General features: G+C 66.9%; 106 protein-coding genes, 2 tRNA genes and 1 pseudogene (1 of these 109 only partly in view). 51 read left to right on the top strand and 58 right to left on the bottom strand.

The window, feature by feature from the left end:
* The 5 genes from rsmD to AC5Y47_RS03720 form a co-directional block, all read right to left on the bottom strand.
* Positions 1–294, bottom strand: the 5' portion of a protein-coding gene (rsmD, locus tag AC5Y47_RS03740) for a 16S rRNA (guanine(966)-N(2))-methyltransferase RsmD (RefSeq protein WP_499942363.1). 261 nt of this gene lie to the left of the window's left edge; 294 of the gene's 555 nt are visible here — the first part of the coding sequence; the start codon lies at positions 292–294; its stop codon lies beyond the left edge, outside the window.
* Positions 291–3,674, bottom strand: coding sequence for a pyruvate carboxylase (locus tag AC5Y47_RS03735; RefSeq protein ID WP_499942077.1), 3,384 nt, complete (start codon positions 3,672–3,674; stop codon positions 291–293). Before AC5Y47_RS03735 ends, rsmD begins: the two co-directional genes overlap by 4 nt.
* 8 nt (positions 3,675–3,682) lie before the next feature.
* On the bottom strand, positions 3,683–4,315 hold the full coding sequence (locus AC5Y47_RS03730) for a vitamin K epoxide reductase family protein (protein WP_499942075.1): 633 nt from the start codon (positions 4,313–4,315) through the stop codon (positions 3,683–3,685).
* Between the two features lie 4 nt (positions 4,316–4,319).
* Entirely contained in the window at positions 4,320–5,081 is a 762-nt protein-coding gene (locus AC5Y47_RS03725; RefSeq protein ID WP_499942073.1) for a DsbA family protein, read from the bottom strand.
* 199 nt (positions 5,082–5,280) lie between these two features.
* Entirely contained in the window at positions 5,281–6,405 is a 1,125-nt protein-coding gene (locus tag AC5Y47_RS03720) for an alpha/beta hydrolase (RefSeq protein ID WP_499942072.1), read from the bottom strand.
* A gap of 279 nt (positions 6,406–6,684) precedes the next feature.
* On the opposite strand from AC5Y47_RS03720, the gene AC5Y47_RS03715 reads away from it, so the two are divergent.
* A complete protein-coding gene (locus AC5Y47_RS03715; protein WP_499942361.1) occupies positions 6,685–7,533 on the top strand; it encodes an aldo/keto reductase in 849 nt (282 codons plus the stop codon).
* Between the two features lie 4 nt (positions 7,534–7,537).
* Here AC5Y47_RS03715 and AC5Y47_RS03710 read toward each other — a convergent pair whose 3' ends face one another.
* Genes AC5Y47_RS03710 through AC5Y47_RS03700 form a run of 3 tightly spaced genes read right to left on the bottom strand, consistent with a single transcriptional unit; the run spans position 7,538 to position 12,131 of the window.
* On the bottom strand, positions 7,538–8,251 hold the full coding sequence (locus AC5Y47_RS03710) for an HNH endonuclease family protein (protein ID WP_499942070.1): 714 nt from the start codon (positions 8,249–8,251) through the stop codon (positions 7,538–7,540).
* Positions 8,248–10,476 (bottom strand): ATP-dependent DNA helicase RecG, encoded by a 2,229-nt coding sequence (gene recG, locus AC5Y47_RS03705; RefSeq protein ID WP_499942069.1) that lies wholly within the window; start codon positions 10,474–10,476, stop codon positions 8,248–8,250. Before recG ends, AC5Y47_RS03710 begins: the two co-directional genes overlap by 4 nt.
* Positions 10,477–10,478: 2 nt before the next feature.
* Positions 10,479–12,131 (bottom strand): DAK2 domain-containing protein, encoded by a 1,653-nt coding sequence (locus AC5Y47_RS03700; RefSeq protein ID WP_499942359.1) that lies wholly within the window; start codon positions 12,129–12,131, stop codon positions 10,479–10,481.
* 287 nt (positions 12,132–12,418) lie between these two features.
* Between AC5Y47_RS03700 and rpmB the strand changes: the two genes are divergently transcribed.
* Positions 12,419–12,613 carry a 50S ribosomal protein L28 gene (gene rpmB, locus AC5Y47_RS03695; RefSeq protein ID WP_036354526.1) on the top strand — a complete coding sequence of 65 codons (195 nt, stop codon included), beginning with the start codon at positions 12,419–12,421 and terminating at the stop codon, positions 12,611–12,613.
* Here rpmB and AC5Y47_RS03690 read toward each other — a convergent pair.
* From AC5Y47_RS03690 to AC5Y47_RS03680, 3 genes are read right to left on the bottom strand one after another with little or no spacing between them, the layout of a single operon-like run.
* On the bottom strand, positions 12,600–13,076 hold the full coding sequence (locus tag AC5Y47_RS03690) for an SRPBCC family protein (RefSeq protein ID WP_499942067.1): 477 nt from the start codon (positions 13,074–13,076) through the stop codon (positions 12,600–12,602). The two genes, rpmB and AC5Y47_RS03690, sit on opposite strands and share 14 nt — an antisense overlap.
* A 10-nt stretch (positions 13,077–13,086) precedes the next feature.
* Positions 13,087–15,975, bottom strand: a complete 2,889-nt coding sequence (locus AC5Y47_RS03685; RefSeq protein ID WP_499942066.1) for an MMPL/RND family transporter — start codon at positions 15,973–15,975, stop codon at positions 13,087–13,089.
* Positions 15,941–16,330 carry a hypothetical protein gene (locus AC5Y47_RS03680; protein ID WP_499942064.1) on the bottom strand — a complete coding sequence of 130 codons (390 nt, stop codon included), beginning with the start codon at positions 16,328–16,330 and terminating at the stop codon, positions 15,941–15,943. Before AC5Y47_RS03680 ends, AC5Y47_RS03685 begins: the two co-directional genes overlap by 35 nt.
* Positions 16,331–16,473: 143 nt before the next feature.
* Between AC5Y47_RS03680 and AC5Y47_RS03675 the strand changes: the two genes are divergently transcribed.
* The 6 genes from AC5Y47_RS03675 to AC5Y47_RS03650 all read left to right on the top strand — a co-directional run bounded on the left by AC5Y47_RS03675 (position 16,474) and on the right by AC5Y47_RS03650 (position 22,146).
* Positions 16,474–17,694 carry a sensor histidine kinase gene (locus tag AC5Y47_RS03675; RefSeq protein WP_499942062.1) on the top strand — a complete coding sequence of 407 codons (1,221 nt, stop codon included), beginning with the start codon at positions 16,474–16,476 and terminating at the stop codon, positions 17,692–17,694.
* On the top strand, positions 17,691–18,347 hold the full coding sequence (locus AC5Y47_RS03670) for a response regulator transcription factor (RefSeq protein WP_499942061.1): 657 nt from the start codon (positions 17,691–17,693) through the stop codon (positions 18,345–18,347). Before AC5Y47_RS03675 ends, AC5Y47_RS03670 begins: the two co-directional genes overlap by 4 nt.
* A gap of 100 nt (positions 18,348–18,447) precedes the next feature.
* The gene (locus AC5Y47_RS03665) at positions 18,448–18,891 is read left to right on the top strand and encodes a nuclear transport factor 2 family protein (RefSeq protein ID WP_499942059.1); all 444 of its coding nucleotides are present in this window, start codon (positions 18,448–18,450) and stop codon (positions 18,889–18,891) included.
* A 4-nt stretch (positions 18,892–18,895) separates the two neighbouring features.
* Complete coding sequence (locus AC5Y47_RS03660) at positions 18,896–20,089, top strand: sulfotransferase family protein (protein ID WP_499942056.1); 1,194 nt, start codon at positions 18,896–18,898, stop codon at positions 20,087–20,089.
* Entirely contained in the window at positions 20,082–21,326 is a 1,245-nt protein-coding gene (locus tag AC5Y47_RS03655; RefSeq protein WP_499942054.1) for a DUF1214 domain-containing protein, read from the top strand. The genes AC5Y47_RS03660 and AC5Y47_RS03655 overlap by 8 nt, the downstream gene beginning before the upstream one ends.
* Position 21,327: 1 nt before the next feature.
* Positions 21,328–22,146 carry an oxidoreductase gene (locus AC5Y47_RS03650; RefSeq protein WP_499942053.1) on the top strand — a complete coding sequence of 273 codons (819 nt, stop codon included), beginning with the start codon at positions 21,328–21,330 and terminating at the stop codon, positions 22,144–22,146.
* Between the two features lie 75 nt (positions 22,147–22,221).
* On the opposite strand, the gene AC5Y47_RS03645 is transcribed toward AC5Y47_RS03650, so the two are convergent.
* Positions 22,222–22,905, bottom strand: a complete 684-nt coding sequence (locus AC5Y47_RS03645) for a uracil-DNA glycosylase (RefSeq protein WP_499942051.1) — start codon at positions 22,903–22,905, stop codon at positions 22,222–22,224.
* A gap of 104 nt (positions 22,906–23,009) precedes the next feature.
* Positions 23,010–23,972: a thiamine-phosphate kinase gene (locus AC5Y47_RS03640; RefSeq protein ID WP_499942049.1), complete on the bottom strand. Its 963-nt coding sequence runs from the start codon at positions 23,970–23,972 to the stop codon at positions 23,010–23,012.
* 120 nt (positions 23,973–24,092) lie between these two features.
* Between AC5Y47_RS03640 and AC5Y47_RS03635 the strand changes: the two genes are divergently transcribed.
* The gene (locus AC5Y47_RS03635; RefSeq protein WP_499942047.1) at positions 24,093–24,641 is read left to right on the top strand and encodes a DUF3515 domain-containing protein; all 549 of its coding nucleotides are present in this window, start codon (positions 24,093–24,095) and stop codon (positions 24,639–24,641) included.
* A gap of 7 nt (positions 24,642–24,648) precedes the next feature.
* Here the strand turns inward: AC5Y47_RS03635 and AC5Y47_RS03630 are convergent, their stop codons facing one another.
* Positions 24,649–25,773, bottom strand: coding sequence for a D-alanine--D-alanine ligase family protein (locus tag AC5Y47_RS03630; protein WP_499942045.1), 1,125 nt, complete (start codon positions 25,771–25,773; stop codon positions 24,649–24,651).
* 37 nt (positions 25,774–25,810) lie between these two features.
* Positions 25,811–26,818, bottom strand: coding sequence for an NAD(P)H-dependent glycerol-3-phosphate dehydrogenase (locus AC5Y47_RS03625; protein ID WP_499942044.1), 1,008 nt, complete (start codon positions 26,816–26,818; stop codon positions 25,811–25,813).
* Between the two features lie 118 nt (positions 26,819–26,936).
* On the opposite strand from AC5Y47_RS03625, the gene cofC reads away from it, so the two are divergent.
* From cofC to mutT1, 3 genes are all read left to right on the top strand, one after another.
* Positions 26,937–27,581, top strand: coding sequence for a 2-phospho-L-lactate guanylyltransferase (gene cofC, locus AC5Y47_RS03620; RefSeq protein ID WP_499942042.1), 645 nt, complete (start codon positions 26,937–26,939; stop codon positions 27,579–27,581).
* Between the two features lie 75 nt (positions 27,582–27,656).
* Positions 27,657–29,861, top strand: coding sequence for an RNA degradosome polyphosphate kinase (locus AC5Y47_RS03615; protein WP_499942041.1), 2,205 nt, complete (start codon positions 27,657–27,659; stop codon positions 29,859–29,861).
* A 72-nt stretch (positions 29,862–29,933) separates the two neighbouring features.
* Entirely contained in the window at positions 29,934–30,866 is a 933-nt protein-coding gene (gene mutT1, locus AC5Y47_RS03610) for an 8-oxo-(d)GTP phosphatase MutT1 (RefSeq protein WP_499942039.1), read from the top strand.
* Between the two features lie 57 nt (positions 30,867–30,923).
* On the opposite strand, the gene AC5Y47_RS03605 is transcribed toward mutT1, so the two are convergent.
* The 3 genes from AC5Y47_RS03605 to leuC form a co-directional block, all read right to left on the bottom strand.
* Entirely contained in the window at positions 30,924–31,580 is a 657-nt protein-coding gene (locus tag AC5Y47_RS03605; protein WP_499942037.1) for an HU family DNA-binding protein, read from the bottom strand.
* Between the two features lie 223 nt (positions 31,581–31,803).
* Positions 31,804–32,400 (bottom strand): 3-isopropylmalate dehydratase small subunit, encoded by a 597-nt coding sequence (gene leuD / locus AC5Y47_RS03600; RefSeq protein WP_499942035.1) that lies wholly within the window; start codon positions 32,398–32,400, stop codon positions 31,804–31,806.
* A 26-nt stretch (positions 32,401–32,426) separates the two neighbouring features.
* Positions 32,427–33,839 carry a 3-isopropylmalate dehydratase large subunit gene (gene leuC, locus AC5Y47_RS03595; RefSeq protein ID WP_499942034.1) on the bottom strand — a complete coding sequence of 471 codons (1,413 nt, stop codon included), beginning with the start codon at positions 33,837–33,839 and terminating at the stop codon, positions 32,427–32,429.
* A gap of 79 nt (positions 33,840–33,918) precedes the next feature.
* On the opposite strand from leuC, the gene AC5Y47_RS03590 reads away from it, so the two are divergent.
* Positions 33,919–34,620 (top strand): IclR family transcriptional regulator, encoded by a 702-nt coding sequence (locus AC5Y47_RS03590; protein WP_499942032.1) that lies wholly within the window; start codon positions 33,919–33,921, stop codon positions 34,618–34,620.
* Between the two features lie 123 nt (positions 34,621–34,743).
* The gene (locus AC5Y47_RS03585; protein WP_499942030.1) at positions 34,744–35,244 is read left to right on the top strand and encodes a PPOX class F420-dependent oxidoreductase; all 501 of its coding nucleotides are present in this window, start codon (positions 34,744–34,746) and stop codon (positions 35,242–35,244) included.
* A gap of 65 nt (positions 35,245–35,309) precedes the next feature.
* On the opposite strand, the gene AC5Y47_RS03580 is transcribed toward AC5Y47_RS03585, so the two are convergent.
* From AC5Y47_RS03580 to AC5Y47_RS03565, 4 genes are all read right to left on the bottom strand, one after another.
* A tRNA-Glu gene (locus tag AC5Y47_RS03580) sits at positions 35,310–35,382 on the bottom strand.
* Between the two features lie 72 nt (positions 35,383–35,454).
* Positions 35,455–35,526, bottom strand: a tRNA-Gln gene (locus AC5Y47_RS03575).
* A gap of 115 nt (positions 35,527–35,641) precedes the next feature.
* Positions 35,642–37,099: a glutamate--tRNA ligase gene (gltX, locus tag AC5Y47_RS03570; RefSeq protein WP_499942028.1), complete on the bottom strand. Its 1,458-nt coding sequence runs from the start codon at positions 37,097–37,099 to the stop codon at positions 35,642–35,644.
* Complete coding sequence (locus AC5Y47_RS03565; RefSeq protein WP_499942026.1) at positions 37,096–37,905, bottom strand: fumarylacetoacetate hydrolase family protein; 810 nt, start codon at positions 37,903–37,905, stop codon at positions 37,096–37,098. The genes gltX and AC5Y47_RS03565 overlap by 4 nt, the downstream gene beginning before the upstream one ends.
* Before the next feature lie 199 nt (positions 37,906–38,104).
* Here AC5Y47_RS03565 and AC5Y47_RS03560 point away from each other — a divergent pair, with 199 nt between their 5' ends.
* On the top strand, positions 38,105–39,346 hold the full coding sequence (locus AC5Y47_RS03560; RefSeq protein WP_499942024.1) for an MFS transporter: 1,242 nt from the start codon (positions 38,105–38,107) through the stop codon (positions 39,344–39,346).
* A 35-nt stretch (positions 39,347–39,381) separates the two neighbouring features.
* Positions 39,382–40,437 (top strand): annotated as a pseudogene (locus tag AC5Y47_RS03555) (MFS transporter); the annotation flags it as partial.
* A gap of 133 nt (positions 40,438–40,570) precedes the next feature.
* On the opposite strand, the gene AC5Y47_RS03550 reads toward AC5Y47_RS03555, so the two are convergent.
* Positions 40,571–41,581 (bottom strand): 3-isopropylmalate dehydrogenase, encoded by a 1,011-nt coding sequence (locus tag AC5Y47_RS03550; protein ID WP_499942022.1) that lies wholly within the window; start codon positions 41,579–41,581, stop codon positions 40,571–40,573.
* A gap of 49 nt (positions 41,582–41,630) precedes the next feature.
* On the bottom strand, positions 41,631–43,217 hold the full coding sequence (gene serA / locus AC5Y47_RS03545; protein ID WP_499942020.1) for a phosphoglycerate dehydrogenase: 1,587 nt from the start codon (positions 43,215–43,217) through the stop codon (positions 41,631–41,633).
* Between the two features lie 258 nt (positions 43,218–43,475).
* Here serA and AC5Y47_RS03540 point away from each other — a divergent pair, with 258 nt between their 5' ends.
* Both AC5Y47_RS03540 and AC5Y47_RS03535 read left to right on the top strand, forming a co-directional pair.
* The gene (locus AC5Y47_RS03540; protein ID WP_499942019.1) at positions 43,476–45,257 is read left to right on the top strand and encodes a glycosyltransferase; all 1,782 of its coding nucleotides are present in this window, start codon (positions 43,476–43,478) and stop codon (positions 45,255–45,257) included.
* Between the two features lie 48 nt (positions 45,258–45,305).
* Positions 45,306–46,757, top strand: a complete 1,452-nt coding sequence (locus AC5Y47_RS03535) for a phytoene desaturase family protein (RefSeq protein WP_499942017.1) — start codon at positions 45,306–45,308, stop codon at positions 46,755–46,757.
* Between the two features lie 185 nt (positions 46,758–46,942).
* Here AC5Y47_RS03535 and AC5Y47_RS03530 read toward each other — a convergent pair whose 3' ends face one another.
* Entirely contained in the window at positions 46,943–47,071 is a 129-nt protein-coding gene (locus AC5Y47_RS03530; protein ID WP_499942015.1) for a hypothetical protein, read from the bottom strand.
* 46 nt (positions 47,072–47,117) lie between these two features.
* Entirely contained in the window at positions 47,118–48,431 is a 1,314-nt protein-coding gene (locus AC5Y47_RS03525) for a hypothetical protein (protein WP_499942014.1), read from the bottom strand.
* Positions 48,432–48,701: 270 nt separating this feature from the next.
* On the opposite strand from AC5Y47_RS03525, the gene AC5Y47_RS03520 reads away from it, so the two are divergent.
* The 3 genes from AC5Y47_RS03520 to wrbA are packed head-to-tail and all read left to right on the top strand — an operon-like array spanning position 48,702 to position 50,148.
* The gene (locus AC5Y47_RS03520) at positions 48,702–49,007 is read left to right on the top strand and encodes a hypothetical protein (protein WP_499942013.1); all 306 of its coding nucleotides are present in this window, start codon (positions 48,702–48,704) and stop codon (positions 49,005–49,007) included.
* Positions 49,004–49,510 (top strand): hypothetical protein, encoded by a 507-nt coding sequence (locus AC5Y47_RS03515; protein WP_499942011.1) that lies wholly within the window; start codon positions 49,004–49,006, stop codon positions 49,508–49,510. The genes AC5Y47_RS03520 and AC5Y47_RS03515 overlap by 4 nt, the downstream gene beginning before the upstream one ends.
* 29 nt (positions 49,511–49,539) lie before the next feature.
* On the top strand, positions 49,540–50,148 hold the full coding sequence (wrbA, locus tag AC5Y47_RS03510) for an NAD(P)H:quinone oxidoreductase (protein ID WP_499942010.1): 609 nt from the start codon (positions 49,540–49,542) through the stop codon (positions 50,146–50,148).
* A gap of 351 nt (positions 50,149–50,499) precedes the next feature.
* Here the strand turns inward: wrbA and ilvC are convergent, their stop codons facing one another.
* From ilvC to AC5Y47_RS03495, 3 genes are all read right to left on the bottom strand, one after another.
* Positions 50,500–51,501, bottom strand: a complete 1,002-nt coding sequence (gene ilvC, locus AC5Y47_RS03505; RefSeq protein WP_499942357.1) for a ketol-acid reductoisomerase — start codon at positions 51,499–51,501, stop codon at positions 50,500–50,502.
* Positions 51,502–51,565: 64 nt separating this feature from the next.
* The gene (gene ilvN / locus AC5Y47_RS03500) at positions 51,566–52,072 is read right to left on the bottom strand and encodes an acetolactate synthase small subunit (protein ID WP_499942008.1); all 507 of its coding nucleotides are present in this window, start codon (positions 52,070–52,072) and stop codon (positions 51,566–51,568) included.
* Positions 52,072–53,928, bottom strand: coding sequence for an acetolactate synthase large subunit (locus AC5Y47_RS03495; protein WP_499942007.1), 1,857 nt, complete (start codon positions 53,926–53,928; stop codon positions 52,072–52,074). The genes ilvN and AC5Y47_RS03495 overlap by 1 nt, the downstream gene beginning before the upstream one ends.
* 225 nt (positions 53,929–54,153) lie before the next feature.
* On the opposite strand from AC5Y47_RS03495, the gene AC5Y47_RS03490 reads away from it, so the two are divergent.
* On the top strand, positions 54,154–54,531 hold the full coding sequence (locus AC5Y47_RS03490; RefSeq protein WP_499942005.1) for a PH domain-containing protein: 378 nt from the start codon (positions 54,154–54,156) through the stop codon (positions 54,529–54,531).
* Here the strand turns inward: AC5Y47_RS03490 and AC5Y47_RS03485 are convergent, their stop codons facing one another.
* A complete protein-coding gene (locus tag AC5Y47_RS03485; RefSeq protein ID WP_499942004.1) occupies positions 54,532–55,902 on the bottom strand; it encodes a neutral zinc metallopeptidase in 1,371 nt (456 codons plus the stop codon).
* 107 nt (positions 55,903–56,009) lie between these two features.
* Positions 56,010–56,318, bottom strand: a complete 309-nt coding sequence (locus AC5Y47_RS03480) for a DUF4333 domain-containing protein (protein ID WP_499942002.1) — start codon at positions 56,316–56,318, stop codon at positions 56,010–56,012.
* A 19-nt stretch (positions 56,319–56,337) separates the two neighbouring features.
* Between AC5Y47_RS03480 and AC5Y47_RS03475 the strand changes: the two genes are divergently transcribed.
* Positions 56,338–56,487: a hypothetical protein gene (locus AC5Y47_RS03475; RefSeq protein ID WP_499942001.1), complete on the top strand. Its 150-nt coding sequence runs from the start codon at positions 56,338–56,340 to the stop codon at positions 56,485–56,487.
* Between the two features lie 190 nt (positions 56,488–56,677).
* Here AC5Y47_RS03475 and AC5Y47_RS03470 read toward each other — a convergent pair whose 3' ends face one another.
* Positions 56,678–57,514, bottom strand: a complete 837-nt coding sequence (locus tag AC5Y47_RS03470; RefSeq protein ID WP_499942000.1) for a DoxX family protein — start codon at positions 57,512–57,514, stop codon at positions 56,678–56,680.
* Positions 57,515–57,818: 304 nt separating this feature from the next.
* Here AC5Y47_RS03470 and AC5Y47_RS03465 point away from each other — a divergent pair, with 304 nt between their 5' ends.
* The gene (locus AC5Y47_RS03465) at positions 57,819–58,940 is read left to right on the top strand and encodes a PQQ-dependent sugar dehydrogenase (protein WP_499941998.1); all 1,122 of its coding nucleotides are present in this window, start codon (positions 57,819–57,821) and stop codon (positions 58,938–58,940) included.
* Between the two features lie 12 nt (positions 58,941–58,952).
* Here AC5Y47_RS03465 and AC5Y47_RS03460 read toward each other — a convergent pair whose 3' ends face one another.
* The 7 genes from AC5Y47_RS03460 to gatC all read right to left on the bottom strand — a co-directional run bounded on the left by AC5Y47_RS03460 (position 58,953) and on the right by gatC (position 65,878).
* Positions 58,953–59,558 (bottom strand): flavin reductase family protein, encoded by a 606-nt coding sequence (locus AC5Y47_RS03460; protein ID WP_499941997.1) that lies wholly within the window; start codon positions 59,556–59,558, stop codon positions 58,953–58,955.
* A 38-nt stretch (positions 59,559–59,596) separates the two neighbouring features.
* Complete coding sequence (locus AC5Y47_RS03455; protein WP_499942355.1) at positions 59,597–60,049, bottom strand: flavin reductase family protein; 453 nt, start codon at positions 60,047–60,049, stop codon at positions 59,597–59,599.
* Positions 60,050–60,148: 99 nt separating this feature from the next.
* Positions 60,149–61,657, bottom strand: a complete 1,509-nt coding sequence (gatB, locus tag AC5Y47_RS03450) for an Asp-tRNA(Asn)/Glu-tRNA(Gln) amidotransferase subunit GatB (protein ID WP_499941996.1) — start codon at positions 61,655–61,657, stop codon at positions 60,149–60,151.
* Positions 61,658–61,668: 11 nt separating this feature from the next.
* Positions 61,669–62,745: a MinD/ParA family ATP-binding protein gene (locus AC5Y47_RS03445; RefSeq protein WP_499941994.1), complete on the bottom strand. Its 1,077-nt coding sequence runs from the start codon at positions 62,743–62,745 to the stop codon at positions 61,669–61,671.
* Between the two features lie 162 nt (positions 62,746–62,907).
* The gene (locus tag AC5Y47_RS03440; RefSeq protein WP_499941993.1) at positions 62,908–63,939 is read right to left on the bottom strand and encodes an ATP-dependent 6-phosphofructokinase; all 1,032 of its coding nucleotides are present in this window, start codon (positions 63,937–63,939) and stop codon (positions 62,908–62,910) included.
* Between the two features lie 146 nt (positions 63,940–64,085).
* Positions 64,086–65,570, bottom strand: a complete 1,485-nt coding sequence (gene gatA, locus AC5Y47_RS03435) for an Asp-tRNA(Asn)/Glu-tRNA(Gln) amidotransferase subunit GatA (protein ID WP_499941992.1) — start codon at positions 65,568–65,570, stop codon at positions 64,086–64,088.
* A complete protein-coding gene (gene gatC / locus AC5Y47_RS03430) occupies positions 65,567–65,878 on the bottom strand; it encodes an Asp-tRNA(Asn)/Glu-tRNA(Gln) amidotransferase subunit GatC (RefSeq protein ID WP_499941990.1) in 312 nt (103 codons plus the stop codon). Before gatC ends, gatA begins: the two co-directional genes overlap by 4 nt.
* 100 nt (positions 65,879–65,978) lie before the next feature.
* Here gatC and AC5Y47_RS03425 point away from each other — a divergent pair, with 100 nt between their 5' ends.
* The 3 genes from AC5Y47_RS03425 (at position 65,979) to AC5Y47_RS03415 (ending at position 71,314) form a co-directional block, all read left to right on the top strand.
* Positions 65,979–68,585 carry a serine/threonine-protein kinase gene (locus AC5Y47_RS03425; RefSeq protein ID WP_499941989.1) on the top strand — a complete coding sequence of 869 codons (2,607 nt, stop codon included), beginning with the start codon at positions 65,979–65,981 and terminating at the stop codon, positions 68,583–68,585.
* Between the two features lie 72 nt (positions 68,586–68,657).
* Positions 68,658–69,314, top strand: coding sequence for an ACT domain-containing protein (locus AC5Y47_RS03420; protein WP_499942353.1), 657 nt, complete (start codon positions 68,658–68,660; stop codon positions 69,312–69,314).
* Between the two features lie 158 nt (positions 69,315–69,472).
* Positions 69,473–71,314, top strand: a complete 1,842-nt coding sequence (locus tag AC5Y47_RS03415) for a putative bifunctional diguanylate cyclase/phosphodiesterase (protein ID WP_499941987.1) — start codon at positions 69,473–69,475, stop codon at positions 71,312–71,314.
* On the opposite strand, the gene AC5Y47_RS03410 is transcribed toward AC5Y47_RS03415, so the two are convergent.
* The 5 genes from AC5Y47_RS03410 to ligA all read right to left on the bottom strand — a co-directional run bounded on the left by AC5Y47_RS03410 (position 71,311) and on the right by ligA (position 77,925).
* Positions 71,311–74,211: an MMPL/RND family transporter gene (locus AC5Y47_RS03410; protein WP_499941985.1), complete on the bottom strand. Its 2,901-nt coding sequence runs from the start codon at positions 74,209–74,211 to the stop codon at positions 71,311–71,313. The two genes, AC5Y47_RS03415 and AC5Y47_RS03410, sit on opposite strands and share 4 nt — an antisense overlap.
* Positions 74,208–74,612, bottom strand: coding sequence for an MmpS family transport accessory protein (locus AC5Y47_RS03405; RefSeq protein ID WP_499942351.1), 405 nt, complete (start codon positions 74,610–74,612; stop codon positions 74,208–74,210). Before AC5Y47_RS03405 ends, AC5Y47_RS03410 begins: the two co-directional genes overlap by 4 nt.
* 178 nt (positions 74,613–74,790) lie before the next feature.
* The gene (locus AC5Y47_RS03400) at positions 74,791–75,399 is read right to left on the bottom strand and encodes a TetR/AcrR family transcriptional regulator (RefSeq protein WP_499941984.1); all 609 of its coding nucleotides are present in this window, start codon (positions 75,397–75,399) and stop codon (positions 74,791–74,793) included.
* Between the two features lie 5 nt (positions 75,400–75,404).
* Entirely contained in the window at positions 75,405–75,833 is a 429-nt protein-coding gene (locus AC5Y47_RS03395; RefSeq protein ID WP_499941982.1) for a tautomerase family protein, read from the bottom strand.
* A gap of 4 nt (positions 75,834–75,837) precedes the next feature.
* Positions 75,838–77,925, bottom strand: a complete 2,088-nt coding sequence (gene ligA, locus AC5Y47_RS03390; protein WP_499941981.1) for an NAD-dependent DNA ligase LigA — start codon at positions 77,923–77,925, stop codon at positions 75,838–75,840.
* A gap of 103 nt (positions 77,926–78,028) precedes the next feature.
* Between ligA and AC5Y47_RS03385 the strand changes: the two genes are divergently transcribed.
* The gene (locus AC5Y47_RS03385) at positions 78,029–78,649 is read left to right on the top strand and encodes a TetR/AcrR family transcriptional regulator (protein ID WP_499941979.1); all 621 of its coding nucleotides are present in this window, start codon (positions 78,029–78,031) and stop codon (positions 78,647–78,649) included.
* A 59-nt stretch (positions 78,650–78,708) separates the two neighbouring features.
* On the opposite strand, the gene AC5Y47_RS03380 is transcribed toward AC5Y47_RS03385, so the two are convergent.
* Positions 78,709–79,716 carry a uroporphyrinogen decarboxylase/cobalamine-independent methonine synthase family protein gene (locus AC5Y47_RS03380; protein WP_499942349.1) on the bottom strand — a complete coding sequence of 336 codons (1,008 nt, stop codon included), beginning with the start codon at positions 79,714–79,716 and terminating at the stop codon, positions 78,709–78,711.
* Positions 79,717–79,887: 171 nt separating this feature from the next.
* On the opposite strand from AC5Y47_RS03380, the gene AC5Y47_RS03375 reads away from it, so the two are divergent.
* On the top strand, positions 79,888–80,478 hold the full coding sequence (locus tag AC5Y47_RS03375; RefSeq protein WP_499942347.1) for a sensor domain-containing protein: 591 nt from the start codon (positions 79,888–79,890) through the stop codon (positions 80,476–80,478).
* Between the two features lie 63 nt (positions 80,479–80,541).
* On the opposite strand, the gene mnmA is transcribed toward AC5Y47_RS03375, so the two are convergent.
* The 6 genes from mnmA to AC5Y47_RS03345 all read right to left on the bottom strand — a co-directional run bounded on the left by mnmA (position 80,542) and on the right by AC5Y47_RS03345 (position 86,544).
* Positions 80,542–81,615 carry a tRNA 2-thiouridine(34) synthase MnmA gene (gene mnmA, locus AC5Y47_RS03370; protein ID WP_499941978.1) on the bottom strand — a complete coding sequence of 358 codons (1,074 nt, stop codon included), beginning with the start codon at positions 81,613–81,615 and terminating at the stop codon, positions 80,542–80,544.
* On the bottom strand, positions 81,615–82,793 hold the full coding sequence (locus tag AC5Y47_RS03365) for a cysteine desulfurase family protein (protein ID WP_499941976.1): 1,179 nt from the start codon (positions 82,791–82,793) through the stop codon (positions 81,615–81,617). Before AC5Y47_RS03365 ends, mnmA begins: the two co-directional genes overlap by 1 nt.
* Positions 82,794–82,929: 136 nt before the next feature.
* Entirely contained in the window at positions 82,930–83,778 is an 849-nt protein-coding gene (locus AC5Y47_RS03360; RefSeq protein ID WP_499941974.1) for a lysophospholipid acyltransferase family protein, read from the bottom strand.
* Positions 83,775–84,614 carry a GNAT family N-acetyltransferase gene (locus AC5Y47_RS03355; RefSeq protein ID WP_499941973.1) on the bottom strand — a complete coding sequence of 280 codons (840 nt, stop codon included), beginning with the start codon at positions 84,612–84,614 and terminating at the stop codon, positions 83,775–83,777. Before AC5Y47_RS03355 ends, AC5Y47_RS03360 begins: the two co-directional genes overlap by 4 nt.
* A gap of 148 nt (positions 84,615–84,762) precedes the next feature.
* The gene (locus AC5Y47_RS03350; protein ID WP_499941971.1) at positions 84,763–85,719 is read right to left on the bottom strand and encodes an electron transfer flavoprotein subunit alpha/FixB family protein; all 957 of its coding nucleotides are present in this window, start codon (positions 85,717–85,719) and stop codon (positions 84,763–84,765) included.
* 33 nt (positions 85,720–85,752) lie between these two features.
* Positions 85,753–86,544, bottom strand: coding sequence for an electron transfer flavoprotein subunit beta/FixA family protein (locus AC5Y47_RS03345; protein WP_499941970.1), 792 nt, complete (start codon positions 86,542–86,544; stop codon positions 85,753–85,755).
* Between the two features lie 200 nt (positions 86,545–86,744).
* On the opposite strand from AC5Y47_RS03345, the gene AC5Y47_RS03340 reads away from it, so the two are divergent.
* The 3 genes from AC5Y47_RS03340 (at position 86,745) to AC5Y47_RS03330 (ending at position 90,470) form a co-directional block, all read left to right on the top strand.
* The gene (locus tag AC5Y47_RS03340; RefSeq protein WP_499941968.1) at positions 86,745–87,554 is read left to right on the top strand and encodes a class I SAM-dependent methyltransferase; all 810 of its coding nucleotides are present in this window, start codon (positions 86,745–86,747) and stop codon (positions 87,552–87,554) included.
* Positions 87,555–87,580: 26 nt separating this feature from the next.
* Positions 87,581–89,131: a 1,4-alpha-glucan branching protein domain-containing protein gene (locus tag AC5Y47_RS03335; protein ID WP_499942346.1), complete on the top strand. Its 1,551-nt coding sequence runs from the start codon at positions 87,581–87,583 to the stop codon at positions 89,129–89,131.
* 94 nt (positions 89,132–89,225) lie between these two features.
* Positions 89,226–90,470, top strand: coding sequence for a glycosyltransferase family 4 protein (locus AC5Y47_RS03330; protein ID WP_499941966.1), 1,245 nt, complete (start codon positions 89,226–89,228; stop codon positions 90,468–90,470).
* Positions 90,471–90,531: 61 nt separating this feature from the next.
* On the opposite strand, the gene AC5Y47_RS03325 is transcribed toward AC5Y47_RS03330, so the two are convergent.
* On the bottom strand, positions 90,532–91,509 hold the full coding sequence (locus tag AC5Y47_RS03325) for an SDR family NAD(P)-dependent oxidoreductase (protein WP_499942344.1): 978 nt from the start codon (positions 91,507–91,509) through the stop codon (positions 90,532–90,534).
* A 60-nt stretch (positions 91,510–91,569) separates the two neighbouring features.
* Here AC5Y47_RS03325 and AC5Y47_RS03320 point away from each other — a divergent pair, with 60 nt between their 5' ends.
* Positions 91,570–92,922 carry a TIGR01777 family oxidoreductase gene (locus AC5Y47_RS03320; protein ID WP_499941964.1) on the top strand — a complete coding sequence of 451 codons (1,353 nt, stop codon included), beginning with the start codon at positions 91,570–91,572 and terminating at the stop codon, positions 92,920–92,922.
* A gap of 20 nt (positions 92,923–92,942) precedes the next feature.
* On the opposite strand, the gene AC5Y47_RS03315 is transcribed toward AC5Y47_RS03320, so the two are convergent.
* Positions 92,943–93,662, bottom strand: coding sequence for an Rv1815 family serine proteinase (locus AC5Y47_RS03315; RefSeq protein WP_499941962.1), 720 nt, complete (start codon positions 93,660–93,662; stop codon positions 92,943–92,945).
* Positions 93,663–94,270: 608 nt separating this feature from the next.
* On the opposite strand from AC5Y47_RS03315, the gene mbp1 reads away from it, so the two are divergent.
* The gene (gene mbp1, locus AC5Y47_RS03310) at positions 94,271–94,501 is read left to right on the top strand and encodes a microaggregate-binding protein 1 (protein WP_499941960.1); all 231 of its coding nucleotides are present in this window, start codon (positions 94,271–94,273) and stop codon (positions 94,499–94,501) included.
* A 57-nt stretch (positions 94,502–94,558) separates the two neighbouring features.
* On the opposite strand, the gene AC5Y47_RS03305 is transcribed toward mbp1, so the two are convergent.
* Positions 94,559–95,239 carry a phosphodiesterase gene (locus AC5Y47_RS03305; protein ID WP_499941958.1) on the bottom strand — a complete coding sequence of 227 codons (681 nt, stop codon included), beginning with the start codon at positions 95,237–95,239 and terminating at the stop codon, positions 94,559–94,561.
* Between the two features lie 98 nt (positions 95,240–95,337).
* Between AC5Y47_RS03305 and AC5Y47_RS03300 the strand changes: the two genes are divergently transcribed.
* The 13 genes from AC5Y47_RS03300 (at position 95,338) to AC5Y47_RS03240 (ending at position 105,226) form a co-directional block, all read left to right on the top strand.
* Positions 95,338–95,775, top strand: a complete 438-nt coding sequence (locus AC5Y47_RS03300) for a hypothetical protein (RefSeq protein WP_499941956.1) — start codon at positions 95,338–95,340, stop codon at positions 95,773–95,775.
* Between the two features lie 264 nt (positions 95,776–96,039).
* Positions 96,040–97,149, top strand: coding sequence for a polyprenyl synthetase family protein (locus AC5Y47_RS03295; protein ID WP_499942343.1), 1,110 nt, complete (start codon positions 96,040–96,042; stop codon positions 97,147–97,149).
* Between the two features lie 16 nt (positions 97,150–97,165).
* A complete protein-coding gene (gene crtI / locus AC5Y47_RS03290) occupies positions 97,166–98,683 on the top strand; it encodes a phytoene desaturase family protein (RefSeq protein WP_499941954.1) in 1,518 nt (505 codons plus the stop codon).
* A complete protein-coding gene (locus tag AC5Y47_RS03285; RefSeq protein ID WP_499941952.1) occupies positions 98,680–99,642 on the top strand; it encodes a phytoene/squalene synthase family protein in 963 nt (320 codons plus the stop codon). Before crtI ends, AC5Y47_RS03285 begins: the two co-directional genes overlap by 4 nt.
* A complete protein-coding gene (locus AC5Y47_RS03280) occupies positions 99,639–99,962 on the top strand; it encodes a lycopene cyclase domain-containing protein (RefSeq protein WP_499941951.1) in 324 nt (107 codons plus the stop codon). Before AC5Y47_RS03285 ends, AC5Y47_RS03280 begins: the two co-directional genes overlap by 4 nt.
* A complete protein-coding gene (locus AC5Y47_RS03275; protein ID WP_499942342.1) occupies positions 99,959–100,279 on the top strand; it encodes a lycopene cyclase domain-containing protein in 321 nt (106 codons plus the stop codon). Before AC5Y47_RS03280 ends, AC5Y47_RS03275 begins: the two co-directional genes overlap by 4 nt.
* Entirely contained in the window at positions 100,272–100,991 is a 720-nt protein-coding gene (locus AC5Y47_RS03270) for a class I SAM-dependent methyltransferase (protein ID WP_499941949.1), read from the top strand. Before AC5Y47_RS03275 ends, AC5Y47_RS03270 begins: the two co-directional genes overlap by 8 nt.
* A complete protein-coding gene (locus tag AC5Y47_RS03265) occupies positions 100,988–102,511 on the top strand; it encodes a hydroxysqualene dehydroxylase (protein WP_499941947.1) in 1,524 nt (507 codons plus the stop codon). The genes AC5Y47_RS03270 and AC5Y47_RS03265 overlap by 4 nt, the downstream gene beginning before the upstream one ends.
* Positions 102,508–103,509: a Rieske (2Fe-2S) protein gene (locus AC5Y47_RS03260; protein WP_499941945.1), complete on the top strand. Its 1,002-nt coding sequence runs from the start codon at positions 102,508–102,510 to the stop codon at positions 103,507–103,509. Before AC5Y47_RS03265 ends, AC5Y47_RS03260 begins: the two co-directional genes overlap by 4 nt.
* 52 nt (positions 103,510–103,561) lie before the next feature.
* On the top strand, positions 103,562–103,927 hold the full coding sequence (locus AC5Y47_RS03255) for a DUF2784 domain-containing protein (protein ID WP_499941943.1): 366 nt from the start codon (positions 103,562–103,564) through the stop codon (positions 103,925–103,927).
* 69 nt (positions 103,928–103,996) lie between these two features.
* Positions 103,997–104,215, top strand: coding sequence for a hypervirulence associated TUDOR domain-containing protein (locus AC5Y47_RS03250; protein ID WP_499941941.1), 219 nt, complete (start codon positions 103,997–103,999; stop codon positions 104,213–104,215).
* Between the two features lie 13 nt (positions 104,216–104,228).
* Positions 104,229–104,564: a DUF3140 domain-containing protein gene (locus AC5Y47_RS03245; RefSeq protein ID WP_499941939.1), complete on the top strand. Its 336-nt coding sequence runs from the start codon at positions 104,229–104,231 to the stop codon at positions 104,562–104,564.
* A gap of 146 nt (positions 104,565–104,710) precedes the next feature.
* Positions 104,711–105,226 (top strand): MarR family winged helix-turn-helix transcriptional regulator, encoded by a 516-nt coding sequence (locus tag AC5Y47_RS03240; RefSeq protein WP_499942340.1) that lies wholly within the window; start codon positions 104,711–104,713, stop codon positions 105,224–105,226.
* Here AC5Y47_RS03240 and AC5Y47_RS03235 read toward each other — a convergent pair.
* Positions 105,129–106,445: a glycosyltransferase gene (locus tag AC5Y47_RS03235; RefSeq protein ID WP_499941937.1), complete on the bottom strand. Its 1,317-nt coding sequence runs from the start codon at positions 106,443–106,445 to the stop codon at positions 105,129–105,131. The genes AC5Y47_RS03240 and AC5Y47_RS03235 overlap by 98 nt on opposite strands.
* Positions 106,446–106,449: 4 nt before the next feature.
* Positions 106,450–107,496: a type 2 isopentenyl-diphosphate Delta-isomerase gene (gene fni / locus AC5Y47_RS03230; RefSeq protein ID WP_499941935.1), complete on the bottom strand. Its 1,047-nt coding sequence runs from the start codon at positions 107,494–107,496 to the stop codon at positions 106,450–106,452.
* Between the two features lie 590 nt (positions 107,497–108,086).
* On the opposite strand from fni, the gene AC5Y47_RS03225 reads away from it, so the two are divergent.
* On the top strand, positions 108,087–108,524 hold the full coding sequence (locus tag AC5Y47_RS03225) for an STAS domain-containing protein (protein WP_499941933.1): 438 nt from the start codon (positions 108,087–108,089) through the stop codon (positions 108,522–108,524).
* 161 nt (positions 108,525–108,685) lie between these two features.
* Here the strand turns inward: AC5Y47_RS03225 and AC5Y47_RS03220 are convergent, their stop codons facing one another.
* Positions 108,686–109,195, bottom strand: a complete 510-nt coding sequence (locus tag AC5Y47_RS03220) for a MarR family winged helix-turn-helix transcriptional regulator (RefSeq protein WP_499941932.1) — start codon at positions 109,193–109,195, stop codon at positions 108,686–108,688.
* 143 nt (positions 109,196–109,338) lie between these two features.
* Between AC5Y47_RS03220 and AC5Y47_RS03215 the strand changes: the two genes are divergently transcribed.
* From AC5Y47_RS03215 to AC5Y47_RS03205, 3 genes are read left to right on the top strand one after another with little or no spacing between them, the layout of a single operon-like run.
* Positions 109,339–111,339: an MMPL family transporter gene (locus AC5Y47_RS03215; RefSeq protein ID WP_499941930.1), complete on the top strand. Its 2,001-nt coding sequence runs from the start codon at positions 109,339–109,341 to the stop codon at positions 111,337–111,339.
* On the top strand, positions 111,336–111,815 hold the full coding sequence (locus AC5Y47_RS03210) for a TspO/MBR family protein (RefSeq protein ID WP_499941928.1): 480 nt from the start codon (positions 111,336–111,338) through the stop codon (positions 111,813–111,815). The genes AC5Y47_RS03215 and AC5Y47_RS03210 overlap by 4 nt, the downstream gene beginning before the upstream one ends.
* Positions 111,816–111,824: 9 nt before the next feature.
* The gene (locus AC5Y47_RS03205) at positions 111,825–113,159 is read left to right on the top strand and encodes a cryptochrome/photolyase family protein (protein WP_499941926.1); all 1,335 of its coding nucleotides are present in this window, start codon (positions 111,825–111,827) and stop codon (positions 113,157–113,159) included.
* Positions 113,160–113,210: 51 nt separating this feature from the next.
* Here AC5Y47_RS03205 and AC5Y47_RS03200 read toward each other — a convergent pair whose 3' ends face one another.
* Positions 113,211–113,963: an acyltransferase gene (locus AC5Y47_RS03200; RefSeq protein WP_499941925.1), complete on the bottom strand. Its 753-nt coding sequence runs from the start codon at positions 113,961–113,963 to the stop codon at positions 113,211–113,213.
* Positions 113,964–113,979: the final 16 nt, after the last annotated feature.

Genomic DNA, 113,979 nt, shown 5'->3' with positions numbered 1-113,979 from the left:
CCGGCGCACCGCGGCTCCGGGCAGTCCCACGGTGTCGATGTTGCGGGCGATCACCGCCGCGGTGCGCTGGTCGGACTCGACGAACAGCGCGGATGCCGCGCCCCGTGACAGCGCTTCCAGGCCGAGTGCCCCCGAACCGGCATAAAGATCCAGTACCGCCAGACCCGAGAAGTCGATGCGGGCCGCCAAGATGTTGAACAGCGACTCGCGCACCCGGTCGGTGGTGGGCCTGGTCCCCCGCGGCGGCACCGCAAGGCGCCGGCCTCCGGCCACGCCGCCGATGATGCGGGTCAGTTCAGCACCACCAGCAGGTCACCGCCCTCCACCTGAGCGGTGTCGGACACCGCCACCCGCTCCACGGTGCCGTCGGCGGGCGCGGTGATGGGTGCCTCCATCTTCATGGCCTCGATGGTGGCGACGGTCTGGCCCGCGGTCACCTGCTCGCCCTCGGAGACGGCCACCGTCACCACGCCGGCGAACGGCGCCGCGATGTGGCCGGTGTTGCCGCGGTCGGCTTTCTCGGCGGCCGGCACCGCGCTGGCGATGCTGCGATCGCGCACCAGCACCGGGCGCAACTGTCCGTTGATGATGAACATGACGGTCCGCATGCCGCGCTCGTCGGGTTCGGAGATGGCCTCCAGCCCGATCAGCAGTTCGACGCCGCGCTCGAGCTTCACCCGATGCTCTTCGCCTTGGCGCAGGCCGTAGAAGAACTGGTTGGCCGACAACTGCGACGTGTCGCCGTAGGCCTCCCGATGGTCCTCGAATTCCCTTGTGGGGCCGGGAAACAACAGCCGATTCAGGGCTGCCTGACGTTTCGGCCCCGCCGCGGACAGCGCGTCCTCGTCGTCGGCGGTCAGTTGCGGCGCCGGTTTGCCCGGTGCGCGGCCGTCCAGCGCCGCCGAGCGAAGCGGCTCGGGCCACCCGCCGGCCGGCTCACCCAGCTCCCCGCGCAGGAAACCCAGCACCGAGTCCGGGATATCCAATCGAGCTGGTTCGGAAGCGAACTCGTCCGCGCTCAGCCCCGAACCGACCAGCGCCAAGGCAAGATCACCGACCACCTTCGACGACGGGGTCACCTTGATCAACCGGCCCAGCACGCGGTCGGCACCGGCGTAGGCGGCTTCGATTTCCTCGAACCGGTCCCCCAAACCCAGCGCGATCGCCTGCTGGCGCAGGTTCGACAACTGGCCACCCGGGATCTCGTGGTCATACACCCGTCCGGTCGGGCCCGGTAGCCCAGACTCGAACGGCGCGTACACCTTTCGCAGCGCCTCCCAGTACGGCTCCAACGCGCACACCGCCGGCAGCGACAGGCCGGTGTCGTACTCGGTGTGCGCGGCGGCGGCCACGATCGAGCTCAGCGCCGGCTGGCTGGTGGTTCCCGCCATCGGCGCGGCCGCCCCGTCTACCGCGTCGGCGCCCGCCTGCCACGCCGCCACATAGCTGCCCAACTGCCCCCCGGGCGTGTCGTGCGTGTGCACGTGAATGGGCAGGTCGAAACGGCTGCGCAACGCACTCACCAGGGTGTGCGCGGCCGGCGCCCGCAGCAGGCCGGCCATGTCCTTGATGCCCAGCACGTGCGCGCCGGCCTCCACGATCGACTCGGCCAGGCGAAGGTAGTAGTCCAGCGTGTAGAGGTCCTCGGCCGGGTTCGACAGGTCACCGGTGTAACACATCGCGACTTCGGCTATCGCAGTACCGGTTTCGCGTACCGCGTCGATGGCCGGGCGCATCGAGTCCAGGTTGTTCAGCGCGTCGAAAATACGGAAGATGTCGATGCCGGTGGCCGTCGCCTCCTCCACGAAAGCCGACGTGACGATTTCCGGATACGGCGTGTAGCCCACGGTGTTTCGGCCCCGCAGCAGCATCTGCAGGCAGATGTTGGGAATCGCATGCCGCAGCGCGGACAACCGCTCCCACGGATCCTCTTTCAGAAACCGCAGCGCCACATCGTAGGTCGCACCACCCCAGCATTCCACCGACAGCAGCTGTGGCATCGTGCGCGCGAGATACGGTGCCACCATCAGTAATCCGCTGGTCCGCACCCGGGTGGCCAGCAGCGACTGGTGCGCATCGCGGAACGTCGTGTCGGTCACGCCGACCGCCGGGGACTCACGCAGCCAGCGCGCGAAGCCGTCCGGGCCCAGCTCCAGCAGCCGCTGCCGGGAACCATGCGCCGGCGCAGCCTCCCGGTCGATCTCGGGCAGTTTGTCCTGCGGGTACACCGTCGAGGGCCGCGCGCCGTGCGGCTGGTTGACGGTGACGTCGGCCAGGTAGGTGAGGATCTTGGTGCCGCGGTCGGCCGATACCCGCGCGGTGAGAAGTTGCGGCCGCTCGTCGATGAACGACGTCGTGACGCGACCGGCCTGAAAGTCCGGGTCGTCCAGAACCGCTTGCAGGAACGGGATATTCGTCGACACGCCGCGGATCCGGAACTCTGCCATCGCCCGGCGGGCCCGGTTCACCGCGGTCTGGAAATCACGGCCCCGACAGGTCAGCTTGACCAGCATCGAGTCGAAGTGGGCGCTGATCTCCGCCCCCAGGTTGGTGCTGCCGTCCAGTCGGATGCCGGCGCCGCCGGGTGTGCGCAACGCACTGATCCGTCCAGTGTCGGGACGGAACCCGTTGGCCGGATCCTCGGTGGTGATCCGGCACTGCAGCGCGGCACCATGGGGGCGCACCGAATCCTGCGTCAGACCCAAGTCCTGCAAAGTCTCGCCGGCCGCGATGCGCAGCTGACTGGACACCAGGTCGACGTCGGTGATCTCCTCGGTTACCGTGTGCTCCACCTGAATTCGCGGGTTCATCTCGATGAAGACGTACTCGCCGCTCTCGTCCAACAGGAATTCGACCGTGCCGGCGCAGCTGTAACCGATGTGGCGGGCGAAAGCGACCGCGTCGCCGCAGATCTTCTCCCGCAACTCGGCCGGCAAGTTCGGCGCCGGTGCGAGTTCGATGACCTTCTGATGGCGGCGCTGCACGCTGCAGTCGCGCTCGTAGAGGTGGATCACGTTGCCCTGGGTGTCGGCCAAGATCTGGACCTCGATGTGCCGGGGTCGCAGCACGGCCTGTTCGAGATACACCGTGGGGTCCCCGAACGCGGACTCGGCTTCCCGGCTCGCCGCCTCGATCGCCTCCGGCAACGCGGCCTTGTCACTGACCCGCCGCATACCGCGGCCACCGCCGCCGGCAACCGCCTTGACGAACAACGGAAACCGCATTTCGTCTGCGGCGGCAACCAATTCGTCGGCCGAGGCCGACGGGGACGATGACTCCAGCACGGGCAAACCCGCTTCCCGGGCCGCGGCGACGGCGCGGGATTTGTGTCCGGTCAGCTTGAGCACCTCGGCGTCGGGACCGACGAACGTGATGCCCGCCTCCGCACATGCCGCAGCCAACTCCGGGTTCTCCGACAGGAATCCGTACCCCGGGTAGACGGCGTCCGCGCCGCAGCGCCGGGCCGTCTCGACGATCTGGTCGACAGACAGGTACGCGCGCACCGGATGCCCGACTTCGCCGATTTGATAGGACTCATCGGCTTTGGTCCGGTGCAACGAATTGCGGTCCTCGTAGGAATAGACCGCGACGGTGCCGACACCCAATTCATATGCGGCGCGGAAAGCCCGGATCGCGATTTCGCCGCGATTGGCCACCAACACTTTGGAGATCACGCTCGACCTTAACTCAGAAGTGTCGACCAATAACTCCAGAAGCGCACCATGATCAGCAGGAATACCGCGGTCAACCAGAACGTCGCCAGCGACCACCGCAAACCGAACACCACTCGCAGCACCGAATTGTCGCCGATCGCCGGACGCGCCAAAATCGAGGCCACCACGACCAGCAGGGCGACGGTGATGACCCAGACCACCATGCAGTACGGACACAACGCCCCGATGCGGTACAGACTCTGAAAGATCAGCCAGTGCACGAACGCGGTACCGGCCAGCAGCCCGACCAGCAGCCCGACCCAATACCACCGCGGCAGAACCACTTTCGCCACCGTCAGCGCCCCAGTGACCAGCACGACCGTGAACCCCACGATGCCCAGCAACGGATTGGGGAACCCGAACAGCGAAGCCTGCGGCGTCACCATCACCGACCCGCACGACACGATCGGGTTGATGTTGCACGACGGCACGTACGAGGAGTTGCGCAGTAACTCGATCTTCTCAACCGTCAGCGTGACCGAGGCGAGCAAGCCCAGCACGCCGCCGATCAGCACCCACCACGCACTCAGCTGGGGTACCCACGGTCCGCGCGTCGCGGGGAGTTCCAGTTCGCCGGATTGCTCGGCGAGTTCGGCTGACACGAGATCAGGCTTTCGCGGTTGCCGCGACCTCGTCGATCCCCGGGACGTTGCCGACGATTTCCTTGATCTTGGCCACCAGCGCGGCAGGAGACGTCCATTCGTATTCGGTGCCGTTGATCTTCACGGTGGGGGTCGCGCGGATGTTGTTGGCCGCCGCGAGTCCGGTCACCTTTTCGATGTACTTGCCGCTGTTGATGCAGTCCGCCACTTTGCCGACGGCCTCTGTTTGACGGGCGATCTCGATCAATCGTGCGTTGTCGGGGAAGCTGGTGCCGGTCTCGGCGGGTTGGATATTGGGGTCGTAGAGCGCACTGTGGAACCGTTGGAAAGAAGCGATGGACTCCTCGGCGACGCAGTTGGCGGCCGCGGCGGCGCGCGAGGAATAGTGCTGGGTCCGCGGACTGTCCAAGATGGTCACCATGTTGTAGTCGGCGGCGATCGCGCCGATTTCAATGAGTTTGTTGATGGTCGATCCGAAATCACGCTCGAACTTGCCGCACGCCGGACACAGGAAATCCTCGTAGAAGCTCATCACGGCCTTGGGTTTGCCTTGGTCGGTGACCAGCTTGCTGGAGGTCACCCGGATCGCGCCCTCGCCGTTGGCAGTGGCGGCTTGCTTCTTGTGGCCGTTGGACACGATGTAGAAGACCAGGCCGACGGCGAAAAGCACGACGATCAAGGTGCCGCCGATCTGGATGAGTCGGCCGAACTTGCCGTCGCCGGACTTCAGGTCGAGTCGCGCGGGGCGCTTGCGTTTGTCGGCCACAGGATCCTCACGTTTGTTGGCTTGGCCCGCGAAGGGGCGCCTCTAGCGTACCGATTGCGATGGTCGCGACCCGCATCACGCGGCCCACCGCCGCGCTCGCGATCGCGACGTTGCGATGGTCGCGACCCGCATCACGCGGCCCTACCGCCGCGCTCGCGATCGCGACGTCCCGATGGTCGCGACCCGCATCACGACCAGGTCAGCACCGGCTCAGGTGAGCCCGCAGCGCCGAGATCAACTCCGCCGTCCCCGCGGCACTGTCCCCGCCGAGCGCGAACAGGTTCGCAAAGCCATGCGCCAGCGAACCCAGATACCGCAGGTCCACGTCGGTTCCTGCGGCCCGCAACGCCGCCGCGTAATCCTCGCCCTCGTCACGCAGCGGGTCGAAGCCGGCGACCGCGATCAGCGCCGGCGCCAGCCCGGCCAACGACGGGGCGAGCGCCGGGGAAACCCGCGGATCCGTCGCATCGATCCCCGACTTGCGCAGGTATTGCGTAGTGAACCAATCGATGTCGCGCTTGGTCAGCACGAAGCCCCGCGCGAACAGGCTCAGCGACCGGGTGTGCGCGGTGAAGTCGGTCCGCGGATAGATCAGCCACTGCAACACCGGGACCGGTCCGCCGCTATCCCGTGCCAGCTGGCTGACCACCGCCGCCAGGTTGCCACCCGCGCTGTCGCCACCGACCGCCACCCGACCCGCTGCCGCGCCGAGTTCTGCGGCGTGCTCCCAGGCCCACTGGAACGCGGCGTAGGCATCGTCGATCGCCGCGGGCGCCGGATGCTCGGGCGCCAGCCGGTAGTCGATCGACAGCACGTGAATGCCCGCGTCGCGGCAGGTCAACCGGCACAACGCGTCGTGGGTGTCCAAGTCGCCGATGGCCCAGCCGCCGCCGTGGTAGAAGACCAGCAGCGGCGCTTCCCCGGCGCCGGACCCCGGGGGACAGTAGTGCCGCGCCGCGATCGGACCTGCCGGACCCGGCAGCGAGATCTCCTCCACGTCCACATGGATCTGCGGGCCGGGCATGACTTGCATGTTTTCCCGCATGGCGGCTCGGGACGTGGCGGCGTCGTCGTCGATCACCAAACCGTCGATGCCCACGGCGCGCAACCCGGTGAGCATCAATTGCAGGGTGGGATCGAGGGTGTTGCCGTCGATCACGACCGACCGTCCCCGCGTGAGGAGCCGCTTGGCGCCGCTGGGAATCCACGGAATGACTTTCACACCCACGTTGGTGACCGTGCCCTGGACACGGGCCGTCCACCCGGTCGACGCGCGCGCTGCCCCGAGATGGAGGTCCGGCGCGCCCGGAAGGCTTCTGGTCATCGGCCGCTCCCTAAAATCTTCGTCACGCTAAACGACGGTCGCTCGATTCCCACCGTCGGCCCCCTCCGACGTCCCCGGGGGCAACCTTACGTCGTGACCGAAATGCCTGAACCTGCGCAGACCGACCGGCCATCTGAAGTTGTGACCGGACGCGGGCCGGGCATTGATTAGCTGGCATATTCAACTCGGTAACATGATGGACCGCGAGTTGGTGTGCGTTTCCGCGACCGGCTTGGACCTGAATCCGAGAACTTTCAATTTCATAGGTAGGTGATGACGTTGGCCGGCGAGTCGGGCGCCACTTCTGTCCCCTCGATTGCCCTCAACGACGAGAACACGATGCCGGTGCTCGGCCTCGGGACCGCAGAGTTATCGGACGACGAGACCGAACGCGCGGTGTCGGCCGCTCTGGAGAGCGGCTGCCGGCTGATTGACACCGCGGCGGCGTACGGCAATGAGGCGGCGGTGGGCCGCGCGATCGCGGCTTCGGGCATTCCCCGCGCCGAACTGTTCGTCACCACCAAACTCGCCACGGCTGACCAGGGTTTCAAGTCGTCGCAGCAAGCCTGCCAGCGCAGCCTGGAAAATCTCGGGCTGGAATACGTCGACCTCTACCTGATCCACTGGCCGGCGGCGGCACTCGGCACCTACGTGGACTCGTTCGGCGGATTGATCCAATCCCGGGGCGAGGGCCACGCGCGCTCGGTCGGGGTGTCCAACTTCACCGCGGAGCACCTGTCGATGGTCATCGACCTGACGTTCGTCACCCCAGCGGTCAACCAGATCGAGCTGCACCCGTTGCTCAATCAGGAGCAGCTGCGCAAGACCAACGCCGAGCACGACATCGTCACCCAGTCCTACACGCCGCTGGCTCTGGGCAAGCTGAACGACAACCCGACGGTGACGTCGATCGCCGGCGAATACGGCAAGACGCCGGCGCAGGTTCTGTTGCGCTGGAACGTCCAGCTGGGCAATTCCGTCGTGTTCCGCTCAGCCAAACCCGAACACATCGCCGGCAACCTGGACGTGTTCGACTTCGAACTGGCCGCCGAGCACGTCGACGCGTTGAACGGGCTCAACGACGGCACCCGGCTGCGGCCGGATCCGGACACCTACACCGGCACCTGACCGTTCACCGGGTAGGGCAGGTGGCCGCGGCCTCCCGCAGTACGCCGGTGGATGCCTGGTCCACCGGCAGCGAATAGCCGCGCAGCACCGCGATGAACTGAATGGCGTACTGGCACGCGAACGCTTTGTTGGGTGGCATCCACTGCGACGGTGGTGAGTCCCCTTTGTCCTGGTTGGCTCTGCCCTGCACCGCCAGCAGGTTGGCCGGGTCGTTGGCGAAGCGCACCCGCTCGGCCTCCGGCCAGTCTGAGGCGCCCATGTCCCAGGCGTAGGCCAACGGGACGATGTGGTCGATCTGCACCGACTCGCCGACCTTGGCGCCTCGCTGGAACGCGATGACGGAGCTGGTGTACGGGTCGTGCAAGGTGCCGGTGGCTACCGCGTCGGGACACCGTTTGATGGAGACATGCGTGACGTCGACCAGGTCGCGGTTGAGGATGTCGTTGCGGGTGTCGCAGCCGTTGTGGCCCAGCGGGGCGTCGTTGTCGTCGTCCCAGGCGTCGCCGAAAGCCGCCCGCCGGTAGTCGAACCGGTGCGCGCGTAGCGGCAGCACGAGGATTCCGGCCAGCACGTCGTCACCGGGTTGCACGGTGGGGACGTCGGCGCGCGCGGCGAATTCGTCGGCGTGCCGGGCCGACGACGATCCCAGCGTCTGGTAGGCGACCACCAGCGCCAGCACGGCGACGGCCGCCAACCAGAGCAGTGTCTTGCGAGTCATGACTTGTCCAGGTACTCGATTCGGTCGGTGTCGGTGAATCGTGCTGCCAGCACGGACAATCCGGGGTTGCCCGGATCGGCGCCATACGCTGACTCACAGAATTCCCGGGCGGCCTCGATGTACTCCAGGTGGTCGGCCAGCGAGAGCAGTCGCAACGTGAAGGCCCGGCCGGACTGATTGCGGCCCAACACATCTCCTTCCTTGCGTTCCTTGAGGTCCAGGTCGGCCAGCGCGAATCCGTCGACGGTCGCGGCGACGGCATTCAGCCGGGTACCGGCCGGTGAAACCGGTGAGGTCCAGCTGGCCAACAAACACAGGCTCGGGTGCCGGCCGCGACCGATCCGGCCCCGCAGTTGGTGCAGTTGGCTGATACCGAACCGATCGGCATCCATCACCAGCATCACGGTGGCGTTGGGAACATCGACACCGACTTCGATGACGGTGGTGCACACCAGCACGTCGATCTGGCCGGCGCGGAAAGCGGCCATCACAGCGTCCTTTTCGTCGGCCGACAGTCGACCGTGCATGAGTCCCAGCCGCACGCCGGCCAATTCCTGCGCGCGCAGCCTGCCGAACAAGCCGACGGCGGTCACCGACGGGCGCTTGCCGTCTTCCGTCGTGTCCGACTCTTCTTCGTCGATCCGCGGCGCCACCACATACGCCTGGCGACCGGCGGCAACCTCTTCCCTGATGCGCTGCCAGGCGCGCTCGAGCCAGCGCGGATTCTCCCCGACGAATATCACATTGGAGGTGATCGGCTGACGCCCGCGCGGCAGTTCGCGCAACGTAGACGTCTCCAGGTCGCCGTAATACGTCAGGGCAACCGTACGGGGTATCGGCGTCGCGGTCATCACCAACAGATGCGGAGTGATACCGGCAGGAGCCTTGGAGCGCAACCGATCTCGTTGCTCGACGCCGAACCGGTGCTGCTCGTCGACCACCACCATGCCCAGCTTGTGGAACTCCACCGCGTCCTGCAGCAGCGCGTGGGTGCCGATGACGATGCCGGCCTGCCCACCGGCGACCTCGGCCCGAACCTGCTTCTTTCGCGCGGCGCTCATCGATCCGGTGAGCAGCGTCACGCGGGTGGCATCGTCGGCACCACCGAGTTGGCCTCCCATCGCCAGCGGACCGAGGACCTCGGTCATGGACCGAAGATGTTGCGCGGCAAGGACTTCGGTAGGTGCCAGCAAGGCGCACTGGTAGCCCGCGTCGACCATCTGCAGCATCGCCAGCACCGAAACGATCGTCTTGCCCGACCCGACTTCGCCCTGCAGCAAGCGGTTGAGCGGTCTGGTGAGTGCCAGTTCGTCGGACAACACCGCAAGCACCTCGCGCTGCCCGGCCGTGAGTTCGAACGGCAAGCGCTGCAACAGTTCTGCCGCCAGACCGTCGGGCCGGCGGGGAGCCGCGGGGCCCGATTGGGACAACGCGCCGTGCCGGCGACCGACCAGTGCCCACTGCAGGCCGACCGCCTCGTCGAAAGTGAGGCGATCACGAGCCCGGTCCCGCTCGGATCTGCTTTCGGGCAGGTGGATGGCGCGCAACGCGTCGTCTTCGCCGATCAGCCCGAGCTTCGCACGCAGCTCCGGGGGCAACGGATCATCCACCGGGTCAAGCTGATCCAGCACCTGCTGCACGCAGCGATAGATTTCCCAGGTCTGGGCCTTGGTGCTGGCGGGATAGATCGGATAGAACGGCCGCTCGAACGCCGACACGGCCAATTCACCGCTGTCCGTCTTCGACGCATCGGCGATGTTGCGCAGCGAATCGGTACCGCGGTTCCTGCCGTCCGAGGAGTCCATCAGAAGAAACGCGGGATGGGTGAGCTGCATAGCCCCTTTGAAGTATCCGACCTCTCCGGACAGCATGACCTTGGTGTTCACGGTCAGGTCCTTCATCAGGAAGTCGGCGTTGAAGAAGGTGGCGGTCACCCTGCCGCGGCCTGTCCCGACCGTGACGCGCAACCATTTCCGCGGCCTCTTGCCGGGCTTCTGCTGCCGCATCTGTCCGGACCTCGTATCGGTGATGACGTCGACGATCGTGATGTGCTCGCCCGGTTCGGGGCGCTGGTCGTCGGCGCTGAGCCGGGATGCGCCTTCGACGTAGCTGCGCGGATAGTGGCGAAGCAGCTCGTCGACAGTCAGGAGCCCCAGGCTCTCCTCCAGCGGGGCGGCGGACTTGCCGCCAAGCACAAAGAGCAGCCGATCGCTCAGCGTCGCCACGCCTACTCCACCCCGATCAGCAGCACGTCACCGCGGTGACCGGTGCGGTAGACCACCAGTTCGCTGCCGGGGTGATGGTCGTGCATGTGACTGTCCAGCGCGGCCTGGATGTCCGCAGCGACTCCGTTGTCCAGGTCGTCCAGGTCGGCACCCATCAGCACGGTGACCAGGTCGCCACCGGAGGCCATCAGCAGGTCGAGCAGGCCGATCGCGGCGGCGGGCACGTCGGCGGCGACGATCAGCACCTCGTCGCCCGCGATGCCCAGGCCGTCGCCCGGTTTGCAGGTGCCAGCCCAGGTTAACGCGTTCTCGGTGGCGACGCGCACCGATCCGTGCCGGGCGGCGCCGGCTGCGCGGGCCATGGTGTAGCCGTCGTCGACGGCCTGTCGGCCGGTGTCGTGCACGGCCAGCGCGGCCAGTCCCTGCACCATCGACCCGGTCGGGACCGGCACCACGTCGACACCCCACCCGATGGCCGCGGTACAACCGGCCACCAGTTCCTCGGCGGCCACATATCCGTTAGGCAGCACCATCACCTGGGCTGCGCCGCTGTCCACCACGGCGCGAACCAGTTGGTGGGCGCTGATGCCGCCGGAGTCGTCTGGTTCCGGTCGCAGTACGCAAGCCCCCTCCCCGGCGAACAACTCCTCGGCACCGTCGCCGTCCACGACAGCGAGCACCGCCCGTTCCCGGGTCCAACTTCCCGCGGGCAGTCCGGTGGCGCCGGAACTCAGCGCCGACACCACGATGCGGCTCAACTGTCCGGCCGCCAAACCCGCCTCCACGGCCGCGCCGGCGTCATCGGTGTGGACGTGCACGGAGTAGCTCTGCGAGGCCGCGGCCGCGATCGCCACCGAGTCACCCAGCTCCTCGAGTCGTTGTCGCAGCGTGTCGGCCGCTGCCGCATCGCAGTCGGCCAGCAGGTACATCACCTCGAACTGCGGAGCCCGGCCCCGGGTCACGGTGTCCGCGGTCGGTGGTCGCGGCGCGGGCTCGTAGACGGACCTCGCCGGGGTCTCGCCGGTGATCGTCGACCGCAGCGAATCGAGCATGACCAGCAGGCCGCGCCCCCCGGCGTCCACCACCCCGGCGTCGGCGAGCACGTCGAGCTGCTCGGTCGTCTTCTCCAGCGCGACCACCGCGGCGTCACCGGCCGCGACGATCGCCGCGTCCAGCGTCTGACCGGCGGCGGCGCTCTGGTCGACGGCGGCGGCGGCGGCGCGCAACACCGACACGATGGTCCCGGGCACCTCGTCTCCACCCATCGAGGTCACAACCAATTCGACGCCACGCCACAGCGCGGCCGCGAAGGTCGCGGTGTCGATCACCGCCAGCTCCCCGCCGGAATCGGCGGCGGCGGTCGCGGTTGCGTCGGCGATGCCACGCAGGATCTGGGACAGGATCACCCCGGAGTTGCCCCGGGCGCCGTGCAGTGCACCGGCTGACAGCGCGGACGCCAACCGAACGACGTCATCGTTGCCCCGCCCGACTTCGGCATCCGCCTCGGCCAGCGCCGAACGCATCGTGAAAAGCATGTTCGCGCCGGTGTCGGAGTCGGCGACCGGGAACACGTTGAGCCGGTTGATCTCGTCGATGTGGGTGATTAGGTCGCTGACCACGGTGTGCGCCCAGTCGCGCAGGGCTACACCGTCCAGTACCCGACCTGACTCGCCCAACTCGACCCCCACCTCCTTTGTGCACTGACGAGGCCCCCGATCGCGCCAGCGTAGCCCCGGACCGCCGGGACGTGAGCCAGCCAAGAGCCTAGTCAGAGACGCCGACAGTACTGGTCAAGACGAGTCCGAGCGCCGTGCGTTTTGGCGGTTGCCGACCACAGTCGGTATTGTGGGACGGCCTGGGTGAACCCGGGCTATTCCGGCTCAGGCCGGCTGACCCGACAGCGGGTCGCCGGGCCCGGCAACAGACTTGAGGAGTTTGAACCATGGCCGCTGTGTGCGATATCTGCGGGAAAGGCCCCGGCTTCGGTAAGTCGGTGTCGCACTCCCACCGCCGCACCAGTCGCCGGTGGAACCCCAACGTCCAGACCGTGCACGCCGTGACGCGCCCCGGTGGCAACAAGCAGCGCCTCAACGTGTGCACCTCGTGCATCAAGGCCGGCAAGGTCACCCGCGGCTAGGTTCGCCGTCTTCCTCGACGACCGCTTTGATCCGCTGCAGGGTCGTGGTCATGTCCCGGATGTTGCGCCGGCGGCGCGGCTCGCCGAGCAACCGGAACAGGCGCGGCACCCTGCTGTCGTCGAAACCGATCCAGAACGATTCGGTGACGTCGGTTCCGCGCGCCGTCGGGGCGAACGCGTAATGCCAGTTGTTGACGGCCCGGCCGCCGACGAGCACTTCGAAGCCGAACTCGCGCCCCGGTTCGCAAGCGGTCACCCGGCACGTCGTCCAGTACACCGGGCCGATCTCGTTGCGCTTGACGTGCCCGCGGAACCGCGCGCCCAGCGCCGGGCCCGTCGCTCCGTCCAGCCATTCGGCGTCGAACGTCTCCGGTGAGAACCTGCCCGTATTGCGGACGTCGGCGACGAGATCCCAGATCTTTGCCGCCGGCGCGGCCATGTGTACTGTCACCGATTCGCGCACAGGGCGCAGCCTAGCCAACCGGTACGGCGGGCTCACTGCGGACGGTGGCGGCGGAGGCGGTTCGGCGCGCCAGATTCCGCGCCGGCCACCAGAACCACCGACCCAGCAGCGCCACCAGCGACGGCACCACGAACGCCCGTACCACCAGAGTGTCGATCAACAACCCGACGGCGACGGTGGTGCCGACCTGGGCGATGCTGAGCACGCTGCTGGCCAGCAGCGCCAGCATGGTGATCCCGAAGACGATGCCCGCGGTGGTGACGACGCCGCCGGTACCGCCGAACGCGCGGATGATGCCGGTGCCGAGTCCCGCGCGTGCTTCGGATTTGATGCGCAGCGCCAGTAGCAGGTTGTAGTCGGCTCCCACCGCGATCAACGCGATGAACGCGATCGGCGCGACGGCCCAGTGCAGCGGTTGGTGCAGCAGATGCTGCCAGATCAGGACGCTGGCACCCAGCGCGGATGCGTAGGAGGCGACGACGGTTCCGACGACCACCAATCCGGCCACCGGACTGCGCAGCATGACCGTGACGATCAGGAAGATCAGCGCCAGCGCCGCTCCCACCAGCAGCATGGTGTCGCGGCCGACCGAGCGTTGCAGATCGGCCGTAGCCGGTCCGACGCCGGCCAGCTGGACGCCGGTCGGGGTCAGGGTCCCTTCCTTGGTGGCCTCCGTCACGGCGGCGCGCACCTGCTCGGCTCGCGCGGCGCCGGCGGCGCCCCACTCGTCGCCGTCGCCGTACACCAGCAGCAGGGTGGCGCGGCCATCGGCCGAAATCAGGTTGTTCAGCACCTCGCGGTAGCGCGGGTCGGACAGCGCCCGCTGCGGCAGGTAGAAACCCGACGCCGCGCTGCCCTGGAACGAGGTGTCGATCTCGGCGAGGTAATCGGTCAGTTGGCGCAGCTGCGGCCCCAGCGAGTCCCGTAGGCTCAGCAACTCGCGGGTGGCCGAACGTGCCTGCGACAGTGCGTCATTCATCGCGGTCACCGATTGCGGCAGTCCGGCCAGCGCGGTGGCGGCGGTGGTCGAGCCGCGGGTCAGCTTGGCGGCGCCGTCACCGATGCGCGTCGAAGTCTGCAGCAGCGAATCCATCGGTTGCAGCACGCGGTCGACGGTCGCGCACAACGGGTTCGCCGTGCAGTCCGGGGTCCGGGCCACGAAGTCGCGCAGCGGGTCCAAGAACCCTGACACGGTCGTCACCGAGCGCTGCACCCCGTCCACACCCACCCGCATATCCGTTGCAGCCGAGGACATGTCGGCCAGTCCGGCACTACCGCCGCGCAGTCCGCTGCCCATCCGCTCCACCGCCGCCTGCGTCTGCGCCAACGCGGAGTCCAGATCGGAGACGCGGGCCAGCCGCTCGGTCAGCGAGTCGACCGCCCGGCTGAACTGGCGGCCGAGCTCTCCGGCCTGATAGCTCAGCGTCGCCTGATCGGGCACCTTGCCGTCTGGCCGGCTCGCCGACTGCACCGAACGCACCCCCGGAACGGCCATGATCTGACGGCTGATCCGTTCGACCGCGATCAGACCGGCGGGGTTGCGCAGGTCATGGTCGGCCTGAATCGTGACGACGTCGGGCAACAGCGCGTTGCGGGCGAAGTGCTTGTCGGCCAACGTGTAACCGACGCTGGATTCGGCGTCGGACGGCGTGGCCGCGGGTTCGTTCCAGCCCACCCGCATGCTCGCCAACGGCAGCGCGGCCAGCATGATCAATGCGCCGGCGGTGGCCAGGACCGGTCCGGGCCAGCGCGCCACGCTGGTACCGACGCGGCGCCAGCGCCCGGCTGTCGTCGACAGCCGCGGTTCGAGCAACCCGCGGCGCACCGCCAGACCCATCAGCGCCGGCGTCAGGGTCAGCGCCGCCACCATGATCACCAGAATTCCTATCGCACAGGGTATTCCCGCGCTGCGGAACATCCCCACCTCGGCGAAGCCCAGGCAGGCCAGCGCCATCGAGATGGTCAGCGCCGATCCGATCACCACCGGCGCCACGGCACGATAGGCGCCGACGAGGGCCCGGCCCGGTGCTACCCCGGCGCGCCGGCCCTCGTGATAGCGGCCGACGAGGAAGATCGCGTAGTCGGTGCCGGCGCCGAGTGTCATGGCCGCCATCAGCGCCACCGAGAACAGCGAAACCTCAACGGCCCCCGCCGAACCCAGCGCCGCGACCACGGCGCGCGCCACGGCCAGCCCGAGACCCACCGACACCAGCGGGATTCCCGCCGCGATCGGCGATCGGTACACCACCAACAGCAGCACCAAGATGAGAACGACCGTCGCAGCGGTGATTCCGAGCATCTGCCGATCGATGGCGGCGAACTCGTCGACGATGGTCGCACCCGGACCCGTGACATGGACCGCCAGACCCGCCGGCGGAGACAACCCGGCCACGGTGCCGCGCAGCGAATACACCGAGTCCCGCGCCTGCGAGGTACCCAACATCCCGGCCAGCCGGACCATCAAGGTGACGGCGCGCCCGTCGCGGCTTTGCGCGCCGGCCGCCGTCGCCGGCTGTGACCACAGGTCGGTCACCGAATTCACATGCCGTGCATCCGATCTCAACGCGGCGGTCAGCGCACCGTAGAACTGGCGGTCCCGCGACGTCAGGTCACTGTTGCGTTCCAGCACAACGTAAACGAAGTTGTTGCTGGGTGTCTGCCCGAAGAGCTGCGCCGCGCGGGAAGCCGCCGTCGAGCTGGGCGCATCGGCCGGCATGAACGAGCGGGCGTGCGTGTCGACCACCCGCTCCAACTGCGGCACCAGCAGATTGCCGACGCCGGCCGCGACCACCCACAGCCCGACGACCAGGATCGCCGACGAACCGGTGAGCCGGGCCAGCAACCGCGACAGGAAGGTGTCGTCGTCACGCAACGGTCTGCCGATCCACCGTCGACCCATCGAACAGATCCAGTACACGCTGTTCACCGCCCGCCAGAACCCGCATCCGCAGCGATCGTCGGCCCGCGACGTCCAACAGCGCCCGCAACCCGGGTGCGGCGGCGGTCAGCTCGGCTCGGGCCTGCTCGGCGGTAATGCCCTCGTACTCCGCCTGATCCAGCTTCGCCGAGAGCATGGTGAACCAACGCTGGCGCAACGAGAGCAGCAGTCCCTCCTCGTCCCCGAACAGGCGGACCACCTCGGCGGCCCGGTCGGCATCGGCCAAGCGAGCCAACGCTTCCGACGGGTCGACTTCGGCGCCTTGAATCATGTCGGCCATGAAGGCCATGCGGTCATGCAACTGTGTCCATGTCATGAATCGAACGTACGAATGGCGACCCGGTTTGCGCGTCGTGCCGAAGTCCGGTTTCCTTCTCCTACCGCGGTAGGAGACCGGTACCGGTCTTCTTACGACCTCAGCATGATGTGTCCACTCCCGCCCTCTTCTACGATGGGACGATGTCGCGCACCGCAACGAGTTTCCTGCGCGAGCTGCTGCGCCGACGGCAGCAGAAGATCCCGGTCGGCGTCACCTGGGCGTCGGTGGTCGTCACCGATGTGGCGTTGCTCCTCGGCGGCGTGTTCGCGACGGTGCAGCGCCCGGACGGTGACCTCCCGGTTGCGTTGGCCGCGTTGGCAATCGGATTGTCGCCGCTGTTCGTCTTCGTCTTCTTCGACACCAAGGTGAGCCCGGTGCTGATCGGGTTGTCCGCGTTGACGGCCACCGCGGTGTATCTGTTCGGCACGCAGACACCGGTTGCCTCGGACATCGCCCCGTCGCTCGTGGTGTTGATGGTGTTGGTCGTCACGACCTTGACGAACGCAGTCGGCGGCGGCCTCGCGTCGGGCGCGGCGGCTGCCCTGCTGCTGACCGCGGCGGCGCTGGGGCGCCTCGACGCCGTTGCCGTGTACCTGGTTTTCGTCGCCGGCGCCTGGGTGCTGGGCTACCTGATGAACATCCAGCGCATGCTGCTGGCCGAGCAGATCCGGGTCCAGCAGGTGATGGCCGAACACGCGGCAGCCGACGAACGTCGGCGTATCGCAAGGGAAGTGCACGATGTCATCGCCCATTCTCTGTCGATCACACTGCTGCACGTGACCGGCGCGCGCCGGGTGCTGCAGCAGGACCGCGACGTTGACGACGCGGTCGAGGCACTGGAACAGGCCGAACGGCTCGGCCGGCAGGCGATGGCCGACATCCGTCGCACGGTGGGTCTGCTGGACGGCGGCGGTCCGCTGCGCACCGCGCCCGAACCCGGCATCGACGACATCGGCGTACTCGTCGAGGATTTCGCGCGGGCCGGATTGGACGTCACGCTGAGTAGGGACGGGTCGACGCAGCAAGTGTCGGGGGCGGTCGGTCTGGCTCTGTATCGCATCGCCCAAGAGTCACTCGCCAACGTCGCCAAACACGCACCCGATTTGAAATCCACGGTCGAACTTCAGATCTCGGACCGGTCGGCCCTGCTTGCGGTGCACAATCGGCTGCCGGCCGCGGTGCCGACGGCGTCGCCCGACGGCCGCGGGCTGCGCGGCATGCGTCAACGGGTGGAATTGCTCGGCGGCGCAGTCGAAGCCGGTCCCACCCCGGACGGGTGGTCGGTGTACGCCGAGATCCCGTTGCAGGACGACGACGGCGGGTGGCGTCCGTGGTGGTGCCCGTCGAAGGGGATCGCGTGATCGAGGACGCGCCCGAAATCGCCGTGCTGCTCGTCGACGACCAGGACCTGGTGCGGTCGGGGCTGCGCCGGATCCTGCGACGCAAGGACGGTTTCGTCGTCGTCGGGGAATGCGCCGACGGGGACGAGGTGCCCGCCGCGGTGGTCCGGCACCGCCCCGACGTAATCGTGATGGACCTGCGGATGCGGCGGGTCGACGGCATCGAGGCGACCCGCAGGTTGGGCGGTTCACCGCCGGTGCTTGCGCTGACCACGTTCAACGAAGACGAACTGCTCTCCGGGGCGCTGCGGGCCGGCGCGGCCGGGTTCGTGCTGAAGGACTCTTCGGCCGAGGAGTTGATCCGCGCGGTGCGCGCGGTCGCCAAAGGCGACAGTTACCTGGATCCCGCGGTGACGTCGCGGGTACTGAACACCTACCGCAAGGCCGCCGCCGGACCGGTGAACAGTGACATCGGCGAACTCACCCCGCGCGAGCACGACGTACTGATCCTGATCGGAAAAGGAATGTCCAACAACGAGATCGCGGATGAGCTGTGCATCTCCGGGGTCACGGTCAAGAGCCACATCGGGCGGATCTTCGGCAAGCTCGATTTGCGCGACCGTGCCGCGGCCATCGTCTACGCCTACGACAACGGGTTGGTCGCACCGCGCTGAGGTACCTACATCCGGGGCCGATTGATCGTAAGTCGGGTCAGTTCTGCCAAGATTGTCGGGCGACGCAGCGACGGACATTCCACGGACGAGGTGATGCGACATGACGGACACCGCGACGGCGATCACCAACCTCATCTACACCTACGCCCAACTGCTGGACGCCGGTGACCTGGACGGGGTGGCCGGGCTGTTCGAGCACGGCCGCATCTGCGGAGTGGAGAACGGTCCACCCGAGACCGTGTTCACCGGCACCTCCGGGGTGCGTGGCATGTACGAGATGATGACTCGCATCTATGAGGACGGCACCCCGAAAACCAAGCACAACACCACCAACGTCCAACTCGACATCGACGAGGCGCAGGGCACCGCGCGCAGCACCTCCTACTACTGCGTCACGCAAGCCACCCCCGACTTGCCGTTGCAGGTGATCGTGACCGGGCACTACAAGGACACCTTCCAGCGCATCGACGGCGTCTGGTGGTTCGACAGCCGCACCATGTTCATCGACCAGGCCGGCGACCTGAGCCACCACCTGAAATTCTGAGCACGTGAACTCCCCCAATCCCTTTGCGCCGGAACCGATCCTGGCCGACGCCCAACGCAAGGAGTCGCTGACCGACTGGGGGCCGGGTGACTTCCGGGCGCCGCTGGATGTCCTGCTGACCGACTATGGCCGGGCCGAGCTGAACGTCGTCGGCACCCACATCCTGCGGTCGGGACTGGTGCACAGCCTGCGGATGCGGCTGCGCACCCAGGAGTGGATCCGTCGCCACCCGGAGATCCTGGACGAACGGATCGCGCCGCCGATCGTGGTGGTCGGCATGATGCGCAGCGGCACCACCCTGCTGCAACGACTGCTCGCCGCCGACCCGCGCTTCCTGTGCGCCTACGGCTGGGAGGTCGTCGAGGCCGCACCCAAACTCGACTACCGATTCGGCGGTACCGATCCCCGTGTCGCCATCAGCGCAGCGCGCGAAGCGAAAACCCGTGAACTGGCGCCGGAGTTGTTCACCATCCATCCGATGTATGCGCGGGAAGCCGAAGAGGAGATCGTGTTCCTGGCCGACGCGTTCTTGTCGCACGTCCCGGAATCCGGTGCGCACCTTCCGCATTACCGGTCCTGGCTCGACGGGCAGGACTTCACCCCCGCTTACGAATACCTGCACCGCATGTTGCAGTTCTTGCAGTGGCAGAAGCGGCAATGCGGTGTCACCGGCAAGCGCTGGGTGCTGAAATCGCCCGCGCACCTGGGCTATCTGGATCTGTTGTGCGCCCAGTTCGGCGGGGTGCACCTGGTCCACATGCACCGCGACCCGCGCACCACGATCGCCTCGGGTGCCGGGCTGAACGCGACCCTGCATGCCATGCACGCCGACACCGTCGACCTGCATCGCGTGGGCGCGCAATGGCTGCAACGGATGGGCTGGACCAACGATCGGGCCATGATGGTCCGCGCCGGCTGGGGCGACGCGGCGCCGGTCACCGACATCGGGTTCGACGCCGCGGTGGCCGACCCGATCGGGCAGGTGTCCCGGGTGTACGACGCCGTCGGCCTGCCGCTGACCGCTGAGGCCGAGGACGCGATGCGTCGCTGGCTGGTCGAGCGTCCGCGCGAGCCGGACCGTCCGCCGTACCGGCCAGCCGACTACGGGCTGGCCGATGAGCAGATCGACGAACGATTCACGTTGTACAACAACACTTTTCCAGAGTATGTCGGTAAGTCAGGAGCAACTCGTGGTTGATCATCCCGTGTCGACGGCATCCCAGCGTGAGCAGGAACTGGCCGCCCTGGATCTGATCGAACATCCCACCGTCAAGGCGGCGTACACGTCGGTGGCCGAAACCTGGCTCGGCCGGGCCAAAGCATCCGAGGCGATGCGAAAACGTTTCGACGACGCCTTCGCCGAGGTGATGTTCTCGGCCGCGGTGTGGTCCTCCAACCAGGACAAGCTGCGGCCCAAAGTCTCCTGCATCACCCGGCTGGGACACCCCGTCGACGGCCGCGACATCCCCGGATCCCGTTGGGGCATCGACAATCCCGACAGTGTGTACCGGGTGATCCCCATTTCCGGCGACGAGCGCTACGAGATCCACGGCCGGGTCGGTGAGCACCGCATGACCGAGAACTACTTCACGCTGTGGGACGCCAACATGGGCACCGTCGACGTGCTCAACGGCCGCACCATGCAGGTCGACTCCGACGGCAGCTTCACCATCACCGTCGACGCCGAACCCGCGAACGGCCGTCCCAACCATGTGCGCACTTCCCCTGCGGCGCACGAGTTCTACATCCGCGACGTGTTGCTGAACTGGGACCGTGACGACCCGAACTTCTTCGAGGTGCAGCGCCTGGGCGGCAACCCCGCCACCCCGCCCCGCTCCCTGGACGAGCAGGCGGACGCGACGGCGGCGATGATGGCGTACTTCGCCAACTTCACCGGCAAGCTCAGCCACGGCGTCTACAAGATGCCGGCCAATCAGTTCGACCTGGCCTGGTCGGCCGACAAGGACGGCGCGATGCGCAACCAGTTCTACGTGATGGGACGCTTCGACCTGGCTCCCGACGAGGCGTTCGTGGTCGACCTCAACGACGGTGGCGCCGAATACTTCACGGTGCCGCTGAGCAACATCTGGGGCACCACGCTCGACATCATCGACCGCACCGGCAGTCTCAACAAGGCGCAGTCGCATGCCAACGAGGACGGCACCTATACCTATGTGATCGCGCCGCAGGATCCGGGCGTGGCGAACTGGATCGACACCGACGGGTTGCGCGAAGCGATACTGACCCTGCGGATGGCCGAGTTCGGCGAACGGGGTCCGCGCGAGGGCCTCGGTGCGCACGGCCGGGTGGTGAAGCTGGACCGGCTCGACGCCGAGGTGCCGCACCTGCCGCGGGTGGACGGCGGGCAGCGGGCCGCCGAACTCGCCGAACGCCGCGCCGCCTATCTGCGGCGGCTACCGGAAGGAACGGTCTGAGATGGGTCGCTGGTTGGTGACCGGCTGCTCCACCGGTTTCGGACGCGAAATCGCCCGTGCGGCTTTGGAAGCCGGCCACAGCGTGGTGGTGACCGCGCGGCGGGCCGAGGCCGTGCAGGATTTCGTCGACGAGTTCGGTGATCGCGCACTGGCGGTCGGGCTCGACGTGACGGACGCCGCCCAGATCGCCGCGGCGGTGTCGGCGGCCGAGGAGGCGTTCGGCGGCATCGACGTGCTGGTCAACAACGCCGGTCACGGTTACCTGTCGGCGGTCGAAGAGGGCGAAGACGCCGAAGTACGAAAGTTGTTCGACGTCAACTACTTCGGCGCGGTCGACATGATCAAAGCGGTGCTGCCGGAAATGCGTGCCCGCGGCTCCGGGCACATCGTCAACATCTCCTCGATGACCGGCCTGGTCGCCAACCCGCCTAACGCCTACTACTCGTCGACCAAGTTCGCGCTGGAAGCCGTCACCGAGGCGCTGGCCACCGAGGTGAAGCCGTTGGGAATCAAGGTGACCGCCATCGAACCGGGCGCCTTCCGCACCGATTGGGCGTCGCGCTCGATGAAGGAGACCGGTAGCCCGATCGCCGACTACGTCGACGTGGCCGCCCGCAAGGACCTGATCAAGCAGTTCGCCGACCACCTGCCGGGGAATCCGCGCAAGGTCGCCGAGGCGGTGCTGATGGTGACCGAACTCGACGAACCGCCGCTACGGCTGCTGCTGGGCCGCGACGTGCTCAAGGCGATGCGCGACAAGATCGCCGCGATGTCGGCGTCGATCGAGGAATGGAAAGCCGTGACCAAGGACGTCACCTAGGGAGGCCGAGCAGACGCAAAAGCCCCTGATTTCGGCACGAAATCGGGGCTTTTGCGTCTGCTCGGCACAGCGGCGCTACGGCAGCCGCCAGTCGATGGGGTCGGCGTCCATGTCGGCGAGCAGCTTGTTGGCGCGACTGAACGGCCGCGACCCGAAGAACCCACGGGATGCCGACAACGGCGAGGGATGCGGAGATTCGATCGCGACGCACCTGCCCTCGGCCAGCATCGGTTTCAGCGTCGAGGCGTCTCGGCCCCACAGGATCGCCACCAACGGCTGCTCCCGTCGCACCAGCGCGCGAATCGCGCACTCCGTCACCGCTTCCCAGCCTTTGCCGCGATGCGACGCCGGGGTGCTGGGCCGCACGGTGAGCACCCTGTTCAGCAGCAACACCCCGCGTTGCGCCCACGGTGTCAGGTCACCGCACGACGGGCGCGGAAACCCCAGGTCGGCGGTGTACTCGTCGAAGATGTTGGACAGACTGCGCGGCAGCGGGCGCACGTCGGGAGCCACCGAGAAACTCAGGCCCACCGCGTGGCCGGGGGTCGGGTAGGGATCCTGCCCGACGATCAGCACCCGGACATCGTCGAACGGAAACGTGAAGGCGCGCAACACGTTCGGACCTGCGGGCAGATACTGTCGGCCGGCCGCGATCTCGGCACGCAGGAATTGCCCCAGCTGGGCCACCTGGTCGGTGACCGGCTGCAGGGCCGCCGCCCAACCCGGTTCGACGAGTTCGCTCAACGGGCGCGCGGTCACTGCAGTCCCTCCACCTTCTTATTTGATCCTGCGCTCAGGGTGCCGCAACACCGTCAGATGTAGCCCTGCACCGCGGAGTCGAAGTATTCCGGCGACTCATCACCCTAGAACGACTGCCAGCCCGCGTGCCCGTCCCACTCCCTGCCGTCGACCAGCACCCGCGCGGTCCCCTCCAGCACCCGCCCGATTGCCCGCCACCCGGCCGGCACCGCGCCGGGGAAGCACGCCACCAGAGCATGGTCTTCACCACCGCCGAGCACCCACGCCCACGGCTCGGCGCCGACGGCCGCCGCGGCATCGGCCACCGCGTCGCGGTCGGGTGCGAGCGCCTCGGTGGACAGCTCGAACCCCGTCCCGGATGCCTCGGCGACGTGCCGTAGATCGGCGATCAAACCGTCGGAGACGTCGATCATCGCCGTCGCACCGGCTGCCGCGGCCAGCGGTCCCTGCCCATACGGCGGTTGCGGCACCAGGTGCCGGCGCCGCAGGTCGTCGAATCGCTCGATTCCGTTGCGCACCAGCTCATATCCGGCGGCCGAGCGTCCCAGGTCACCGGCTGCCGCCAGCACCGAGCCGGCCTTGGCACCAGACCGCAGCACCGGCGCCCGGCCGTCGAGGTCTCCCAATACCGTCACCGACACCACCCACTGCGGACAGCTGACCAGATCCCCACCGGCGATGCCGGCACCTACCAGTTCGGCTTCCTCCCACATGCCGTCGACGAGCGCACTCACCTGGTCGGCCGGCGTCGTGCCCGGCGCCCCGAAGCCCACGACGAACGCGGTGGGGCGCGCCCCCATGGCCTCGATGTCGGCCGCGTTCTGGGCGATCGCCTTCCGGCCGATGTGGTAAGGGCTTGACCAGTCCAGCCGAAAGTGCCGGTCCTGCACCAACATGTCGGTCGACACGACGACGCGACCGTCACCAGCCGACACCACCGCCGCGTCGTCGCCAGGCCCGAGGGTGACGGCGGCGGGTTGACGACGGCCGCGGACCAGTCGCTCGATCACGCCGAACTCACCGAACTGCTCCAGCGTCGGGGATTTCTCCGATGCGTGCTCGCCCATGCCCCTCCTGCCGGCGCGTCCCTGGACCTCCGGACGCTCGTCGGACCCACGGTAAGTTGAATCTTGCGCCCGTTGGGGCCAAAAGCGTCAGTGTAGTAGTGCAATCCGTTCGGAGGTCATATGACAACCGGGCCCGATCCGGGCGGGCCGCCCCGTGGCGTGCTGATCGGCGCACTGCTGCTGGCCGTCGCCACAATCGCGGGCATCCTGATCTTCGCGGCCACCCGCCGCACCGCGCAGCAACCGGTCAGCATTCCGTCCGTGCCCGCGCCGCAGGCCTCCAGTTCCGCCTGCCAGTCCCTGAAGACGGCCCTGCCGCCCCGACTCGGGGATTATCAGCGCACCGCGGTCGCCGAGCCGGTGCCCGAGGGGGCCAGCGCCTGGCGATCCGCACCCGACACCGACCCGGTCATCGTGCGTTGTGGACTCGAGCGTCCGGACGACTTCGTGGTGGGCGCGCCGATCCAGGTCGTCGACCGCGTGCAGTGGTTCCAGGTCCAGACCGACGTGGCCGGGCCGGGCCAATCCACCTGGTACACGGTGGATCGTGCGGTGTATGTAGCGATGACGCTGCCCGCGGGATCCGGGCCGACCCCCATTCAAGACCTGTCCAGCGTCATCGACCGCACCATCGCCGCACAGCCGATCCAGCCGGGCGAGGCCCGGTAGCGGGCGGCTACCGCAGGCCCACACCTCGCGCCAAGGCGGTGTCCACCATGGTGGCCAACAAGGTCGGGTAGTCGACGCCGCTGGCCGCCCACATCCGCGGATACATCGAGATCTTGGTGAACCCTGGCATCGTGTTGATCTCGTTGATCACCGGGCCCTCGTCGGTCAGGAAAAAGTCCACCCGAGCCAGACCCTGACAATCGATGGCTGTGAAAGCTCGAACGGCCAACTGCCGCACCGCATCTGCGATGTCGTCGTCGACCTTGGCCGGCACGTCCAATTCGGCTGCGTCGTCGAGGTACTTGGTGGCGAAGTCGTAGAAGGAATCCTCGCGTCCGCGCACCCCAGCCACCCGGATCTCGCCCAGCGTGCTGGCTTCGATTGCGCCGTCCGGCTTTTCAAGCACGCCGCATTCCAGCTCGCGCCCGCTGATCGCGGCTTCCACGATGACCTTCGGGTCGTGGCGACGGGCCTGGGCGATGGCGTCGGGCAGCTGCTCCCAGCTCGACACCCGGCTGACGCCGATGGACGACCCGCCTCGTGCGGGTTTGACGAACGCGGGCAGGCCCAACCGTTCACGTTCCTCGGGCTCCAGGGTGTCCTGGGACGGGCGCAGCACGGCGTAGGCACCCACTGGAAGTCCTTCGGCGGCCAGCAGCTTCTTGGTGAACTCCTTGTCCATTCCGGCCGCACTGGCCAACACGCCCGCCCCGACGTAAGGCACACCGGCGAGTTCGAGCAACCCCTGGATGGTGCCGTCCTCGCCGTAGGGACCGTGCAGGACCGGGAACACCACGTCGACCTGCGTCAGCACTTTCACCGGATCTCCCGCGTCGCGAGTGGTGCCGGGCAGGGCCACCAGTTGCCCGCCGCGCTGCGGATTGGTCGACAACGCCAGCTCGGCGCCCGAGTCGGCGCTCACCTGCGGAAGTTGACGGTCGGTGATGGCCAGCGCGTCGGGGTCGCCGTCGGTGAGCACCCACGAGCCTTGCGGCGTGATGCCGATCGCGACGACCTCGAACCGCTGCGGGTCGAGGTTGCGCAGAATGCTGCCCGCAGACACGCAGGAGATGGCGTGCTCGTTGCTGCGCCCGCCGAAGACGACGGCAACGCGCACTCGGCTGGCAGTCACAACCTAGAGAGGCTACCGGTCGGGACGCGTGCGGGCCCTATTCGGGCTTTGTGCTGCGGCCCAGCAGCAGCGCGATCGCCTCGTTGACCGACAGACCCTTGTGACAGACCCGGTGCACGGCGTCGGTGAGCGGCATCTCCACGTCGTAGCTGGACGCCAGCGCCAGCACCGACTGGCACGACGTCACGCCTTCCACCACGTGCCCCTCCTTGCTGTGCAGCGCGGAGTAGATCGTGTCGCCGCGGCCCAGGCGCTCACCCAGCGAACGGTTTCGCGAGTAGGGCGAGGTACAGGTGGCCACCAGATCACCCACCCCGGCCAGACCCGCCAGGGTCGCGCCCTTGGCGCCCAAGGCCAGTCCCAGCCGCATGATCTCGGCCAGGCCCCGGGTGATGATCGCCGCGGTGGTGTTCTCGCCCAGCCCGACGCCGACCGCCATCCCGCAAGCCAGCGCGATGACGTTCTTGCACGCCCCACCTATCTCGGTCCCCACCACGTCGGAGTTGGTGTAGGGACGGAAATAGCCGCTGTTCAAGAAGCGTTGCAGCGCCACCGCACGCCCGGAGTCGCTGCACGCCACCACGGTCGCCGCCGGCTGGCCCTGGGCGATCTCGCTGGCCAGGTTGGGCCCCGAGATCACCGCCACTTGCGAGGCGTCCACTCCGGTGACCGAGACGATCACCTGGCTCATCCGCATCAACGTGTCCAGTTCGATGCCCTTGGCCAGGCTGACCAGCGTCGCGCCGTCGCGCCACAGTCCGTTCCAGTTTTCGAGGTTGGCCCGCATCGTCTGGGCCGGCACACCCAGCAGCACCGTCGTGGCACCGGAGAGGGCCTCTTCGGCGTCGGACGTGGCGCGAATTCCCGACGGCAACTGCGTATCCGGAAGATAGTCGGGATTGGACCGGGTGGTGTTGATCCGGTCGGCGACCTCGGCGCGCCGCGCCCACAACGTCACCTCTCCCCCGGCGTCGGCGAGCACCTTGGCCAATACGGTGCCCCAGGCACCGGCGCCCATCACCGCGACAGTTCCAGTGCCCGCCATCCGCTACCCCTCGTGTGTTGCCTACGCAGGCGACACCCTAAACGACCGGGCGGGCGTCACGCGACGCTCGGGCCCGACTCACCGAAACCGACAGGACTGACGCTGGCAGGATGACCGTATGGGCGGCACTGGGACTGACGGTGAAGTCGGTTTGATCATCGCCGTCAAACGGTTGGCCGCCGCCAAGACCAGGCTGGCTCCGGTGTTCTCGGCGCCGACCCGCGAAGCGGTGGTGCTCGCCATGCTGGTGGACACCCTGACCGCCGCGGCGCGGGTGAGTGCGTTGCACTCGATCACCGTGATCACCCCCGACGAGGAAGCCGCGGCCGCGGCGAGCGCCCTCGGGGCCGAGGTGCTGACCGACCCGACGCCCTCCGATGATCCTGACCCGCTGAACAGCGCCATCGGCGCCGCCGAACGTTCGATGACCATCGACATACCCAATCTTGTTGTGTTGCAGGGTGATTTACCTGCCCTGCAGACACCGGAACTCGCTGCGGCGATCTCGGCCGCCCGCGCCCATCGGCGTAGCTTCGTCGCCGACCGGGTCGGGACGGGGACCGCCGCACTCTGCGCGTTCGGGACACCGCTCGATCCCCGGTTCGGACCGGATTCCGCGGCGCGCCACCGTGATTCGGGCGCCGTCGAGCTGACCGGAGCATGGCCGGGTCTGCGCTGTGATGTCGACACACCCGCCGACCTGGCCGCCGCGCGGCAACTGGGCGTGGGGCCGGCGACCGCGCGTGCCATCGCGCATCGTTGATTCCGTCGGCTCCCCGCATATGGCGGGACGGTGAACGCCATGTGGATATAGCCGGACTGCTGGCAGCATCGCCGGGTGATAGGCGATGATCGCAGGGTGACCGACATCGACGCCAGCCCAGAGACAGCGGCACGCCCCGACGAGAACGTATGGCAGCCAGGCGACACCGCTCCCGGTGCGCTGCCGGCCGCGACAACCGCGGCGATCAGCGATTCGCTGCCCGAGGAGCGCTATCTCAATCGCGAATTGAGCTGGCTGGACTTCAATGCTCGCGTGCTCGCGCTGGCCGCCGACAACTCGATGCCGCTGCTGGAGCGAGCCAAATTCCTGGCGATCTTCGCGTCGAATCTCGACGAGTTCTACATGGTTCGGGTCGCCGGTCTGAAACGGCGCGACGAGATGGGCCTGTCGGTGCGCTCGGCCGACGGTTTGACGCCGCGCGAGCAACTGCGCCGCATCGGTGAGCAGACCCAGCACATCGCCAGCCGACATGCCCGGGTGTTCCTGGATGTGGTGCTGCCCGCGCTGGAAGAAGAAGGCATCTACATCGTCACGTGGGCCGACCTGGACGAGGCGGAATGCGACCAGTTGTCGACCTATTTCAACGAGCAGGTCTTCCCCGTCCTCACCCCGTTGGCCGTCGACCCCGCCCACCCGTTCCCATTCGTCAGTGGACTGAGCTTGAACCTGGCCGTCACCGTCAAGCAACCCGAAGACGGCACCCGGCATTTCGCCCGAGTCAAGGTGCCCGACAACGTCGATCGCTTCGTCGAACTCGAGCCCAAGCCGGGCGGCGACGGAGACGACCGGGTGGCCGTGCGGTTCTTGCCGATGGAGGAATTGATCGCGGCGTTCCTTCCGGTGCTCTTCCCGGGCATGGAAATCGTGGAACACCACGCGTTCCGGATCACCCGCAATGCCGACTTCGAGGTGGAAGAGGACCGCGACGAGGATCTCCTCCAGGCCCTCGAGCGGGAGTTGGCGCGCCGCCGGTTCGGTTCCCCGGTCCGGCTCGAAGTCGCCGACGACATGACCGAAAGCATGCTCGAACTGTTGCACCGCGAACTCGACGTGCATCCCGGCGACGTCATCGAAGTGCCTGGACTGCTGGATTTGTCGTCGCTGTGGCAGGTCTACGGCGTGGATCGGCCCGACCTCAAGGACCGCGCCTTCGTCCCCGCCACCCACCCGGCGTTCGCCGACCTGGAGACGACCAGGGGCATCTTCGCCACCCTGCGCGAAGGCGATGTGCTGGTGCATCATCCGTACGACTCGTTCTCCACCAGCGTGCAGCGATTCATCGAATCGGCCGCGGCCGACCCGCACGTGCTCGCGATCAAGCAGACGCTGTACCGCACCTCCGGTGATTCGCCGATCGTGCGTGCGCTGATCGACGCCGCCGAGGCCGGAAAGCAAGTCGTGGCAATGGTGGAGATCAAAGCCCGCTTCGACGAACAAGCCAACATCCGTTGGGCGCGAACGCTTGAGCAGGCGGGCGTGCACGTGGTCTACGGGTTCGTCGGGCTCAAGACGCACTGCAAGACCTGCCTGGTGGTGCGCCGCGAGGGTCCGATCATCCGGCGCTACTGCCATGTCGGCACGGGCAACTACAACGGCAAGACGGCACGGTTGTACGAAGACGTCGGTCTGCTCACCGCGGATCCCGACATCGGCGCCGACCTGACCGACCTGTTCAACACCCTGACGGGCTACTCGCGCAAGCTGGCCTATCGCAATTTGTTGGTGGCCCCGCAGGGGATTCGCACCGGCATCATCGAGCGCGTCGAGCGCGAGGTGGCCGCGCACCGCGAAGGTCGTGACGCCCGGATCCGGCTGAAGATGAACGCCCTTGTCGACGAACAGGTCATCGACGCGCTGTACCGCGCATCACAGGCAGGGGTACGGGTGGAAGTGGTGGTGCGCGGCATCTGCGCGCTGCGCCCCGGCACCGAAGGCTTCTCCGAGAACATCGTCGTGCGCTCGATTCTCGGCCGCTTCCTGGAACATTCGCGAATCCTGCACTTCAATGCGATCAACGAATTCTGGATCGGCAGCGCCGACATGATGCACCGCAATCTCGACCGTCGGGTCGAGGTCATGGCGCAGGTCAAGGATCCCAGGCTCACCGCGCAACTCGACGAATTGTTCGAGTCCGCATTGGATCCGTCCACCCGCTGTTGGGAACTCAACTCCGACGGTCAGTGGACGGCCTCGCCCCAGGAAGGTCGCAGCGTTCGCGATCACCAGGTCTCACTGATGGAACGACACCGCAGCCCCTGATCCCGCGGACGGTCTGCTACGGAGCCAGTCCACTGCCGCGCCACCTGTTCGAATTGACCTGCAGGAGTTGGAGTGTCGTCCCAGAACTCGTCTGCCCGCCGGGACCGGATCGTGTACGCCGCGGGCGCGGTGTTATGGCGGCCTGCCCACGGCTCGGGCAAGTCGGTCGAGATCGCAGTGATCCACCGGCCCCGCTATGACGATTGGTCGCTGCCCAAAGGCAAGCTGGACCCGGGTGAGACCGCCCCCGTCGCCGCGGTGCGCGAAATCCTGGAAGAAACCGGGCACCGCAGTCATCTGGGCAGGTGCCTCACCACCGTCACCTACCCCGTCGACCAACGTGTCAAAAAGGTGCACTACTGGGCCGCACGCAGCTTGGGCGGGACTTTCACACCCGGCGACGAGGTCGACGAACTGCTCTGGCTGCCGTTGTCGGCGGCCATGAAGAAGCTCGACTACCCGCCGGATCGAAAGGTCTTGCGGCGGTTCGCCAAACAACCGGCGGACACCAAGACGGTGTTGGTGGTGCGGCACGCCACCGCGGGAAGCAAGGCGCGCTTCCGTGGCGACGACACCAAACGGCCGCTGGACAAGAAGGGACGCGCCCAAGCCGAGGCGCTGGTGGCTCAACTGTCGGCGTTCGGCGCTACGCACGTCTACGCGGCCGACCGGGTGCGCTGTCACCAGACGGTGGAACCCCTCGCCGAGGAACTCGGGGTCACCATCCACAACGAGCCGCACCTCAGCGAAGAGGCCTACGCCAAGAACGCCAAACGCGGCCGGCAGCGGGTGTTGCAGATTGCCAAGCGGTCCGGCACACCGGTGATTTGCACGCAGGGCAAGGTGATTCCGGATCTGATCAGTTGGTGGTGCGAACGCGACGGGGTCCGTCCGGACAAGTCACGCAACCACAAGGGCAGTACCTGGGTGCTGTCGCTGTCAGGCGGCCGGCTCATCGCAGCCGACCACATCGAAGGCGCGCTGCCCCCTAACATGCGGGCCTGACGCACAAATTCCCTCCGGGGGGCATCGCTGCCGCCCGAAGGGAATTCGCGTTAGGAACTACTTGCGGCCGCGCCGCGTCGACGTAGCCTTCTTGGCCGGAGCCTTCTTGGCCGGAGCCTTGCTTGCGGCCTTCTTGGCCGGAGCCTTGGTCGCAGCCTTGCGAGCCGGCGTCTTGGTGGCGGCCTTCTTGGCCGGAGCCTTGCTTGCGGCCTTCTTGGCCGGAGCCTTCGTGGCCGCCTTCTTGGCCGGAGCCTTGCTTGCCGCCTTCTTGGCCGGAGCCTTCGTGGCCGCCTTCTTGGCCGGAGCCTTGCTTGCCGCCTTCTTGGCCGGAGCCTTCGACGCCGACTTCTTGGCCGGAGCTCTCTTGGCCGCGGTCTTCTTCGCCGCGCCACCGACCACGCCGCGCTTCACCGCGGGGCCGTCAGACGGGAGCTTTTGTGCGCCAGACACAACCGCTTTGAATTGGGCGCCCGGACGGAACGCCGGTACCGAGGTGGGCTTCACCTTCACAGTCTCGCCGGTGCGTGGATTGCGGGCCACGCGAGCCGCGCGGCGACGCTGCTCGAAGACACCGAAGCCGGTGATGGTCACGCTCTCGCCCTTGTGAACCGCACGCACAATCGTGTCGACGACATTCTCCACGGCGGCGGTCGCCTGCCGGCGGTCTGAGCCCAATTTCTGTGTGAGCACATCTATGAGCTCTGCTTTGTTCATCCAACCCTCCGAAGCCAGTGGTCCTCGATTAGGAACCGACTAGAGGACACGGTAAACCCTCAGCTGGCAAATTGCCAAGAGCCACGCGCAATTTCAGGTCGCGCATCTTCGCAAAGGGGCCGAATTTTCGGAATCCGATTGCCGCCCTTGACCGGTGGCGCGAGCGCGAATTTGCCTTGCCTTACTGGCTGACTCGGCGGCAATTCCGCGTCGCGGGGCCGGGTCAGGAGACTGGCAAAGTGCTTGGTTTCCAGGAGGGACGAGCCGCCTCGAAATTCTGGATTTCGTCGAGTTTTCGCAGCGTAAGGGCTATATCGTCAAGACCTTCGAGCAGTCGCCACGCGGTGTAATCGTCAATCCTGAACGGCAACACCGTCGTTCCCGCGGTGATAATTCGATCTTCAAGATTGACAGTGACTTCCAGCCCCGGACTCTGCTCGATCAGCTTCCAGAGCAGTTCGACTCCGTCTTGGTCGACTTCGGCCGCCAGTAGACCCGCCTTGCCGGCGTTGCCGCGAAAAATGTCGCCGAAGCGGGAGGAGATAACTACTCGGAATCCGTAGTCCATGAGCGCCCAGACCGCATGTTCGCGAGAGGATCCGGTGCCGAAATCGGGGCCAGCAACCAAGACTGAGCCGCGGTCAAAGGGGCTGAGGTTGAGCACGAATGACGGATCCGAGCGCCAACTCGCGAACAAACCGTCGTCGAATCCAGTTCGGGTGACGCGTTTGAGAAAGACCGCCGGGATGATCTGGTCGGTGTCGACATTCGACCGTCGCAGCGGAACACCGATACCGGTGTGGGTGTGAAAGGCTTCCATGTCTTTTCCTAATTCTCAGCGTGAAATCAATTCAAGTCGGCCGGTGCGGCGAGCGTGCCGCGGACCGCGGTGGCCGCGGCAACCGCGGGAGATACCAAGTGCGTGCGGCCGCCCTTGCCCTGTCGCCCTTCGAAATTGCGATTGGACGTCGCGGCGCAACGTTCGCCCGGCGCAAGCTGATCGGGGTTCATTCCCAAGCACATCGAGCAGCCCGCCTGCCGCCATTCGGCACCGGCGGCGGTGAAGATCTCCCCCAGGCCTTCGGCTTCGGCTTGGGCCCGTACCCGCATCGAGCCGGGAACCACCAGCATGCGCACCCCGGGCGCCACCTTGCGTTCCCGCAACACCTCGGCGACGACCCGCAGGTCTTCGATGCGACCGTTGGTGCAGGACCCGACGAACACCGCGTCGACCGCGATGTCGCGCATGGCCGTTCCGGGCCGAAGGTCCATGTACGCCAACGCTTTCTCCGCCGCCTGGCGCTCGGCGTCGTCGGTCATCAACTCCGGGTCGGGCACGGCCGCGGCCAGCGGCACACCTTGGCCCGGGTTGGTGCCCCAGGTCACGAACGGGCTCAACGAGGTCGCGTCGAGATAGACCTCGGTGTCGAAGACCGCACCCGGGTCGGTGCGCAACTGCTGCCAATAGGCCAGCGCGGCGTCCCAGTCGGCTCCCGTCGGCGCGTGCGGACGGCCGCGCAGGAATTCGTAGGTCGTCTCGTCGGGAGCCACCATGCCGGCCCGGGCACCGGCTTCGATGCTCATGTTGCAGACCGTCATCCGGCCTTCCATGGACAGCGATTCGATGGCGCTGCCGCGGTATTCGATGACATAGCCCTGGCCGCCCCCGGTTCCGATCTTGGCGATCAGCGCCAGAATGATGTCCTTGGCGCTGACCCCCGGGGGCAACTGGCCGTCGACGTTGACCGCCATCGTCTTGAACGGCCGCAGCGGCAACGTCTGCGTAGCGAGCACGTGCTCCACCTCAGATGTGCCGATGCCCATGGCAATTGAGCCGAACGCGCCGTGGGTCGACGTGTGACTGTCACCACACACGATCGTCATGCCCGGCTGGGTGAGGCCCAGTTGTGGTCCGACGACGTGCACGATGCCCTGCTCGATATCGCCCATCGGGTATAGGCGGACACCGAATTCGGCGCAGTTGCGCCGCAACGTCTCCACCTGGGTCCGCGACACCAGATCCGCGATCGGCTTGTCGATGTCGACGGTCGGGACGTTGTGATCCTCGGTGGCGATCGTCAGGTCGGTCCGCCGTACCGGACGCCCGGCCAATCGCAGCCCGTCGAAAGCCTGTGGGCTGGTGACCTCGTGCACCAGATGCAGGTCGACGTAGATCAGGTCCGGCCCGGTGCCTTCGCCGGACACGACCACATGGTCGTCCCAGACCTTTTCCGCCAACGTGCGCGGTCGCTCCGCCATCTCAACCTCGATTCACTCATCCGCGGCTCGCCGATCATTGGGCTGGTGATCTCACAATGCGAGACGCTAGTATCTCTCTGTGAGACAGCATAGCGGCATCGGCGTCCTCGACAAAGCCGTCGGCATCCTGCACCAGATCGCGGAATCCCCGTGTGGGCTGGCCGAACTGTGCGACCGGACGGGTCTGCCCAGGGCGACGACCTACCGACTGGCGGCGGCCCTGGAGGTGCACCGGTTGCTGGCACGCGACGAGGAAGGTCGCTGGCGATTGGGACCCGCGGTGACCGAACTCGCTGCGCGCGTCAACGACCCGCTGCTGGCCGCGAGCGCGGTCGTGCTGGCACAGTTGCGCGAAACCACCGGTGAGAGCGTGCAGTTGTACCGTCGTGAAGGTACGTCGCGGGTCTGTATCGCCGCGCTGGAACCGCCTGCGGGCCTTCGCGATACCGTGCCGATCGGGGCGCGCCTACCGATGACGGCCGGGTCGGGGGCCAAGGTATTACTGGCGCATAGCGACGGGGCCACCCAGAAAGCCGTGTTGCCGGACGCGAAGTTCAGCGAGCGGGTGCTGGCCGAGGTGCGTAAACGCGGCTGGGCGCAGAGCGTGGCCGAACGCGAGCCCGGTGTGGCCAGCGTGTCGGCACCGGTGCGCGACGGTCGAGGCGTTGTCGTTGCAGCGATTTCGGTCTCCGGCCCCATAGACCGGATGGGCCGGCGACCGGGTGAGCGTTGGGCGGCCGACCTGTTGGCCGCGGCCGAGGAGCTGGCGCGGCGTGTGTGAGGGTGGGTGCCGAACGGCATTCCGGGCGGGTAATTCGCGAAAGATCCGCCCTCAGTTCGGTGTCGGCGGCCTCATTGCAGGCTCGCCGCAGGCTCCCCGCGACCACCTGACACACTGACGCCCATGGGAACCAATCAGCGCGCGAGCATCGTCATGTCCTCCGATGAAATCGCCGACTTCGTCACCAACAGCCGCACCGGCACGCTGGCCACCATCGGTCGCGACGGCCAGCCGCACCTGACGGCGATGTGGTACGGGGTCGTGGACGGTGAGATCTGGCTGGAGACCAAAGCCAAATCGCAGAAGGCGGTCAACCTCAAGCGGGATCCGCGAGTGAGTTTCCTGATCGAAGACGGTGACACCTACGACACGCTGCGCGGGGTCTCCTTCGAGGGCGTGGCCGAGATCGTCGACGATCCCGAGACCTCGCACCGGGTCGGCGTCAGTGTGTGGGAGCGCTACACCGGCCCGTACACCGACGAGATGAAGCCGTTCGTCGAGCAGATGATGAACAAGCGCGTCTGTGTGCGCATCGTCAGCCGTCGCACCCGATCCTGGGACCACCGCAAGCTGGGGATGGCCCCGATGCCGCTGGGCGGCTCGACCGCGCCCGCCGCGGACTGACGAGCAGACGCAAAATCCCCCTGTTTCGCACCGAAAAGGGGGATTTTGCGTCTGCTCGGCATTTGTAGCCCCGATGGGATTCGAACCCACGCTACCGCCGTGAGAGGGCGGCGTCCTAGGCCGCTAGACGACGGGGCCAGACACGATCCGGAGTGTCAGCATAGCCGAACCCGGAAAGCCTACCTAATCATTCGATCGGGTGACGCTTTGCTGGGGTACCAGGACTCGAACCTAGAATGGCTGAACCAGAATCAGCTGTGTTGCCAATTACACCATACCCCATTGGCCGCCTAAAACCGCTGCTCAGAGCCCGTTTTCGGGTTGGTGCCCGGTCGCGGAACCGCTGAGATCAGTCGTTGAAGACCTTTTGAAAGCCGAAGAGCACACTACCAAAGACTCAGACCGCGATCCCCTCGCGGGCTGAACGCAGTCTGCTCAGGCTGCGGTCCCGCCCCAGCAGTTCCAGCGACTCGAACAACGGCGGGCTGATGGTGGTGCCGGTGGCGGCGACCCGGATCGGACCGAACGCCTTGCGTGGCTTGAGCGCCAGGGCTTCGATCAGCGCACCCTTCAGCGCCTGCTCGATGTGCTCAGTGGTCCACTCGGTCACCGTGTCCAGCGCCGAGATCGCCGCATCGAGTACCGGACCCGCGTCCGTGCCCAGTTCCTTGGCGGCCGCCTTCGGGTCCAGGCTGTACTCGTCGTCGTTGAGGAACCTCAGCAGGGCCCACGCGTCGCCGAGCACCACAATGCGAGTCTGGATCAGCTCGGCCGCGGTGATGAAGTCAGCCTCGTCCAGGTCGAGCCGCTGACCGTGGGTGGTTAGATAATCGCGCAACCGGCCGGTGAAATCCTCGAGGGTGAGCCTCCGGATGTGTTCGGCGTTGAGTGCGTCGGCCTTCTTCTGATCGAACCGGGCCGGATTGGAGTTCACGTCCACCACGTCGAAAGCCGCAACCATCTCGTCGAGACTGAACAGGTCGTGGTCGTCGGCGATCGACCAACCCAGTAGCGCAAGATAATTCAGCAATCCTTCGGGGATGAAACCCCGGTCACGGTGGGCGAAGAGATTGGACTGCGGATCGCGCTTGGACAGTTTCTTGGTGCCCTCCCCCAATACCGTTGGCAAGTGGGCGAATTCCGGAATACGCTGGGCCACCCCGATCCGGATCAGCGCTCGGTACAGGGCGAGCTGGCGCGGCGTCGACGGCAACAGGTCCTCGCCGCGCAGCACGTGGGTGATCTCCATCAGCGCGTCGTCACAAGGATTGACCAAGGTGTACAACGGATCTCCGCTGGCTCGGGTCAGCGCGAAGTCCGGCACCGAACCCGCCGCGAACGTGGTAGGTCCACGCACCAGATCGTCCCAACTCAGATCCTCGTCAGGCATCCGCAACCGCACCACCGGCTTTCGGCCCTCGGCCAGGTACGCCCCACGCTGTGAATCGGTCAGTTGCCGGTCGAAGTTGTCGTATCCCAGTTTCGGATTGCGGCCGGCAGCGACGTGGCGTGCCTCGACCTCGTCGGGCGTCGAGAACGCGTAGTAGGCCTCGCCCGCTTCGAGCAGCCGGCCCACCACGTCCCGGTAGAGGTCACCGCGCTGGGACTGTCGATACGGTGCGTGCGGCCCCCCGACCTCGGGACCTTCGTCCCAGTCCAGTCCGAGCCAGCGCAACGCGTCGAGCAACGCCGAATAGCTTTCCTCGCTGTCCCGCTCGGCGTCGGTGTCCTCGATGCGGAACACGAAGGTGCCACCGGTGTGCCTGGCGTAGGCCCAGTTGAACAACGCGGTGCGCACCATCCCGACGTGCGGTGTGCCGGTGGGCGACGGGCAGAACCGAACTCGTACTGTCACGACTTTCCTTTATGCACAAGCGGATTCGATTTTCGCAAAACGGGATTCGTGAGGGTGCCGATCCCCTCGACGGTGATCGAGACGGTGTCGCCGTCCTCGATCGGGCCGACCCCGGCGGGTGTGCCGGTGAGAATGAGATCGCCTGGCAGCAAAGTCATTACCGCCGAGATCCACTCGATGACGGCGCCGACGTCGTGGATCATCAACGAGGTACGCGCGTGCTGCTTGACCTCGCCGTTGACCTCGGTGCGCAGCTCCAGATCGGCCGGATCGACGTCGGTGACGATCCACGGCCCGATCGGGCAGAAGGTGTCGTGGCCCTTGGCCCGGGTCCACTGGCCGTCGGACTTCTGCTGATCGCGCGCCGACACATCATTACCGATGGTGTAGCCGAGGATGTTGTCTGCGGCCTGCGCCGCCGACACGTCCTTGCATGCCCGGCCGATCACCACGGCCAACTCGCCTTCGTAGTGCACGGGTGATGCGTTGGCGGGCAATCGGATCGGGACGTTCGGCCCGACGATCGCGGTGTTGGGTTTCATGAAGATCACCGGATCCGCCGGTGCCTGGCCGCCCATCTCGGCGATGTGGTCGGCGTAATTCTTTCCGATGCAGACGACCTTGCTGGCCAGTATCGGCGCCAACAGTCGGACGTCGGCGAGCGGCCAGGAGCGGCCGGTGAAACTCGGCGTCCCGAATGGATGTTCGGCGATCTCGCGGGCCGTCATACCGCCCGGATCGTCCAATGGGCCTTCGACGCTGACGAAAGCCACTCCGTCGGGGCTGGCGATTCGACCAAGGCGCATTCGGAAAAGCCTAGCGAGGGTCGCGAGCGCGGCGTAGCCGGGCGCTGCGGGCCCTCGCCATCAGGCCCCGCGAGGGTCGCGAGCGCGGCGTAGCCGGGCGCACCTCGATGACATCGAAGAGGAAACGGCCGGTGCCCACCTCGATAACTCCTTTGCTCAGCACCTCCTTTCCACCTGACATCTGTGCAAGCATGGCTTGATGTCCTCGGACGCGATCAGCGCCGTCACGCGCTGGTCGATGGTCGCCGTCGCGCTGGTGGTGACTGCCAGCGCGTTCAGCTTCATCAACGCCGTCCCATTCCTGATCCCTGCGCTGGAAGCCGCGCGCGGGACACCGCTGTCCGAAACCGGTTTGTTAGCGGTGATGCCGAGCCTGGGCATGGTGGTGACGTTGATCGCCTGGGGCTACGTGGCCGACCTGATCGGCGAGCGCATCGTGCTGACCCTGGGTGCGATGGTGACGGCGGCGGCGGCCTACGCCGCGTCGACGGTCGATTCCCTGCTAACCATGGGAATCCTGCTGTTCATCGGTGGCATGGGCGCGGCCAGCGCCAACCCCGCCTGCGGCCGGCTGGTTGCCGGTTGGTTCCCCCCGCAGCAACGCGGTCTGGCGATGGGAGTTCGCCAGACCGCACAACCGCTCGGAATAGCGATGGGAGCCTTCGTTATCCCGGGGCTCGCGCAAGATGGCCCGCCCGCAACGGGACTGCTGTTTCCGGCTTTGGCGTGCGCGGTCTCGGCGGTGGTCGCCGCCGTCTTCGCCCACGACCCGCCACGCAAACCGCGCCCGCAAGCCGTCCCGGCAGAGTTGACCAGCCCCTACCGCGATTCCACCGTTCTGTGGCGGATCCATGCACTCTCGGCACTGATGGTGATGCCGCAGTCGATGACCGTGACCTTCATGCTGGTCTGGCTACACAAGGATCATGGCTGGTCCGTGGAAGCGGCCGGGACGCTCGTCACCGTCATCGCACTGCTCGGCGCCATCAGCCGCATCGCGGCGGGCCGTTGGTCGGACGTCATCGGGTCCCGGATGCGCCCGATCCGAGCGATCGCGCTGTGCACCAGCGCGACCATGCTGCTGCTGGCGCTCACCAACGACCTCTACCCGGCGCTGGCGGTAGCGCTGATGGTGACGGTGTCGGTCGTCACGGTGATGGACAACGGCCTGGAGGCCACCGCCATCACCGAATTCGCCGGTCAGTTCTGGAGCGGACGCGCTCTGGGCGTGCAGAACACCACCCAGCGCCTGATGACACTGGCCGGCCCGCCGATGTTCGGTGCGGTCATCGGCGCGTTCGGCTACCCGGTGGCGTTCGCGTTGTGTGGACTTTTCCCGTTGGCGGCCGTACCGGTCGTCCCGACGGGGTTGCTGGTGCCCGGAATGGAGGAGCGGCCACCGCAAAGACCTCGCGACGAGGTTGCCCGGTTGCTCGAGTAACGGGTCGCCGACGGCCGCTGTGCGAGCATTAGCGGATGTCCGAAGAGCCGGCGGGCCCCATCGCGCGTTGGTCGATCGTCGTCGTCTCACTGTTCGTGACTGCCAGCTCGTTTCTGTTCATCAATGGCGTCGCCTTCCTGATACCCAGGTTGCAAACCGCGCGCGCGATACCGCTGAACCAGGCGGGTTTGCTGGCGTCCATGCCGAGTTGGGGCATGGTGCTCACACTGATCGCCTGGGGATACGTGCTGGACCGCGTCGGCGAGCGCATCGTGCTGACCGCAGGCACGGCCCTCACCGCGGTGGCGGCCTACGCTGCTGCTTCGGCGGATTCGCTGTTCCTGATGGGAGTTTTCCTTTTTCTGGGCGGCATGGCGGCGGCCAGCTGCAACACCGCCGGCGGCCGGTTGGTGTCCGGATGGTTTCCGCCCGAGCAGCGCGGGTTGGCGATGGGAATCCGCCAGACCGCCCAACCGCTGGGAATTGCCGTGGGCGCGTTGGTCATTCCAGAGCTGGCCGAGCGCGGCGCCCAGGTTGGGCTGATGTTCCCGGCCGCCGCGTGTGCAGTTTCCGCGCTCGCCAGCCTGCTGGGCGTCAAGGACCCGCCCCGCAAGCCCCGCGCGACGGCCACCGACGAAGAATTGGCCAACCCATATCGCGGTTCGCCGATGCTATGGCGGACACATGCGGTGTCGGGATTGCTGATGATGCCGCAGACGGTCACCGTCACCTTCATGCTGGTCTGGCTGATCAACCACCACGGCTGGTCGATCGCCGCCGCCGGTGGCCTGGTCACCATCTCCCAGCTGATCGGCGCCGCGGGCCGCATTCTGGTCGGGCGTTGGTCGGATCGCATCGGATCCCGGATGCGACCGGTGCGGATCATCGCGGGGGCGGCCGCCTTGACGATGTTTCTGCTGGCCTTCGCCGACCACCTCGATTCCCGGCTCGACGTGCTGCTCATGATCGCCATCTCGGTGATCGCGGTGCTCGACAACGGACTCGAGGCCACCGCCATCACCGAGTTCGCCGGACCCTACTGGAGCGGGCGTGCGCTGGGCATTCAGAACACCACGCAGCGATTGATGGCCGCGGCCGGGCCGCCCATGTTCGGTGCGCTGATCAGCGCGGCCGCGTATCCGCTGGCGTGGGCGCTGTGCGGGCTGTTCCCGCTGGTTGCGACGCCGTTGGTGCCTACCCGCGTGCTGCCGCCCGGTCTGGAATCTAGAGCGCGGCTGCAATCCGTTCGCCGGCATCGCCGGTGGCAGGCCGTTCGTCCCCGCGAGTCGCCAGGTAAGTCGCGACCGCCCGATCCACTCGCGCCGCCGCCTCGTCCTCGCCAAGATGGGCCAGCAGCAACGCCACCGACATGATCGCCGCCGTCGGATCGGCGATGCCCTTGCCGGCGATGTCGGGCGCGCTGCCGTGCACCGGTTCGAACATGGACGGATTGGTCCGCGTCGCGTCGATGTTGCCGCTGGCCGCCAGACCGATACCACCGCAGACCGCGGCGGCCAGGTCGGTGATGATGTCGCCGAACAGGTTGTCGGTGACGATCACGTCGAACCGGCCCGGGTCGGTGGCCAGGAAGATGGTGGCCGCGTCGACGTGCTGGTAGGCCACCTCGACGTCGGGGTACTGCTCACCGATCTCCTGCACGGTCCGCAACCACAGGCCGCCGGCGAACGTCAGCACGTTGGTCTTGTGCACCAGGGTCAGGTGCTTGCGACGCTTGCGGGCCCGTTCGAACGCGTCGGTCACCACCCGTCGCACCCCGAAGGCGGTGTTGACGCTCACTTCGGTCGCCACCTCGTGGGGGGTGCCGACGCGGATCGCGCCGCCGTTGCCGGTGTAGGGGCCTTCGGTTCCCTCGCGAACCACGACGAAGTCGATCTCGGGATTCCCGGCCAGCGGACTGTGCACGCCGGGATACAGCCGGGCCGGGCGCAGGTTCACGTGGTGGTCGAGTTCGAAGCGCATCCGCAGCAGCAGGCCGCGTTCCAGGACGCCGCTGGGCACCGACGGGTCGCCGATGGCTCCCAGCAGGATGGCGTCGTGCTCGCGTAGCTCGGGCACCACCGACTCCGGCAGCACTTCCCCGGTGGCGTGAAACCTGCGGGCGCCCAGGTCGTACTCGGTCTTCTCCACGCCGGGCAGGACGATGTCGAGGACCTTGACCGCCTCGGCGACGACCTCAGGCCCGATCCCGTCGCCGGCGATCACCGCTAACTTCAATTGCGCCGCTCCTCCTCATCACTGCGTTCTGCATCGTCGCCGGCGCGTTTCACGACAGGTCGACCACTTCGAGCTTGTTGGCGCCGACCGCCTCGGTGATCTCCGAGCGCACGCCGTCGGGGACGTCCTGGTCCAGCCGCAACAGGATGGTCGCGCTGTCGCCCTCGGTGTCCTCGGACAGCTGCGCGGCCTGGATGTTGACCCCGGCCGCGCCGAGCAGCGTGCCGATCTTGCCGAGCGCGCCCGGCTGGTCGGCGTAGTTGATCACCAGGTTGATGCCCTGGGCGCGCAGGTCGTAGTTGCGGCCGTTGATCTGGACGACCTTCTCGACCAACTGCGGTCCGGACAGCGTGCCGGCGACATTGACCACCGACCCGTCGGCGGCGACGGCTCGCACGTCCACCATGCTGCGGTGGTTCGGGCTCTCGGTGGCCTTGCTGATCTCGGCCGTCACACCGCGGTCCGCGGCCAGGGCCGGCGCATTGACGAACGTCACCGTCTCTTCGATGACAGCCGAGAAGAGCCCGCGCAGCGCGGAGAGCTTGAGCACCTCGACCTCTTCGGCGGCGAGCTCACCGCGCACCTGCACCTGCACGGTTACCGGCAACTCGTCGGACAGCGCGGCTGCCAGCACGCCGAGCTTGCGGGCCAGATCCAGCCAAGGAGCCACCTCCTCGCTGACCACGCCGCCGCCGACGTTCACCGCGTCGGGAACGAACTCCCCGGCCAGCGCCAGCCGCACACTCTCGGCAACGTCGGTGCCGGCGCGGTCCTGGGCCTCGGCGGTCGAAGCACCCAGGTGCGGGGTGACGACCACCTGCGGCAGCTCGAACAGCGGGCTGTCGGTGCACGGCTCGGTGGAGAACACGTCCAGGCCGGCGGCGCGCACGTGGCCGCTGGTGATCGCCTCGGCCAGCGCGGCCTCGTCGATCAATCCCCCGCGCGCGGCGTTGACGATAATGACGCCCGGCTTGGTCTTGGCCAGCGCTTCCTTGCCGATCAGGCCCTTGGTCTCGGGTGTCTTGGGCAGGTGCACGGAGATGAAGTCGGCGCGGGCCAGCAGGTCGTCCAGCGAGAGCAGTTCGATGCCCAACTGGGCGGCGCGGGCCGACGACACGTAGGGGTCGTAGGCGACGATGTGGGCGCCGAACGCGGCGATCCGCTGCGCGACCAACTGCCCGATCCGGCCGAGCCCGACGACGCCTACCGTCTTGCCGAAGATCTCGACGCCGGAGAACTTCGACCGCTTCCAGGTGTGCTCGCGCAGCGTGGCGTCGGCGGCCGGAATCTGGCGAGATGCGGCCAGTAGCAATGCGATTGCGTGTTCGGCGGCGCTGTGGATGTTCGACGTGGGGGCGTTGACCACCAGCACGCCGCGCCCGGTGGCGGCGTCGACGTCGACGTTGTCCAGGCCGACGCCGGCACGGGCGACGATCTTCAGCTTGGGCGCCGCGGCGAGTACCTCGGCGTCGACGGTGGTGGCCGACCGGACCAGCAGCGCGTCGGCCTCGGGTACCGCGGCCAGCAATTTCTCCCGGTCCGGGCCGTCGACCCAGCGCACCTCGACCTGGTCTCCCAGGGCAGCGACGGTCGATTCGGCCAGTTTGTCGGCGATCAGTACAACAGGCAAGTTCACGCGGACAGCCTAGCGGCGACCGTCAGCGCGACGGAGTCGGGCGCAACGGGCCGCCGCCGTCGCGGCCAGCGGCGACCGTCAGCGCGACGGAGTCGGGCGCAACGGGTCGCCGCCGTCGAACCCAGCGGCGACCGTCAGCGCGACGGAGTCGGGCGCAACGGGTCGCCGCCGTCGAACCCAGCGGCGACCTTGCGGCGGCCAGACATCGCTGCGGCCGATTCCCAGAACGACGCCGGCGCTGCTGAGTACGATCCGGCCGTGTCCTCCCCCACCCGCCCGGCGATCTGCGTCAACATGATCGTCCGCAACGAGGCGGCGATCATCGAGGAGACCCTGGACAACATCGCGCCCTACATCAGCTCCTGGGTGATCGTGGACACCGGCTCCGAGGACGGGACCCAGGAACTCATTCGCGATCACATGGCCCGGCTCGGCATTCCCGGGGAGTTGCACGAGCGACCGTGGCGCAACTTCGGACACAACAGGTCCGAGGCGCTGACCCTGGCCCAGGGCCGCGGAGACTACATCTGGGTCCTCGATGCTGACGACAAGGTCACGGGCACTATCGATTTCGGCCAGCTGGGCTATGACCTCTACCAGCTCCGGTATGGCCAAAGCGAAAGCTCCGAGGTGTACTGGCGCCCGAACCTGTTCCGCGACGGGTTACCGGTCCGATACGAAGGCGTGGTCCATGAGTACGTGATGGTGGACTCCGATTTCAGCCACGACCGGCTCGACGGCGACTACTACATCGATTCTCGCCGCCTCGGAGCGCGCAACCGCGACCCGCAACAGAAATACGAGAGCGACCGTGACCTGCTGCTCGCCGAGGTCGAACGCAATCCCGACGATGCCCGGTCGGTGTTCTATCTGGCGCAAAGCTATTTCGATCTGGGCGATTTCGAGAATGCCCGCAGGTGGTATCTGAGGCGTGTCGACATGGGAGGGTGGGCCGAAGAGGTCTACCTATCGATGTACCGGGTCGCGGAGTCGATGTGGTCGATGGGTGCGTCCTGGCCGGAGGTGCAAGACGCCTACCTGCGGGCCTGGGAGTTCCGGCCGACCCGCGCGGAACCGTTGTACGCCATCGCATTTCGATACCGCCTCGACGGGCGTTACCGGCTCGGCTATCTGTTCGCCAAGCATGCCGCCGAGATCGCGTTTCCCGCCGAGGACACGTTGTCTGTCAGCGCGGACACCTACAACTGGGGTGCCCTCGACGAGGCAGCCGTCTGCGCATCGTGGATCGGCGAGCACGCTGAGGCGGTCGCACTCTGGCGGCGAATCCTGGCCCGCCCCGGCGTTCCCGAAGAAGATCGGCAACGCATCGCCGCCAACTGCGACAACAGTGCCACGCGGATGATCGACGCGGCCGCCGCGTACCCCGGTGAGCTGGCGCGGCAGCTGACGGGCGGTCGCCGCCACGCCGAGGTGACGCTCAGCCTGATCGCCGGGCCGGATCGCGCCGGCACCGAGGTGACGCTGAACTCACTGCTGAACTGCTGCACCGACGTCTGGCGGGTCGGGCTGTTTCTGGTGGTCGATGCCGGGCTGTCTGCGGCCGACCGCGCGGTACTGCTCGAGCGGTATCCGTTTCTGGAGTTCTGCCCGTTCCCTCCCGCGGAGTCCCGCGCGGGGCTGTTGGCACAGATCCGGGACCAGATCTACGGACGGTTCTGGCTGCATCTGGATCAGGGTTGGCGGTTCTATGCCGCCGACAACCTGATCACCCGCCTGACCAGCGTGTTGGAGGCCGCGGACCACGTGTTGCAGGTGGCGGTCAACTTCACCGACGCGGACCAGCTCATCGGTGCCAGCGCGACGGACGAAATGGTGTCTCAGGCGCCCGGTGCCGGACGCTACGTGCTGGGCAAGCAGGTGGCGCACGGCCCGGCGATGTTCGACACCGCACGACTGGACCGCCTCGGCGGTATCCGTGCCGATGACCCCGATGCGCTCGCCGAGCTGGGCCGACGAGCCGCAGCCGCCGGGTTGGCGACCGCGAGCCTCGACCAGGTGTTGTGCATCACCTCGGCCTGACCGGTAGGCCCGGTTTGCGCCGAGGATGTCGTCGGCTGTAATTCACAGATGGATGTCACCGTCGTCGGCAGCGGACCCAACGGATTGGCCGCGGCCGTCATTCTCGCCCGCGCCGAACTGAAAGTGCAGGTCATCGAGGCCCAGCCGACCTTCGGCGGCGGTGCCCGCAGCGCCGTCGACATCGACTATCCGGGGATCCTGCACGACGTGTGCTCGGCGGTACACCCGCTGGCACTGGCCTCGCCGTTCTTCGCTGAGTTCGATCTGCCCGGCCGGGGCGTCAACCTTGCCGTGCCCGAGATCTCCTACGCCAACCCGCTACCCGGGCGGCCCGCGGCGATCGCCTACCGGGATCTGGAGCGCACCTGCGCGGAGTTGGACGACGGCGCGTCCTGGCGGCGTCTGCTGGGACCGGTCGCGGCAGACAGCGATGCAGTGGTGGCATTCCTGCTGGGCGACAAGCGCTCGGTTCCGCGCGCGTTGCTCACCGTCGCGCGGTTGGGGTTGCGCATGCTGGCTCAGGGCACCCCGGCGTGGGGGACGCTGGCCGGTGAGGATGCGCGCGCGTTGTTCACTGGCGTTGCCGCGCACGCGATTACGCCGCTGCCGTCTCTGGCGTCCAGCGGTGCCGGAATGATGTTGGCGACGCTGGCCCATGCGGTCGGGTGGCCGTTACCGGTGGGCGGCAGTCAGGTCATTCCGGACGCCCTGATCGAGGATTTGCGGGCGCACGGTGGCGAATTGACGGCCGGCGTCGAAGTCACCGAACCGCCAGAGGGTGTCGCGATCTATGACACGGCACCGACCGCGCTGCTGCGCATCTACGGCGATGCGATGCCGTCGCACTACGCAAAAGTGTTGCAGCGCTACAAATTCGGTGCAGGCGCGGCCAAGGTCGACTTCGTGCTCAACGACGACATCCCGTGGTCTGACCCGCGCCTGCAGCAAGCGCCGACCCTGCACCTGGGCGGCACCCGAGCGGAAATGGCGAGCGCCGAAGCGGATATCGCGGCCGGTCGCCACGCAGAGTTCCCCATGGTGCTTGCGTCGCTTCCGCACCTGGCCGATACCGGCCGGCTCGATGCCGACGGCCGTCGGCCGTTCTGGACCTACGCGCACGTACCGGCAGGATCGCCCGTCGACCCCACCGAAGCCGTGACCCGGGTGGTCGAGCGCTTCGCGCCGGGGTTCCGCGACGTCGTCGTGGCCGCACGCAGCGTTCCCGCCGCGCGAATGTCCGAGCACAACGCCAACTATGTCGGCGGAGACATTTCGGTGGGCGCCAACTCGCTGTTGGGAGCGCTCACCGGCCCGAGTCCGCGGCTAAATCCTTGGAGCACACCGATTCCCAGGGCTTATCTCTGTTCGGCGGCGGCCCCGCCGGGCGCCGGGGTGCACGGCATGGGCGGGTACTACGCGGCGCGCACGGTGTTGCAGCGGGAGTTTGGGATTCGGGAAGTCCCTCCTCTGGGGCCGTTGCCCCCGCGAACGTCACGCTAGCGTGACTGCCGACGCCGAGCGTCACGCCAGCGTGACCGCCACACCGTGCGAAATGGTAGGACCTACTCCGCTGGGTATCACCCCCGACGGCTTCGTTCGGAAATGCAACCGAATCACCTTGAGCTTGTGCGCAATTGTCGACGTTGCCTCGGCTGGTCGAGTGCGCAGAGGGCGCGGCAAATGCCTTATGCCGCGCTCAGCCCGTACCTTTCGGTGTAGGTGACTGCTTGATCGAACTGCTCGAAGCTCAGGCCGTACTCTGCGACCAGCACGTCGCGAGGTTCGCCGCTGCTCACCATGCCCGCGATAGTCACGGGCGATACCCTGCGACCCGGAACCCTTGCATCGCCCCAGTTTCTGCTACGCCACGGCCGTCGCCGGAAACACCACCACCGAGCCATCCTCGCTTCGCGCGATGTCGATCGCCACGTCGGAATTTCGGCGGTCCTGGTTGATGCCGGAAGCGAGGTCTCGAAGGCGGTACGAGGTGTTGAGCAGCATGTCCACTTCGCCGCGCGTAAACATGATGTCGCGTACGCCTCGTGGGCGGGTCAACTGCAGCGACGAAAGACGCTGCAGCACACCAGCGATACCGGATTCCAGTTCCTCCACCCGTTGCTGATCGGCGCGAAGCGATTGCACGAAACTCTCGAACGGATTCGCTGCATCCATCTGCGCATGTTCCACAGCTTGGAGCACGAGCACGCGCTTCTTCAGCGCGATGGCCAATTCGGCGAGATCGAGATGAGCGCGGAAAAGACCACCCTCATCCTTCTCGATTCCATCGAATTTCGTTCGCAGTTTGGCGACTTCGACTGGCCCCTCGCCAAACTCTTCGACAGCGGTCTGCCATTTCTTGAGACGACTGTCCGCCTCGGCGATGGCCGTGTCGATCGCGTAGACCGCGGGGCTCAACCCCACTGAAGCCCCAATTCGCCCTTGGTCCAACAAAATGGCAGTCGCCTTATCAATGGCCGCTCTACAGCCATTGAGCGCCGTCCGTTCGCGCTGCAGGTTGTCATCGTGCAATTTCTCAAGCAGCGAAGTGATGTTCTCGATCGCTCGCTGACGCTCCTGGTCGGCGTGGGCGCTGACACCAACTGCGACTGCCATCAGGACCAACGGAGCTGCGACAGTCAGAGCGCCCGCGCCGGCAGCTGCCACACCAACGGTGGCCGCCGACCCACCCGCCGCGCCCGCGGCTGCGGCTTGTCCCGCAGCAACCGGCACGAAAGTTGCCTGCGCAGCGATGCCGGACGACCCCATCAGAGCGCCGTGAACCCCACCGGATGCCGCTTTGGACACCATCGGTGTGACGAGCCCACTGCCGAATTCGGCAGCGACCTTCGCCGGAACAACCATTCGATACAACGTCTCGCCGCCCGTCTCGACTACCGCGGCGGGTGCCGATTTCGCTGTCTGACTGATCAGCTGCGAGAGTTGCGTAGCCAGAGGACTAGCGGCCTCTAGGTGTAACCCTTTGCTGCGGTCAATGTTGTTCGGCAACGGGTGTGCTTCCAGCGTCGCGATCGGCGCTTCGGCCATCGCCGCAAGTGCAGTCCGCAGGTCGAATAGCCGCTCGGGGGTAATGGTCTCGCCGACTAGCGAGGGTACCGACACGTCACGCGTCGCCAGCGTCCATACGGGCACAAGTGTCTTGCCGCTATCCACCATTGCTAGGCCCTCCTCCCGTCGCCCGGGTACCCACGATATGTGCCCCCTCCGACATGAAGGAAACGATTTGCATAGCGGCGAGATCAAACGGACAGAGCACGATAGCCCCGCGGCGTCCTCACCGGCAACGACCACCTGTGGAAGCGCAATGGCCGCACGGAGGACTCACCGCTACTGCTGGCCCGGCGCGAAGCCCAGTATTTCGCCTCGCTGCTCGAAGACGCGATCCGCCGGCGCGGCGGCAACCAAGCCGTCGACCGGATCCCCTACGTGCAGGAGCTGGTCTTCCTGCATCCCTCCGAATTCGTCTGCGACTTATCTCAGAGCTCGCGCATCAGTCTCTACGGTCTCGACGGCAAGCAAAGGACCACCGGCCTGCCCGGCATCTCCGAGCGGCTGCTCGCACCCGCCCGCCACGACCCGATCAGCGAACGTGACGGCGCGCAAATCGCCGGTCTGATGAAGGCGATCGGTCTGGCTCCGCGCCGCCAGCGTGAGGTCGGCTCCTGGATCATCGACGAGAAGCCCTCGCCGACGGCGACGGCTGGCAGGACTGGCAGGCCTTCCACCACGTGAACACCGAAGACCACGTCCGCGTCCGCTTCTACACGGCCGGCGCGGCCTCCACCAAAGCCGACGACCACGCTCGCAAGCAGGCCGTCACCCAACGAGTACAACCTGCTCTCGCGACTCACCTACGACGGGCTGCAATCCCCGAAAGATCTGGTCAACGAAGCCGAACCTGGCATCGGCCTGGTGTTCCCGCAACGCAAGGGCGATGCGCCGCGCCGCAACCATCTACCGCCGATGAGTTCACCACCCGCATTACGCACGCCGACTTAGATGCTGGCCGAATTCGCATCCCGAAAGTCGCGAACAGCCGACTACCAAAAACTTGCGGCCCAGTCGAGCTCGAATTGCGTAGTGCAACAGTTGCAGCCAAATGGAATCCGAACTCGCGAAAGCGCGGCCGGTGCGCCACGCTGTATCTCAACGAACACAAGAAACTCGCGCAGTTAGTTGGGATTGGTGAACGCCTGACCATATCGGTCAAGGACCGCGTCGTCATCCTGACGTGACTCGTCCGAGCAGAGCCTAGGCTGGCCCCATGACCAAACTCGCTGTCATCTACTACTCCGCCACCGGGCACGGCACCACCATGGCCAAGCGCGTCGCTGCGGCGGCCGAGGCCGCCGGCGCCGAGGTGCGGGTCCGCCACATCGCCGAAACCCGCGACCCGGCCTCGTTCGCCGAGAATCCGGCGTGGACGGCGAATTACGAAGCGACCAAAGACCTTCCGGCGGCCACCGGCGACGACATCGTGTGGGCCGACGCGGTGATCTTCGGCTCGCCGACCCGCTTCGCATCCACCACGTCGCAATTCCAGACGTTCATCGACTCGCTCGGCGGCTTGTGGGCGCAGGGCAAGCTGGCCGACAAGGTCTATGCGGCATGGACTTCGACGCAATCCCCGCACGGCGGGCAGGAGACCACGCTGATCGGCCTGTACACCTCGCTGATGCATTTCGGCGGCATCCTCGTGCCGCCCGGATACACCGACCCGTTGAAATTCGTCGACGGCAACCCTTACGGTGTTGGTCTGATTGCCACTCGCGACAACATCGACGAGCTCGATGACGCGACGACGGATGCGCTGGACCACTTGGCCCAGCGGGTGGTCGCGGTGACCGACCGCCTTACATCGGCGGGCGGTTAGGCGCCCCTGATTAGTCCGCTGGCCAATAACCGACAACGCCGCCGTCGAATCTGAGGCCGGTGCGCGAAAAGCCCTCTCCCACAGCTGCTCTTGCGTCGGGTCGCCGAACGTCACGCTAGCGCAACGGCAGACGCCGAGCGCCACTCCAGCGTGACGCTCGGCGCGAAACCCAAGCACACCTCGCCTAGCCGACCGTCCCGCCTCGCCGAACGTCACGCTAGCGCAACGGCAGACGCCGAGCGCCACTCCAGCGTGACGCTCGGCGCACCACCCGACTTCCGAGCGCGAGCAGACGCAAAAGCACCCGAAATCCGCAAGGATTTGGGGCTTTTGCGTCTGCTCGCGCAAACCCTAAGCGGTCTCGGTGATCGGCCGGTCGACCCAACTCATCAAGTCGCGCAGCTTCTTGCCGGTCACCTCGATCGGGTGCTCGGCGTTCTCCTTGCGCAGCTGCTCGAGTTGCTTGTTGCCGCCCTCGACATTGGCGACCAGCTTCTTGGTGAAGCTGCCGTCCTGAATGTCGCGCAGGATGGCGCGCATCCGCTCCTTGGTGTCGGCGTCAATCACCCTGGGACCCGACAAATACCCGCCGAACTCCGCGGTGTCGGACACCGAGTAGTTCATCCGCGCGATCCCGCCCTCGTACATCAGGTCCACGATCAGCTTCAGCTCGTGCAGCACCTCGAAGTAGGCCATCTCCGGCGGATAGCCCGCCTCGACCATCACGTCGAACCCGGTCTTCACCAATTCCTCTGTGCCACCGCACAACACGGCCTGCTCACCGAACAGGTCGGTCTCGGTCTCGTCCTTGAACGTGGTCTTGATGACGCCCGCGCGGGTGCCGCCGATGGCCTTGGCGTACGACAACGCCAGCGCCTCGCCCTCACCGGTCGGGTCCTGGTCGACGGCGATCAACGCCGGCACACCCTTGCCGTCGACGAACTGGCGCCGCACCAGGTGGCCCGGTCCCTTGGGCGCGACCATCGCGATCGTGACGTTTGCGGGCGGCTTGATCAGGTCGAAGTGGATGTTGAGCCCGTGGCCGAAGAACAGGGCGTCGCCGTCCTTGAGGTTGGGTTCGATGTCGTTGGTGAAGATCTCGGCCTGCGCGGTGTCCGGCGCCAGCAGCATGATCACGTCGGCCCACTTTGCCACCTCGGCGGGCGTGTCAACCTCCAAGCCCTGCTCGGAGACCTTCTCCCGGGACTTCGAACCTTCCTTCAACCCGACGCGAACCTCGACGCCGGAGTCGCGCAGGCTCAGCGAGTGCGCGTGCCCCTGGCTGCCATAACCGATCACACCGACCTTGCGGCCCTGGATGATCGACAGGTCTGCGTCGTCGTCGTAGAACATCTCCAACGTCTGCGCTGGCACATCTGCCACGTGAATATCTCCTTCTTGTATTGGCTATCGAAAATTACTTGGCCGTGCCGATGCTGCGCGGGCCACGGGCCATCGACACCACACCGGACTGGACGATCTCTTTGATACCGAACGGCTCCAGCAGCCGTAGCAGCGCTTCGAGCTTGCCGCGGTTGCCGGTGGCCTCGACGGTGAGTGACTCCGGGGATACGTCGATCACGTTGGCGCGGAACAGGTTTACTGCCTCGATCACCTGGCTGCGGGTACCGGCGTCGGCACGGACCTTGATCAGCGCCAACTCCCGATCCACCGAATTGTCGTCGTCCTGTTCGACGATCTTGATCACGTTGATCAGCTTGTTGAGCTGCTTGGTGATCTGCTCGAGCGGCGTCTCCTCGGCGGAGACCACAATCGTCATCCGCGACATGTCCTTCTGCTCGGTACCGCCGACGGCCAGAGACTGAATGTTGAAGCCCCGCCTCGAGAACAGCGCTGCCACGCGGGCAAGCACGCCGGGTTTGTCCTCGACCAGCACCGACAGCGTGTGCGTCTTGGTCTGCATCAGGCGTGCCCTTCGGTGATGTCGTCGAACAGCGGACGGATGCCGCGTGCGGCCTGGATCTCGTCGTTGCTGGTGCCGGCGGCGACCATCGGCCAGACCTGTGCGTCGGCGCCGACGATGAAGTCGATGACGACGGGACGGTCGTTGATCTCCCGCGCCTTCTGAATCATGTCTGCGACGTCTTCTTCACGCTCGCAACGCATTCCAACACACCCCAGCGCCTCGGCCAGCTTCACGAAGTCCGGGATGCGATGCGAGTGGGTGGCCAGGTCGGTCTGCGAGTAGCGCTCCTCGTAGAACAGCGTCTGCCACTGACGCACCATGCCCAGGTTGCCGTTGTTGATCAGCGCCACCTTGATCGGGATGCCTTCGATGGCGCAGGTGGCCAGTTCCTGGTTGGTCATCTGGAAGCAACCGTCGCCGTCGATGGCCCACACCTCGGTGTCGGGCAGTGCGATCTTGGCGCCCATGGCCGCCGGGATGGCGAAGCCCATGGTGCCCAGACCGCCGGAATTCAGCCAGGTGCGCGGCTTTTCATACTTGACGAACTGGGCGGCCCACATCTGGTGCTGCCCGACGCCGGCCACGTAGATGGCGTCCGGACCGGCAAGCTCGCCCAGCTTCTCGATCACGTACTCCGGGCCCAGGCTGCCGTCGCTCTGCGGGTCGTAGCTCAGTGGGTAGGTCTTGCGGACGTCCTCCAAATACGCCCACCAGTCGGTCATTTCGATGTTGCCCGGAACGTCGTAGTGGCGCAGCATCTCGATCAGCTCGGTGATGACGTTGCGGACGTCGCCGACGATCGGCACGTCGGCGTGCCGGTTCTTGCCGATCTCCGCCGGGTCGATGTCAGCGTGGATAACCTTGGCCTCGGGCGCGAACGAGTCCAGGCGCCCGGTGACCCGGTCGTCGAAGCGGGTGCCGAGCGCGATCAGCAGGTCGCTGCGCTGCAGCGCCGCCACCGCGCCCACCGTGCCGTGCATGCCCGGCATGCCGAAATTCTGCCGGTGGCTGTCGGGGAACGCACCGCGCGCCATCAGGGTGGTGACCACCGGGATGCCGGTCAGCTCGGCCAACTGCAGCAACTCCTGAGTCGCTTCGCCGCGGATGACACCACCGCCGACGTACAGCACCGGCTTGCGCGCGGCCGCGATCAGCTTGGCCGCCTCCCGGATCTGACGGTTGTGCGGCTTGGTGTTGGGCTTGTAGCCCGGCAGCTCCATGCGCGGCGGCCAGCTGAAGGTGCACTGGCCCTGCAGCACGTCCTTGGGGATGTCGACCAGCACCGCGCCCGGCCGCCCCGACGCTGCGATGTGGAACGCTTCGGCCATCACCCGCGGGATCTCGTCACCGGTGCGCACCAGGAAGTTGTGCTTGGTGATCGGCATGGTGATGCCCGAGATGTCGGCTTCCTGGAAGGCATCGGTGCCGATCAGCTGCCGGCCGACCTGTCCGGTGATCGCGACCACCGGGATCGAGTCCATCTGCGCGTCGGCCAGCGGGGTGACCAGGTTGGTGGCCCCTGGTCCCGAGGTCGCCATGCACACCCCGACCCGACCGGTGGCGTGCGCGTAGCCGCTGGCGGCGTGACCCGCACCCTGCTCATGGCGCACCAGGACGTGACGCAGCTTCTGCGAGTCGAACAGCGGGTCGTAGACCGGCAGGACGGCGCCACCCGGGATGCCGAAGATCACGTCGACGTCCAGCGCCTCCAACGACAGGATGACGGACTGTGCGCCGGTAACTTGTTGGGGTGCAATGCGTTTCGCCGGCGGCGGGGCGGACTTGACACCGTTGGCCGGTCCTTGGCGCGACGGCGTCGGGGCCGGTGAGGGTGGCTTGGTCGGTGCGCTCACTTTGTCCTCTTGAATCTTTCGGCTTCGTGGAGTCTCGGGGCAACAAAAAACCCCCGTCAGCTCAGCTGCTGCACGAGGGTCGCGTTGGTGCTCGATGGCTAGTCAGGCACCAACGCGCCGACTAAGTACTACGAGCATTCCAGGCTTCATAGCGTCCGACGGTAGCCTTCGCACAGCTCAGCAGTCAAATCCGGGTCCCGCCGGCAGCGGTGGAATGATGCGAGGGTGGTCACCAAGTCATCGGTCGTGCTCAAAGTCTCCCCGATTGCCCATCTCGCCGTCGGTTTCCTGACGCTGTGCCTGCTGGTGCCGGTGCTGGCCTGGCCGCCCAGCGCGCCGGTACTGCTGATTCCGGTGCTGTTGTCGGCGCTGATCGTGCGGCTGCGCACCGTGGCCGACGACGACGGCGTGACGGTGCGGACACTGCTGGGCAGCCGGCGGGTGGCCTGGGAGGACATCGAAGGGCTGCGGTTCCACCGCGGCAACTGGGCGCGGGCGCAACTCAAGAGCGGCACGGAACTGCGGTTGCCCGCGGTGACCTTCGCGACGCTGCCGCAGCTGACCGAAGCCAGCTCGGGGCGGGTACCGAACCCCTATCGGTGATCAGCCGATTCTGTCGAAACATTCGTCGGTGTTGTCCAGCACGCCACCACGGAAAGCGACGATCCGGGTGAAGCCGGCGGGCGTGTTGGCGCCATTGACGTCGCTGGCGGCGATGCCGTTCATCAACAGTCCGATGACCGCCTTGTCCAGGTCGCCGGCGGTCAGCACCAGCTGCTTACCGGACGGGATGCTCACCGGCTGAGCCATGCCACGCTGCGCGGCGCCGGTCAGACAGGCCGTGCGCACCGCGGTCACCGCCGAGCTCAGTGGCAGATCGCGCTCCCGCTGCAGTGCCAGCACATACCGGGAAGCGACGATCGACAACGCGGTGTTGTCGCCCTGCAACATCTGCGGGTCGGTCATGCCCTTACGGCCGCCGGGCTTGCCGATCTCCTGCAAAGTAGGCAGGTCGGCGACGACGGTATTGGTGGACGGGCAGTAGGAAGCGCCCTTGGTGGGCTTGGCGTCCGAGCAGCTGGTCGACGAAAAGACCACCGTGGGCGCCGTTTTCGGGGCGAACACCACGTTGAGGATGTCGACCAACGTTTGCACGGTGTCTTCGTTGATCTCCACTTCGCCGGCATTGGCATCGCGCGATGAGCCCTCTTGCAGCGCCACCGGAAGACCTTCGCGGCGTTTCTTGATTTCGGCGGTGTCGATCTTGGCGCACGTTCCGGACCCGCTGTCGAAGCCCATCTGCAACGCGCTGACCCGGTCGAATCCGGAGCCGTGCTCGGAGTCTTCGGTCTCCTCGTACTCCTCCTCGCCCATGATCGGGTCGGAGATCTTCAACATCCCGGCGATCACGTGGCTCAGCGCGTCACCGGTGCTCAGCGTGAAGCGCGACGAGTGCCCCTCGGCGACCCAGCGCAGATAGACCCCGGCGAAACAGTCCGCCTGCTGCTCGCCGACGATGGTGGGCGCCGTCCGACCGAGAATCCCGCCGTTGTGCTGTATCGCGTGGCCGTACTCGTGGGCGAGGATGCCGACCACCGCCATGTCGCCGAAATACTTTTTGGCCGCCGGGAACAGCTGTCCCCGATCCCATTTGACGGAGTTGCAATTCAACGAATAGGAGGCGTTGACGTTCTGATATGTCTTGGCTCGGCACACAACCGGGCTGCGCGGATCGGTCGAGTCGTAGGACGTCACCTCGCTGACGGCCTTGAAGGGCTTCTTGGCGTCGTCGGGCCAGTTCTTCTTCCAGAACTCTTCGAGGTCGTTGAGCGCCAGCATCGACAGTCGGTCGATCTCACCGTTGTCGGTGTTCTTCACGGTGCCGGTCGGCCGGGGCGCATTGGCACGAGGTCCGCTGGCGCCCTCATTCAACGGCAGCCCGGCTACCCCGGACGGATCGTAGAGTCCCGACACAGCGCGCCCAGTGATCATGCTCGTCTTGCCTGACGAGCTGCTGCAGCCGGTCAAAGCCAGCAGCGCGCACGCGCCGACGACGACAGCCCTGGCCCACCCCGCGCGCTTCACTTGCCGCCGTCCAACTCGGGCAATCCGACCTGGTACGTCCCGTCGTCGTCTTTGAATTTCACCGTCAGCTTGCGCGGCTTACCGCGAACGCTGACGTTGCAGGTGAAGCTCTCGCCCTTCTCCACCGTGGGATCTTTGCCGTCATTGCACTTGACGTCCTTGATGTCGCCGGAGGCATAGCCGGTGACGCGGTCCAGCAGGACTTGCTGGACCTGGGTCTGCACGTCGGCGACGGCGAGTTTCTTGACGTCGCGGTTGACGACGGCGGTCGTCACCAGCAGGACGACCAACACGACGGCCAGCACCGCGACGACGGCCCCGACGATGAGTAGCGGTCTGCTTTTCGAGCTTTTCTTCTTCGGCGGGCTGGTCGTCGGCGGCGCAGCGGGCGGTCCGTATTGTGCGGGCGGCTGGGCCCAGTGGGTGGGCCGCTGGCTCGGCGGTGCGGGCGGCTGGGCCCACTGGGTCGGCTGATGTGCCCATGGATTCGCGGGCTGCTGCGGGTATCTGGGCGCTCGGCGCGGATCGTGTCCTGGATTCGGCCGTGGCGGCCAAGGAGGCTGGTTGTAATCGCGGGGTGTGCTCAAAGTATCCCCAATGCTCGACCCGACACCGGCGCATCCCAGGCTAGGTCATCGCCCCCGCAGCGGCGAAAAAATGCGGCTCAGGCCAGCGGGTTGACCCCGTTGAGCAGCACCCACACGGCGATACCGGCGGCGATTCCGGCCAGCAACGCCACGAATGATCCGATGAAAGGCCGGTTGGCCCAGCCCCGCCGCGCGTCCAGGCCATAACGTCCGGGACCGGACAGGATCACGGCGACGGCCATGACGATCAGACTGATCTGGTATTCGTGCCCGTCGGGCAAGAAGTAGGCGAACGTGTTCGAACGTGGCTGGGCCGAGGCGTTCGCGAGCAGTCCGTTGATCAGGAAGGCCAGCGCGCCCGCCGCCGCGATCGGAGTGAACAAGCCCAGCACCAGCAGCACACCCGCGACGATCTCGCCGCCGGCACTTACGTAAGCCAGGATGTCGGCGTGCTGGTAGCCGACGTCGGATAGCGAATTCCGGAACCCGTGCAGCCCGGAGCCACCCCACCAGCCGAACAACTTCTGCAGCCCATGGGTGATCAGGACCGCGCCCAGTCCCAGCCGCAGGATCAACAGCCCGAGATGCTGGGTGCCGCGCCGTCCGGCCGTACGCAGCCGATCGTCTTCGTCGTCGATATCGATGGCTGCCGGAGCGACCGGGTGCGCTCGGGCGGGTTGCTGCGGTTGGACGTAGGGCAGTGGTTCGTCGAGCGGGCTGTAGCCAGGTCCGCCGATGCCAGGACCGGGGTCGTAGGGCGGGATGATGGTGGTCGTCCCGGTGTGTTCGCGCTGAAACGCCGCTGGGGTCAGGTCGTCTTCCGGGTCGACCAGCCTTGCCGAGGCGGGCGGAGCCGCGATCGGCCCGTGGGAATCGTCCGGGCGCTGCCAAAGTGCGTCATTCGAACTGCTCACGGGTGTCAGGGTAAGGGCAATTTCGCTGGAAGCTGGGATTTGACAGGCGCTTTTGCCCGACAAATCCGCAGTTTGCCCGCCGATACGCCCCGACGGCCCGCAAGGCTCGTATTCTGGCTCTCCTTGAGCGCGCTATCTCGCTGACCTCCCGATCCCTGCCAACCATGGGCCACTGATCGAGCACGAAATGAATATATGAGAGTAAGCGGCGCTCCATCGGGCAATCGGGCGCCCAGCTGCGGTATCAGTGCCTACCCGGTAGCAGGCGGCGGCCACGACAGCAAATTCCCGTAGCCTGTCGGTCATGCGGATACGGCGGTCGATTCGGTGCGTGCTGGTTGCGCTGTGCGCCGCGGCCCTGGTGTCGAGCGGCTGCGCACGGTTCAACGACGCCCAATCGCAGCCGTTCACCACGATGCCCGAACTCAAGCCCCAACCCAGCTCCACGCCTCCCCCGCCGCCCCCCTTGCCGGCCACGCCCTTTCCGAAAGCCTGCCCCGCGCCGGGGGTGATGCAGGGCTGCCTGGAGAGCACCAGCGGCCTGATCATGGGCGGTGACAGCAAGACCGCGCTGGTCGCCGAGCGCACCACCGGTGTGGTCAAAGAGGTGTCGGTCAGCGCCGAGCCCAAGGTGAAGATGGTCATCCCGGTCGACCCGTCCGGCGACGGCGGCCTGATGGACATCGTGCTGTCCCCCACGTTCTCCCAGGACCGACTGATGTACGCCTACGTCAGCACCCCCACCGACAACCGGGTGATCCGCATCGCCGAAGACGACGTCCCCAAGGACATCCTGACCGGCATCCCCAAAGGAACCACCGGCAATACCGGTGCGCTGATCTTCACCAGCCCGACCACCCTGGTGGTGATGACCGGTGATGCCGGCAACCCCGCGCTGGCTGCCGACCCGAAGTCGTTGGCCGGCAAGGTGTTGCGCATCGAACAGCCCACGACTCTGGGCCAGGCCCCTCCGACGACGGCATTGTCGGGCATCGGCTCGGCCGGGGGCTTGTGCATCGATCCCGTCGACGGCTCGCTGTATGTCGCCGACCGCACTCCCAGCGCGGACCGCTTGCAACGCATCACGAAGAAGTCCGAGGTATCCACGGTGTGGAGCTGGCCGGACAAACCCGGGGTGGCCGGGTGCGCGGCGATGGACGGCACCGTGCTGGTCAACTTGATCAATACCAAGCTGACCGTGGCGGTCCGCCTCGCGGCCAAGACGGGGGCGGTCACCGGTGAACCCGACGTCGTCCGCAAGGACACACACGGGCACGCGTGGGCGCTGCGGATGTCGCCGGACGGCAACGTCTGGGGCGCCACCGTGAACAAGACCGCCGGCGATCCCGAGAAACTCGACGACGTGGTGTTCCCACTGTTCCCGCAGGGCGGCGGCTTCCCGCGCAACAACGACGACAAGGTCTGAGCCGTCGGGCGGTTAGGGCACGTCGAGGGTGAACCTCATGCCGTAACGGCCCGTCGCGTCGGCGCGCCTGCCCTCGTATAACCGCTGCGGGGCTTCCTGACCGGGATCGACATCCTCGTCGAGATCGGACAGATACAGCAGCTCCTCGCCGTTCTCGGAGGCCCAGGCGGCAACCGGGTCCAGGAGGTAGGCCACATGGTCACCGACTTCGCTGCGGCTCAGTGTCCGGGCGACGAACCACCCCACGGCGTCGTCGAGAATCGGCATCCCGGCCGGACCGGCCCGCCAGGAGCAGTGCGCGAATGTGTCCGCACCGTCGCCGCTTTGGCGTGCGAACATCTCGGCCAGCACCTGCTGGTGTCGCGGCAGAACGTGTACCGCCACATACTCGGAGCGGCTCGCCACCTCGTGGGTGGGGCTGTCCTGCGGCATACCGATCATGAAACTGGGCGGTTGCACGCTCGTCTGGGTGGCGAAAGCGATCAGACTGCCCGACGGCTGACCGTCGGCCTGGGTTGTCACCACGAACACCGGGGCATCCAGCATGGACATCATGCCGTCGAAGGGTTCCTCGATCACTTCACCATGATGCTTGCCAACCGGTCTTGCAGCAGTCATTTCGCGCCCGATGGTCGGCGAGTTCATATCCGATTGGCTCAAGGGTCGTGGCCGGGCTCGACATCGATCACGTCCGTGAACCGGATCGCATCGGCGTCGGAGTCGGCGAACCACCCGTCGACAGGTTCGAGCAAGTAGCCGAAGTGGTCGCCGAATTCGATGCGATCCAACGTTCTGCCCACCACCCAACCGATCGCATCGTCGAGGATCGGCATGCCGTGCGGGCCGGTGTGCCACGCGCAGTGCTCGAACTTGTCGACTTCGTCGTCGGTTTCACCGCCGAACAGGTGCGCCAGGCTCAGGTCGCGGCGCGCCAGGACGTGGACCGCGAGATGGTCGGATCGGCGCGCCACGTCAAACGTGTGATTGGTGCGCGACAAACCGACCAGAAATCGAGGGGGGTCGATGCCGACTTGTGTGGAGAACCCCACCAGACAGCCGGATTTCTCACCGTCGGCTTCGGTGGTGACGGCGAGCATGGTGCCGTTCATGGTCTTGGTCAGCCGCGACAGCCAGTTTTGTGCCACGTGATCATCATGAATCAACGCCCCGCTCAACGGGTAGTGATCGCGATATCAACTGAGCGCTGATCAGCCCTGGCCGCAGGCAGCCAACACGAGTTCGCGCACCCGCGCGGCATCGGCCTGCCCGCGGGTCGCTTTCATCACCGCACCGACGATCGCTCCCGCCGCGGCCACCTTGCCGCCCCGGATCTTGTCCGCCACTTCGGGATTGGCGGCCAAGGCGTCGTCGACGGCAGCCTGGGTCACCGAGTCGTCACGGACCAGTTCCAAACCGCGGGCCGACATCACTTGCGCCGGTTCGCCTTCCCCGGCCAGCACCCCTTCGACGACCTCGCGCGCCAGCTTGTTGGAGAGCTTGCCTTCTTCGACCAACGCGACGACGGCCGCGACCTGGGCCGGGGTGATGGGCAATTCGTCAAGTGAGGTGCCGGCCTCGTTGGCCTTCTGTACCAGGAAGTTTCCCCACCAGGACCGCGCCTCTTTGCTGGACGCGCCGTGCTTGACGGTCGCGGCCACCAGTTCGACCGCGCCGGCGTTGACCAGGTCGCGCATGACTTCGTCGGAGATTCCCCACTCGTCCTGAATCCGCTTGCGGCTCAACCACGGTAGCTCCGGGATGCTCTGACGCAGTTGCTCCACCAGTTCCCGGCTGGGCGCGACGGGCTCGAGATCGGGCTCGGGAAAATACCGATAGTCCTGCGCGGTCTCCTTGGCGCGACCCGGACTCGTGTAACCGGCTTCGTGGAAGTGCCTGGTCTCCTGGATGATCTGGCCTCCGGCCAGCAGAACGGCGGCCTGACGCTGCATCTCGTAACGCACGGCAACCTCGACGCTTTTCAGCGAGTTGACGTTCTTGGTCTCGGTGCGGGTGCCGAATTCCGTTGTCCCCTTGGGCATCAGCGACACGTTGGCGTCACAGCGCATCGAGCCCTGGTCCATCCGGACGTCGGATACATCCAAGGAGCGCAACAGATCCCGCAACGCGGTCACGTAGGCTCGCGCGATCTGCGGTGCCCGCTCGCCAGCCCCGACAATGGGCTTGGTGACGATCTCGATCAGCGGCACCCCGGCCCGGTTGTAGTCGATCAGTGAGGTCGTGGCGCCGTGGATCCGGCCCGTCTCGCTGCCGATGTGGGTGAGTTTGCCGGTGTCCTCTTCCATGTGCGCGCGCTCGATGTCCACCCGCCAGGTGGTCCCGTCCTCCAGCGGCGCCTCCAGGAAGCCGTTGATCGCGATCGGCTCGTCGTATTGCGAGATTTGGTAGTTCTTGGGCATGTCGGGATAGAAGTAGTTCTTGCGGGCGAACCGGCACCACGGCACGATCTCGCAGTTCAGCGCCAGCCCGATGCGGATCGCCGACTCCACCGCGACCTGGTTGAGCACCGGCAGCGAGCCGGGCAGCCCCAGGCACACCGGGCACACCTGGGTGTTGGGCTCGCCGCCGAAGGTCGTGGCGCAGCCACAGAACATCTTGGTGGCGGTGGAGAGTTCGACGTGCACTTCCAGACCGAGCACCGGGTCGAATCGTTCGATGACCTCGTCGTAGTCCAGCAGATCAGCCCTGGCAACCGTCATAGGGACCGATCCTAGTGGTGACTGACAGGGCCTCCGGAGTGCGTCGCACCCAGCCGGCCCGGAAACATCTGGGCCAGCGCGGCTGCCATCTGCAGGTACGCGCGTCTGCTGTCCTTGCTCATCCGGTCCAGCCCGATCTCTGTGCCCTGACGGATGTGCCGGTCGAACGGCAGTGCCACGGTAGCGCCCACCCGGTCAGACAACTGCTCGAGTTGCTTGGCCGCCAGCGGTTCGGGCTTTGTCCGCTCGATGTTGTTGACCGCCAGCACGGTCGATTCGGCCAACCGTCGGTGGCCGTTGTTGGTCAGCCAATCCAGCGTCGTACTCGTCTTGTGTATCGCGTCGAGCGACGTGCTGGTCACCACCACCAGGGCACGCGACTCGGCCAGCACCGCTCCCATCACCTCGGCCTTGAGGGCTTTCGGGCAGTCCACCAGCACCACCGAGTAGTGGTTTCGCAGGATCGAAAAGGCTTTGACGAAATCCTGCCGGGTAGGGCTCCAGTGCGTCTCGGCGTAGTCCGGCGGACCCAGCACTTCCAGTCCCGCACTGTTCATGTACGTGTGTGCTCGCACGTCGGCATAGCGCGCGATGCGACGATCCAGCAGGAGGTCGGCCAGGGTCAGCGGGTTGCGGCGACCGTGCCGATCTGCCAGGTCACCGGCATCGAGGTCGACGGCGATGACCCGGTCGTCGCGCAAGCTGGCGAATGTCGAGCCGAGGGCTTCGACCACTGCGGTCTTGCCCACGCCACCCTTGAGGTTCAGGACGGCGATGGGGAACGCGCCGCCGACGGCGGTGTTGATCTGACCGCGTACGGCCGTTTCACGTACCGCTCCCTTACCGGAGCCCGCGCAGCGCGAGACCAGATCCCGCCAGTTGCTGCGGGCGAAGTCGTCGGCTCCGAGCTGCTCGATCGCGTCCAGCGCCAACCCGCCGGGTACCCGCTGGAGTGGGACCGGCGGCCGCTGCTGGGCGGACGTACTCGGTGCGTCGGCGGTACGCGCTGAGCCGGCCGGTTGCCGGTTTGCCGGGCTTGGCGCGCGGGGCGGCTGTGCCACCGTGACGAGTCCGGTTTCGGCGTCCACCGACCACTTCGGTGGGGGCTGCTGAACCGGTGGGGCGGGGGGTTGAAGGACTCCGCTAGCCTGACCGCGGTTGCTCATACATGACGTATAACCGACGCCGATAAACCAGAAACCGGCCTGTTGGTTAAGACGACACGACCGTTTGGCGAACAACGCCGGGCATCAACCAAAGAAGGCGGCGGCGTCGTCGTACCGGCTTTCGGGTACCAGCTTGAGTTGGCGCGTCGCGTCGGCCAGCGATACCCGCCCGATGTCCTGCCCGCGCAGTGACACCATCTGCCCGTACTCGCCCGCGTGCGCCGCGTCGGCGGCGTTCACCCCGAACCGGGTGGCCAGCACCCGGTCGTAGGCCGTGGGGGAACCACCGCGCTGCACGTGACCCAGTACCGTCACGCGCACGTCCTTGTTGATGCGCTTCTCCACTTCGAGCCCGAGTTGGGCTGCCACGCCGGTGAACTTCTCGTGACCGAATTCGTCAATTCCGCCTTCGCGCAGTGCAATTGAGCCTTCGACGGGCTTCGCGCCCTCGGCCACTACGCAGATGAAGTGCGAATCCCCTCGCTGGAAGCGGCGTTTGACGAGCCGGCACACCTCCTCGACATCGAAAGGCTGCTCGGGAATGAGCGTCATGTGCGCGCCGGACGCCAGACCGGCGTTCAACGCGATCCAGCCGGCGTGCCGACCCATCACCTCGACCAGCATCACCCGCTGGTGGGATTCGGCGGTGCTGTGCAACCGGTCGATGGCGTCGGTGGCGACCGTCAACGCGGTGTCGTGCCCGAAAGTGACGTCCGTGCAATCGATGTCGTTGTCGATGGTCTTAGGAACCCCGACCACCGGGACGTTCTCCTGGGAAAGCCAGTGCGCGGCCGTCAGCGTGCCCTCCCCGCCGATCGGGATCAGCACGTCGATGCCGTTGTCGTCCAACGTCTCCTTGATCTGTTCCAGGCCGGCCCTCAGTTTCTCGGGATGCACGCGCGCCGTGCCCAGCATGGTGCCGCCCTTGGCCAGCAGTCGATCGTTGCGGTCGTCGTTGCGCAGTTGCATGCGGCGGTTTTCCAGCAGTCCGCGCCAGCCGTCCTGGAAGCCGACCACCGACGAGCCGTACCGGGCGTCGCAGGTACGCACTACCGCCCGAATGACTGCGTTGAGGCCGGGGCAGTCGCCGCCGCCGGTGAGTACTCCGATGCGCATGCTCTCATCTTGCCCCGCGCCCCGCCCGATCGCGCGAGCTGGGGGAACCTCCCGCTCGCGAGCAGGGGGAACCTCCCGCTCGCGAGCAGACGCAGAATCGCACCAGAAGTCACCTTTTCATGCGATTCTGCGTCTGCTCGCGGGGCCTAGATTGCGGTGGGCAGCGCGCCGCGAGCGGCCTCGTAGGCCGCGCCCACCCGATACAGCCGGTCGTCGGCCAGCGCGGGCGCCATGATCTGCAGCCCCACCGGCAGCCCGTCGTCCGGAGCCAACCCCGACGGCACGGACATGCCGCAGTGACCGGCCAGGTTCAGCGGCAGCGTGCACAGGTCGAACAGGTACATCGCCAGCGGGTCGTCGACCTTTTCCCCCAGCCGGAATGCGGTCGTCGGGGTCGCCGGCGACACCAGCACGTCCACGGACTGGTAGGCCTCGTCGAGATCGCGGGCGATCAGCGTGCGCACCTTCTGCGCCTGGTTGTAGTAGGCGTCGTAGTAGCCCGCGGACAATGCGTAGGTGCCGATCATGATGCGGCGCTTGACTTCTGGCCCGAAACCGGCCGCCCGGGTCATCGCCATGACCTCCTCGGCGCTATGCGTGCCGTCGTCACCCACGCGCAACCCGTAGCGCATCGCGTCGAAGCGCGCCAGGTTGCTCGACACCTCCGAAGGCAGGATCAAGTAGTAGGCGGGCAGCGCGTAATCGAAGTGCGGACAGTCGACTTCGCTGATGACCGCGCCCAGCGCCTTGAGCTGCTCGACGGCGGCTTCGAACGAGGCAAGCACGCCGGCCTGGTAGCCCTCGCCGCTGTGCAGCTGGCGCACCACGCCCACCCGCACGCCGCTCAGGTCACCGGAAGCGCCGGCCCGAGCGGCGCCGACCACGTCGGGCACCTCGGCGTCGATCGAGGTGGAGTCGCGCGGGTCGTGCCCGGCGATCACCTGATGCAGGAGCGCGGTGTCCAGGACGGTGCGCGCGCACGGCCCGCCCTGGTCCAGCGACGACGCGCACGCCACCAGGCCGTAGCGGGACACGGTGCCGTACGTCGGTTTGACCCCGACGGTCGCGGTCAAAGCGGCCGGCTGCCGGATCGAACCCCCGGTGTCCGAGCCGATGGCCAGCGGCGCCTGGAAGGCGGCCAGCGCCGCCGCGCTACCCCCCCCGGAGCCGCCGGGAACCCGCTCGACGTCCCACGGGTTGCGGGTCACCCCATAGGCGGAGTTCTCGGTGGACGAGCCCATCGCGAACTCGTCCATATTGGTCTTGCCGAGGATCGGGATGCCGGCTTCGCGCAGCCGGGCGGTCAGGGTGGCGTCGTAGGGCGCCTGCCACCCTTCGAGGATCTTGGAGCCGCAGGTGGTGGGCATGTCGGCGGTGGTGAAGACATCCTTGAGCGCCAGCGGTACCCCGGCCAGCGGCGACGGCAGCGGGTCGCCAGCCGCAACGGCCCGGTCGACGGCAGCCGCGGCGGCCAGCGCCTCATCGGCCGCAACGTGCAGGAAGGCTCCGTAGCGGTCGTCGGTGGCCTGGATCTGGTCCAGACAGGCCTGGGTGACCTCGGCCGACGACAGTTCCTTGGCAGCGATCTTGGCGCCCAGCGTCGCCGCGTCGAGCCGGATGATGTCCGTCACTGGCTCTCCCCGAGGATCTGCGGGACGGCGAAGCGGCCGTCGACGGCCTCGGGCGCGGCGGCCAACGCCTGCTGCTGCTGCAGCGACGGCCGCGTCTCGTCCGGGCGGGTGACAACCTGATCTTTCAAGACGTCCTTGAGCGGGTTGTCGGTGGCTTCAACGCCCGTGACGTCGACGGCCTGGATCTGGCTGACGTGACTGATGATGGCGTCGAGTTGACCGGCGAAGCTGTCCAACTCCGCCTCGGTCAACGCCAACCGGGCCAGCCGGGCCAGGTGGGCCACCTCGTCGCGGGAGATCTGGGACACGAGCGGAAAGCCTAGTCGTCGGCGATCAAAGCCTGTCGGCTAGCACCTCGCGTGGGGTTACCCTCATGCAGGGATCACACCAAGCATCGGATCGATAGTCGTGCTCAACGAATTCGGGCATTACCGCTTGCTACGGCTGCTGGCCGGGGCGCGCTGCGACGTGTACGCCGCCGAGAACACCACCAGCCGACGACAGGTCGCGTTGAAGATCCTGCCGGATTGGACCGATTCAACCGAGCTGCGCGATCGGCTGCGGCAAGACATGGCCGTCGCGACCCTGTTACGCGAGCCCCACCTCGTTCCGGTCGAGGAATGGGGTGAGATCGACGGTCGCATCTATCTGGAGATGCCGCTGCTGAGCGGCACCGATCTGCAGACGATGTTGGATCGCGAAGGTCCACTGGGTCTCTCCGAGGCGGCCGACCTGGTCTGTCAGATTGCCGACGCGCTGGAGGCTGCGCACCACGCAGGGCTGATCCACTCCGGCGTAGCACCGCAGAACGTCTTCGTCGCAGACGACGGGTCGGCGCATCTGATGGGCCTCGGCTACCGCGATTACCTGGCGCAATGCCAGTCGAGCGACGACGACATGGCCGACCCCGAGCCGCTGCTTGCCAATCTGGTCGGGTTGCCCCCAGAACGGTTGACGGCCGACGAGCGGTCCGAGCGCGCCGACGTCTACGGACTCGCCCAAGTCGCATATGCCTGCCTGACCGGGGCGCTCCCCCATCCGGCTACCGACGCGCGCCAGCACATGGCCGAGATCCTGACCGTGACGCCGCCACCGCCGAGCGAGCTGCGCCCAGGTCTGCCGGCCGGCATCGACGACGCGATCAGTCGTGGCATGGCCAAAGATCCCGCGGAGCGCTTTGCCGGCCCGGGCCATCTGGCCAACGCGATCCGCGACGCGCTGGGCACCGAGGACGCCGACGAGCGGGTGCCGTTCGGGCCGTATCGGTTGCTACGCAAGCTATCCGACACGAACGTCCCGTGCTGGGAAGCCGAGGACGCCACGACCTCGGCCCGGGTCACCCTGAAAATGTTCGCGACGGGCGACGCGGAGGATCCCCTGGTCCGTCGGGTGAAACGGGACGCGAGCATGGCGGCCATAGTGCTCAGAGCGCTCGGTGAACCGCAGCTCGTCGTCGTCGACCACATCGGCGAGGTGGACGGGAAGTTCTATCTGCAGATGCCGTTCATCGACGGGATCGTCCTGGACACGATGTTGGAGCGCTACGGACCGCTCACCCCCTCACGTGCGGTGCAGATCGTCAGTCAGATCGCGCGCGTGCTCGACGCGGTACACAAGGCGGCGCCCATACCCGGAGCGGTACTGCCGGACAAGATCCTGGTCGGCCACGACAACATGGCCTACCTGCTGTGCGATCCGATACTGCAGGACGGCGGACGCGACTCGGACCTGCCCGGCCAGGTCTATCTCGCACCCGAGCGTCTCGACAGCGGCGACCGCACCAATGCCGGGGACCGTTACTCACTGGCGTGCATCCTCTACGCGTGCCTGACCGGGACGCCACCCGACTGCGGCGACGAGCCACCAAAACCCAGCGTGGTCAACGAGTGGGTGCCTGCCACGTTCGACGACGTCATCGCACGCGGCATGGCCACCGACCCACAACAGCGGTACCCGACCGCCGGCGAGCTGGCCACGGCTGCCCGCGGGGCACTGGCGTCGGTGGCGGCCCAGACCATGGAGCAAACGAGTCCCGTTCAGACGGTGGAGATTTCGACGGTGAGCAGCCCGGTCTGGTCGCCGGTCTGCACGGTCTGCGGCGAGATTGCCGAGGCGGGCCAGCACGCGATGTTGTGCCGCAACTGCCGAGAGCAGGGACTCCCGCACGAATTGGTGCGACGAGTGGGGGGCGACTCGGTCGAACCGGTCACCGTCGCCGGCTACACCCTGCTGGACCTGCTCGACCGGCGTGGGCCCGGGCCCGTCTTCCGCGCCCGCTCCCAGCAGACCGGACAGATATGCGCCCTGCGGGTCGCACCCAAGGCCGCGATCGCGCCCGACGAGATGCGCCGGCCGCAGCCGTTGTCTGACCTCGCGAGCCTGCGCCACGCCAACATTGTGCAGTTTCGGGAAGCCAAGGCCGTCGGCGAGTTCGTTCTGATCGCTTCGGAATACTGCCCGGGCGACACCGTCGAGGATCTGGTCCGGCGGCTCGGCCGGCTCTCGGTTCGTCAGGCGATGTCGCTGATCCTGCCGTGTCTGGACGGTCTCGACGCAGCCCACAGCTGCACCCGCGGCGACCGGTCGCGGGGCGTCATGCACCGCAACATCACCCCGGCCAGCCTGCTGCTGACCTGGTCTGGAGCCGATCCGGTCACCAAGATCGCCGACTTCGGTTTCGCCACGCCCATTCCGCCCGACCCGGCGTTCACCCCGCTGGCCCAGCTGCTCAAACCCGAGCGGGCGGCGCGGGACGTCGACACCTGGCGGATGGGGGCGTGCCTGTATTACCTGCTGACCGGGGAAGCGCCCCGGCACGCCGCCGCCGGCCAGGATCCCGTCGACGTCGTGATGACCACGACCGCCCGGCCGATCCGTCGGCTCAATCCGGATATTCCGCCTCGGCTGGCCGCCGTCATCGACGAGGCCGTCACCGACACTCCGCATATCAGCATTCCCACCGCGAGCCATCTGGCCATAGCGCTGCGCGAAGTCGTGGCCGCGCGACCCGGCTGAACCGCCCACCACCCCAACGTGCGGGTATGAGCCGACATGCCGTATCCGCGCCGCTGTGCGACAGTGTTGGCCGTGCCGTCGTATCTGTTGCGCATCGAGTTGGTCGACCGACCAGGTAGCCTCGGGTCGCTCGCGGTCGCGCTCGGCTCGGTCGGGGCTGACATCCTCTCGCTGGACGTGGTCGAGCGCGCCTCGGGATACGCCATCGACGACCTGGTGATCGAGCTGCCGCCGGGATCGATGCCCGACACCCTGATCACTGCCGCCGAAGCGCTGTCCGGCGTTCGAGTCGACAGCGTCCGTCCGCATACCGGACTGCTCGAGGCCCACCGTGAGCTGGAACTACTGGACCTCGTCGCCGCGGCCGCAGATCGGGCGGCGAAGCTGCAGGTGCTGGTCGATCAGGCGCCCAGGATCCTGCGGGTTAGCTGGTGCACCGTGCTGCACAGCGCGCAGGGCAAGGTGCAGCGACTCGCCGGCAGTCCGGGCGCGCCGGAAACGCGCGCCGATTCGGCGCCGTGGCTGCCGATCGAACGTGCCGCGACGTTGGACAGTGCTGCCGAATGGGTCCCGCCGGCCTGGCGTGACATGGACACCACGATGGTCGCGGCCCCACTGGGCGACCCACATACTGCGATGGTGCTGGGCCGTCCGGGCCCGGAATTTCGCCCGTCGGAGGTAGCTCGGCTGGGTTACCTGGCCGGCATTGCCGCGACCATGTTGCGCTGACGACCCGTGGCTCAACTCGTCTTCTTCGAATTCGTCGCGTTATATTGAGGGTCCCACTCGGGCGGAGCGACATTTTGCTGTTGCGGTTCCGGACCGGACCGGTTCGGAATCGTCAAGCAGGCACCGCGAACTTTCGACAGGAAACGCGGCACGACTGAATGGAGAGCTCCACTTCCCCCGCTGGTTTGAATTCGATCGTCACCGCCGTGGCGACCAAACTCATGGGGGTCACCGCCCGCAATGCCGCGACTGTCAGCACCGAGGTGCTTTCCGATCTGGTGGGCTTTCTGGGGGTCGATGTCAGCTTTCTAAGGCACAACGACCACCGGACCCAGGCGACGGTGTTGGTGGCCGAGTGGCCACCGCGGCTCGATGTGCCGGACCCGGACCCGCTGCACACGATCTACTTCGCCGACGCCGACCCGGTGTTCGCGATGGCCGAGAACGCCCGAGAACCGGTCATTCTGCGACCCGAAGCCCAGAGCGGGGAATATCGCCGAACCATCGCCGAGGCGAGCGGCGCACCGGCCATCTCGATGGCATGTGTCCCGCTGGTATCCGGCGAGGTCACCACCGGGGTCCTCGGTTTCGTCAAATTCGGCGATCGGGAATGGGACGACGACGAGATCAACGCGCTGACGGTCGTGGCCACCATGTTTTCCCAGGTTCAGGCACGTATCCAGGTCGAGGACCAGTTGAGTTATCAAGCCGGGTACGACGATCTGACCGCCCTGCCTAACCGCCGTACCCTGCTGGCGCACCTCGACGAGCGACTGGCCGCCGACGACGGGCCGGTGCCGGTGTTGTCCTTCAACCTCGATCGGCTCAAAGCCATCAATGACTATCTCGGCCATGCCGCCGGAGATGAGTTCCTGCGTGACTTTGCCACCGAAACCCGGGCCGCGCTGGCGGGTCAGGGACTGATCGCCCGAGTGGGTGGCGACGACTTCGTCGTGGTGCCCGCCGCGGCGATGGACTCCGGGGAGGCACGACGACTGGCCGAGAGTCTCGGCCAGCGACTCACCGACCTGGTGCAGATCGACGGGGAGATGCTCACCCGCACCGTCAGCATCGGCGTCGCGATCGGAAATCCCGGCCGGGACTCCGGCCTGGACGTGCTGCGGCACGCCGACGAAGCGCTGCTGGCGGCGAAAACCTCGGGGGCAGAACGGATCAGCGTCTTCTCCAGCGAGATGCGCGGCCGGCGCGAGATCCACGCCGAGATGGAACTGCATCTGCAGCACGCCATCGAAGCCGACGCCCTCACCGTCGTCTACCTTCCCGAGATCGACATGGTGACCGGCAACGTGCTGGCCGTAGAAGCGTTGGTGCGTTGGCAGCACCCGACCCGCGGACTGTTGCTGCCGGACCTGTTCATCCCCGTCGCGGAATCCCTCAATCTGGCAGGGCAACTCGGGGAGTGGGTGCTCAACGCGGCATGCGCCGACATGGCCAGCTGGCGGGCGGGCGGCGTGGGGACCGGCACCATGTTGCGCGTGAATGTGTCTCCGGCACAACTGGTGGCCCACGATTTGGTGGGCACGGTGAGCCGCGTGCTGGACAGGTTCGGACTCGACGGCAGCGCAATGGGTCTCGAGATCACCGAGAGCATGTTGATCAGGGATCTGGTCAGCACCAGGACCGTGCTGAGCGGACTCACCGACATGGGCGTCGACATCGCCATCGACGATTTCGGCACCGGTTTCAGCGGGATGGGTCTGTTGCGGACTTTGCCGGTGAGCACGTTGAAGATCGACCGCGGGTTCGTCCGCGATCTGGAGCACAGCAGTGATGATCTGGCGATCGTGCGGGCCGTCATAGGCCTGGCCGACGCCCTTGATCTCAACGTCGTCGCCGAGGGCGTCGAGACGCCAGGGGCGGCCCGTTCGCTGCTCGACGAGGGATGTTTTCGCGCGCAGGGCTTCTTGTTCTGTCGCCCGATGACCGCCGCGGCCACTCGACGACTACTGACCGTGGGCTCCGTCTCAACCAATATCTAAGCGCGCGAACGAGATTCGGACGCCACCACTGGGTCGTCATCTTCCCACAGCAGCAGCTGCCGGACCGCCGGGCGCGGGCCGTACGGCCGCAGCATGGTGCTGGCCGGGCGCGGGCGCACCCGTTGTGGCCACCAGAACCATCGTCCGAGCAGCGTCGCGATCGACGGCGTCATGAACGAGCGCACGATCAGCGTGTCGAACAACAGCCCGAGTCCGATTGTGGTGCCGATCTGGCCGAGTACCTGGAAACCGCTGAACAAGAACGCGCACATGGTGATTGCGAAGACGAGACCCGCGGACGTCACCACCGAACCGGTCCCGGCCATCGCGCGGATGACCCCGGTCTTCAACCCCGCGCCGATCTCCTCGCGGAACCGGGATATCAACAACAGGTTGTAGTCAGAACCCACCGCCAGCAGCAGGATCACGGCGAGCGCCAGCACGACCCAGTACAGCTTGATGCCGAACATGTACTGCCACACCAGCACCGACAATCCGAACGACGCCCCCAACGAAAGCGCCACGGTGCCAACGATTACCAGCGCGGCGACCAGGCTTCGGGTCAACAGCATCATGATCAGCAGAATCAGGCTCAGCGCCGCGATTCCGGCGATCATCAGGTCGTATTTCGAGGCGTCCTGGATGTCGGAGTAGGTGGCCGCGGTGCCGCCGAGATAGAACTTCGATTCGGCCAAGGGGGTTCCCTTGACCGCCTCGTGCGCCGCCTTCTTGATCGGCTCGATATGCGAGATGCCTTCGGTGGTGGCCGGATCACCGTCGTGGGTGACGATCATCCGGACGGCCTTGCCGTCGGGTGAGAGGAACAACTTGAGGCCGCGTTGGAATTCGGGGTTGGTGAACACTTCCGGCGGCAGGTAGAAGGTGTCGTCGTTCTTGGCTTCGTCGAAGGCCCGTCCGAGCGCTGTGGCATTCTCGATCGCGGCGGCGGTCTGCGCGTAGATCCCGGACAGCGTCGCGTAATTCGTCATCGTCAGGTCATGGTTGGTCTGTTGACTGGCGATCTGCTCGGGTATCAGCGCCACCAACTTCGGCTGCAGCGCGTCGAGTTTGTCCAGCGTCGCCGTCAGATCCTCGAAACGCGCGCTGAGCTGGTCGATCCCGTCCAACGCGTCGAGTACCGACCTGATCGCGAAACAGACCGGAATATCGAAACAATGCTTCTCCCAATAGAAGTAGCTGCGCAGCGGCCGGAAGAAGTCGTCGAAGTTCGCTATCTTGTTCCGCAAGTCGTTGATGGTGGCGATGGTGTCGCGGAAGCTCTGCGCCTCGCTGTGCGTGGTGGCCGCGAGCTCCTGCTGCAGCGTGTACTGGCGATGCAAGAGGTCGATCGAGTTCGACAACTCACCCGCTTGGCGCAGCATGTCGTTGGCGCGATCACGTTGATACCCAAGGTTTTCGATCTGGTTTGCGCTTTGCGCACTCATCTGGAACGCCAGCGAGGTGTGGTCGAGCGGGGTCCCCAGCGGCCGGGTGATGGTCTGCACCTGGGCGATTCCGGCTGTGTGGAACACCGCCTTGGCTACCCGGTCCACGACCAGCATGTCGGCCGGATTGCGCAGGTCGCGGTCGGCTTCCATCATCAGCAGCTCGGGTTCCAGCCGGGCTCGGGAGAAGTGCCGCTCGGCGGCGGCGTACCCGACGTTGGCTGGGGCGCTGGCCGGCATATAGGGACGGGTGTCGTAGCTGGTCTTGTACCCGGGCAGGGTGAGCAGGCCGACGAAGGCCAGCGCGCACGCCACGGTGAGTACGGGGCCCGGCCAGCGGACGACGGCGGTGCCGATGCGCCGCCAGCCGCGGGTGCGCATCTTGCGTTTGGGTTCGAACATCCCGACGGCGGCACCCAGGGTCAACACAGCGGGCGCGAGGGTGAGCGCGGCCGCAAGAGCGACCAGGATGCCCAGCGCCGCTGGAATGCCCAGGCTCTGGAAATACGGCAACCGTGTGAAACTCAGACAGAACACCGCCCCGGCCACGGTCAGCCCCGAACCCAGCACAATGTGCGCGGTGCCGCGAAACATGGTGTAGTAAGCGGCTTCTCGGTCCTCGCCCACGCTGCGCGCCTCTTGATAGCGGCCGACGACGAAGATCGCGTAGTCGGTTCCGGCGGCGATCACCAACAACGTCAGCAGGTTCGTCGCATAGGTGGACAGTCCGATGATTCCAGCATTGCCGAGAACCGCGACGATGCCACGGGCGGCGGCCATTTCGATCAGTACCGTTACCAAGACGAGCAGCATGGTGAGAAACGACCGGTAGACGAACAGCAACATCAACGCGATCACACCGACGGTGATCGAGGTGACCTTGGCGGTGCCCTTACTGCCCACGTCGAACTGATCGGAGATAATCGGCGCCGCGCCGGTGACATAGGCCCTGATCCCGGCCGGCGCCGGGGTGTGTTCGACGACGTCGCGAACCGCGCCCACCGACTCGTTCGCCAACGCCGAGCCCTGGTTGCCGGCAAGGTTGAGTTGCACGTAGGCGGCCTTGCCGTCGGTACTCTGCGATCCCGCCGCCGTCAGGGTGTCGCCCCAGAAGTCCTGGACGTGCTGGACGTGCTTGCGGTCCTGCCCGATCTTGTGGATCAACGTGTCGTAGTACCGGTGCGCCTCTGCACCCAGCGGCTTGTCACCCTCGAGCACCACCATGGCCGTGCTGTCGGTGTCGAATTCTTTGAACACCTGACCGATGCGCTTGGTCGCCTGCAACGAGGCCATGTCGGGTGAACTCAACGCCACGTTGTGGGTCTTGCCGACTTCCTCCAGCTGCGGGACCGACGCATTCGTGATCGCGGCGAGCGCGATCCACAGCAGCAGGATCGGCACCGACAGCCGCCGGATGGTATGAGCCAGGCGCGGCGGTTCCCGATCGCTCATCCGGACTTGTCCAGGCAGAAGGTGTAGGCGTCCTTGGTGGTGACGGTGCGTTCGTCTTTAACCTTGCCGTCCACGGTGATCCGGCAGCCCAGGACACCGCCATCGCCCTGTGCGACAACGTTTCCCAGCACCGCGGGTTCGGTGGTGGTGATCGTCAGCGACCAAGGCAACGGTGCGTCGCGGACCTGCTGCGGCTGGGCGTGCACATCAAGGTAGTTGATGGTCGCCGTGGCTCCGGGTGCACCGAAGACCTCGAGCACCACGTTCTTGGGATTGAACGGGACGATCTGGTTCGAGATGCCGTTGTTGGCCGCCTCGTTGCGGTGGGCACCGAAGAGTCCATGCAGCCGGTAAATGGCGAACCCGGCGATCGCGACCACGAGGACGGCGACGATCGCCATCCAGCCCCGCCTGACCAGGCTCGAGAGTGAAAACACTTTCACCCGTTGACCTTTCGACTCCGGGGGGTCGCCCCGAGCAGGGCGCCCCGCGCGGCGTCCTGGTCAGCACAGTACGGTACTGGACCGTACTGCACAATAGACGCGGGCGTTCCGGTCGACGGTTTGATCGCCGGGCCTCTCATCCGGTGGGCCGGGTGAGGCCCGGGATGATGAAGTTGTCGACGAGCAATTGCACGGTGCGGCGGGTCGGCGGACTTCCGGGAACGATGCTGCGAAAGATCAGGTAGTGCGGCAACAGGTCCCATAACTCGTCGGTGATGGCGGCTTGGGTGATCTCTCCCCGGTCGACGGCCTGTTGCAGGACGTGCTGGAACACTGCTTTGCGTTGCTCCAGAAACTGCTGTTGCAACGCGTCGTTGAGGGCGGGGTGGCGCGACACCTCCACCAGCACCGCGCGGATCGTGCTGGCGAGCTGGCTGCCTTGCCGGCAGATGGTCTCGCCGAGGTGCAACAGGTCGCCGCGCAGTGTGCCGGTGTTCGGCGGCACCGCGACCTGACGGACGCCTTCGATGAACGCGGCCAACACCAACTCGGCCTTGGAGGGCCAGCGGCGGTACACCGTCGACTTGCTGGCGCGGGCGGTGTTGGCGACGGCGTCCACGGTCAACCCGTCGTAGCCGTGTTCCTGTAGCAGCTGCAACGTCACTGCCAGTAACTCGGCCTCGCGCGGCGACCACGGCGAGACGTCCGCGGACGGGTCGGCGGTCTGGGTCATAGCGCCAACCATAGAACCTATTGGCTGGCCAGCAACTCCCCCAGCACCTGCTGGTTGCGCTCTAGCCATTCGTGTTCCTCGCCGGGGGCAGGCATGATCAGCCCGGCCTCCATGATCGAGGTGGGATCGACGTCGTTGAGCCCGATCAGCAGTGAGCGTGGGTCCTGGCCGGTGATCGACACCCAAGCCGTGGAGAGTTCAGTCAGCAGCCGCGCCCTCGTCTCGCGGTCCCGGCCGGCTCGGATATTGCCGTTGATCACCGCGGCGTTGTTGGGTTTGCCGGCGGTGAAGTACATCCCGGGTTCGTATTCGACGAACAACACGTTGACGAATCCGCGGGGCGCGCCTGTCACGGCACAGTGAATTCCGGTGATCGCCTCGGCCAGCTTCGACCGGGCGTCGACGCTGAGCGATCCGGCCGGGACCAGGCACTGATAGAACGGCATCGTCCTAGTCTGCGCCATCTGCCGGCGTCGCGGGACCCTCGGCCAGCAGGTCCCGGAATCCGTCCTCGTCCAGGATCGGCACGCCGAGTTCGACGGCCTTGTCGTACTTGGATCCGGGCGCGTCGCCGGCCACCACGTAGGACGTCTTCTTCGACACCGAGCCGGCCGCTTTGCCGCCCCGGGACACGATGGCTTCCTTGGCCTCGTCGCGGGAGAAACCGGCCAGCGAACCGGTGACCACGATGGTGAGCCCGGTCAGGTTGCGCGGCACGCCCTCGTCGCGCTCATCGACCAACCGCACCCCGGCCGCGCGCCACTTTTCGACGATCTCGCGGTGCCAGTCGACGGTGAACCACTCGGTGACGGCGGCGGCGATGGTGGCTCCCACGCCCTCGACCGCGGCCAACTCCTCGGTGGATGCCGCCACAATCGCATCGAGGCTGCCGAATTCGGTGGCTAGTGCCCGGGCCGCGGTCGGCCCGACATGGCGGATCGACAACGCCACCAATACCCGCCACAACGGCTTGGCCTTGGCTTTGTCGAGGTTGGCGAGCAGCCGTTTGCCGTTGGCCGACAAGGTGCCGGCTTTGGTCCGGAACAACTCGGTGCGTAACAGGTCGTCTTCGGTGAGATCGAACAGATCACCTTCGCTGTCGATCACCTGGGCCTGCAACAACGCCACGCCGGCCTCGTAACCCAGGCCCTCGATGTCCAGCGCGTTGCGGCTGGCGACGTGGAAAACCCGCTCCCGCAGCTGCGCCGGACACCGCTTGGTGTTGGGGCAACGAATGTCGGCGTCGCCTTCCTTCGCCGGCGCCAAGGTGGTTCCGCACTCGGGACATGTTGTGGGCATGACGAATTCGCGTTCGGACCCGTCGCGCAGGTCGACCACGGGTCCCAGCACCTCGGGGATGACGTCGCCGGCCTTGCGGATCACCACGGTGTCGCCGATCAGCACGCCCTTGCGCTTGACCTCCGAGGCGTTGTGCAGCGTTGCTTGCGACACCGTGGAACCGGCCACCTTCACCGGTGTCATCCACGCGAACGGGGTGACCCGGCCGGTGCGTCCCACGTTGACCCGGATGTCGAGCAGTTCGGTCTGAGCTTCCTCGGGCGGGTACTTGTAGGCGATAGCCCAGCGCGGCGCCCGCGAGGTGGAGCCCAGCCGCCGTTGCAACGCCACCTCGTCGACCTTGACGACAACTCCGTCGATCTCGTGAGCGACTTCGTGCCGGTGCTCACCCCAGTAGTCGACGCGCTCCTGCACGCCGGCCAGGTCGTCGACCAGGGTGGTGTGCTGGGAAACCGGCAGTCCCCACGCTTTGAGCGCCATGTATGCATCGTGCTGGGTCACCGGACGAACACCTTCGGTATGCCCCAGGCCGTGGCAGATCATCCGCAGTTTGCGCCGCGCGGTGACGGCCGGGTCCTTCTGGCGCAGCGAGCCGGCAGCGCTGTTGCGCGGGTTGGCGAACGGCGACTTTCCGTCCTCGACCAGGCTGGCGTTGAGCGCCTGGAAATCGGCCACTTGGAAGAAGACCTCGCCCCGGACTTCGAGCACGTCGGGCAGCGGATACTCGTCGGCGGCAGTGAGCCGGTGCGGGATGTCGTCGATGGTGCGGGCGTTGTTCGTGACGTCCTCGCCGGTGCGGCCGTCGCCTCGGGTCGCCGCACGAGTGAGTCGGCCGTCCCGATACACCAGGGACAACGCGACGCCGTCGATCTTCAGTTCGCACAGGTAGTGCGCGGAGTCGCCGACCTCGGCGTGCACCCGGGCCGCCCAGGCGGACAGTTCGTCGCTGCTGAACGCGTTGTCCAGGCTGAGCATCCGCTCCAGGTGCTCGGCCGGCTCGAAGTCCGTCGCAAACCCCGCACCGCCGACCAGCTGGGTGGGCGAATCCGGGGTGCGCAGCTCGGGATGCTCGGCTTCGAGCGCCTCCAGCCTGCGCAGCATCACGTCGAATTCGGCATCGGTGATGATCGGCGCGTCCCGCACGTAGTAGCGGAACTGGTGTTCGCGGACCTCCTCGGCCAGGTCCTGCCATTGCCGCAGAATTTCCGGGGCGGTGTGATCGGCTGCAGGGGAGCTCACTCTGGCAGGCTAGCCGAGCGCGCCGACACCTCAGCGGCTCTGCCGCCCAGCAAAGCGACGAAAGCGCAGACCCGCCGCCCTGGGTTGCGATTACAGTTTGACGATGGCACCGCGACATTCGTTGCCTCAGCTGACGCAACAAGACGAGCTCACCGACCGCATCCTCGATGCGGCGCTGGCGGAGTTCATGGATCACGGTATCCAGCGGTCGAGTATCGACAGCGTGGCCAGACGGCTCGGTGTCGACCCGTGGGTCGTCTCGCGGAGATTCGAAAAGGATGCACTGGCCAAGGCAGTGATGCTGCGCGAGGCGAAGCGTTATCTGGACAGCGTGGGTCAGAGCATCACCGGCGGTGACCTGCGCTCGGGTGTCGAGGAGGGCTTCGTGGCCGGGGTAGCCCGCCGCCGCGAACAGCACATTCTGGACGCGTTGCTCAAGCGCGACCCGACCGCGGCGATGGGATACCTCGTGGGTCCGGAGGCGGGCCTGCTGCTGGAATACGCGACCAAGATCACGCGCGAGGCATTGCGGCGCGCACCCGATTCGTCTGAGTACACGGCGGCAAGCGTGGACGCGGTGGCGACGGCCATGATCCGGCTGGCGCACTCGTTTTCCAATGCCCCGCCCAACACCGGGATGGACGACCACTACCTGCGCGAAATCGCGCGCAATGTGCTGTTGCCGGTCCTGATGCCGGTCAAGCCGCGCTCGGGCCGTCGGTAAATCCCGGATTCGGCACCGGACGATGTCGAGACCAGGTCCTGGCGTCGTCGCTTGCCGGGTCAGATCTGGTCGGGGTCGTCGGCAAATGCTTCGGCCGCCTTGCGGGCGAGTTCGATCGCCGTGCGAGCCCATGAGGGCGTGGCGCCGGCCAGACCGCACGCCGGGGTGACCCCGACGCGGCCGCGCAGCGCCGAGCGTGCGAAGCCGAGCCGATCGGTCACCGCGACCAACGAGGTGGCCACCTCTTCGACCGACACCGGCCGCTCCGGCGCGCTGGCGGGGACCACACCGAGCAGGACAGCACGACCGGAATCCACGAACGCCGCGATGCTTTCCAAGTCCGCGGCCTGCAACGTCCCGGCGTCCACCGAGACGGCACCGATTGCGCTGCGCTGCAACAGGTTCCAGGGTATGTCGGGCGCACAGCAGTGCAACAGGACGTCCCCGCCGACGGCCTGTACGCAGCTGTCCAGCAGGGTGAGGGCCAGCGCCTCGTCGAGCGGACGGACAGGACTCAGTGCGGTGACCCCGGTGAGCCGGCCACCCAACGCGGTCGGCAGGGTCGGTTCGTCGAACTGCACCACTACCGGTGTGTCCAGCCGACGTGACAGCGTCGCGCGATGAGCGGCGACTCCCTCGGCTAGGGAAGCCGCCAGATCCCGCAGTGCGCCCGGATCGGTGATCGCGCGGTGGCCGTTACCGAGTTCCAGGCCCGCGGCCAGCGTGACCGGTCCGGGGGCCTGCACCTTGACCACCCGGCCGCCGCCGCGCAGACCGGCCGTCTCCCACGCCTCCTCCAGCGCGTCCATGTCCTCGTCGAGCAGGCTGATCGCTCTGCGCGTCACCGCTCCGGGACGGGCGACGATCCGATAGCCCCGCGGCACCGTGTCGACGGCGACGTCGACCAGTAGCGCACCGGCGCGCCCGAGCAGGTCGGCGCCTACTCCCCTGGCGGGCAACTCGACCAGATGAGCCATCGCGTCCGCCAGTTCACCTACGACGACCTCAGCGGCCTGGCGCGCCGCGGTGCCGGGCCAGGACCCGAGCCCGGTCGCCTTGACCGGCAGCGCCGCCAAAACACTCACCCGGCAACCGTATTCGACATCGCATAGCGTGCTGGTCGGCAGGGGTGTTTACGGTCGCGTCGCGCGGGTAGGTTCGACGCAGAAGGGCGGCGGATGGTCAGACGGCTGTGGTGTCCCCGGCGGGCGCAGCGGGTCGCCGTGTTAGGGCTAGCGATGTTGATGACGGCGGCGTGCACCCGGGTAATCGACGGCGAAGCGCTCCCGGCTTTCGGCGCCCTCCCGCTCGGCGTGCTCGACGCCGGCACGCTGCTGCTGGACCAGTCACGGATGCGCGCGATCACCGGCGCCGGTGAGCATCTGACCATCATTCCGTCGATGGACGGCAGGTACCCGGTGGACGTCGACAGCCTCGCGTCGACGGCGCCGCGGGAATGCCGCTTCGTGTTCGCCGAGACCGCCACGTTCGGCCCTGACGTCAAGGCGTTCCACAAGACGACCTTTCAGGACCCGCCCGACGGCCGGTTGATTTCCGAAGGCGCGGCGAGCTACCACGACACCGCAACCGCCCGAAGCGCGTTCGACGCACTGGTGGCGACGGTCAACGCGTGCGCAACCAGCTCGATGGGCTGGCTGCTGGTCAGCGACTGGGAGGCCGACGCGGACTCGCTGCGCATGCGACCGGGCAACTGCGGCCGCGACTATCGGGTGTTGTCGGTGGCGCTGCTGGAAGTCACATTCTGCGGATTCACCGAGTCCGTATCGGAGATCGTGATGACGAACATGGCCGCCAACGTGCCGCAGTGACAACACAACTCGTCACTATGCCGCACTCAGACCCCGCGGCGACTCGCTGAGAAGCTTCCGGTATCAGACAGCGGCCGCGATGGTCGCGCTGCCGAGTACCTCGTCACCCTCGGGGTCGGCGCGGTAGAGCACCAGCGTCTGACCGCGCGCCACGCCCCGCAGCGGGGAGCGCAACTGCACGGAGAGCTCGTCGCCGACCAATTCGGCTATCGCACTGGTGGTTTCGCCGTGCGCACGAACCTGGACTTCGCACTCGATCGGCCCGGACGGCGCCGCACCGGCGGTGAAGATCGGCTGCCGGCCGGTCAGGGCGTGCACGTCGAGGTCGGCCAGGTCGCCGACGTGCACGGTCGCGGTATCGGCATCGATCGCCGTCACGTAACGCGGTCGACCGTCTGGCCCGGGCCCGGGGATACCCAATCCCTTGCGCTGGCCGATGGTGAAGCCGTGGACGCCGTCGTGTTCGGCCAGTACCGCGCCGTCCTGGTCCACCACGCTGCCCGGACGAACGCCGATGTGAGCGCCCAGGAACGCCTGGGTATTCCCCGAGGGGATAAAGCAGATGTCGTGGCTGTCCGGTTTGTCGGCGACCGCCAGGCCGCGCCGGGCCGCCTCCGCGCGGATCTGCTCCTTGGCGGTGTCCCCGATCGGGAAAGCGGCGTGGCGTAACTGGGCGGCGCTCAGCACGGCCAGCACGTAGGACTGATCCTTGCCGCGGTCGACGGCGCGGCGCAGCCGTCCGTCGCAGAGCCGGGCGTAGTGGCCGGTGACCACCGTGTCGAAGCCCAGTGCCAGCGCGCGCGCCGACAGGGCGGAGAACTTGATCTGCTGATTGCAGCGCACGCACGGGTTCGGGGTTTCCCCGCGCGCATAGGACGACACGAAATCGTCGATCACGTCTGCTTTGAACTTCTCCGCGAAATCCCAGACATAGAACGGTATTCCGAGGACGTCGGCTACCCGCCGCGCATCCGCGGCGTCTTCTTTCGAGCAGCATCCTCGGGAACCGGTGCGCAGTGTGCCCGGGGCGGTCGACAGTGCCAGATGCACACCGACCACGTCGTGTCCGGCATCGACCATGCGGGCGGCGGCGACCGAGGAATCGACACCGCCGCTCATCGCGGCCAGGACCTTCACTACGAAAGCCCCGCTGCGGCAAGGGCGGCGCGTCGCGCTCGCGCCACGGCGGCGGGCAGCACCTGCAACGCCGAGTCGACGTCGGCGTCGACGCTGCTGTGCCCCAACGACAGTCGCAACGATCCGCGCGCGCTGGCGGGATCGGCACCCATCGCCAGCAGCACATGTGACGGCTGCGCGACACCGGCGGTACAAGCCGACCCGGTCGAGCACTCGATCCCGTTGGCGTCCAACAACATCAACAATGCGTCGCCTTCGCAACCGCGAAAAGTGAAGTGCGCGTTGCCCGGAAGCCGTAACGGGCCACGAGCGCCGTTGAGGTGGACATCGTCGATTTCGGTGAGCACACCGTCGACCAGGCGGTCACGCAAGCCGCGCAGCCTGGCGCTGTTGGCGTCCAACCCGTCGACGGCCAGTCGAGCGGCTGTGGCCATGCCAACGGTACCGGCGACGTACGGTGTGCCGGAACGGATATCGCGTTCCTGCCCGCCGCCGTGCAACAGCGGCACACAAGCCGCGTCGCGGCGCAGCAGCAGCGCACCGATCCCCGGCGGGCCGCCGAACTTGTGCGCGGCCACGCTCATCGCCGACAAGTTGCTCGCCGCGAAGTCCACCGGCAGCTGACCGATCGCCTGCACGCCGTCGCTGTGCATGGGAACACCGAACTCCGCGGCCACCGCGGCCAGCTCGGCGACCGGCATCACGGTGCCGACTTCGTTGTTGGCCCACATCACCGATACCAGCGCCACGTCGTCGTGGGCCGCCAGCACCTCGCGCAGGTCGGCCGCGGACACCGAGCCGTCGGACGCGGTGGGCAACCAACTCACCTCGGCACCTTCGTGCTCGACGAGCCAGTTCACCGAGTCCAGCACCGCGTGGTGTTCGACCTGGGTGGTGACGATGCGCCGCCGGGTCGGTTCGGCGTCGCGGCGGGCCCAGTAGATGCCCTTGACCGCCAGGTTGTCGCTTTCGGTGCCGCCTGCGGTGAACAACACCTCCGACGGACGCGCGCCCAGCTTGTCGGCGATCAATTCCCGGGACTCCTCGACCCGACGACGTGCCGCGCGACCCGTGGTGTGCAGGGATGCCGCGTTGCCGACGGTGCCCAGGACGGCCGTCATCGCCTCGATGGCAGCGGGGTGCATCGGGGTGGTGGCAGCGTGATCGAGGTAGACCATGACCCGCTTTACGATACCGGCACCCTCGAGCGACGATGCAGCCCGGAAACTGGGCCGACACGAATGCGCCACCGCACGGAACAGTTGTGGCCACTGTGACAGGTCACGGGCACGACGCCTGGTTCTCAGACCAGGGTTATGCGGTCAGCTCGAATGCGTGACCCGTCAAGTGCCCCGTCGACGGCTTCCCCATCCGCACGGCGGTCTGGCACCGACTGGCCAACTCCCGACGGTCCGAACCCGGCAACATCAGGGACTCGACGTGCACCTTGGCCACGGTGCGGCGCACCCGGACCACGCGGGACACCGAGCGCAGCAACGTGTCCCCGCCGACGTAGGCCGGCGCCGTCGACACGCTGCCGTCGACGTGGTGATAGGTCAGCCGCAGCGGCTGCACCGGCCGGGCGGCGTCGATCGCGGCCTGGAACATTGCCGGGTAGAAGTTCCCGTAGGCCAGACCGCACCAGGTGGTGCCCTCCGGGAACGCCACCACCGTGTGGCCGGCGCGTAACCGGCGCGCGACGGCGTCCACCACTGCGGGCAGGCGTCGCAGACTCGTCCGTTCGATCGGGATGATTCGCAGCAGGCGTGCCACCAGCCCGGTCGCCGGTCCGGTGAACATGTCGGCACGGGCGACGAACGATCCGGGCAGGACGGCGCCGACGGCGAAGATGTCCAGCCAGGACATGTGACTGCTGACCACCAGCACCCCGCGCAGATTACGAATGGGGTTGCCTGACACGATGATTCGCACCCCGAGGCTGCGCAGCGCCAACCGGCAGTAGGTGCGCTGGAGCTGGGTCCGGCCGGGCAGCGGCATTGCGAGCAGCGTTAGCCCGGGGGCCAGGAGGATCAGCAACGTGAGCCGTAGCATGACCCGCAGCAGCACTCGGGTCGACCGCAGCGCAACCGCGCCGTCTGGACCCGTACAGCTGACGTCGCACGATGTGCGCGGCAACCAGGCGTGGCCGGCCAATCCGGTCACCTGCCGGTCTCACTGCCGATCTGCGCGACGGCCGAAACCGAGCGCAGACGCTTGAGATAGCGGGTATCAGCGTCGCTCTTGCTCAACAGCACGCAGAAATCCCCGACACCGAAGTCGGGGTCGTGGGCGGGTTCCCCGCAAACCCGCGCACCAAGGCGCAGGTAACCCCGCAGCAACGGCGGGACCGACGGCCGCGCCGGTGGCGCGATGTCGTCGAGGCCTCTGCCGTCGACGCGCACCGGCCGGTAGGGCCGGACCCGCCGGCCGGCGGCGTGGCGCTGCAGCACGAAGTCGCGTATGCCGCGCAGCTGGCTACCGGGTGCGTCGCCGTCGGTTTGGACCGGCACCGACACGCAGCCGGTCACGTGGTCGTAGTCGAAGCGATCCAGGTAGGCCAGAATGCCTGCCCACATCAGCAGCACTACCGCGCCGTTGCGGTGACCGTCGCGCACCGCGGCACGGCCCATCTCGACCAGCGAAGGCCGCAGCGGGTCGAAGGCGCGAACGTCGAATTCCGTTGCGGTGTATAGTCCCCCGGCCGCGATCGCACCGGCCGGCGGCAGCATAGGGTAGCAACCCACCAGCTGCCCGGTGTCGTCGTCGCGGACCAGCAGGTGGTCGCAGTACTCGTCGAAGCGGTCGGTGTCGCGGCCATCGCCGTTCGAAGGCAGGGTGAATCCGGGTGTGCCGCTGAATACGTCGTAGCGCAGCCGCTGGGCGGCCTCGATCAGGGCGGCGTCGCTGGAGAGCAGCAGGGAGTAGTGCGGTCCAACGGACGACTGTGTCGAGGGACCACGCGGTTTGTCGCTGGGTATGAGGACAGAAGCGATGCTCATGCCCCCAACGTGGCGCAGCCGGTCAGCTAATCGGCATCAACGCCCTGACATGTCGGTGCACGCCAGGTGACCAGTTGGCCGAGCAGACGCAAAAGCCCCTCATTTCCGCAGGAAATGGGGGCTATTACGTCTGCTCGCGCAGACAAACTCAGCCTTTGCGGGCCTTGATCCCCTCGGTCAGCTGCGGAGCCACCTTGAACAGGTCGCCCACGACGCCGTAGTCGGCGATCTCGAAAATCGGCGCCTCTTCGTCCTTGTTCACCGCGACGATGGTCTTGGACGTCTGCATGCCGGCCCGGTGCTGGATGGCGCCGGAGATGCCCAGGGCGATGTACAGCTGCGGCGAGACCGTCTTGCCGGTCTGGCCCACCTGGAACTGGCCCGGGTAGTAGCCGGAGTCGACCGCGGCGCGCGAAGCACCCACGGCAGCACCCAGCGAGTCGGCCAGCTCCTCGACGACCTTGAAGTTCTCTTCGCTGCCGACACCGCGGCCACCGGACACCACCACGCTGGCCTCGGTGAGTTCGGGCCGGTCGCCGGCCACCGCGGGCTCGCGTGAGGTGATCTTGGTGGCGTTCTCGGCGGGTTCGGGCACGTCGACGTTCACCACTTCACCGGCGCCGTCGGACGGCTCGGCGTCGATGGAACCGGCGCGCACCGAGATCACCGGAGTGTCACCGTTGGCCTGCGACTTGACGGTGTAGGCGCCACCGAAGATCGAGTGCACCCCCTTGCCACCCTCCTGCACGCCCACCACGTCGACCAGCAGACCCGACCCGATCCGCGCCGCGAGCCGTCCGGCGATCTCCTTGCCATCGGCATTGCTGGACACCAGCACCGCGGCCGGCGCCGAGGACTCGGCCAGCGCAGCCAGCACGTCGACATAGGGGGTGATCAGGTAGTTGTCGACCACATCGGACTCGGCAACGTAGATCTTGGCCGCACCGGCGGACTTCAGTCCCTCGATGAGCGGCTCGGCCGTGCCGGGCGCACCGATGACGACGGCGGCCGGCTCGCCCAATGCACGTGCGGCGGTGATCAATTCGGAGGTGACCTTCTTCAGCGCACCCTCGGCTTGCTCGACAAGCACCAATACTTCAGCCATGAGTTATTTCGCTCTCTCGTCTCTTCGAAGTGCTCAGATGATCTTCTGACCGACCAGGTACTTGACGATCTCGTTGCCGCCCTCGCCCTCGTCGGTGACCTTCTCGCCGGCGGTTTTCGGCGGCTTCGGGGTCGAGGACAGCACGGTCGACCCGGCGTTCTCCAGGCCTACCTCGTCACCCTCGACGCCGATCTCGCCCAGCGTCAGCACGGTGACTTCCTTCTTCTTGGCGGCCATGATGCCTTTGAAGGACGGGAAGCGGGGTTCGTTGATCTTCTCGTTGACGCTCACCACTGCCGGCAGTGTGGCCTCGAGGGCGAACACGCCGTCGTCGGTCTCGCGCTCGGCGGTCACCTTGCCGTCCTCGACGGACAGCTTGCGCACGTGGGTGAGCTGCGGCAGACCCAGGTACTCGGCGATGACGGCGGGCACCGCACCACCGGTGCCGTCGGTGGCTTCGTTGCCGGCGATCACCAGCTCGGTGCCTTCGATGGTGCCCAGCGCACGGGCCAGCGCCCACGCGGTCTGCACGACGCAGGATCCCTTGAGGCCGTCGTCCTTGAGGTGGACGGCCTTGTCGGCGCCCATGGACAACGCCTTGCGGATCGCTTCGGTGGCGCGTTCGGGACCGGCGGTCAGCACGGTCACCGTTCCTTCGCCGCCCTCGCGCTCGCGGATCTGCAGGGCTTCTTCCACGGCACGCTCGTTGATCTCGTCCAGGACCGCGTCGGCGGCCTCGCGGTCCAGCGTGTAATCGCTGTCGGACAGCTTGCGCTCCGACCAGGTGTCTGGGACCTGCTTGATCAGGACCACGATGTTCGTCATGAGTGTGGTTTGTCCTCCTAGAAGGAGTCCGCAGCGGTCGACTGCAGGACTTTGCGTTATTGCGACCGCACAGGCATGTTACTCGGCGGTAACTTTTTGCGGTCTGCTCAAACACCATAGCGGGTAGTGCTGGGCATTCTTTCGCCTGGATCCGGTACATGGTTCGCGAATCGGCTGCTAGGCATTAGCCTGCCTTAGCAATGAGCGCATTCGTCCCCGGCGGACCCCCGCAGACGCACGCCGACGACCCGGCGGCGCTGGACGCCGTGTTGACCCTGACCGGCGAGCGAACCATCCCCGACCTGGACATTGAGAACTATTGGTTCCGTCGCCACGAGGTGGTCTACGAGCGGCTGGCACCGCGTTGCGCCGGCCGCGACGTCCTGGAAGCGGGATGTGGCGAAGGTTACGGTGCGGATTTGATCGCACGTGTCGCCCGGCGGGTGGTGGCGGTGGATTACGACGAGGCCGCGGTGGCCCACGTCCGCACTCGCTACCCCCGGGTCGAGGTGCTGCAGGCCAACCTGACCGAGTTGCCGCTACCCGACGATTCGGTTGATGTCGTGGTCAATTTTCAGGTCATCGAGCATCTGTGGGACCAGGGCCAGTTCGTGCGCGAGTGCGCGCGGGTGCTGCAGCCATCCGGACTGCTGATGATGTCGACGCCGAACCGGATCACCTTCTCCCCCGGCCGCGACACCCCGGTCAACCCTTTCCACACCCGCGAACTCAACGCCGACGAGCTCACCGAGTTGCTCATGGACGGCGGGTTCGAAGAGGTGGCTCTGCTGGGCCTGTTTCATGGCCCGCGGCTGCTCGAGATGGATGCACGTCACGGCGGATCCATCATCGACGCGCAGATCGAGCGGGCGGTGGCCGACGCCCCCTGGTCCCCCGAGCTGGTGGCCGACGTCGCCGCCGTAGCGACAACTGACTTCGAGCTCGTCGACCGACAGCAACGCGACATCGACGCAAGCCTGGACCTGATCGCAATCGCGGTGCGCCCTTGACGGGGCCGCAGCACCGGGTGCCGGGCATGTTCACCCTGGTGCTGCACACCCACCTGCCGTGGTTGGCGCACCACGGGCGTTGGCCGGTCGGCGAGGAGTGGCTCTACCAGTCGTGGTCGGCGGCCTACCTGCCGCTGTTCCGGGTGCTGCGCGCACTGGCCGACGAGGACCGTCGCGGCCTGATCACGCTCGGTATGACGCCGGTGGTCAACGCACAGCTCGACGACCCGTACTGCCTGGACGGGATGTACCACTGGCTGGCCAACTGGCAGCTGCGCGCGGCCGAGGCCGCCAGCGTGCGGACCATCCCGGCGTCTAAGTCGGCCAACTACCAGTCGTGCACGCCAGAAGCGTTGCGCGCCTTCGGTATTCGCGAGTCAGCGGAGGCCGACCAGGCTCTGGAGGATTTTGCGTCACTGTGGCGGCACGGGGGCAGCCCGCTGCTGCGCGGCCTGATCGATGCCGGCACGGTGGAGCTGCTCGGCGGTCCGCTGGCCCACCCGTTCCAGCCGCTGCTGGCGCCACGACTGCGCGAGTTCGCGCTGCGCGAAGGCCTGGCCGACGCGCGACTGCGACTGCAGCACAACCCGACCGGGATCTGGGCGCCCGAATGCGCCTACGCCCCGGGCATGGAAGACGACTATGCGGCCGCCGGGGTCAGTCATTTCATGGTCGACGGGCCGTCGCTGCACGGCGACACCGCGCTGGGCCGTCCGGTCGGGCACAGCGACGTGGTGGCTTTCGGCCGGGATCTGCAGGTCAGCTACCGGGTCTGGTCGCCCAAGTCCGGCTACCCGGGCCACGCCGCGTACCGCGATTTCCACACCTACGACCACCTCACCGGCCTCAAACCGGCCCGGGTCACCGGCCGTCACGTCGGCTCGCAGGACAAGGCGCCCTACGACCCGGAGCGCGCCGACCGCGCCGTGGACGGCCACGTCGCCGACTTCGTCGACGTGGTGCGCAACCGGTTGCAGACCGAGTCGCAGCGCATCGGCCGGCCCGCCCACGTCATCGCCGCCTTCGACACCGAGTTGTTCGGTCACTGGTGGTACGAGGGCCCGACCTGGTTGGCGCGGGTGCTGCGCGCGTTGCCGGACGCCGGTGTGCGGGTGGGCACGCTGCGCGACGCCATCAACGATGGATTCGTCGGCGGGCCGGTCGAATTACCGCCCAGCTCTTGGGGTTCCGGCAAAGACTGGCAGGTGTGGAACGGCGAGCAGGTGGCCGATCTGGTCCAGCTCAACGCCGAGGTCGTCGACACCGCCCTGACCACGGTGGACAAGGCGCTGGCGCAGACAGCGTCGCTGGACGGGCCGATCCCTCGCGATCAGGTAGCAGACCAGATCCTGCGGGAGACGCTGCTGACCGTGTCCAGCGACTGGCCGTTCATGGTCAGCAAGGACTCCGCCGCCGACTACGCCCGCTACCGCGCCCACCTGCATGCCCACGCCACCCGGGAGATCGCCGGGGCGCTGGCGTCGGGACGTCGGGACGCCGCGCAGCGCCTGGCCGACGGCTGGAACCTCGCCGACGGCCTCTTCGGCGCGCTGGACGCCCGCAGGCTGCCGCGATGAGCTCCCACCGGCCGCGCGAGCGGCCCCATATGTACGGCGACACGCCGCTTCAGGTGTCATTTTCCGGACGCTCGCGCCGGGACGGACGCTTCGCATGAAGATCCTGATGATCTCGTGGGAGTACCCGCCGGTGGTGATCGGCGGCCTGGGCCGGCACGTCCATCACCTGTCGACGACGCTGGCCGCCGCGGGCCACGAGGTCGTCGTCTTGTCCCGCCGACCCACCGGCACCGATCCCAGCACCCACCCGTCCTCGGACGAGATCAGCGAGGGTGTGCGGGTGATCGCCGCCGCACACGACCCACACGAGTTCAGCTTCAGCACCGACATGATGGCCTGGACGCTGGCGATGGGCCACGCCATGGTCCGCGCCGGGCTGTCGCTGAAGCGATACGGCACCGACCGCCCCTGGCGTCCCGACGTGGTGCACGCGCACGACTGGCTGGTGGCGCACCCGGCCATCGCACTCGCCCAATTCTATGACGTGCCAGTCGTTTCCACGATGCATGCGACCGAAGCGGGTCGGCACTCCGGCTGGGTCAGCGGATCCATCAGCCGCCAGGTGCATGCCGTGGAGTCCTGGCTGGTGCGCGAATCCGATTCGCTCATCACCTGTTCGGCGTCGATGAGTGAGGAGATCACCGAACTGTTCGGGCCCGGGCTGGCTGAGATCTCGGTCATCCCCAACGGGATCGACGCGGCGCGTTGGCCGTTCGCCGCGCGGCGCCCGCGCACCGGTCCGGCCGAACTGCTCTACGTCGGACGCCTGGAATACGAAAAGGGTGTGCACGACGCCATTGCCGCGCTGCCCCGGATCAGACGTACCCACCCCGGTACCACGCTGACCATCGCCGGGGACGGCACCCAGCAGGACTGGCTGGTCGAGCAGACTCGAAAGTACAAGGTGCGCAAGCCCGTCCACTTCGCCGGGCACTGCGAGCACACCGAGCTGATGGAGCTGTTACATCGCGCCGACGCGGCGGTGCTGCCCAGCCACTACGAACCGTTCGGGCTGGCTGCGCTGGAGGCGGCGGCGGCCGGCACCCCGTTGGTGACGTCGAATATCGGCGGGTTGGGTGAAGCGGTGATCGACGGTGTCACGGGGGTGTCGTGTCCGCCCCGCGACGTTGCCGGACTGGCCACGGCGGTGCGCACCGTGCTCGACGATCCCGCCGCCGCGCAACGACGTGCCCGCGCCGCGCGCGAACGCCTCACTTCCGACTTCGATTGGCAGACCGTGGCCACCCGGACCGCCCAGGTCTACATGGCTGCCAAGCGTGCCGAACGACAACCGCAGCCCCGGTTACCCATCGTCGAGCACGCTCTGCCGGATCGGTAGCGCTGGCCGACCGCCGAGATTCAAAATCTGCCGGCCTGCCAGGATCCAGTCTCGGTGCCGGCTATCCCGCTTCTTTCGCCCGCAAGCCGATGGCTTCAGAGCAGTAGTCCCACAACCGTTCTCGCGCGCCGTCCGGATAGCGGGTCGCCAGCAGATAGTGCTGCGGCCGGGACCGCCGGTCATGCCAGAAGCGTCCGGTCGGCGGTGCCGGCCGGGTCGCTGCCAGCCACACGGCCGTATCGGCGCCCTGCTGCGGTGACCTCAGCAGCGGGCCGGTGACCCGTCGGAAACCCGGTAGCGCCTCGGCCACTCCGGGAGTGTCGGCCCAGCCGGGATGCATTGCGTAGACACGGATTCCGGCCCACCGCCGAGCCAGGATGGGAGTGAGCGCGACCTGCATCCGCTTGGTCCGGGCATATGCGATCGCACCGCGGTATCTGCCGTGCAGGTATTCGGGGTCATCGGCGGCCAGCGGCTGGGTGTACATCCCGCCCGAGGACATCAGGATCACCCGCGGGTCACCGGACGCAGCAAGCGCCGGACCCAGGCACTCGGTGAGCAGCACCGGGCCCAGCACATGGGTTGCCAGGGTGAGCTCGTGCCCATCGGAGGTTTCGGTGCGCGTCGCGGGCAGCACCCCGGCATTGTGGATCAGCACATCCAGCGCAGAGCCGCGCTCAACCAGTTTGGCGGCAAAGGCGTGCACCGCCGTCAGGTCGGACACGTCGCACACCTCGACCGCGATGTCGGCCCCGGGATGGTCCTCGAGGATTTCGGCGCGGGCCCGCTCACCGCGTTCTCGGTCGCGCACGGTCAGCAAGACGGTGGCGCCCAGCGCCGCCAGACCCGACGAGATTGCCTTGCCGATACCGCGATTCGCTCCGGTCACCAACGCGGTCCGCCCCCGCAGCGCCTGCGGCTGAGGGTCGTCCGCCCAATGCAGGTTGCGCAGGCGGTACCCGACATTGGTGTATCCCGGGACGACCGTCCGGTCCATGGCGGTGTCCAACATGCCCCGCACACCACCGAGAACGTCCATGCAGTTCTGTTCCCGCAAACGGCTTCCTCATACCGGCAAACTCCCGGGTAGCTTCGTGAGATGGGCCTCACTTATTCGAGTGTGATCAACGTGCCGCGCGACGAGGTGTTCGCCTGGCACACCCGACCCGGTGCGTTCACCCGACTTTCGCCGCCCTGGTCGCCGATGCGGCTGATCGCCGAGGCCGACTCGGTCGAGGACGGGCGCGCCATCCTCGGCCTGCCCGGCGGGCTGCGGTGGATCGCCCAGCACCGGGGTGATTCCTACGATCCGCCAAGACGTTTCGTCGATGAGTTGACCAGCGACGGCCCCGCCTCGTTGCCGCCGCGGATCATCGGGCGGTGGCGGCACACCCATGACTTCGAAGAGGTCGACGCGTCCGCGACCCGGGTTGTCGACACGGTGGACACCCCGGTCCCGGCCTCGCTGTTGCGTTCGATGTTCGTCTACCGGCACCGCCAGTTGGCCGACGACCTCGCCGCCCACGCGCGGGCGGCCGAGCAGAATCTGGGCTCGGTGACTGTGGCCGTCACCGGCGCGTCCGGGTTGGTCGGCACCGCGTTGGCGGCGTTGCTCAGCACCGGTGGCCATCGCGTCATTCGGCTGGTCCGCGGCAGTGCACAAGGTCCCGGCGAGCGACGGTGGGACCCCGAAGAACCCGATGCGGACCTGTTGACCGGGGTGGACGCCGTCATCCACCTGGCCGGCGCTTCGATCGCCGGAAGGTTCTCCGCGAAGCACCGAAAAGCCGTCTACGACAGCAGGATCGGGCCGACACGCCGGTTGGCGGAGCTGATGGCGCGCACCACCGACGGTCCGAAGGTGCTGATTTCGGCCTCGGCGATCGGCTATTACGGCTACGACCGCGGTGACGAGTTCCTCACCGAGGACAGTGAGCGCGGCGACGGGTTCCTGGCCGATGTGGTCGCCGACTGGGAGAACGCCACAAAGTCCGCCGAGCAGGACGGCGCGCGGGTGGTGCTCGTCCGCACCGGCATCGTGCAATCACCGCGCGGCGGCACGTTGCGATTGATGCGACCGTTGTTCAGCGCCGGACTGGGCGGCCGGCTCGGGAACGGTCGGCAATGGCTGTCCTGGATCGGTATCGACGATCTGGTCGACATCTACCACCGCTCGCTCTGGGACACGGGTCTGTCCGGCGCGGTGAACGCTGTTGCGCCACAACCGGTTCAAAACGAGGAATACACCCGCACCCTTGCCGAGGTGTTGCACCGGCCCGCACTGTTACCGGTGCCGCCGCTAGGTCCCCGGGTACTGCTCGGCGCCCAGGGGGCCCGCGAACTCGCGCTGGCCAGCCAACGGGTGACCCCCACCCGCCTACTTCAGGCCGGTCACGCATTTCGTCAGCCCGGCCTCGATGCCGCGTTGCGGCATCTGCTGGGACGTTCTTGAGCCGAAGGCCACGGCGGGCGTCAGCGGACCACGACACTGGACTGCGTCGCACGACCGATCATGCGCACGCCGACAGTCGACTCGGTCGAGTCCGGCGCACGGCTTTCCAGATAGAGCTGTCGCATGATCGCTTGCCACGACTCCACCTGCGGCGCCGACCCGGCCATGCCCCCGAGCAACCCCACGATCACCGCGTGGTTGTCGGTCAGCGTGTAGACGGGCCCACCGAGATCGCGCCGGTCCGCTTTGACATCGCTTATGTCGAAACCGTTTTCGGCCAGGTTGGCGACATGCCCGCAGGACTGTCCGGTCGATGTTCCGAAAAGGCAGACCGGTAAGCCCGGTTGGGCCCGTAGCTGCGGCGTCGCCTGCAGTCGACGTCCACCGGGTAGCAGCTCGCTGGCGGTCGCCTGATCGGCGAGCTTGATGACTTTGAACTGCGGCCCGGACGATCCGTCGGCGGGTCGGACCGAGTTGCGGCGGACCAGGACGACGGTGCCTACCAGCTGGCCGCGGGTGTCGGTGACCAGCGGGGTGTCGTCGCACTGCACGCCGGTCAACGCGATGCGCAGCTGAGGCTCGACGAACCCGATCACGCAGGCACTGTCACCTTGGCGAACCTGCATACCCGGGTGCACGGTCACCCCTGGGTCGCCCGCTGCGGTGACCGGTGACTGAAAAGTGCACAGCGCCAAAAAGATTGCGATTGCAAACCCGCCAGTGCGTCTTGCCAATCCCATTGGGCCACCAACCCGAATTCGTTCAGTGGCGGCTTCGCGGAGAGTTTCTCTCAGCGCAGCTGCCGTCCGATGAGCCGCGGTTACCCGCTCGCAACCGGACCAAACAATGCTTTTCGGGTCAGTTCAGTTGCCCGACACCGGATGATGGGTCGACTCGGTCGGGTACCTCGACAGGGGTGTTCGGCGGCGCTTGGTCACTCGGACGGCCCTGCCTAGCTCTGCGCTGCCACAGCGACCATGCCGTTGCAACCGTCGCAATCGCGACGACGAGGGTGGTGGGCCAGAACAGCAGCTGCGCCAGCCACAGGCGCCGCTGCAGACGCACCACTTGTTGCTCCCCGCTTCGGATGCGGCGCAAGGTTGAGTTCACAGACACCCCTATACCCTCACCAAGCCGGTCGAAACACCGCCAGTCGCTCGCAGGCACGTTGCCGATACTGAGATTTCGGTCACTTCGCAACTGCGTTCAGACTGCTCACGGCCTTGTAGCGGTGTCCGCATCAAGCATCGACCTGTTTGCCGTGGTTGCTCGACGGCGGCATCGGGAACTCTTCTTCCAACGCGGTAAGTGCCGCGCAGTATGTACCCGAAAACACCGAGGGGTGGACATGGCTAAGAGTGGACCGATGGAAGCTTTCAGTGGCGTCGTCGAGGGCGTCAAGGGCCTGATCAAGCAGGTCATCGGCTTGGTCTTCGGTAACGAGAGGCTCGCCAAGGAGGCCAAGGCTCAGCAGGACAAGGCTGATGCTCAGCGCGAAGCGGCCAAGAAGGAAGCCGCTGCCGAAAGCGCACGCGGCGGCGCCAAGGCCGCGGAAAGCCGGCAAAAGGCCAACCAGTAGCACGATCAACGCAAAAGACCCAGCCAAGCGGCTGGGTCTTTTGTCGTGCATCAGGTTTCAGTCAGCGTCTCGGCCTTCCCGGCTGCGGGCGTAGGCGCTTTTGCGCAGACCCGCCAACCACCCGGGATACAGGGCGACGCCGGGTGCGGTGTTGCGCACCGGGTCGAACGAGAAGTCGCGCTCCGATTCGGTCTCGAGGATCTCGTTCAACACCAGGCGACCAAGTGGAGCGAAATCTCCCGTCCCGCGCGCTTGATCGAGTCGCAGTTCGATCCCGCCGCTGCGGATCGTGTCGCGCACGTCTTCGAGTGACAATCCTTTTCCGGTGATTTCGGTGTCGATGCATGCCCGCAACCACCAGCTCGTGCCGTGATAGCGCAGCGGCATCAGACTGGTCATCGTCTGTGCCGACCACGAGGTGACGGGCCGCAGTCCCACGATGCGGGTCAGCGCCCCGGAGCCGGCGGACACCAGCAGCACGTCCCACGCCCGGTCGGATTCGAGTTGCGGCGGGATCCGCAACGCCAGACCGATGGCGTCCGGCACAGAGCCGGGCATACCCGCGCCTTTGGAGAACCGTGCAATCACCGGCGAGGTCGGCACCGGCAGTCCCTGATCCGCCGGAGCGACACGCTCGAGCGAGCCTTCGGCCAGCACCCCGGTGGGGTGGAAAACCTTGCGACCCCGCAAGGCGGCCCCCCATCGAAACGGCACGGAGAGGCGATCTGTGATGTCCATCCGCGCAGGGTTCCCCGCCCCTCTCCGGTGAAACCGACAGTTGCGGCGGCCGACTCGGCAATTACTGTCGATCTAAAGCCGCGACGGGGAGGTAACCGATGAGTCTGTGTGATCGCCGGCCGCCGGGTACCGACGATGCCGCCGTGGAGGCCGCAGGAAAGGTATCCGAAGCGCTCGAGACCATCGAGCGGGCGCGCGGTCACTTGTACTCGTTCCACCAACTGACCGGGCATGCTGATCTGCAACTCGACACCGCCGTGGAGCTGCTACGCGAGAACGGGCACGCTGAGCTGGCCGATTCCATCAGCCGGGAACTGATCGGGCGAAATGTGTTGCCCGGCAGATGGAGCTTCCAGGTCATCGAAGACTATGACGACGGCTACTACCGCTGTTTCCAGGACATGGAGAAGCTGGTGCGGCACCAGCTGACCGGCGGCAACCGGCATGTGTTCGAAGCCGAGATGAAGGAGAGCCGGCGTACCTCCGGAAGCCCGGACCACGCCGCCGAACCCCGAGAAACCTCCAGCGAGGACTGAAAGACGCAGTCTGACAGCCGCACCCGCGGGATCGTCGCAATCGCTTCCACTCAGGACTGGCGCGCCGGTCGATCATTCATTAAGTTAACGATTAAACTAATGAAGATAGTCGCCGGCCGACCGCACCGCCCGTAAGTCTGGGGCCGGACACCGGTTTGTTTTCTCGGTCAGGGGGTACCACGCGTGAATCTGAGCCGTTCTGGTCAGCGACTCGTCGACGTTGCAAAGGAGGCTTCGGTGGGAGGTGTGCGTGAATTTCCGCGGGTGCGTCTCGCCGAAGTAGCTTCAGCGAGCGCGGCGAGCCTGCCCACGGTGGACCAATTCGACGTCTGGCGAACGGATCTGCGCCGGCAGGTCCTCGACGAGGTTGCCGCGTTCGTCGGCGCGCGTTGCGCCCAGGAGTTGGGTGACTGCGGAGTCGACGTCGCCGGCAACATCCTGCTCGAGTTCGTCAAGGGCGGGAAGTGTCTGCGGTCGACGTTCATGTACCTGGGCTGGCTGTGCGGGGCCCCGCCCAGCGAAGCTGCTCTGTCGGCCACGGCGAGCCTGGAACTGCTGCACGCATTCGCTCTGCTGCAGGACGACGTGATGGACGACTCGCCTGCCCGTCGAGGCCGACCCGCTGCTCATGTGCAGTTCTCCGACTGGCATCGCAAGCGGGGAATGTCCGGGTCGTCGCGCCGGTTCGGCGAGTCGGCCGCGACGCTGCTCGGCGACATGTGCCTGATCTGGGCGGAGCAGATGTTACGCGACTCCGGTCTTGACCAGCATCATCTGCAGCGTGCCTGGCCCCGCTACGATGCCATGCGGACCGAGCTCGCAGTCGGTCAATTCGCTGATCTGGCAATGGATTTGCGTAAAATCCCGAACATCGACTCGGTGCTGGGAGTGGCCCGGCGCAAATCCGGCAACTACACGGTGCGCCGCCCGCTGGAGATCGGCGCGGCAATGGCCGGCTGTGACGACCAGACCCTGACCAGGCTCGGTCAATACGGATACGCCGTCGGCGAAGCCTTTCAACTGCGCGACGACATACTCGGCATCTTCGGATCGCCCGCCAGCACCGGCAAACCCAATGGCGGAGATCTGTTGGAGCGCAAGGCCACCAGCGTCGTCGTCGCGGCCTACGAGATGGCCGACATCTCCACCCGCCGAGAATTCGGTGAATTGATGAACGTCGATCAGCTCGACGAAGCCGCGGTCGACTACTGGCGCAACCTGATCTCTGCCACCGGAGCGGTGCAATGGGTCGAGGAGCTGATTGCCAAGCGGGTCAAAGATGCACTGGACTCGTTGGATCGCAGCGGAATCGACGGCTTACTCAAGGTCGCCTTGACCGACATGGCCGGCGTGTGCACGCAGCGCGCCGCATGATCTCCCGGGAGCGCTGATGCACACGGTCCGAGGACGGACGGAACGCGTTGTCGTCATTGGTGCGGGATTTGCCGGATTGTCCGCGGCGCTGCACCTGGCCGGCCGCGGTCGGGAAGTCACGGTCGTGGAACGCGAGCCGTGGCCGGGCGGGCGCGCGGGCCGCCGCGACATCGACGGTTACTCGATCGACACCGGCCCGACCGTGCTCACCATGCCCGACATCATCGACGAGGTGTTCGCCGCGGTCGGTGAATCGAGCGCGCGGCACGTGGAGCTGATGCCGGTCGAGCCCTGCTACCGGGCGATGTTCGCCGACGGCAGCACCATCGACGTGCACAGCGATGCAGACCGGATGGCCGCCGCGGTCGAAGAGTTCGGCGGCCCCCGCGAAGCCGCGGGCTACCGCGCGTTGCGCGACTGGCTGGAGGGCTTGTACCGCACCGAGTTCGCCGGCTTCATCGACGCGAATTTCGACTCACCGCTGTCCATGCTGACTCCCCAATTGGCCAAGCTGGCTGCCATCGGCGGGTTCCGGCGGTGGGAGACGATGGTCGAGCGGCACATCAGCAACCCCCTGCTGCGAAGGGTATTCACCTTCCAGTCGCTCTACGCCGGGGTCGCCCCGCAGCACGCGCTGGCGGTGTATGCGGTGATCGCCTACATGGACACCATCTCGGGGGTGTTCTTCCCCCGCGGCGGCGTGCGTGCGCTCCCGGACGCACTGGCAGCGGTTGCCGAACAAGGCGGCGTCCAATTCCGTTACAGCTCAACGGTTACCGAGCTCGAACGCAGCGGCGACCGGGTCACCTCGGTGCTCACCGAGGGCGGCGAACGCATCCCTTGCGACGCGGTGGTGTTGACCACCGAACTGCCGCTCACCTACCGCCTCCTGGGTCGGAAGCCGAGACGGCTACTGCCACTGCGCGCGGCACCCTCGGCGGTGGTCATGCATGTGGGCTGCCGCGCCACACCCGCCCAGACGGCACACCACACCATCCTTTTCGGTGACGCCTGGGAGCACACCTTCACCGACATCATCCGCGACGGCCGACTGATGCGGGATCCTTCGCTGCTGGTGACCCGCCCGACGGCCAGCGACGCCAGTCTGGCGCCGGCCGGGCGAGATCTGCTGTATGTGCTGGCTCCGGCGCCCAACCTGTCCCGGCGCCGGGTCGACTGGTCCACGGCGGCGAAGCCCTATGCGGAGAACATGCTGGACGCGGTCGCAGAGCGACTGTTGCCGGAGGTGGGCGACGGGGCCGAATTGTTGCATCTCGACACCCCCGCCGACTGGGCCCGCCAAGGGATGACGGCCGGGACGCCGTTCGCCCTCGCCCACACCTTTGCCCAGACCGGCCCGTTCCGTCCGGCCAACCTGGTGCGCGGAATCGAGAACGCGGTGCTGGCCGGATCGTCGACCGTACCTGGTGTGGGTGTGCCGACGACCCTGATCAGTGGACGGCTTGCCGCCGACCGCATCACCGGGGTCCTCGACCGCTCCCCCACATCCATTGTGAGAGCCCGATTGCCGTGATTCGCACCGAATTAGACGCCGCCGGTATCGACAGCCCTGCGCTGCGCGCCGCGTATCGCCTGTGCCGGCAGATCGCCGCCGCGCATGGTCGCACCTATTTTCTAGCCACCCGGTTGCTTGCTCCCGACCAGCGACCGGCTGTTCATGCGCTCTATGCCTTTGCCCGCCACGCCGATGACATCCTCGACGAGTTCAATCCGGATCTCGACGTCTGCGCCCGCGCCGACCGCTTGCAGTGCCTGTCCGACAAGTTCTTCGCCGGTGGAGCCCGCCCGGACGAACCGATTCTTGCCGCCGTCGACGACACCGTCCGCCGCTACCGCATTCCGGCGGATCTGTTCGAGGACTTCCTCGCGTCGATGCGGATGGACCTCACCGTCACCGACTATCCCGACCGGCCCGCGCTCAACCGCTACATGCGCGGCTCGGCGGAAGTCATTGGGCTGCAGATGCTTCCGGTACTGGGCACCCGCGACACCGACGAGGCCACACCGTACGCCGCCGCACTGGGGCAGGCGTTCCAGTTGACGAACTTCCTGCGCGACGTCGACGAAGATCTGATGCGTGACCGGATCTATCTGCCGGCCGACGAACTCGCCGCACACGGGGTGGATCGCGAGTTGTTGATGTGGTGCCACCATCATCGTCGCACCGATGAACGGGTGCGCAGCGCGTTGCAGGCCCAACACGAAATCACCCGGGAGATCTATCGATTCGCCGCCGGCGGGATCCCGATGCTGGCGCGGCGGTCACAGCCCTGCGTGGCGACGGCCTTGACGTTGTACTCCGAAATCCTGGATTGCATTGAGGACAGCGACTTCTCCGTCTTCAGTCACCGCGCCACGGTTGGTACCACCCGCCGGATACAGGTCGCCGGTGGTGCCCTGCTGCAGTCGTGGCGGGTTCGTTTCTCGCATCCCGCCGGAGGGGCCCAGCACCGAAAGCCTGGTGCGGCGTGAGCGATCGCTGGCAGTATTTGATTGTGCTCGGCTTGTGCCTGCTGATCACAGCGCCACTGGAATTGTTCGGCAGCGGCGTCTACCGTCAAGCCCGCCGTCTCGTCCGCGCGGTGGCGCCGGTCGCGGCGGTGTTCCTGGTGTGGGATGCGGTGGCCATAGCGGCTGGGGTGTGGTGGTACGACGGCAAGTACCTCACCGGCATCGAGATCCCGCCGCGCATCCCGATCGAGGAAGTGCTGTTCTTCCTGGTGATTCCGTTGTGCGGATTGCTGACGTATAACGCGGTGTCCACGATTCTGGCGTGGAGCAGGCGCCGATGACCGGTCTGGGCTACACACTGCCGGCCGTGGTCGCGGTGTTGGGCGTGTGCGCGCTGGAGCTGATGTTGTTGCGCACCGGCCTGTTTCGCCGGCCCGCCTACTGGCTGTCGATGGTGATCGTGCTGGGCTTTCAGGTTCCGGTGGACGGCTGGTTGACCAAGCTCAGTGCACCGATCGTCAGCTACGACGAGCGGCACACCAGTGGGCTGCGGTTTCCGTTCGACATTCCGGTCGAGGACTTCCTGTTCGGCTTCGCGCTGGTGACCGGGGTGCTGTTGTTGTGGGAGTTCCAACCAGAGCGTGGCAGCCATGAATAGGACGGGCTTGGCGCGCGGCGACGTTCCAGCGGCATTCGACGAGGGCGCAGCGGCCTATGACCGGCTGGTGGGCGCCAACCCCGGCTATCACAGCAACCTGCGACGGTCGGCGCGCCGGATGGGCCTGCCGGACCGCGGACGGGGGTTGCGGCTACTCGATGCGGGTTGCGGCACGGGCGCCTCGACGGCCGCACTGCTCAGCGCGGCGCCGGAGGCCGAGATCGTCGCTGTCGACGCGTCGCGCGGCATGCTGGATGCGGCACTGGCCAAGTCGTGGCCCGCCACGGTCCGGTTCGTGCACTCGCGCATCGAAGACCTCGGCGAGCACGGCATCACCGGACCGTTCGATGCCATCTTCGCCGCCTATTTGTTGCGCAATCTGACCGATCCGGACAGCCAGCTGCGCACCTTCGCGACGTTGTTGCGGCCCGGTGCAACCCTGGCGCTGCACGAGTATTCGGTGCGGGACTCGGCCGCGGCCACCCGCATCTGGCACGCGGTCTGCTGGGGCATCATCATTCCCGCCGGGTGGTGGCGGACCCGCAACACCACGCTTTACCGCCACCTGTGGCGCAGCGTGCTGACCTTCGACGGCGCGGCGGGGTTGCGGCAACGGATGTCCGACGCCGGCTTGCGCGGCGTACGCAGTGAAACCATGCCGGGGTGGGAACGCGACATCGTCCACACCTTCCTGGGGACGGCGCCGCAATGACCGACCGCCGCCAGCACATCCATCCCGCGTCGCCCGGGTTGCCCGACGCCGGCGCGCTGTCGTCGCAGCCGCGCGCGGTGGTCGTCGGTGCCGGCATCGCCGGGCTCACCGCCGCCACCGGGCTGGCCGAGCGCGGCATCGCCGTCGAGGTGGTGGAAAAAGAGCACTACCTCGGCGGGCGCGTCGGGGGGTGGACCGAAACGCATGACGGCACCGACTTCGCGCTGAATCGTGGCTTCCACGCCTTCTTCCGCCAGTACTACAACTTGCGGGAGTTGTTGCGTCGTGTCGATCCCCAGTTGCGGATGCTGACGCCGGTCGAGGACTACCCGCTGATCGACGGCGCCGGCCGGCGCGACAGCTTCCGGGGGTTGCCCCGCACGCCACCGTGGAATGCGTTGTTGTTCGCGCTGCGCAGTCCCACGTTCCGGCTCGCCGACCTGGTGCGCATCGACGCGCGCGCGGCGGCGCCGCTGGCAGCCGTGTCGGTGCCCGACATCTACCACCAGCTGGATCACATCGACGCCGAAACCTTCTTGAAGAGCATCAATTTCCCCGAATCGGCGCGCCACCTCGCGTTCGAGGTCTTCTCCCGCAGCTTCTTCGCCGAACCATCGCAGCTCTCGGCCGGTGAGTTGGCGACCATGTTCCATATCTACTTCCTGGGCTCCAGTGAGGGGCTGATCTTCGACGTCGCGAACGCGAACTTCGATGCGGCGCTGTGGAATCCGATGCGTGACTATCTGGACGAACGTGGAGTGCGGTTCCGAACCGGCACACAGGTGCACCGCATCGACACCGACGGCCCGAATGCATTTCGCGTGCATGTCGATTCGGGTGACCCGCTCGACGCGGACGCCGTGGTGCTGGCCGTCGACGTAGGCGGGCTGCAACACATCGTTGCCGAATCGAGCGGTCTGGGCAGCGACCTGTGGCGCAGCCAGATCCGGCGGCTGCGCACCGCTCCCCCGTTCGTCGTCCATCGCCTTTGGCTGGACCGGCCGGTCAACGCCGAGCGACCGCCCTTCCTGGGCACCGCCGGACACCCGCCGCTCGACAACATCAGCGTGCTCGAGCGTTATGAAAGCGAAGCGGCTGACTGGGCGACGCGGCACGGCGGATCCGTCGTCGAATTGCATTGCTATGCAATGGATTCCGCGTTCGGCGTGGAGGATGCCATCCGGCAACTGCACCAGCTTTACCCGGAAACCGCGTCGGCGAACGTGGTGCATCAACGCGTACTGCGCCGCGCCGATTGCCCGCTGTTCACCCCCGGCACTTACACGCGGCGCCCGACGGTTGCGACTCCACAGCCCGGACTGGCGCTGGCCGGTGACGGGATCCGGGTAGACCTGCCGGTGGCGTTGATGGAGCGCGCGGCCACCACCGGCTGGATGGCTGCCAACCTCTTGCTGGCCCAGTGGGGTCTGCACGGCCACGAGCTACGCACCGTTCCCGTCCGCGGACGATCCGCGCTACTGCGTTCGCTGGCGCTTCGACAGAGGCGCAATCTGCCATGAGCGCCGGTGACCGGCTCCGCCGTCGATGGCCGAAAGACTGGCCGCTGCAAGTTGTTCCACCCGTGCCGTGGACGCGGCAACGCCCGACCTACGGCCAGGCCCAGCCGAGCATCATCGATGAAGCGCTGGCCCGGTCGCAGCGCCGGCCCACCGGCAACTGGTACGCCTTCGCCGCCAGTCGTGCCGTGCGCGGCGGACGTCCTTTCGGCACGCGCGTCGCCGGCGTCGAACTCGTCGCCTGGCGCGACCGGCTCGGTCTGCTACGCGTCGGCCCGGGCAGTTGCCCGCACCTCGGTGCCGATCTGGCCACCGGGACCGTTTCCGATGGCGTGTTGTTCTGCCGCTGGCATGGACTGGCGCTCGACGGCACCGGTTGCAAGCTCGGTTGGGCGCCCCTGCCCAGCTACGACGACGGTGTGCTGGCCTGGGTGCGACTCGATCAGGTCGGCGGGGAGCCGCCGCTGGACATGCCGGTGCTGGCCGAGCGACCAACCGGAGACACGTTGCCGGCCGTCACCCGGCTGGTCGGCGTCTGCGAGCCGTGCGACATCCTCGCCAACCGTCTGGACCCCTGGCATGGCAACTGGTTTCACCCGTATTCCTTCACCCGCCTCGAGGTACTCACCACACCGACCGAAGATGATGACCGGTTCCTGGTCTCGGTCACCTTCCGGATCGGCCGCTTGGGGGTACCGACGATCGCGGAGTTCACCTGTCCGGACGCACGCACCATCGTGATGCGCATCGTGGAGGGCGAGGGCGCCGGCAGCGTCGTCGAAACCCATGCCACCCCAATCGGTCCGGGTCCGGACGGCAGGCCGACGGTCGCGGTGATCGAAGCCATCGTCGCGCAGTCTCAGCGTCCCGGGTTCAAGGCGGCGCTCAACGTCGCGCCTCTGATCGCGCCGTTGATGCGCCATGCCGCGAACCGGTTGTGGCGCGACGACCTGGCCTACGCCGAACGACGCTATAAGTTGCGCCACGGAAGCGGGACGTGATCAACAGCCGGCCGGTGCGCCGTCGAAGCACATCTTCTACGCTGAATCTGCGATGAGGAAACCATGTTTCGCCGTCGTCGTCGCCAGCGTGGTCGCTCATCTGGCGTATCTGGTCTACCTGCCGAGCGGCGGCTTTCTGGCGCTGCGGTGGCGGCGCACATTGTGGCTGCACGTGCCGACCGTGTGCTGGGGAATCGGCGTCGTCACCCTGAAGCTGCCGTGCCCGCTGACCAGTCTGGAAGCGTGGGCCCGCGCGCGAGCCGGGATGGAACCTCTGCCGAACGACGGTTTCGTCGGCCGTTATGTCGCCGGCGTGGTGTACCCGGCCGACCGTACCGGCACCGCGCAACTTCTCGCCTTCATCGCCGCCGCAGTGTCGTGGGTTGCGCTGGCTGTCCAGCGAATTCGGGACCGGTAGGTGTTTTGCGCTGGACCGCAGCCGGGTCCCCGACCCTGGGGCCGGATGTCACGAGGAAGGTGAACCGAATTGAGCGACAAGGAATTACGTAAAGGCGACAGCGTGGAGTGGAAGAGCCACGGCCAAACCGTGAAAGGGAAGGTCGAGAAGAAGATCACCTCCGACACCGAGACGGCCGGTCGAAAGGTCAAGGCATCCAAAGACGAACCGCAGTACAAGGTGCGAAGCGACAAGACCGGGAAAGACGCGGTACACAAACCGAGCGCGTTGAAGCGCACCGGCAAGTGAAGAGGACTGATAGATGCCCAAGACCGACAGCGACGCGACCTGGAGAGAATTCAAGAACACGGTCAACATGACCGCGCGCGAACTCGAGAAGTGGCTCGCGACAGACGAATCGCGAGGCGTCGGCCAAAAGCGCGGCGGCAAGGAATCGACGGGACACGCCAGCGGTCGGCGCATTGTCGATATCCTCAGAACCAAACGGGCGGACCTGGACGACGACGACTACAAGCACATGCGCAAGGTGCTCGGCTACGCCAAACGGCACCTCGCTCAGCGCCCCGAAGGCGACATCGAGAACACCTCGTGGCGCTATTCGCTGATGAACTGGGGTCACGACCCGGCCAAGGCGTAAAGCGTTGCCGAAACCGGACGTTGCGCTCGCGCCCCCTTTCTGAACGCGTACCCTGCATCTGATGGAGGTACCGGGTAGTGAGCAGACGCCGCGCTAGTGAACCCGCGCATGGACGGGCAGAGCTGGAAAAGCTGCTGTCGGCCGATATGCGCGCGATCACGGCGAGATCGGATCGGATCGGACGGCATTTCGCGCGCGTGAACAAGGTGAGCAGCAGCGACTTTCACGCCCTGCTGCACATCATGGTGGCCGAAACGGCCGGAGGACCTCTGACGTTGGCCCAATTGCGCCATCGCATGGACGTTTCGCCGCCGGCCATCACCTATCTCGTCGACCGGATGATCGAGGCCGGCCATATACGCCGCGAGCCCGACCCCGAAGATCGACGCAAGTGGCTGTTGCGTTACGAGGATCAGGGCATGGACTTGGCGCATTCGTTCTTCAGCCCACTCGGAACCCATCTGAGCGACGCGATGGCCAGCCTGACCGATAAAGATCTCGCGGCCGCGCACCGGGTTTTTCAAACCATGATCGGGGCCATGTCGACCTTCGAAGAGGAGTTGGTCAACCGTCCTTCGGCTGCGTCGGCGAAGCCGGAGCGAGGCGCACAGGCGCCGCGACGGCGTCAGGGATCATCTCGGTCGAACGCCTCGCGAAGTTGACGACGCGGGCTTCGATCAGTTCCGCCCCTCGCGTCACCCCACCGGTAGCGGCGAAACCGGCGGCCACCCGGCGGGCTGCCGGCACCTTGGTCGCTGCTTCAAGCACACATCGGCGCAACCGTGCCGGGTTCAGCTTGCGGGACGGTAGCCGAACCCCGCAGTCGGCGACCTGCACCCGGCGCGCCACTTCGGCTTGATCGCGGGCAAACGGCACGACGCACACCGGGACACCGCGGTCGAGAGCCTTGACCGTCGTTCCCATTCCGCCGTGGGTGATGACACAGACCGCGCGATCGAGCACCGGTCCGTGCGGCAGAAACCGGCACACCGTCGCGTTGGAAGTCCGCGGCAAACCGGCAGGCACACCGGCCGGGAAGGTCGCGACGACGTGTACCGGTTCATCGGCCAACGCGCGCAACGCCATCTCTCCCAGCTTGGCGTCGCCTTGCGCGATAGAGGACGTGTTGACCAGCACCACCGGCCGGTCGATTTCGTCCAGCCAGTGCGGGGCTCGCGTGTCGGGCCGCTCGAAGACACACGCTCCGATGAAGTGCACCACATCGCTCCAGTCCGGGTGCGGGTACTCGAAGGGCTCGCCGCCGACCGCCAACAACAGCGGCGCCCGGCGCATCAACTCATCCACGGAGTTGACGGCGGGTACGCCGAGTTCTGCGCGAAGGGCGTTGACGCGGGGCAACATCGGGCGGTCGAACAGATAGCGAACCACGGCTCGCAGCCCGGCGTCACGCACCGCGCCCGCGACACCCGGAAGCGGCCGCATACCCGGGCCGAACGGCGGCGTCCCGCGGGAGCGCAGGTACGGGGTGAACGGCGAAAACACCGACCAGCCAATGCCGTCCGCCTCAGCGGCCGAGATCGCGCCCCAACAATTCGCGTCGACGATGATTGCGTCGGGCTGTACCTGGGCGACCGCGCGCCGCAGGTCGTCGACCTCGATCACCGCCCGGCGGCACAGTACGTCTATCGACCTGTTCAGTACACCGAAAGCCCCACGCGCAGAACAGTCGTCACCGACGATGGCCTCGATGCGCGGGTCGACCGCCTCGGCGGTGACACCGACCTGCCGCATGGTGTCGACCTCGCTCGCCATCGTGCGCAGGTGCACCCGGTGACCGCGCGCGACCAACTCCACGAGCAGTGCGCCCAACGGGTAGACATGACCCAGCGCCGGTGCGCCGTAAGCGAGAATTACCGCCATAGCTCTAGCTGACAGATGCCACGCCGAGTCCACGCAGCGCGGGCAGATCTGCGGCACCGCATCCGTGCAGGCAGATGCGAAGCTCGTCGACGAAGCGTTGCAGCCAGGCCGTTGCGGCGTCGGCGGATTCGATCGCGGCGGCAAGCAACGGGCGCGCAACCGCCACCACGTCAGCGCCCAGGGCGAGTGCCTTGGCCGCGTCCATGCCGGTCCGGATTCCGCCGGAAGCGACCAGCGGGAACGCCGGCAGCTGCGCGCGAACCTCCGAAAGTGCCTGCGCGGTAGGAATTCCCCAGTCGGCCAGATCCGGATAGCGAAGCTCGCCGTGACGGACCAGCTGCTCGACGCGCGACCATGACGTGCCGCCGGCGCCGGCGACGTCGATAGCCGCCACCGGTGGCGCGCCTGTCAATCGCAGCAGCTCGGCGACGGCCGCGCCACCGATGCCGTGCCCCACCTCCTTGAGCAGCACCGGATGATCGAGCATCGGGACTACGTCGTGCAGACGGTCGAGCGACCCGGAAAAGTCGGTGTCCCCATGCTGCTGCATGGCCTCCTGCAGCGGATTGGTATGTACCGCAAGCACATCGGCTCCTACCCGGTCTAGCACCCGGGTGATGTCCGGCACCGCGTCCTTGGTGAACTGGGACAAGCCGATGTTGCCGAACAACAACACGTCGGGTGCTAGCTCGCGTACGGCGAAGCTGGCGGCGGCGCGCTCGCCCAGCGCGCTGTCCAGCATCACCCGCTGCGAGCCGAGCATCATGCCGATCCCGAGCCGCTGCGCGGCGGTGGCCAGGTTTCGGTTGATCGTTCCCGATAGCTCCGCTCCCCCGGTCATCGCGCCCACCAGGACCGGCGCACGCAGTTGCTTGCCGAGGAATTCGACGGACAGGTCCACATCGCCGAGATTCGTCTGGGTGAGTGCGTTGTAGGGCAGGCGGTAGCGCTCGAGTCCGGTACTGACGCCGTGAAAGTTCACGTCCCCGTCCAGGCACACGTCGATGTGACGCCTTTTGCGCGTGGTCATTTCGGCCCGGTCACCGGTCATGGGTGTGCGGACCGTCCGGCGCCGGGGCTGACAGGAACGGCGATTTCGCGGTAGCCCACCACCGAACCGAGACTATCGACGGTCTTGCCGGGCATGGTCACGATCTCTCTCGATCCATCGTCTGGTAGTACCCACTCCAGGAACAAACAGGCACGATCACGGCGCCCGCGACGCGGGTCCACTTCCTGTCAGCCTACGCGAGACGGACAGTGTTGTTAACTTTCTGAATGATTAAAGTGATTAAGCTAAACTAGAGCATGACCGCAGCGGCCGGGAGTCCAACCGTCGAGCGCTCGGTGAATCCGAGACGTCCGCCGCGGCACCGTTCCCCGACTTTCTGCCGCGGCGGGCGTCTCCCCGTTCCGTGGCGTCCGTTCGGCCGAGGCGGCCTATCCGCGAAACGAAAACTTTGCACGCTGGACCGCTGTTTCCGGACGGTACGCGACCACGCTGATTTTTTCCCTGCGCCCAGCTGGGCTTATCCGGCTAGGCTATGCATCAGTTGAGTAGCCAGCTGCCATCTCAGCGAAGCGACACGAGAAAGGTCGTTCTTCGCCCCGCTTCAGAACCACTTGATAGGCCACGTTGTGATGCACGCTGTAGATTCACCTGACCAGACCCACCCCCGCTACCGCTACGTCATCGACTGCGGTAAGGCGCACATTTTCGTCTATGCCCGCAGCCTGGCCACCGTCTTGCGGATAGACGGGGAAATCGACGCGGCAAACGCCGGGCGCGTCGCCGCGGAGCTCGGCCGATTCACCAAGGTGGGAACTCCACTCATAATCGACCTGACCCACTTGAAGTTTCTCGGCATCGACGGTTTCCAGGAACTGCTCGCGCTACACCACCGGCAGCACACCGCGGGACTGTACTGCGGAATCGTCACCGGCAGCGCCATGCGTCCGCTGCTGCGCATCGTCACCGATCACGGCCTCCCGCTGGTCAAGTCGGTGCCGGAAGCCCTTCAGCTCGTCGAAGACGCGCTGGTGGGCCGCCGGCAACTGCTGCTGCGCCTCGCGAGATAGTTCCAGCCAGCGGTGATCCCACGACCGCCCGCACCGGCTGAACTCACGGATCCGGTTGCGCTGCAGTCGATTCCGTTCTCCATCGCACCATGGCCGAGGGCATCGACGGGCCATCGGCAACCGATCGAAAGAGTCGACAAGGCGACGGCATGACCGCGACCTCAGGGCTCGGCGCTGCCCAGTTCCGTCTGATAGTGGCGCATAGCGGCAATCAGCGCGGTGAAAACCCGGTGGGCAGCGGCCAGATCAGCGTCGGGGAGATCACGGAGCGCAGAGGTGGTGTGTTGGCGCAGCGGAGTAAAGAACGACCGGGCGGTCGCCAGTCCGGGATCGGAGTAACGCAGGATGACCTTTCGCCGGTCGGCCGGATGGGAGTCACGACGGATGTGACCGGAGTCGATCAACCGGTCCACCAGATAGGTGATCGCCGCACCCGACAGACCCATCCGCTGACTCAGATCGCCCGATGTCATCGGTTGCCCAGCGGTTTCGGCGACCATGATGTGCAACAGCGCACGAAAGTCGGTGGGCCGCACGTCTTGGGACACGGCGAAATGCCGGCCGATCTGGTCGGACGCAGTGGACAACTCCCGCAGATCGGCAGAGATCTGCGACTCCAGCGCATCGCGGCCCGCGCCCTGCTGCTCAGGATCCATTGTGATTCGCAGCATATCGCTGATCCGCGGTCATTTCAGTTGATTAATGGTTAAACGACTGAAATGCTTGCACTGTGTGGGAGGGATTCGCCGCGAGGCTCAGCGCCCGGCGCTCGTGGGTTCTTGCTCTGGGAGTTTTTCTGCTGGGGACCGGTTTCATGACGTTGATCGGTGGGAACGCAGCCGCAAGCCAGGCGCCGTTGTCGGTGCCGACGGATGCCGATTCAGCGAAGGTGCAGCAGCTGTCCGCCCAATTTCCCGGTGGCGACCTCAACCCCCTGATCGTCGTTGTCAGCAGTAGCGGCGGGGCGGACGTCGACGCCGCCGCGCTCCAACGCGCAACCGAACAGGCCCGAGATCGCATGCAGGCCATCGCGCAACGGGGATCTGGGCCGGGGCCCGTCTTCGTCTCGGCCGACGGCAGGGCCGGGATCGGGGTGGTACCGATCAGTGGTGAACTGTCCGGTCTGGCGTTGCACGACGCCGTTGCCGCACTGCGCGATGCCGCGGGCTCCGGCTTGCCGGACGGCCTTTCGGCGCATGTGACCGGCGGACCGGCATTCGGCGCCGATATCGCGAACGCGTTCAGTGACGCCAACGTCACCTTGCTGATAGTGACCGCGTCGGTGGTGGCGCTGCTGCTGATCGCCACCTACCGTTCGCCGGTGCTGTGGCTGGTTCCGCTGGTGGTGATCGGATTCGCCGACCGGGTAGCGGCCTCGGTGGGTACCGCGGTGGCCTCGTTGACCGGCCTGAGCTTCGACGGCGCGACTTCGGGCATCACCAGCGTGTTGGTGTTCGGCGCGGGCACCAACTATGCGCTCCTGCTGATTTCGCGCTACCGCCAAGAACTTCGACTGCACCGCGAGCACCGTGACGCGCTGCGCCAAGCCGTCCGGATGGCCGGGCCCGCAATCGTTGCCAGTAACGCGACCGTGGTCTTGGCGCTGCTGACGCTGATCTTCGCGTCCACTCCCAGCACCCGCAGCCTGGGCGCGCTTGCGGCGTGCGGACTGATCGTCGCCGCACTGTCGGTGCTGGTGCTGTTGCCGCCGCTGCTGGCTTTGTTCGGACGACGGTTGTTCTGGCCGTTCGTCCCACAACCGGACGACACCCAGACCATCAAGACCGGCCTCTGGCACTCCATCGCCGAACGCGTGGCACGGCGCCCAGCGGTCGTCGCGTCGGTCACGATCGTGTTGTTGGCGGCCCTGGCGACCGGCCTGCTCGGTGTCCGGATCGGGCTGTCGCAGACGGAACAGTTTCGGGTCAAGGCAGATTCGGTGACCGGGTTCGAGATCGTGGCCGCCCATTTTCCCGCCGGTTCGGCGAACCCGACCGAAGTGGTCGCCCCCACCACCCACGCAGCGCAGGTACAACAGGCCATCATCTCGACACCCGGTGTCGTGTCGGCGAACCCCGCAGGCACTTCGTCGTCGGGACTCACCAAGTGGTCGGTGGTCATCGATGCCGCACCGTCGTCCCCGCAGGCATTCAATACCGTTGATGCGTTACGTCTTTCGACCAAGGCCGCCACACTCGAGGCTCTGGTCGGCGGACCCGACGCACAGGCGCTGGATGTGCGCGACGCCGCCGTGCGTGACCGGACGCTGTTGATCCCGGCGATCCTCGCGGTCATCCTGGTCGTCCTGGCGGTGCTGTTGCGATCCGCGTTGGCACCGCCCACGCTGCTGGCGGCGACGATCCTGGGTGCGCTGGCCGCGTTAGGTCTTGGCGGCTGGGCCAGCAACCACGTGTTCGGTTTCCCCGCCCTGGACAATTCCACCCCGCTCTACGCCTTCCTGTTCCTGGCCGCACTGGGCGTGGACTACACCATCTTCCTGGTCACCCGGGCGCGTGAAGAGTCCGCCGATCATGGTGCGCGGGACGGAATGATCCGCGCGGTTTCGGCCACCGGTGGAGTGATCACAAGTGCGGGAATCGTTCTGGCCGCGGTCTTCTGCGTTCTCGGCGTGCTGCCCCTGATCGTGATGACTCAACTGGGCATCATCGTGGGCCTGGGTATTTTGTTGGACACTTTCGTGGTGCGGACACTGGTCATTCCCGCGCTGTTCGCCGTGATCGGTGATCGCATCTGGTGGCCCAGTCGACTGTCCACCGCGGCGTCCACCGTGCAAAACCGAACGGAGTCAACGTGAACAAATCAACCCTGGCAGGCACCGGTCTGGCCGTCGCCGCCACCGCCGTCGCCGGAGGTGCCGCCAACCCGGGCCGCACCCCGCTCTGGTACGCGCGCATCCGCAAGCCGCCCTATCAGCCGCCCAGCGCCGCATTCCCGGTGGCCTGGACCACCCTGTACACCGACATCGCGGCCACCTCCGCGGTGGTCATCGACAAATTGCGTGCCGCGGGTCACGACGACCAGGCGCGTCGCTACATCGCCGCATTGGGAACCAATCTCGTCCTCAACGCAAGCTGGAGCTGGCTGTTCTTCCGTTACCACAAACTGGGCGCCTCCGCGCTGGGCGCCGCGGCACTCACGGCCAGCAGCGCCGATCTGGCCAGAAGGGCGGCCGAGGCCGACCCCCGCGCCGGCGCGGCGCTCGCGCCCTACCCGTTGTGGTGTGCATTCGCCACCGTGCTGTCGAGCCACATCTGGCGACTCAACCGTTAGGGGTCGATCATGCCTTCCCTGTTGTGGTTTCGGCGCGATCTTCGGGTCCGCGACCACCCGGCGTTGATCGCCGCCGCCGAGAGCGACGGGCAGGTGCTTGGCTGCTTCGTGCTCGATCCGCGACTGGAAGCGTCGTCAGGACCGCGACGGTTGCAGTTCCTGGGTGATTCGCTGCGACAACTCAGCGCCGAGCTCGACGGTCGTCTGCTGGTGGTACGGGGGCAGCCGGAGAAGCGAATTCCGGAGTTAGCCAAGCAGGTTGGTGCCTCGGCGGTGCACATCTCCGAAGATTTCGCGCCGTACGGCCGCAAGCGCGACGAACGGGTGCGCACCGCGTTGGGTCGAGTGCCGTTGGTGGCGACCGGATCTCCGTATCTGGTCTCACCCGGGCGTGTCACCAAGGACGACGACACCCCCTACAAGGTGTTCACACCGTACTTTCGTCGCTGGCGTGAGGTGGGTTGGCGAGCACCCGCCAAGTCGGACGCCGGCTCGGCACGGTGGGTCGATCCGGTGCAACTCGGCGTCCAGCCGTGCAAGATCCCCGACCCCGGCGTCGAACTCGACGTGAAAGCCGGTGAAGCGGCGGCAGTTTCGCAGTGGGTGACGTTCGTCGACGATGGGCTGTCCCGCTACGAGCAGGACCGCAACCGGCCCGACCTGCCCGGCACCAGTCGGATGTCGGCACACCTGAAGTTCGGCACCATCCATCCGCGCACGTTGGTTGCCGATCTCGACCCGCAGCGCAAAAGCGACTCGGTGTACCTGCGGGAGTTGGCTTTTCGCGACTTCTACGCCGCGGTGTTGTATCACTGGCCGCACAGCGTCTGGTGGAACTGGAACCGCGACTTCGACGCCATCGAGACCGACACGGATGCCGAGGCCACGCGCCGCTTCGAGGCGTGGAAAGCCGGGCAGACGGGATACCCGATAGTGGACGCCGGGATGCGGCAACTGCGCCAGACCGGGTTCCTGCACAACCGGGTACGGATGATCGTCGCCTCTTTTCTGGTCAAGGACCTACACCTGCCGTGGCAGTGGGGGGCGGGCTGGTTTCTCGAGCAACTCGTCGACGGCGACATGGCCAACAACCAGCACGGCTGGCAGTGGTGCGCCGGTTCCGGCACCGACGCGGCACCCTACTTCCGGGTGTTCAACCCCGTCACGCAGGGCGAAAAGTTCGATCCCACAGGAGATTACATTCGACGCTGGGTGCCTGAACTGCGGGAGGCGAGCGACGTGCATCTACGAAAAGGCAACCGTCCGCCCGGATATCGCGACCCGATCGTCGACCATGCAGCCGAACGCACCGAGGCTCTGCGCCGCTACAGCGACATCAGCTGAAGGCTTCCGCAAACCCGCGTGACGTGGCACTATCAGCCGACACACGGGCGGCTAACCGAGGCCGGACTGGTTCGCCGCCTTCTTGCGTTCGATGTCGGCCAGCGCGGCGGCCAGTTCGGCGCGCTGGGCGGCTGAGGTCTCCCAGGACAGTTTGCGGTTCTTGACCACCTTCGCCGGGGCGCCCACCGCGATCGAATAGTCCGGTATGACGCCGCGCACCACGGCGTGCGAGCCCAGCACACAACCCCGTCCGACCGACGTGCCGCGCAGCACCGACACCTTGACCCCGACCCACGTGTCCGGTCCGATCCGCACCGGCGACTTGATGATGCCCTGGTCTTTGATCGGCAGCGTGATGTCGTCCATGCGATGGTCGAAGTCGCAGACGTAGCACCAGTCGGCCATCAGCGCCGAATCGCCGAGCTCGATGTCCAGGTAGCAGTTGATCACGTTGTCGCGACCCAGAACCACCTTGTCGCCGAAGCGCAGCGAACCTTCGTGCGCGCGGATGGTGTTCTTGTCGCCGATGTGCACCCAGCGGCCGATCTCCAGCTGCGCCAACTCGGGCGTGCAATGGATCTCCACGCCTTTGCCCAGGAACACCATGCCGCGGGTGATGATGTGCGGGTTCTGCAGCTTGAACTTCAACAGCCGCCAGTATCGCACCAGGTACCACGGCGTGTAGGCCTTGTTGCGCAGCACCCACTTCAACGACGCCAGGGTGAGGAAATTGGCCTGGCGCGGGTCCCTGATTCGGGAGCCACGCCACCGGCGATGCAGCGGAGCACCCCACATGCTCGTCATGGCCCGAAAGCCTAGT

This window comes from Mycobacterium sp. NGS22, from assembly GCF_059813095.1.
The sequence above is the reverse complement of the archived record's forward strand: the minus strand, read 5'-3'. Positions and strand labels throughout refer to the sequence as shown.

What these genes read in the sequence shown, in the direction of transcription:
- AC5Y47_RS03335 (WP_499942346.1), top strand. Translation starts at nt 87,581, where the DNA reads ATGTTCACCCTGGTGCTGCACACCCACCTGCCGTGGTTGGCGCACCAC.
- AC5Y47_RS03585 (WP_499942030.1), top strand. Translation starts at nt 34,744, where the DNA reads ATGGGAACCAATCAGCGCGCGAGCATCGTCATGTCCTCCGATGAAATC.
- leuD (WP_499942035.1), bottom strand. Translation starts at nt 32,400, where the DNA reads ATGGAAGCCTTTCACACCCACACCGGTATCGGTGTTCCGCTGCGACGG.
- AC5Y47_RS03275 (WP_499942342.1), top strand. Translation starts at nt 99,959, where the DNA reads ATGACCGGTCTGGGCTACACACTGCCGGCCGTGGTCGCGGTGTTGGGC.
- AC5Y47_RS03265 (WP_499941947.1), top strand. Translation starts at nt 100,988, where the DNA reads ATGACCGACCGCCGCCAGCACATCCATCCCGCGTCGCCCGGGTTGCCC.
- cofC (WP_499942042.1), top strand. Translation starts at nt 26,937, where the DNA reads ATGGGCGGCACTGGGACTGACGGTGAAGTCGGTTTGATCATCGCCGTC.
- AC5Y47_RS03405 (WP_499942351.1), bottom strand. Translation starts at nt 74,612, where the DNA reads ATGGCGATCGTCGCCGTCCTCGTGGTCGCGATCGCCGGGTTCGCCATT.
- AC5Y47_RS03710 (WP_499942070.1), bottom strand. Translation starts at nt 8,251, where the DNA reads ATGACTCGCAAGACACTGCTCTGGTTGGCGGCCGTCGCCGTGCTGGCG.
- AC5Y47_RS03640 (WP_499942049.1), bottom strand. Translation starts at nt 23,972, where the DNA reads ATGGGCGAGCACGCATCGGAGAAATCCCCGACGCTGGAGCAGTTCGGT.
- AC5Y47_RS03665 (WP_499942059.1), top strand. Translation starts at nt 18,448, where the DNA reads ATGACGGACACCGCGACGGCGATCACCAACCTCATCTACACCTACGCC.
- AC5Y47_RS03305 (WP_499941958.1), bottom strand. Translation starts at nt 95,239, where the DNA reads ATGGACATCACAGATCGCCTCTCCGTGCCGTTTCGATGGGGGGCCGCC.
- AC5Y47_RS03605 (WP_499942037.1), bottom strand. Translation starts at nt 31,580, where the DNA reads ATGAACAAAGCAGAGCTCATAGATGTGCTCACACAGAAATTGGGCTCA.
- AC5Y47_RS03245 (WP_499941939.1), top strand. Translation starts at nt 104,229, where the DNA reads ATGCCCAAGACCGACAGCGACGCGACCTGGAGAGAATTCAAGAACACG.
- AC5Y47_RS03330 (WP_499941966.1), top strand. Translation starts at nt 89,226, where the DNA reads ATGAAGATCCTGATGATCTCGTGGGAGTACCCGCCGGTGGTGATCGGC.
- AC5Y47_RS03625 (WP_499942044.1), bottom strand. Translation starts at nt 26,818, where the DNA reads ATGGCGGGCACTGGAACTGTCGCGGTGATGGGCGCCGGTGCCTGGGGC.
- AC5Y47_RS03685 (WP_499942066.1), bottom strand. Translation starts at nt 15,975, where the DNA reads ATGGGTCGACGGTGGATCGGCAGACCGTTGCGTGACGACGACACCTTC.
- AC5Y47_RS03215 (WP_499941930.1), top strand. Translation starts at nt 109,339, where the DNA reads ATGACGTTGATCGGTGGGAACGCAGCCGCAAGCCAGGCGCCGTTGTCG.
- AC5Y47_RS03635 (WP_499942047.1), top strand. Translation starts at nt 24,093, where the DNA reads ATGACAACCGGGCCCGATCCGGGCGGGCCGCCCCGTGGCGTGCTGATC.
- AC5Y47_RS03340 (WP_499941968.1), top strand. Translation starts at nt 86,745, where the DNA reads ATGAGCGCATTCGTCCCCGGCGGACCCCCGCAGACGCACGCCGACGAC.
- AC5Y47_RS03345 (WP_499941970.1), bottom strand. Translation starts at nt 86,544, where the DNA reads ATGACGAACATCGTGGTCCTGATCAAGCAGGTCCCAGACACCTGGTCG.
- AC5Y47_RS03350 (WP_499941971.1), bottom strand. Translation starts at nt 85,719, where the DNA reads ATGGCTGAAGTATTGGTGCTTGTCGAGCAAGCCGAGGGTGCGCTGAAG.
- gatB (WP_499941996.1), bottom strand. Translation starts at nt 61,657, where the DNA reads ATGACGGTTGCCAGGGCTGATCTGCTGGACTACGACGAGGTCATCGAA.
- AC5Y47_RS03375 (WP_499942347.1), top strand. Translation starts at nt 79,888, where the DNA reads ATGTTGATGACGGCGGCGTGCACCCGGGTAATCGACGGCGAAGCGCTC.
- AC5Y47_RS03525 (WP_499942014.1), bottom strand. Translation starts at nt 48,431, where the DNA reads ATGGTGGATAGCGGCAAGACACTTGTGCCCGTATGGACGCTGGCGACG.
- crtI (WP_499941954.1), top strand. Translation starts at nt 97,166, where the DNA reads ATGCACACGGTCCGAGGACGGACGGAACGCGTTGTCGTCATTGGTGCG.
- ilvN (WP_499942008.1), bottom strand. Translation starts at nt 52,072, where the DNA reads ATGCAGACCAAGACGCACACGCTGTCGGTGCTGGTCGAGGACAAACCC.
- AC5Y47_RS03475 (WP_499942001.1), top strand. Translation starts at nt 56,338, where the DNA reads ATGAGTAGCGGTCTGCTTTTCGAGCTTTTCTTCTTCGGCGGGCTGGTC.
- wrbA (WP_499942010.1), top strand. Translation starts at nt 49,540, where the DNA reads ATGACCAAACTCGCTGTCATCTACTACTCCGCCACCGGGCACGGCACC.
- AC5Y47_RS03465 (WP_499941998.1), top strand. Translation starts at nt 57,819, where the DNA reads ATGCGGATACGGCGGTCGATTCGGTGCGTGCTGGTTGCGCTGTGCGCC.
- AC5Y47_RS03680 (WP_499942064.1), bottom strand. Translation starts at nt 16,330, where the DNA reads ATGACATGGACACAGTTGCATGACCGCATGGCCTTCATGGCCGACATG.
- AC5Y47_RS03235 (WP_499941937.1), bottom strand. Translation starts at nt 106,445, where the DNA reads ATGGCGGTAATTCTCGCTTACGGCGCACCGGCGCTGGGTCATGTCTAC.
- mbp1 (WP_499941960.1), top strand. Translation starts at nt 94,271, where the DNA reads ATGGCTAAGAGTGGACCGATGGAAGCTTTCAGTGGCGTCGTCGAGGGC.
- AC5Y47_RS03675 (WP_499942062.1), top strand. Translation starts at nt 16,474, where the DNA reads ATGTCGCGCACCGCAACGAGTTTCCTGCGCGAGCTGCTGCGCCGACGG.
- AC5Y47_RS03355 (WP_499941973.1), bottom strand. Translation starts at nt 84,614, where the DNA reads ATGAGCATCGCTTCTGTCCTCATACCCAGCGACAAACCGCGTGGTCCC.
- AC5Y47_RS03300 (WP_499941956.1), top strand. Translation starts at nt 95,338, where the DNA reads ATGAGTCTGTGTGATCGCCGGCCGCCGGGTACCGACGATGCCGCCGTG.
- AC5Y47_RS03270 (WP_499941949.1), top strand. Translation starts at nt 100,272, where the DNA reads ATGAATAGGACGGGCTTGGCGCGCGGCGACGTTCCAGCGGCATTCGAC.
- AC5Y47_RS03365 (WP_499941976.1), bottom strand. Translation starts at nt 82,793, where the DNA reads ATGGTCTACCTCGATCACGCTGCCACCACCCCGATGCACCCCGCTGCC.
- AC5Y47_RS03720 (WP_499942072.1), bottom strand. Translation starts at nt 6,405, where the DNA reads ATGACCAGAAGCCTTCCGGGCGCGCCGGACCTCCATCTCGGGGCAGCG.
- fni (WP_499941935.1), bottom strand. Translation starts at nt 107,496, where the DNA reads ATGACCGGTGACCGGGCCGAAATGACCACGCGCAAAAGGCGTCACATC.
- AC5Y47_RS03320 (WP_499941964.1), top strand. Translation starts at nt 91,570, where the DNA reads ATGGGCCTCACTTATTCGAGTGTGATCAACGTGCCGCGCGACGAGGTG.
- AC5Y47_RS03410 (WP_499941985.1), bottom strand. Translation starts at nt 74,211, where the DNA reads ATGAGCGATCGGGAACCGCCGCGCCTGGCTCATACCATCCGGCGGCTG.
- ilvC (WP_499942357.1), bottom strand. Translation starts at nt 51,501, where the DNA reads ATGTTCTACGACGACGACGCAGACCTGTCGATCATCCAGGGCCGCAAG.
- AC5Y47_RS03200 (WP_499941925.1), bottom strand. Translation starts at nt 113,963, where the DNA reads ATGACGAGCATGTGGGGTGCTCCGCTGCATCGCCGGTGGCGTGGCTCC.
- leuC (WP_499942034.1), bottom strand. Translation starts at nt 33,839, where the DNA reads ATGGCGGAGCGACCGCGCACGTTGGCGGAAAAGGTCTGGGACGACCAT.
- AC5Y47_RS03315 (WP_499941962.1), bottom strand. Translation starts at nt 93,662, where the DNA reads ATGGGATTGGCAAGACGCACTGGCGGGTTTGCAATCGCAATCTTTTTG.
- AC5Y47_RS03460 (WP_499941997.1), bottom strand. Translation starts at nt 59,558, where the DNA reads ATGACTGCTGCAAGACCGGTTGGCAAGCATCATGGTGAAGTGATCGAG.
- AC5Y47_RS03415 (WP_499941987.1), top strand. Translation starts at nt 69,473, where the DNA reads ATGGAGAGCTCCACTTCCCCCGCTGGTTTGAATTCGATCGTCACCGCC.
- AC5Y47_RS03220 (WP_499941932.1), bottom strand. Translation starts at nt 109,195, where the DNA reads ATGCTGCGAATCACAATGGATCCTGAGCAGCAGGGCGCGGGCCGCGAT.
- rpmB (WP_036354526.1), top strand. Translation starts at nt 12,419, where the DNA reads ATGGCCGCTGTGTGCGATATCTGCGGGAAAGGCCCCGGCTTCGGTAAG.
- AC5Y47_RS03560 (WP_499942024.1), top strand. Translation starts at nt 38,105, where the DNA reads ATGTCCTCGGACGCGATCAGCGCCGTCACGCGCTGGTCGATGGTCGCC.
- AC5Y47_RS03535 (WP_499942017.1), top strand. Translation starts at nt 45,306, where the DNA reads ATGGATGTCACCGTCGTCGGCAGCGGACCCAACGGATTGGCCGCGGCC.
- AC5Y47_RS03650 (WP_499942053.1), top strand. Translation starts at nt 21,328, where the DNA reads ATGGGTCGCTGGTTGGTGACCGGCTGCTCCACCGGTTTCGGACGCGAA.
- AC5Y47_RS03225 (WP_499941933.1), top strand. Translation starts at nt 108,087, where the DNA reads ATGCACGCTGTAGATTCACCTGACCAGACCCACCCCCGCTACCGCTAC.
- AC5Y47_RS03260 (WP_499941945.1), top strand. Translation starts at nt 102,508, where the DNA reads ATGAGCGCCGGTGACCGGCTCCGCCGTCGATGGCCGAAAGACTGGCCG.
- AC5Y47_RS03400 (WP_499941984.1), bottom strand. Translation starts at nt 75,399, where the DNA reads ATGGTTGGCGCTATGACCCAGACCGCCGACCCGTCCGCGGACGTCTCG.
- AC5Y47_RS03455 (WP_499942355.1), bottom strand. Translation starts at nt 60,049, where the DNA reads ATGAACGGCACCATGCTCGCCGTCACCACCGAAGCCGACGGTGAGAAA.
- AC5Y47_RS03395 (WP_499941982.1), bottom strand. Translation starts at nt 75,833, where the DNA reads ATGCCGTTCTATCAGTGCCTGGTCCCGGCCGGATCGCTCAGCGTCGAC.
- AC5Y47_RS03205 (WP_499941926.1), top strand. Translation starts at nt 111,825, where the DNA reads ATGCCTTCCCTGTTGTGGTTTCGGCGCGATCTTCGGGTCCGCGACCAC.
- AC5Y47_RS03440 (WP_499941993.1), bottom strand. Translation starts at nt 63,939, where the DNA reads ATGCGCATCGGAGTACTCACCGGCGGCGGCGACTGCCCCGGCCTCAAC.
- AC5Y47_RS03325 (WP_499942344.1), bottom strand. Translation starts at nt 91,509, where the DNA reads ATGGACGTTCTCGGTGGTGTGCGGGGCATGTTGGACACCGCCATGGAC.
- AC5Y47_RS03565 (WP_499942026.1), bottom strand. Translation starts at nt 37,905, where the DNA reads ATGCGCCTTGGTCGAATCGCCAGCCCCGACGGAGTGGCTTTCGTCAGC.
- AC5Y47_RS03240 (WP_499942340.1), top strand. Translation starts at nt 104,711, where the DNA reads ATGCGCGCGATCACGGCGAGATCGGATCGGATCGGACGGCATTTCGCG.
- AC5Y47_RS03385 (WP_499941979.1), top strand. Translation starts at nt 78,029, where the DNA reads ATGGCACCGCGACATTCGTTGCCTCAGCTGACGCAACAAGACGAGCTC.
- AC5Y47_RS03255 (WP_499941943.1), top strand. Translation starts at nt 103,562, where the DNA reads ATGAGGAAACCATGTTTCGCCGTCGTCGTCGCCAGCGTGGTCGCTCAT.